This window comes from Chitinophagales bacterium, assembly GCA_040877935.1.
Taxonomy (GTDB): Bacteria; Bacteroidota; Bacteroidia; order Chitinophagales; family CAIOSU01; genus JBBDNB01.
This window is the reverse complement of record JBBDNB010000033.1, coordinates 1-88,494: the sequence shown is the minus strand read 5'-3', so window position 1 is coordinate 88,494 and position 88,494 is coordinate 1. Positions and strand designations below refer to the sequence as shown.

General features: G+C 38.0%; 76 protein-coding genes and 2 tRNA genes. 36 read left to right on the top strand and 42 right to left on the bottom strand.

Annotated features, from left to right (window positions below; translation table 11 throughout):
* Positions 1-158: 158 nt before the first annotated feature.
* The 3 genes from WD048_08695 to WD048_08685 all read right to left on the bottom strand — a co-directional run bounded on the left by WD048_08695 (position 159) and on the right by WD048_08685 (position 6,197).
* On the bottom strand, positions 159-1,028 hold the full coding sequence (locus tag WD048_08695) for an RNA polymerase sigma factor RpoD/SigA (GenBank protein ID MEX0812281.1): 870 nt from the start codon (positions 1,026-1,028) through the stop codon (positions 159-161).
* Positions 1,029-1,127: 99 nt separating this feature from the next.
* Positions 1,128-4,067 (bottom strand): FAD-linked oxidase C-terminal domain-containing protein, encoded by a 2,940-nt coding sequence (locus tag WD048_08690; protein MEX0812280.1) that lies wholly within the window; start codon positions 4,065-4,067, stop codon positions 1,128-1,130.
* A 24-nt stretch (positions 4,068-4,091) separates the two neighbouring features.
* The gene (locus tag WD048_08685) at positions 4,092-6,197 is read right to left on the bottom strand and encodes a carboxy terminal-processing peptidase (GenBank protein MEX0812279.1); all 2,106 of its coding nucleotides are present in this window, start codon (positions 6,195-6,197) and stop codon (positions 4,092-4,094) included.
* A gap of 308 nt (positions 6,198-6,505) precedes the next feature.
* Between WD048_08685 and WD048_08680 the strand changes: the two genes are divergently transcribed.
* The 4 genes from WD048_08680 to WD048_08665 all read left to right on the top strand — a co-directional run bounded on the left by WD048_08680 (position 6,506) and on the right by WD048_08665 (position 8,845).
* Complete coding sequence (locus tag WD048_08680) at positions 6,506-7,009, top strand: hypothetical protein (protein MEX0812278.1); 504 nt, start codon at positions 6,506-6,508, stop codon at positions 7,007-7,009.
* Between the two features lie 159 nt (positions 7,010-7,168).
* Positions 7,169-8,149, top strand: a complete 981-nt coding sequence (locus WD048_08675; GenBank protein ID MEX0812277.1) for a hypothetical protein — start codon at positions 7,169-7,171, stop codon at positions 8,147-8,149.
* Between the two features lie 62 nt (positions 8,150-8,211).
* Positions 8,212-8,550 (top strand): type II toxin-antitoxin system RelE/ParE family toxin, encoded by a 339-nt coding sequence (locus tag WD048_08670; GenBank protein ID MEX0812276.1) that lies wholly within the window; start codon positions 8,212-8,214, stop codon positions 8,548-8,550.
* Between the two features lies 1 nt (position 8,551).
* Positions 8,552-8,845, top strand: a complete 294-nt coding sequence (locus tag WD048_08665) for a helix-turn-helix transcriptional regulator (GenBank protein ID MEX0812275.1) — start codon at positions 8,552-8,554, stop codon at positions 8,843-8,845.
* 2 nt (positions 8,846-8,847) lie between these two features.
* Here WD048_08665 and WD048_08660 read toward each other — a convergent pair whose 3' ends face one another.
* From WD048_08660 to WD048_08640, 5 genes are all read right to left on the bottom strand, one after another.
* Complete coding sequence (locus tag WD048_08660; protein ID MEX0812274.1) at positions 8,848-9,798, bottom strand: glycosyltransferase family 2 protein; 951 nt, start codon at positions 9,796-9,798, stop codon at positions 8,848-8,850.
* The gene (locus WD048_08655; protein ID MEX0812273.1) at positions 9,795-10,352 is read right to left on the bottom strand and encodes a DUF4199 domain-containing protein; all 558 of its coding nucleotides are present in this window, start codon (positions 10,350-10,352) and stop codon (positions 9,795-9,797) included. The genes WD048_08660 and WD048_08655 overlap by 4 nt, the downstream gene beginning before the upstream one ends.
* Positions 10,353-11,645, bottom strand: a complete 1,293-nt coding sequence (locus tag WD048_08650; protein ID MEX0812272.1) for a dihydroorotase — start codon at positions 11,643-11,645, stop codon at positions 10,353-10,355.
* Positions 11,646-11,716: 71 nt separating this feature from the next.
* Positions 11,717-11,884: a hypothetical protein gene (locus WD048_08645; protein ID MEX0812271.1), complete on the bottom strand. Its 168-nt coding sequence runs from the start codon at positions 11,882-11,884 to the stop codon at positions 11,717-11,719.
* A gap of 158 nt (positions 11,885-12,042) precedes the next feature.
* Positions 12,043-14,064, bottom strand: a complete 2,022-nt coding sequence (locus tag WD048_08640) for a BatA domain-containing protein (GenBank protein ID MEX0812270.1) — start codon at positions 14,062-14,064, stop codon at positions 12,043-12,045.
* A gap of 83 nt (positions 14,065-14,147) precedes the next feature.
* On the opposite strand from WD048_08640, the gene WD048_08635 reads away from it, so the two are divergent.
* A tRNA-Pro gene (locus tag WD048_08635) sits at positions 14,148-14,222 on the top strand.
* A gap of 64 nt (positions 14,223-14,286) precedes the next feature.
* Here the strand turns inward: WD048_08635 and WD048_08630 are convergent.
* From WD048_08630 to WD048_08615, 4 genes are all read right to left on the bottom strand, one after another.
* Positions 14,287-14,499 carry an addiction module protein gene (locus WD048_08630; GenBank protein MEX0812269.1) on the bottom strand — a complete coding sequence of 71 codons (213 nt, stop codon included), beginning with the start codon at positions 14,497-14,499 and terminating at the stop codon, positions 14,287-14,289.
* Between the two features lie 298 nt (positions 14,500-14,797).
* Positions 14,798-15,442, bottom strand: a complete 645-nt coding sequence (locus tag WD048_08625) for a hypothetical protein (protein MEX0812268.1) — start codon at positions 15,440-15,442, stop codon at positions 14,798-14,800.
* Positions 15,443-15,952: 510 nt separating this feature from the next.
* Positions 15,953-17,047, bottom strand: a complete 1,095-nt coding sequence (locus WD048_08620) for a hypothetical protein (protein MEX0812267.1) — start codon at positions 17,045-17,047, stop codon at positions 15,953-15,955.
* Positions 17,048-17,206: 159 nt separating this feature from the next.
* Positions 17,207-17,692, bottom strand: a complete 486-nt coding sequence (locus WD048_08615; GenBank protein ID MEX0812266.1) for a TlpA disulfide reductase family protein — start codon at positions 17,690-17,692, stop codon at positions 17,207-17,209.
* 129 nt (positions 17,693-17,821) lie between these two features.
* Here WD048_08615 and WD048_08610 point away from each other — a divergent pair, with 129 nt between their 5' ends.
* The 3 genes from WD048_08610 to WD048_08600 all read left to right on the top strand — a co-directional run bounded on the left by WD048_08610 (position 17,822) and on the right by WD048_08600 (position 20,637).
* A complete protein-coding gene (locus WD048_08610) occupies positions 17,822-18,289 on the top strand; it encodes a hypothetical protein (GenBank protein MEX0812265.1) in 468 nt (155 codons plus the stop codon).
* A gap of 123 nt (positions 18,290-18,412) precedes the next feature.
* On the top strand, positions 18,413-18,850 hold the full coding sequence (locus tag WD048_08605; protein ID MEX0812264.1) for a hypothetical protein: 438 nt from the start codon (positions 18,413-18,415) through the stop codon (positions 18,848-18,850).
* 485 nt (positions 18,851-19,335) lie between these two features.
* Positions 19,336-20,637, top strand: coding sequence for an FMN-binding glutamate synthase family protein (locus WD048_08600; protein MEX0812263.1), 1,302 nt, complete (start codon positions 19,336-19,338; stop codon positions 20,635-20,637).
* Positions 20,638-20,706: 69 nt separating this feature from the next.
* On the opposite strand, the gene WD048_08595 is transcribed toward WD048_08600, so the two are convergent.
* The 5 genes from WD048_08595 to WD048_08575 form a co-directional block, all read right to left on the bottom strand.
* Positions 20,707-21,978: a type II toxin-antitoxin system HipA family toxin gene (locus tag WD048_08595; GenBank protein MEX0812262.1), complete on the bottom strand. Its 1,272-nt coding sequence runs from the start codon at positions 21,976-21,978 to the stop codon at positions 20,707-20,709.
* A 1-nt stretch (position 21,979) separates the two neighbouring features.
* A complete protein-coding gene (locus WD048_08590; protein ID MEX0812261.1) occupies positions 21,980-22,249 on the bottom strand; it encodes a helix-turn-helix transcriptional regulator in 270 nt (89 codons plus the stop codon).
* A gap of 167 nt (positions 22,250-22,416) precedes the next feature.
* Positions 22,417-22,944 (bottom strand): DUF6134 family protein, encoded by a 528-nt coding sequence (locus tag WD048_08585; GenBank protein ID MEX0812260.1) that lies wholly within the window; start codon positions 22,942-22,944, stop codon positions 22,417-22,419.
* A gap of 350 nt (positions 22,945-23,294) precedes the next feature.
* A complete protein-coding gene (locus tag WD048_08580; protein ID MEX0812259.1) occupies positions 23,295-28,223 on the bottom strand; it encodes a T9SS type B sorting domain-containing protein in 4,929 nt (1,642 codons plus the stop codon).
* A gap of 215 nt (positions 28,224-28,438) precedes the next feature.
* A complete protein-coding gene (locus tag WD048_08575; GenBank protein ID MEX0812258.1) occupies positions 28,439-33,250 on the bottom strand; it encodes a translocation/assembly module TamB domain-containing protein in 4,812 nt (1,603 codons plus the stop codon).
* Between the two features lie 72 nt (positions 33,251-33,322).
* Between WD048_08575 and tsaD the strand changes: the two genes are divergently transcribed.
* The 8 genes from tsaD to WD048_08535 all read left to right on the top strand — a co-directional run bounded on the left by tsaD (position 33,323) and on the right by WD048_08535 (position 42,977).
* Positions 33,323-34,330 (top strand): tRNA (adenosine(37)-N6)-threonylcarbamoyltransferase complex transferase subunit TsaD, encoded by a 1,008-nt coding sequence (tsaD, locus tag WD048_08570; GenBank protein MEX0812257.1) that lies wholly within the window; start codon positions 33,323-33,325, stop codon positions 34,328-34,330.
* A gap of 399 nt (positions 34,331-34,729) precedes the next feature.
* Entirely contained in the window at positions 34,730-35,047 is a 318-nt protein-coding gene (locus WD048_08565; GenBank protein MEX0812256.1) for a YbaB/EbfC family nucleoid-associated protein, read from the top strand.
* Positions 35,048-35,090: 43 nt separating this feature from the next.
* On the top strand, positions 35,091-35,717 hold the full coding sequence (locus WD048_08560) for a TetR family transcriptional regulator C-terminal domain-containing protein (GenBank protein ID MEX0812255.1): 627 nt from the start codon (positions 35,091-35,093) through the stop codon (positions 35,715-35,717).
* A gap of 170 nt (positions 35,718-35,887) precedes the next feature.
* A complete protein-coding gene (locus WD048_08555) occupies positions 35,888-37,195 on the top strand; it encodes an AarF/UbiB family protein (GenBank protein MEX0812254.1) in 1,308 nt (435 codons plus the stop codon).
* 321 nt (positions 37,196-37,516) lie between these two features.
* Positions 37,517-41,215: a PAS domain S-box protein gene (locus WD048_08550; protein MEX0812253.1), complete on the top strand. Its 3,699-nt coding sequence runs from the start codon at positions 37,517-37,519 to the stop codon at positions 41,213-41,215.
* Positions 41,216-41,218: 3 nt separating this feature from the next.
* Positions 41,219-41,680, top strand: a complete 462-nt coding sequence (locus WD048_08545; GenBank protein MEX0812252.1) for a response regulator — start codon at positions 41,219-41,221, stop codon at positions 41,678-41,680.
* A 1-nt stretch (position 41,681) separates the two neighbouring features.
* Positions 41,682-42,425 (top strand): response regulator, encoded by a 744-nt coding sequence (locus tag WD048_08540; protein ID MEX0812251.1) that lies wholly within the window; start codon positions 41,682-41,684, stop codon positions 42,423-42,425.
* 84 nt (positions 42,426-42,509) lie between these two features.
* Complete coding sequence (locus tag WD048_08535; GenBank protein ID MEX0812250.1) at positions 42,510-42,977, top strand: DNA starvation/stationary phase protection protein; 468 nt, start codon at positions 42,510-42,512, stop codon at positions 42,975-42,977.
* Between the two features lie 126 nt (positions 42,978-43,103).
* On the opposite strand, the gene WD048_08530 is transcribed toward WD048_08535, so the two are convergent.
* The 5 genes from WD048_08530 to WD048_08510 form a co-directional block, all read right to left on the bottom strand.
* The gene (locus WD048_08530; GenBank protein MEX0812249.1) at positions 43,104-44,396 is read right to left on the bottom strand and encodes an anthranilate synthase component I family protein; all 1,293 of its coding nucleotides are present in this window, start codon (positions 44,394-44,396) and stop codon (positions 43,104-43,106) included.
* Positions 44,389-45,672, bottom strand: coding sequence for an adenylosuccinate synthase (locus WD048_08525; protein MEX0812248.1), 1,284 nt, complete (start codon positions 45,670-45,672; stop codon positions 44,389-44,391). The genes WD048_08530 and WD048_08525 overlap by 8 nt, the downstream gene beginning before the upstream one ends.
* Positions 45,673-45,688: 16 nt before the next feature.
* Positions 45,689-46,030: an STAS domain-containing protein gene (locus WD048_08520; protein ID MEX0812247.1), complete on the bottom strand. Its 342-nt coding sequence runs from the start codon at positions 46,028-46,030 to the stop codon at positions 45,689-45,691.
* A gap of 62 nt (positions 46,031-46,092) precedes the next feature.
* The gene (locus tag WD048_08515) at positions 46,093-46,563 is read right to left on the bottom strand and encodes a transcriptional repressor (GenBank protein ID MEX0812246.1); all 471 of its coding nucleotides are present in this window, start codon (positions 46,561-46,563) and stop codon (positions 46,093-46,095) included.
* Between the two features lie 65 nt (positions 46,564-46,628).
* Positions 46,629-48,845 carry a bifunctional (p)ppGpp synthetase/guanosine-3',5'-bis(diphosphate) 3'-pyrophosphohydrolase gene (locus WD048_08510; GenBank protein MEX0812245.1) on the bottom strand — a complete coding sequence of 739 codons (2,217 nt, stop codon included), beginning with the start codon at positions 48,843-48,845 and terminating at the stop codon, positions 46,629-46,631.
* 120 nt (positions 48,846-48,965) lie between these two features.
* Here WD048_08510 and WD048_08505 point away from each other — a divergent pair.
* From WD048_08505 to clpX, 4 genes are all read left to right on the top strand, one after another.
* A tRNA-Leu gene (locus WD048_08505) sits at positions 48,966-49,047 on the top strand.
* 69 nt (positions 49,048-49,116) lie between these two features.
* A complete protein-coding gene (tig, locus tag WD048_08500; protein MEX0812244.1) occupies positions 49,117-50,484 on the top strand; it encodes a trigger factor in 1,368 nt (455 codons plus the stop codon).
* A 52-nt stretch (positions 50,485-50,536) separates the two neighbouring features.
* Positions 50,537-51,223, top strand: a complete 687-nt coding sequence (clpP, locus tag WD048_08495) for an ATP-dependent Clp endopeptidase proteolytic subunit ClpP (protein MEX0812243.1) — start codon at positions 50,537-50,539, stop codon at positions 51,221-51,223.
* Positions 51,223-52,461: an ATP-dependent Clp protease ATP-binding subunit ClpX gene (clpX, locus tag WD048_08490; GenBank protein MEX0812242.1), complete on the top strand. Its 1,239-nt coding sequence runs from the start codon at positions 51,223-51,225 to the stop codon at positions 52,459-52,461. Before clpP ends, clpX begins: the two co-directional genes overlap by 1 nt.
* Before the next feature lie 82 nt (positions 52,462-52,543).
* Here the strand turns inward: clpX and WD048_08485 are convergent, their stop codons facing one another.
* The 3 genes from WD048_08485 to gldL form a co-directional block, all read right to left on the bottom strand.
* Positions 52,544-55,096 (bottom strand): DUF6089 family protein, encoded by a 2,553-nt coding sequence (locus WD048_08485; GenBank protein ID MEX0812241.1) that lies wholly within the window; start codon positions 55,094-55,096, stop codon positions 52,544-52,546.
* A gap of 8 nt (positions 55,097-55,104) precedes the next feature.
* Positions 55,105-56,724 (bottom strand): GldM family protein, encoded by a 1,620-nt coding sequence (locus WD048_08480; GenBank protein MEX0812240.1) that lies wholly within the window; start codon positions 56,722-56,724, stop codon positions 55,105-55,107.
* Positions 56,725-56,785: 61 nt separating this feature from the next.
* Entirely contained in the window at positions 56,786-57,304 is a 519-nt protein-coding gene (gene gldL, locus WD048_08475; GenBank protein MEX0812239.1) for a gliding motility protein GldL, read from the bottom strand.
* 199 nt (positions 57,305-57,503) lie between these two features.
* Here gldL and WD048_08470 point away from each other — a divergent pair, with 199 nt between their 5' ends.
* Complete coding sequence (locus WD048_08470; protein MEX0812238.1) at positions 57,504-58,952, top strand: SLC13 family permease; 1,449 nt, start codon at positions 57,504-57,506, stop codon at positions 58,950-58,952.
* 1 nt (position 58,953) lies between these two features.
* On the opposite strand, the gene WD048_08465 is transcribed toward WD048_08470, so the two are convergent.
* The 4 genes from WD048_08465 to WD048_08450 are packed head-to-tail and all read right to left on the bottom strand — an operon-like array spanning position 58,954 to position 61,819.
* Positions 58,954-59,106: a hypothetical protein gene (locus WD048_08465; protein ID MEX0812237.1), complete on the bottom strand. Its 153-nt coding sequence runs from the start codon at positions 59,104-59,106 to the stop codon at positions 58,954-58,956.
* 50 nt (positions 59,107-59,156) lie between these two features.
* Complete coding sequence (locus WD048_08460; GenBank protein ID MEX0812236.1) at positions 59,157-59,651, bottom strand: hypothetical protein; 495 nt, start codon at positions 59,649-59,651, stop codon at positions 59,157-59,159.
* 11 nt (positions 59,652-59,662) lie between these two features.
* Complete coding sequence (locus WD048_08455) at positions 59,663-60,451, bottom strand: (Fe-S)-binding protein (protein MEX0812235.1); 789 nt, start codon at positions 60,449-60,451, stop codon at positions 59,663-59,665.
* 6 nt (positions 60,452-60,457) lie between these two features.
* Positions 60,458-61,819 (bottom strand): (Fe-S)-binding protein, encoded by a 1,362-nt coding sequence (locus tag WD048_08450; protein ID MEX0812234.1) that lies wholly within the window; start codon positions 61,817-61,819, stop codon positions 60,458-60,460.
* A 247-nt stretch (positions 61,820-62,066) separates the two neighbouring features.
* Here WD048_08450 and WD048_08445 point away from each other — a divergent pair, with 247 nt between their 5' ends.
* Positions 62,067-64,436 (top strand): S8 family serine peptidase, encoded by a 2,370-nt coding sequence (locus tag WD048_08445; GenBank protein ID MEX0812233.1) that lies wholly within the window; start codon positions 62,067-62,069, stop codon positions 64,434-64,436.
* Positions 64,437-64,440: 4 nt separating this feature from the next.
* Positions 64,441-64,947, top strand: coding sequence for a phosphoribosyltransferase family protein (locus WD048_08440; protein MEX0812232.1), 507 nt, complete (start codon positions 64,441-64,443; stop codon positions 64,945-64,947).
* Here the strand turns inward: WD048_08440 and WD048_08435 are convergent.
* Together WD048_08435 and WD048_08430 are read right to left on the bottom strand one after the other, a co-directional pair.
* A complete protein-coding gene (locus WD048_08435; GenBank protein MEX0812231.1) occupies positions 64,944-65,846 on the bottom strand; it encodes a hypothetical protein in 903 nt (300 codons plus the stop codon). The two genes, WD048_08440 and WD048_08435, sit on opposite strands and share 4 nt — an antisense overlap.
* Positions 65,847-65,910: 64 nt before the next feature.
* Positions 65,911-66,987, bottom strand: coding sequence for an FAD-binding oxidoreductase (locus tag WD048_08430; GenBank protein MEX0812230.1), 1,077 nt, complete (start codon positions 66,985-66,987; stop codon positions 65,911-65,913).
* Positions 66,988-67,376: 389 nt separating this feature from the next.
* On the opposite strand from WD048_08430, the gene WD048_08425 reads away from it, so the two are divergent.
* Both WD048_08425 and WD048_08420 read left to right on the top strand, forming a co-directional pair.
* Positions 67,377-67,673: a type II toxin-antitoxin system HigB family toxin gene (locus tag WD048_08425; GenBank protein ID MEX0812229.1), complete on the top strand. Its 297-nt coding sequence runs from the start codon at positions 67,377-67,379 to the stop codon at positions 67,671-67,673.
* Between the two features lie 10 nt (positions 67,674-67,683).
* A complete protein-coding gene (locus WD048_08420) occupies positions 67,684-68,052 on the top strand; it encodes a helix-turn-helix domain-containing protein (GenBank protein ID MEX0812228.1) in 369 nt (122 codons plus the stop codon).
* A gap of 46 nt (positions 68,053-68,098) precedes the next feature.
* On the opposite strand, the gene WD048_08415 is transcribed toward WD048_08420, so the two are convergent.
* A complete protein-coding gene (locus WD048_08415; GenBank protein MEX0812227.1) occupies positions 68,099-68,488 on the bottom strand; it encodes a type II toxin-antitoxin system VapC family toxin in 390 nt (129 codons plus the stop codon).
* A complete protein-coding gene (locus WD048_08410) occupies positions 68,478-68,702 on the bottom strand; it encodes a hypothetical protein (protein MEX0812226.1) in 225 nt (74 codons plus the stop codon). Before WD048_08410 ends, WD048_08415 begins: the two co-directional genes overlap by 11 nt.
* A gap of 183 nt (positions 68,703-68,885) precedes the next feature.
* On the opposite strand from WD048_08410, the gene WD048_08405 reads away from it, so the two are divergent.
* Positions 68,886-70,232, top strand: a complete 1,347-nt coding sequence (locus WD048_08405) for a hypothetical protein (protein ID MEX0812225.1) — start codon at positions 68,886-68,888, stop codon at positions 70,230-70,232.
* Between the two features lie 134 nt (positions 70,233-70,366).
* Here WD048_08405 and pfkA read toward each other — a convergent pair whose 3' ends face one another.
* The gene (gene pfkA / locus WD048_08400) at positions 70,367-71,347 is read right to left on the bottom strand and encodes a 6-phosphofructokinase (GenBank protein MEX0812224.1); all 981 of its coding nucleotides are present in this window, start codon (positions 71,345-71,347) and stop codon (positions 70,367-70,369) included.
* A 13-nt stretch (positions 71,348-71,360) separates the two neighbouring features.
* On the opposite strand from pfkA, the gene WD048_08395 reads away from it, so the two are divergent.
* From WD048_08395 to WD048_08375, 5 genes are all read left to right on the top strand, one after another.
* Positions 71,361-71,975, top strand: a complete 615-nt coding sequence (locus WD048_08395) for a DUF3365 domain-containing protein (protein MEX0812223.1) — start codon at positions 71,361-71,363, stop codon at positions 71,973-71,975.
* A complete protein-coding gene (locus WD048_08390) occupies positions 71,972-72,844 on the top strand; it encodes a mechanosensitive ion channel family protein (protein ID MEX0812222.1) in 873 nt (290 codons plus the stop codon). Before WD048_08395 ends, WD048_08390 begins: the two co-directional genes overlap by 4 nt.
* A gap of 104 nt (positions 72,845-72,948) precedes the next feature.
* Complete coding sequence (locus tag WD048_08385) at positions 72,949-74,049, top strand: Fic family protein (GenBank protein ID MEX0812221.1); 1,101 nt, start codon at positions 72,949-72,951, stop codon at positions 74,047-74,049.
* 151 nt (positions 74,050-74,200) lie between these two features.
* Positions 74,201-75,880, top strand: coding sequence for a hypothetical protein (locus WD048_08380; GenBank protein ID MEX0812220.1), 1,680 nt, complete (start codon positions 74,201-74,203; stop codon positions 75,878-75,880).
* 63 nt (positions 75,881-75,943) lie between these two features.
* Positions 75,944-76,849, top strand: a complete 906-nt coding sequence (locus WD048_08375) for an Rpn family recombination-promoting nuclease/putative transposase (GenBank protein MEX0812219.1) — start codon at positions 75,944-75,946, stop codon at positions 76,847-76,849.
* Positions 76,850-76,851: 2 nt separating this feature from the next.
* Here the strand turns inward: WD048_08375 and WD048_08370 are convergent, their stop codons facing one another.
* Positions 76,852-77,490: a hypothetical protein gene (locus tag WD048_08370; GenBank protein MEX0812218.1), complete on the bottom strand. Its 639-nt coding sequence runs from the start codon at positions 77,488-77,490 to the stop codon at positions 76,852-76,854.
* A gap of 270 nt (positions 77,491-77,760) precedes the next feature.
* Between WD048_08370 and WD048_08365 the strand changes: the two genes are divergently transcribed.
* On the top strand, positions 77,761-79,065 hold the full coding sequence (locus WD048_08365; GenBank protein ID MEX0812217.1) for an MgtC/SapB family protein: 1,305 nt from the start codon (positions 77,761-77,763) through the stop codon (positions 79,063-79,065).
* Between the two features lie 124 nt (positions 79,066-79,189).
* Here the strand turns inward: WD048_08365 and WD048_08360 are convergent, their stop codons facing one another.
* The 5 genes from WD048_08360 to WD048_08340 form a co-directional block, all read right to left on the bottom strand.
* Positions 79,190-79,456, bottom strand: coding sequence for a type II toxin-antitoxin system RelE/ParE family toxin (locus WD048_08360; GenBank protein MEX0812216.1), 267 nt, complete (start codon positions 79,454-79,456; stop codon positions 79,190-79,192).
* Entirely contained in the window at positions 79,453-79,647 is a 195-nt protein-coding gene (locus WD048_08355) for a hypothetical protein (GenBank protein ID MEX0812215.1), read from the bottom strand. Before WD048_08355 ends, WD048_08360 begins: the two co-directional genes overlap by 4 nt.
* 295 nt (positions 79,648-79,942) lie before the next feature.
* Positions 79,943-80,980: a hypothetical protein gene (locus WD048_08350; GenBank protein ID MEX0812214.1), complete on the bottom strand. Its 1,038-nt coding sequence runs from the start codon at positions 80,978-80,980 to the stop codon at positions 79,943-79,945.
* 119 nt (positions 80,981-81,099) lie between these two features.
* Positions 81,100-81,987 carry a 3-hydroxybutyryl-CoA dehydrogenase gene (locus WD048_08345; GenBank protein ID MEX0812213.1) on the bottom strand — a complete coding sequence of 296 codons (888 nt, stop codon included), beginning with the start codon at positions 81,985-81,987 and terminating at the stop codon, positions 81,100-81,102.
* A 120-nt stretch (positions 81,988-82,107) separates the two neighbouring features.
* Positions 82,108-84,567, bottom strand: a complete 2,460-nt coding sequence (locus WD048_08340; GenBank protein MEX0812212.1) for a M1 family aminopeptidase — start codon at positions 84,565-84,567, stop codon at positions 82,108-82,110.
* Positions 84,568-84,782: 215 nt separating this feature from the next.
* On the opposite strand from WD048_08340, the gene WD048_08335 reads away from it, so the two are divergent.
* Positions 84,783-84,992: a DUF2281 domain-containing protein gene (locus WD048_08335; GenBank protein MEX0812211.1), complete on the top strand. Its 210-nt coding sequence runs from the start codon at positions 84,783-84,785 to the stop codon at positions 84,990-84,992.
* Positions 84,977-85,393, top strand: a complete 417-nt coding sequence (locus WD048_08330) for a PIN domain-containing protein (GenBank protein MEX0812210.1) — start codon at positions 84,977-84,979, stop codon at positions 85,391-85,393. Before WD048_08335 ends, WD048_08330 begins: the two co-directional genes overlap by 16 nt.
* 151 nt (positions 85,394-85,544) lie before the next feature.
* Here WD048_08330 and WD048_08325 read toward each other — a convergent pair whose 3' ends face one another.
* Together WD048_08325 and WD048_08320 are read right to left on the bottom strand one after the other, a co-directional pair.
* Positions 85,545-86,348, bottom strand: a complete 804-nt coding sequence (locus WD048_08325) for a hypothetical protein (GenBank protein ID MEX0812209.1) — start codon at positions 86,346-86,348, stop codon at positions 85,545-85,547.
* Between the two features lie 115 nt (positions 86,349-86,463).
* Positions 86,464-87,243, bottom strand: coding sequence for a helical backbone metal receptor (locus WD048_08320; protein MEX0812208.1), 780 nt, complete (start codon positions 87,241-87,243; stop codon positions 86,464-86,466).
* Between the two features lie 61 nt (positions 87,244-87,304).
* Between WD048_08320 and WD048_08315 the strand changes: the two genes are divergently transcribed.
* Together WD048_08315 and WD048_08310 are read left to right on the top strand one after the other, a co-directional pair.
* The gene (locus tag WD048_08315) at positions 87,305-87,859 is read left to right on the top strand and encodes an exosortase/archaeosortase family protein (protein ID MEX0812207.1); all 555 of its coding nucleotides are present in this window, start codon (positions 87,305-87,307) and stop codon (positions 87,857-87,859) included.
* Complete coding sequence (locus tag WD048_08310; GenBank protein ID MEX0812206.1) at positions 87,849-88,253, top strand: hypothetical protein; 405 nt, start codon at positions 87,849-87,851, stop codon at positions 88,251-88,253. Before WD048_08315 ends, WD048_08310 begins: the two co-directional genes overlap by 11 nt.
* Positions 88,254-88,494: the final 241 nt, after the last annotated feature.

Sequence of the window (88,494 nt, the reverse complement as noted above, 5' to 3'; positions counted from 1 at the left end):
GTGAAATTCAACAGAAATACATAGCCTGAAATTGTATTTTGTAGACAGCTTTAGGACTGTATCGTTCAATATGGGATTAATGAATAAAGTTCAATTAAAAAAAACCGACCCAGATTACGAGTCGGTTTTTAATCAAAAAAATCATGAAAACGAAAATGCTATTGACACAAATAAGCTTTCAAGGCACCACTTCTGGAAGTGGAGCGCAGCTTGTTGATCGCCTTGTCTTTAATTTGACGTACGCGCTCTCTGGTCAGGTCAAAATGCTCTCCTATATCTTCTAAAGTCATTGGGTGCTGTATGCCTATTCCAAAGAACAGTTTAATTACACCTCTTTCTCTCTCAGTAAGCGTAGATAAAGCTCTTTCACATTCTACACGCAGAGAATCACTATAGGTCATATTCTCGTCCGCAACGTCTGCTTGTGTGTTTTCCAGCACATCTAATAGTGAACCGGTTTCCCCATCTGAGAATGGTGCGTCAATAGATGATGGACGGGAAGCAACACGCATGGTTGTTTCGATTTCTTCGGCACCCATTTCTAAAATACTTGACAATTCACTTGCAGAAGGTTCACGTTCATACTTTTGTTCAAGCTCAGAAAATGCTTTATTGATCTTAGAAAGTGAACCCACTTTGTTCAATGGCAATCGAACCAGTCTTGATTGTTCGGCCAAAGCCTGTATAATAGACTGGCGAATCCACCAAACGGCATAGGAAATAAATTTAAAGCCTTTTGTTTCATCAAATCTTTGAGCTGCTTTAACCAAACCCAGATTCCCTTCGTTGATTAAGTCGTTGAGGGAAAGATTGTTGTTTTGATATTGCTTGGCTACAGATACAACGAAGCGCAGATTAGCTCTCGTTAGTTTTTCAAGGGCTGCTTGCTCTCCTTGCTTGATTCTTTGTGCTAAATCTACTTCTTCTTCTGCGGTAAGCAAATCTTCTTTGCCAATTTCCTGTAGGTATTTTTCAATGGATTGGCTTTCTCTGTTGGTAATGGATTTGGTGATTTTCAGTTGTCTCATTCACACAAGGTTTTGGTTAATTAAATTAAAACTTATTCTTTCAACAATATCGAAGCTTATCAGTTCCGAAATGTTCTGCAATTTATTTTATTTTGTGGGTTAAGTCAATTCTTTTTGTTCTAAAAGTGCCTGAAATAAAATTTCTACAGGATGTAGAGCTGTTTTTCTAATGCCGTCTTTTATTTGGTGTCGGCAGCTTGTGCCGCCTGCTGCTATTATGCAATCATCACCTAAACGCTCAATTTCCGAAAAAAGTACCAGACCTGCTATTTTTATTGATATATCAAAATGTTCGGACTCATATCCGAAGGAGCCGGCCATGCCACAACACCCTGTAGGCAACACTTCTAAACTATAATTTTCGGGCAGTCCCAATATTTTTTTTGTGCCTTCAATCCCGTTTAATGCTTTTTGATGGCAATGTCCGTGCAGCACTATTTTTCTATGGTTTTTAGTAAAAAGTTTTTCCGAAAAATTTCCTTGCTCAAATTCTGCAGCAATAAAATCGTCTATGAGAGAAACATTTTCTGCAAGAGCTTTTGCTTTTTCTTGATTTTTACCCCGCAATAATTCAGGATATTCATCTTTGAAAGTCAGTATTGCTGAAGGCTCTATCCCGAGTAGAGGGGTTTCAGAATTCACAATTGGCGAAAACATTTGCACATTTTTTTCTGCGCAATAAATGGCTTTATCTAAATATCCTTTGGAAATAAATGCTCTGCCACTTGCTTCGTGTTCTGGTATTAAAACTTTGTAACCAAGGGCATTGAGCAGTTTTATACTTGTAATGCCTACGTGCGCATCATTGTAATTGGTAAATTCATCTGCAAATAGATATACGCTCTTTTTAAATGTCCCTGTCCCGGGAATTTGCCGGTAATTTTTGTAGAAATTTCTTAGTGTGATTTTTGAAATTTCAGGCATTGTTCGTTTTGGGTGAACATTCATCAGTTTTTTCATGGCATCGCTGAGCAGGGGTGCTTTTAATGCAAAATTGCTTAATGCGGGGAAAATACTGCCTATTTTATTGAGCATTGAAATATGCGCCATAGCCCAGTCGCCAAAATTTCCGGAGTGGTGTTTTCTGTATTGATATTGAAATTCAGATTTTAGTTTGGACATATCCACATTGGAGGGGCATTCGGAAGCACAACCTTTGCAGGACATGCACAAATCGAGAATTTTCTTTGCCTCGGGCTGGTCAAAAGCTTTTTCAAAATTTGTTGAGCGACCTATTAATTCGCGCAGTAAATTTGCCCTGGCGCGTGTGGTGTCTTTTTCATTTCGGGTAGCCATATAGCTGGGGCACATGGTTCCTCCTGCAATTGCAAGTTTGCGACAATCACCCGATCCATTGCATTTTTCTGCTGCCCGCACAAAACCTCCTGCATCTGAGAAAGTGAATTTAGTATTGAATTTTGGGGTTTGCTGTCCTGCCTCATAGCGCAAGTCTTCATCCATCGGTAGTGCGTCTGTTATTTTCCCGGGATTAAAAATGTTTTTAGGATCCCAGAGTTTTTTGATGTCCCGGAGCAATTGATAATTCTCTGCACCTATCATTTTAGGAATAAATTCAGCTCTAACCCTGCCATCACCATGTTCTCCGCTAAGTGCGCCTTTGTATTTTTTCACCAACCTGGCAGTATCTTCAGCTATTCTTCTGAAATCTTTGCGATGTTCCGGGTCTTTTAGGTTTAGTATTGGACGAAGATGTAACTCTCCAGCACCGGCATGAGCATAATACACCGCTTTTTGATTGTATTTTTGCATCATGGCGGTAAACTCGCTGATGTATTGTGGCAATTCGCGATAATCTACTGCCGTGTCTTCAATAACAGCAACAGGTTTGGCATCGCCTTTCATATTGGACAAAAGTCCCAGCCCTGCCTTTCGCAGTTCCCAAACTCTTTTTGCTTCAGCACCTTCTATCACTGGATAGGCATATCCGCGACCTGCTGATTTAAGACTATCACTTAGCGTGTTGATTTTATTATGAAGTTCAGTTTTGGAATCAGCACCCATTTCCACAATTAAAACAGCTTCAGGATCCCCCTGGATAAAGAAACGGTTTTTGCGGTGTTCAATATTTTCCTTTGTGCAATCCATGATGAACTTGTCCATCAGTTCAAGTGCCCTTGGTTGGTGGGGCATAATTTCCACAACAGCTTCTAATGACTCCTGAAGTGAATCAAAATGTACACAAAGTAATGCGGCATGGCTGGGAGGAAGTGGTACAAGTTTGAGCTTAATTTCTGTAATCAGCATGAGCGTACCTTCTGAGCCACAAAGTAAACTGCAGACATTAAAAGCTTCGCCATTTGTGTTAAATGGTTGATGCTGAAGTAACATGTCCAGTGCATAGCCCGTGTTTCTGCGATGGATACTTGATTTTGGGTAGTTTTCTGCAATCCTTTTTTGATTGTCTTTATCAGATAAAATCTCATTTAATTGCCTATAAATTTCCCCTTCCAGATTGTCCTGCTGAATTTTTTCTTCTAAATTTTCTGCATCGCATGGATTGAAAGTGACTTTGCTGCCATCGCTGAGGTACCCGGTGATTTCAAGCACATGTTCGCGGGTAGTGCCATAAACAATGGAATAAGACCCGGATGAATTGTTGCCTGTCATCCCGCCAATCATAGCTCTGTTGGCTGTGGAGGTATTAGGGCCGAAAAATAATCCGTGCGGTTGAAGGTGCAAGTTTAATTCATCCCGGATAACTCCCGGCTGAACTGTTATCCAGTTTTCTTCTTTATTCAACTCAATAATCTTGTTGAAATATTGAGAAGTATCTACAACTATTCCATCTCCCACACATTGCCCGCCAAGTGATGTGCCGGCAGTTCTTGGGATTAGCCCGATGTTTTCTTCCGAGGCAAACTGAATTAATTTTTTGATATCCGAATCGCTGCGCGGAATTGCTACGGCAAGGGGGATTTTCCTGTAAACCGAGGCATCTGTAGCATAAATGCTTCTGGAAGAATGATCGCTTAATAGTTCTCCTTCAAATCCGGCTTTAAGTTGCTCTAAATTCGGCATTATATGCTTTAGCTATTTGAAAGATTAATTGATCATTTGTCTGGCAATGCATATGGTTTCATAGATGTAAGCATCTTTTTCCAGGTCTTCTGTAAAGATATTGAGTCTTGTTATTTCAGAGCTGTCATTAGCTATTTCTAAAGAATCTGTATTGGCAAGCACACTTGCATTTAGTCCGGGAATAGGTGTTTTGTTGATGTCCTTAAATTTTTCGGATTTTTCTTTGCGTTCTTGCTGGTGTTCCTGATAGCCTTTAAGATCAATAGGATAGAGGGTTTCTTCATTTTGCGCTTTTAATCTTTGGGCATTTTCCTCTATCAAGTTAAAAGTTGTATTGTGCTTAGTTCTTTTGCTGCTTGATTTTTGCAAGTCTTTAATATCGAAATTGCTTTGCGGTGATTTGTTGAAATCAAGTGCTTCTATTTCGTCCCATCCCAAAGCGTAATCAAATTCTTTTTCCCCGATATCAATATAGCTGTATACATGTGGTAAAATAATGTCGGGCTGAACGCCTCTCAGTTGAGTCGATCGTCCGTCAATTCTATAAAACTTCTGAGTGGTTAATTTTATAGAACCCAGTGGTTTGATCTCACTAAGGTCTCCGGAGAGAAAACGGTCTAAATTCACAAATTGCTGAACAGTACCTTTTCCGTGGGTTTCTTTTGCTCCAATAATCACTCCTCTGTTGTAATCCTGAATGGCTGCGGCCAGGATTTCTGAAGCTGATGCGCTCAATGGATTAACCATAACAAGTAATGGACCATTGTATTGAATTTCAGGATCATTATCCTCGAAAATGTATGGAGCGCCTGCCCTGGCTTTCACTTGAACTATAGGGCCTGTTTCGATAAACAACCCAACCATTTTTACAACATCCTGCAATGAGCCGCCACCATTATTTCTCAGATCGAGAATAAGACCATCTATATTTTCTTTTTTCAATTTTTCAATCTCGTTGGCAACATCATCTGAAGAGGTTCTGCCACCGGTTTTTGTAAAGTCGGTATAAAATTTTGGCAGTTTGATATAACCGAGCTTTTCATCAACCCCCTCTTCCTGTAAAATTGCAGATCGGGCATAAGTTTCTTTGAGGACCACTATATCCCGAATAATTGAAATGATTTTTATCTCTCCATCCAGTTTTTGTACAGTAAGTCTGACTTCGGTTCCCTTTTTTCCTCGAATAAGTTGAACAGCTTTGTCCAGTCTCATATCTACAACATCCACGGGCTCGTCATCTGCCTGGGCTACCTTTAGAATAATATCTCCGACTTCTAATTCCCCCTGTCGCCAGGATGCACTGCCCGGAACAATTCTCGATACTTTAATGAAGCCGTCTTTTTGGTTGAGCTGTGCGCCTATACCTTCTAAGCGTCCTGAAATTGCAATGTCAAAATTTTCTTTATCCTTTGGAGGGAAATAGTTGGTATGTGGATCGTATATACTTATTAAAGAGTTGATGTAAACAGATACCCTGTCTTGTCTTTCTAATTTTTCCAATTGCTCAAAGAAGTTCTCCTGGCTTTTGCGCACATATTCGCGCGCATCTGCTTCCATTTCTTTGAAACTCTTATTTTTTATAGAGTCTACCTCGGATTTTTCCTGTTGCTCCAGATCTGTATGAAGTTTTCGCAGTGTTTGATATTTTAGTGACTTGCGCCATCTTTCTTTGAGTTCTTTTATATTATTGGCAAAGTCTTTTTTGTCGGCATCAAGCTCAATGAACTCTTGGCGTTCGAAGTCAAATGGTTTTTTGAGTATATCAGGGTAGAATGTCTTGACTTGTTGTATGCGCTTGTCCATTATATCAATACTCAATTCAAACAATTCGTAGGATTTGTCTTTCACAAGATCATCTACTTTATTGCGGTAAACATTTAGTTTTTCAATGTCTTCATTTAGAAAAAAACGTTTGTTGTAATCTGTACGCTTAATATACATGTCAAATGCATGATTGGAGTATTCATCATTGAGCGTAACACTTTTGTAGTGATTGGCAGAAAGCCCCTGGAAAATCAGATCCATGAGGACATGTTCTTTGTCAGGAATTGCTACATTTTCAGTCTTGCTGATTTGTGTAGGTAGAATAAATAATAAGCACAATAGAACGATTCCTTTAAATTGCTTCATGGATGTATAATGTTTCCTTTATTAGAATAATGATTGAAAAATAAACGCCAGGGTATTAATGGTATTTTTATGACGCCATACAAGTTGTGTAAATACAAGTGTAAAAGCAAAATTAATAAATTGTTGTTGATTCCCTGCCGAGATTTGTCAAAGCAATCAATTTAATAAAAAGAGATAAGGAAACTTCTGTTCTAAGTTATTTAAAAGAAGTTAATGTTTATATCTTGAAGCGCTGAAGCGTGTGTAGGTTGAATTTTTTTCGCATTTTCGTTTCGATTTTTTTTAAAAACTTAAATTAAAAACTTGTAATGAAATTTTCAGCACTAATCATTTTATTGTTTTCTTTCTATTCCGTTGCATTGGGGCAAAGCAAAGACAGAATTACTGATTTTCGAGAAATATACTGGGGGACACCTCTTGACTCTACCTACAGAAGTGGTTTTCAGGTAAATTTTGAAATAGATAAAACCTCTCCTGAGAAAAAGGCTTATAAGATCCCTGGAGATAATATGAAGATTGGGAGCGTTGATTTAAATCGTATAAACTACATTTTTAATGGAGAAAAGAAATTGTACAAAATCCTTTTGGAAGGCCCTCGTGAGCAGGCGCAATACATGACTTTTATCATTGAACACAAATTTGGGGATTATGATAAAGAGATTATTGACAACACTGAGGTGAGGACATGGAAAGTTCAGGATGTTATCATCACGATGTATTTACATGAATTTCGTGATTTCCAGGTTTATTTTGAGAGTGACTGGGAGGCAGCAGAAGCTTATGAAGAAAACACCAGTGTAGAAGATTTTTAAATCTCAGATTTTATAGAATGTTTAAAAACCGGGTTGATTTGATTGACTCGGTTTTTTATTTGGTGATAATATACCAAATTGATTTTGCTGTTAGCCAATACAACAAGTTAAAATGTATTGAGCCGATTAATTAATTCATGTTTTATAACTTCAAGCCCAATGGAACAAAAAAATTGGATCACCCGCTTTAAGGAAGATTTTTTTGGCAGCAGTTTCAAACTGGCTTTCAGGGCGCTTTTTGCTACTGCTATTGTCTTATTAGTGACATTTATATTCTGGTTTTTGGTCAGTTTACCTGCTTCCTATTTTTTTATTCAGTGGTTTGAAGACGGAATGTTGATTATCAATGACCAGCCTGATTTTACTGATATGGATACAAGTGGAGGCCCCTGGGCAGTAATTTCTGAATTTTTCACATTCGAATTTGGTGATCTGGGTATTTATTATCTGCTGCTGGCGGTGTCCTGGCTATTTGTGACCTATCTGTTTTTCCTCGGCTATGTTTACCAGGTAGTTTTTAAAATTTTGGATGCCAAAGCCAACAACAAGCCCATGCAGCTGATTGGGTTTATGTTGAAAAGCCTGAATGGCAAATCAATTAAAGTGGCAGTTTTACTGGGTATTATTACTTTGCTTACTTATATCCCTGCTTTGCTTGTGCAAAGTTTTGCGCCCTATTCTTTTAGTTTGTCTTTTCTGGCGAATATTATCTATTACCTGCTGCTGATCAAATTTATTATCAGTCCGGTGGTTTACCTGCTTGAAGATTCCAAATCTATTCTAGAATCTTTGGCGTATAGCTGGAGAAATATTTCCTGGGGTTCTGCCCTCAAAATCCTGATTTTTTCCTTTGGTTTTATAATGCTGTTGGTGGTGCTCTTTATTTTTGCAGTAATAGTGTTCACAGGCACCAGTATTGCAGTGCCCCGCTTTGCGCTCCCAGCATTTCTCTTTTTTATGTTGATGGGCATTTATTTATTTACGCTGGCATTTTCAGCCCAGTTTGGCTTGTATTATAGGTATTTGCCCATAGCTGAAGAAGTAACACCAGCGGAAAATAAAGAGGATGAAATGGAAGGCAACAAAGACGATCAAGATGATGATTTTTATTTTCCGGAGTATGATGACCCAAAGAATTGACCTATTCCGTTCAATTTTTCTTAACAGAAACTTTTTGTTCCATTATTCGTTAACTTTATTGCATGGAGCAAAAAAGAAAACTTTTGTTTTACAGAAGGTATTTCATCAATTTTTTCGAAGCTCAAGATTCAAAAGTTCAAGATAAAATTGACCAAGTACTTTATCTGATAAGAGTTGCGGATAGGATTCCAAGTAAATTTTTCAGACACTTAACAGGAACAGATGGGTTATTTGAGATCAGAATAGAATTTCAAAGTAATATATACAGGGTTTTTTGCTGTTTTGATAAAGGCAATCTTGTCATTCTTTTCAATGGTTTTCAGAAGAAATCCCAAAAAACGCCCTCAAAAGAAATTCAGAAAGCATTAAGAATTAAAGCAGAATATTTTAAATCAAAATAAAATGAAAAGAGAATTAACCAGTTTTGAAGATCATTTGACCAAAAGATATGGAGCTATTGGTACTGTGGAACGCGATAATTTTGAGTTAAAAGCAAAGGCATTTGCAATTGGCGAAATTTTACGGGATGCAAGAAAGGAAGCCAAGCTTACTCAAGAGCAACTTGCTGAAAAAACCGGTACTAAAAAGAGTTTTATTTCAAGGATTGAAAATGGGCACAGCGATATTCAACTTTCTACGCTTTATCGTTTAGTGGAGTTGGGTTTTGGAAAATCCCTAACGCTTAAAATCAGTTGAAATCAAACCCGCTCCCTCACCTCATACTTACTTCGAGCCCTATTGTTTCTTGAAACCAATTCTCCCAAAAACCCTGCAAGAAACAACTGAACACCTATTACAATAACAAGCAGCGCCAGGTAAAAAAGAGGTTGGTCCACGACATCCCTGAAAGGCTGTTGTTGCGCTATGCGATACATTTTTTCTCCAAGAATATAGATGGTCATAAAGAATCCAGCCAGGAAAGAAAGGATGCCGATAGTGCCAAAAAGATGCATGGGACTGTTGCCAAAACGCGTGACAAATATTATGGAAAGCAAATCGAGAAAACCATTGATAAAGCGTTCTAAACCAAATTTTGTGGTGCCGAATTTTCTCGCCTGGTGCGATACTACTTTTTCCCCAATTTTATCAAAACCAGCTTTTTTGGCAATTACCGGAATATAGCGGTGCATTTCCCCGTATATTTCTATGCTTTTTACCACTTCGGCATTGTAGGCTTTGAGTCCGCAGTTGAAGTCGTGGAGTTTAATGCCTGAAACTATACTGGTCACTTTATTGAAAAACTTGGAAGGAATGGTTTTGGAAATAGGGTCGTAGCGCTTTTTCTTCCAGCCGGAAACCAGGTCGTAAGCTTTGTCTGTTACCATTTCGTACAGTTCCGGTATTTCTTCCGGGCTGTCTTGTAAATCGGCATCCATTGTAACCACCACCTCGCCATTTACTGCTTTAAATCCTTCATTCAATGCAGCAGATTTTCCGTAATTTCTCCTAAAGCGAATGCCTTTCACCTGTGGGTATTTTGCAGCAAGTTCATTGAGCACCTTCCAGGAATTGTCTTTACTGCCGTCATCTACAAATATTACCTCGTAAGAAAACTTATTTTTCAAAGTATCTTCTATCCATTGCATCAGCACGGGCAATGATTCTTCTTCATTGAAAAGTGGAATGACTATTGAAATTTGTATGCTCATGCTTCTGTTTCTCTTGCTATGGGATTGTTTTTACCGCTGTAATGAAAGAATCCTGCTATCACCAGTGTATAAAGAAACCCGACAATGCAGGATTGGGCGTAGTTCAATGCTGAGTTTTTAAGACTCGGAGTGAAATCCTGCTGTTCGACTTCCTCCAAGGCACTTTCTATGGTATTTTCATCAGCCCCTGATTTTTCCAGCACCCACACGGTGCGCTCTATGGCTTTTTCTTTGGAAAGCTCGGTTAGTTCAGGGTCAAATACAGTAAAAAGAAGACCGTTAAAAGCAATCCAAACCAACAGGGAGACAATGGAAACGGGAAAAATACTTTTAATGCCGTCTTTAAATTCCAGTACACCATCATTGGCTTTTTGCAAGGTATAGCCGGTATAAACTTTAAGTGCGACAATAATTCCGTAGCCCAGCCAAACCCAAAAGCCAAGCACCAGTTCTATATTGATCACATACAGAATTAAAGTAAGGATAATACAGCCAATTCCGGCTATCAGACCATTTTTCAACCCCACTTCTTTAAATGAAATATTTTCGTCCATTTAATTTTCTTTTTGCAATGCTGCCTTAGCTAAGGCGGCTTTTCCACGGCTTACAATACCTAAAACACGCAGTGGCAATTCTTTTCCAATAAAAGGTGTATTTATGGATTTTGAAACGATCCATTCCTCGCTGATCAATTGTTTTTCATCGGTATTGAAAATTGTGATGTCAGCATTGTTGCCTTCTTCAATATTTTTCAGTTGAAGATTGAGCAGCCTTGCAGGGTTTTCGGTAAATAATTTCAAAATATCGTTGAGCTCCATTTCATCTTTCAATGCTTCCAGGGCAATGCCAAAACTGCTTTGCAAGCCGAGCATTCCAAATTCGGCATAGTCAAATTCTTTTTGTTTGGATTCCTGATCCTGCGGAATATGGAAACTTGAAATATTATCTATTACGCCTTCTTTCACTCCTTTGATCAGTGCTTTTTGATCTTGTTCTGTTCTCAGGGGCGGCATGATTTTCCAGTTGCTTTCATAACCAGCCAATTCTTCGTCTATGTAGCGCAAATTACAGGCATTGACCGAGCAAGTGACCTTTACTCCGCGTTTTTTGGCCGCTTTAATCAGTCCAACGGAGCCGGCAGCAGAAACATAAGCAAAGTGCAATCTGGAATCGGCATATTCGGCCAGTTGAATGTCCCTTTTTACAATAATCTCCTCGGCAATGGCAGGAATGCCCTTTAAGCCCATTAATGTACTGGTGGTTCCTTCATTCATCACCCCGCCATTGGCCAGCGAGCGATCCAGCGGATGTGTAATTACAAGCCCGTTGAAGGCTTTGACATAGAGCAATGCGCGCAAAGTTGTTCCGGCATCTAAAGCAGAATTCACTCCATCGCTAAAGGCCACTGCACCCGAATGATGCATATCGTATATTTCGCTGATGTCTTTTCCTGCGCAATCTCTTGTGATGGCACCATAAGGCAATATTTGTACAGCGTGTGCGGCACTTTTATTTAGAAGGTATTCCACTTCCGATTTGGAATGAATGGCCGGAATGGTATTGGGCATTACTGCCACTTTTGTGAAACCGCCTATTGCCGCTGCTTCAAGACCTGAGTGAATGTCTTCTTTGTGTTCCAGTCCGGGGTCGCAAAAATGCGCGAAGAGGTCTGTCCAACCCTTTGAAATTGATGCGTTGGAGATTTTTGTGGTATTGGCGGGCAGATCAGCGGCTTTTACTTTGCCGATTTTTTCAAATTTTCCATTCTTGATCCACACATCCGCTTTTTTCAAATGGTGTTTGGATTTTGAATCGAATATGGTGCAGTTTTCCAGAAGAATATTCATTCGAGAATTTTAAGTAGCTATATGAACAGGAAGCTTTAACTTATCATGAGCAAATTTCCAAAAATTAATTGTCAATTTACTTTATTGCTTGAGGTATTTACTTTTACCTCAACAACCTTTCCGTTTTTTGAAATGATTAATGGCGTATTTTTTTGCTTTTTAAACTTCAAAAGTTTCATGTAAGAGTTTTCCAACCCTTTACGAACCAATTTTTCTAACTCGTTAAGTTTACTGTTCATAATATTTGCTTTTTAAGTTGTTACATATCAGCATTGACAAAATCGTAACAATCAAAATATTCTGGAAGTATTGTATTTGAAGCAGTTGTTTTTCCTGCTCCATTTGGTCCAGCTATGATGTAGAGGTTTCTCATCTGATCAGAAATTATTCTAGCGCATTAACTAGGCCAAAAGCGCAGTAATAAAGCTTCTATCATTAAAAAAGCCAAAGCAAAAGTAATACAAAGTTTCCACAGTGCAATTCCGCTGTCCAATTGCTGCACAATATTTGTAAGCCCGGCCTTGTAGTTGTCAATAATTTTAAAATTGTAATTTTCTGCTTCGGTTTTTAGATCAGCATTGCTCAAAAAATCCATTTCTGATTCCGACCTGTTGTAGTTTAGTGCAATAATGGCTTCTTTTTTCTGCTCTTGCCTTAGCAGCTCATAAAGTCCTGCGCTGCGAATATCTGTGCCAATATCGAGCAAAAGATCATTGCCCAATGTTTTCTGACCGGGGATAAACTCCATTTCGCCAGATTTTAGACGCATCACTTCTTCGCTACTTGCTGATACACCCTGTACCAATATCGGTGATTTCGTGTCAATCTTGTGCGCAATATTCTGTGCATAGCCTCCGGAAATGGCTACTTTATATAAAAAAGGCACAAAAAGGGCATGCACCGGAAAATCAGAATATTTCTCGCCCAGGGGAGAAGCTACAAAATAAAGGGCTCCGCTCTGGTAGGGGAATTTACTGACATAGCTTTTTCCGTCTCTGAAACTGAGCAGAATTTCCTCTCTGCTTTTTGTGCTCCCCGTAATTGAAAAGCGACTTTTAACTTTGGGCAATGCAAGGTTTTCAGGAACCGATTCAAAAATATCTTCCCAAACAGAGGCTTTTTCATTCAGCCTGCTCAACTCTATTTTATTGTCTTTCTCGTATTCATCGATGGCACTGGCATTGAATAGTTTTAAAAACTCATTGACCGAGGCAATGTCGGCTTCAGCTGCCGGAAATAAAATCACATTGCCTCCTTTTTCCACATAGGCTTGCAGGGCATAGGCCAGGCCGGATGAGATATTGCTCAAGTTGTCGAGTACAATGAGCGAAAAATCTGAAAAGCCTTCGTAATTCAGTGCCCCTTGCGATTTTGATTCCCAAATAAAGCGCTCCGAATCGTCAAACAATGCGCTTAAATAATCGCTGCTTTCTTTTTCGTGAATTCCCAGTACTTTCAGGCTTTCGGATACTTTTATTGCCAGAAAGTAGGCATCGTCAAAAGTGATGGGATAATCTTCTATTTGCAGTTCCAGTCCAAGCCAGCCACTTTTTTTAGGCCTAAAGATCAAGGTGTCGGTAATGCTTTCACCGGCTTTGACTTCAAAATCTGAAAGTGCCAGGTTTTGCGATCCGGAGATCAATTGCACGGAAGAAGCGGAAATATCCTGTTCTCCATCGTTCACAATATTGACCATCAATTCCAGGGATTGGTTTTCAAACACCACCGGACTGTTGATCCAGGCCGAATCGATATAGAGATTTTGCTCGCGTACTGCCTGAATGGGAATGAAATAGGCATTGGCAAAGGTATCTTCCGGCAGTTCAAAAGCATTGCGCTGAAAATCTGAAAGGAAGAAAAAGCGGTTATTTTTGCTGTAATCTGCTGATTGTTGGCTGAATGCTATGATCTCATTGAGTTTGGCCTGCTGCGGGCTGATCTCTATTTCATCAATTGCGGCAAGGGCCTGGTCGGGGGATAAAAAGCGGTACTGACCTGCGCTGCGTTCGTTTGTAAGCACTTGGATCCGTGCCTGATCGGGGAAAGCCTGTACAATTTCACGGGCTTTTTTGCGTGCCAGTTCCAGCAGCGAGACATCCTCTGAAACTGCTGCCATGCTGAATGAATTGTCGATATAAATACTGGCTGAATGTTGATCTGAAAGTGGAGTTTCCTCACTTGTAGGAATAAAAGGCTGGGCAAAAGCAAAGATCAGAAAAGCAAGCGCCAGCAGTCTTGAAAGCAATACAAGGTAGTGTTTCAGATTGGACTTTGCGGCAGTCTGCTCCTGTACCTCCCTCAAAAAACGCACATTGGTGAAATAGACCTTTTTGTATCTTCTAAAATTAAAAAGGTGAATGATAATTGGAATGGCCAGTAAAAGCAAAGCCCATAAAAAGCCGGGGAAGATAAAACTCATAAGCGCAAAAATAACAAAAAAGCAGTCTGATTTATTGCGGAATCTAAAGCGTGATTTTTATATCTTTGCGCCACTTAAGGATTCGGGGCGTAGCTTAGTCCGGTTAAAGTGCTGGTCTGGGGGACCAGAGATCGGTGGTTCGAATCCACTCGCCCCGACAATAGAAAAAGCCTTGCAGAAATGCAGGGCTTTTTTTTCGAAAGTGCAAATCAAAACTTTTTTTCATTGACTTTTATTTGCTCTTACCTGCTCTTTAATTTTAGACCAGGGTGTTCTTTTTGGGTTGTTTTTTAAAGTGTGAAGTCGCTGATCTAAAAGTTTTTGATGTTTTTCATTCAGTACAATCTCATCTTCCCCAATACTGTCCCAAATTTCTTCAACGAGCAACATTTTTTCAGCAGCACTCAATTCTTTGTAATCTATAGGGTTGTTCATATTTCTTATTTTAAACTAATCTACAAAAAGTTTTCAATGCTATTCTTTGAAACAGTTGAGAAGTGCGAAAGAGTTCGTTCTTTAATTTATTCTAACATTTTTCTATTGGCCTCCCCCTTTTTGTGGATCATGCAATAACCCACTCGCCCCGACAATAGAAAAAGCCTTGCAGCAATGCGGGGCTTTTTTTTCGAAAGTGCAAAATAATAAAAGCCCGAGAAACTTTTGATGATAACTAAGCTATATTCTTTGGGGTATTTCTACTCGATCTGCAGCTGCCATTTTCATAGGTTAATACTTAGGTCGCTGAATTTTTATTCAAATATTCTTGAGTATCATTTCTCATCTCTTCCAATCTCTTCCAATATTCAATTAAAGCAGGATTATCTTTTTCAATCGTTAGTGCGTTGATATTTCCTTTGTATTTATACTTTGTAATTATTCCTTCGGAAATCAAACCATTTAAGATAGTTTGTCTTTGTTCTCTATTGGTTTCCTTAGCATATGACCTCTCAATAATAAAGCGATAAGTCAAATACGGATGAATGGTTTGAAGTTTAATTATTGATTGAATTAGTTCAGTCTTTTTATTTAACTCTAATACTTCTTCAATAAGTATTTTGATTATCGCACCGAATGCTAAACCGAATAATCCTATAACAACAGAACCGAAAATCATGCCACCAAGTGTGCTTGCGGCACTTGAAACATTTTCAGAAGCTTTATTTAGAGCGTCTGAGTGTCTTTCAGATGCCCGCTCAATGCTAGCTGATGATCGTAATTGTGCAGCCGAATATTTTTGAGCTGATCTTTCTATTCTATCAGCAGCACCACTCTGTGCATCAGCATATTTTTTTAGAGCATCTGTTGCGTTTCGCTCAGTATATCTGAGACGTTCAATTTCGTGTGTCAATTCTTCAATTAATTCTTTTCTTGTTGGCATTTGAGATAATTTTATACGTTTTTATTTGCTGTTTAGGTATTGGTAGCCGTTATTTACATGATTTACAAAATAATAAATATTTGTTGTGTATACATCATTAATGTGAAACTACCTTTTTATCTCAAATCATCAAAAGTAATTTTCATATTTTCAAAATATTTCAATAATTGCGCAACAAAATTCCAACTCAAATCCTTGTTCGCTAAGTCCCAGTGTACTCTTAGAAGGGAAAAGTGGAACGAAGGTGGTGCTTTACCGTAACAATCCTTCTAAAATCGCATAGGCTCCATTAATAATAAGATAGCTGTTTGCTTTATTGATGGAGACTTAAAACAAATAAAAGTTGAGAAAGACTGGCTGTTGGTTAGTTCCTGCAAATAAAAACTACAAACCAATTAAAGTAACAGAAGATAATGAGTTTTTAGTGTGGGGAATTGTTACTCACATCATTAAAGCAGTATAATTCACCTGTAATAATCTTATTTATAAGAAAAAGCTTGATTATATAGACTAACTATTTGACTGGATGTCTTTTAAAATATCTTTTAAATCAATTAATTGCTCTGTATAGCTGTTTTTAATTGAAGTCATATTTATAATAACATATTTAATTTGCATCTTAATTGCTTTTATGTCATTTATACAACTAGAACAAATTTCAGAAAGAGGTTTAATTCTCTCATCTAATCTAGACTCACTTAAAATTTTAAGAAAAGGAATGAAAAAATTAACATCTAGTTCCAATAATTTATAATCTTCAGGTTTTTCAACTGATAATATGTGAATTCTCATTAAATCATATAACCTACTATAGTTGGGATCATTTATGGGGTCATTTTTAATTTCTTTTTCAATTAATATCCCATAATCATTAAATCTGTGTAGGAGTATTTGTTGGTTTTTATCGTAGGAATTTACGTGAATAGATGTATTGTCTATAAATTGATTGTATCTTTTCTGAATTTCTTCAAACAAATGAATCAAAATATTTATCAAACCATGTGTTCTGTTGGAAATGTTAACAGCAGTTTCATAACCCCTCCTTTTATTTGATTCTAGAAAATATAAATAATCACTTTTGTCTAAAGAGCTAAAAATTTGGCAATTGAGGCCTGATACTATAAGCAAACTAGGCGATTGAATTTTTTTATCACTTCGAGAATTGATGAAGCTTTCTATTTTTATTAGCTGTGATTTTATGGGTTCTTCTAAACTTTTAAGTTCTGCCACCCATCTTTTCCCAGCTTTATTAATTCTTTTCTTTTCACTGTTTAAATCAATTAAATACTTTATTATTATTCCTAATATTAATGTTAATATTGGCAAAAAATATTTTAAATAATCGGTTTCTTTTTCCTTGAATAGTATTATTTGAAATTTCTGATTACTACTTAGGGTATCAGTTTTAAATTCAGTATTCTGTTTTTTTATGATTAGTTTTTGACTAGTATCGTTTATTAATTCTATGACACTATCACCTTTTAATAATTGGTTGTTATTATTTTGAGAAAACAAGTTACTTTCCGACAAAGTAAACAAACCTATTACAGATGCTAACAAAACCCTAATAAAAATAAAACCGAATGTCATTTTATTAAATTGCAATTATGTTAATTTGAAAACATTAAGTCAATTGTACCAAAATATACTTTTTTATTTTCTTTACCCTCAAATATGTTTACCCTAGTCGATTGCAATAATTTTTATACTTCCTGTGAAAGGTTTTTTCAGTCAGTAGCTGATAAAGCTTCAAATATCTACTTATTATTCCAAAAGACTTTGGATAATCCCATCCATTTCCTCACTTCCCGGCTTGGGTGCTTTGTTATCGTGTATTTTCAGGTCTTTATCGATGATTACATAGCGCGGAATATTTGGAAGCAGGGGTTTTATATCTGTGCCTTTTAAAGCAGCAGTGGGCATATAATCAAGCGTGTAGTAAATTTGCGGTTCGCCAAATGGACTCCCGGTAAACAATTGAATGTCTTTCCATTCATTTTTCAAAACAAAATTGCGCCATTGATCTATGTCTTTGCCACTGGAAATACTGATAAACCTTATGTCTTTGCCTTTGTATTTACTTTTCAACTTTTCAAAATCAGGCATTTGGGCTATACAGGGTTTGCACCAGATGGCCCAAAAATCCAGTGCAATGACATTTCCTTTTAAATTATGCAGGGAAATACTGTCGCCATTTATATCTACATAAGTGAAATTGGGGGCAGTTTTGCCATTTTCAACCAATTCCATAAAGGACAAATATTTTTGCTGCAAGGAGTCTGAATGCTGGGCTGAAAGGATTGCGCTCTGAAAAATAAATACGGCAACAATTAACGAACAAATAATTTTCTGGAAATGCATAATCATTATATTTGGAACATGAGATTTTTTGAAGTTATCAAAAAATTTATAATTACATGCTCGGCATGTGCTGTTCTGTTTCTGATTAATGCCTGTTGCACCAAGAAGGATTGTGATAGTTTTGGAGACTATTTGACCATCAATTTTTATGGATTTCAGGAATCGGAATTGGATTCAATATATGTCTTTTTCTATGAAGCGGATGCTGCTTTTAACGCACCTTTTGACAGTACAATAGTTTTAGATCCTTATCATAGTGCCGATTATACCATTGTAGAAATTGATCTAAACTTTGATTTAAACACAGCCTACAAAATAAGGCTTGCTTCTGGGAGGGAATACAGAGTTGGTGATTTTATCGTAAAAAGAGAAGGCTGCAATAGATGTTTTCCAAAAAGGCCGGAAAGCGATTATTACAATGTTTTGTTTTCCTACAATGTAAACGATAGCCTTATTATAGGGAATGCTGTGAAAATCAGAAAATAATCTGGTGTTCTGTGAAACCTTCAAGGTTTTCAAAACCTTGAAGGTTTGGCTATTCAGTAGCTACAAAAAGTTGAGTAACTCAACCAATTTCCAATCCTGATGTTTCCTTTAAAAATTCATTAAGTGAACATCAAACTCAGCACAAAAGTAAAGGGGCATTATTTGGCAGTGATGCATCAATTCGACCGAAAACTATTCGAAGCCTTGACGCCCAAATTTCCACCCGTAGAAATCAAGGCATTTACCGGTTCCCAAAAAGGCGATCAGGTGCATATCCGCTTTAAGGTTCCGCCCTATTTCGATTGGATCAGCGATATTGTGGAGCACGGCAGCAATGAAAAAGAGGCCTGGTTTATAGATGAGGGAAATACCTTGCCTTTTCCCCTGAAATATTGGCGACACAGGCATATTGTGCAAAAAATTGATGAAAACTACTCCTTGATTATTGACGACATTACTTTCAAAACCTCAAACGCTTTATTGGATCGAATGATCCATCCAGCTATGCTGATGGCCTTTAAACCAAGAAAGAAAATTTATAGGGATTATTTTGGAATATGATTCACTAAATGCAATACCCTTAGGAATTTAAACTTCAAATAAAATTGTTTTTTGCTTCTAACATTCTGATAGTTCTTATGCCTAATGCACAGTTTAAATTTAGTGTCAGGATAATAAAGTGGGATATAATTCCCAATGTCAATGAAGAGTGTTTTTTTTAAATATTTTAAACAAATGTGAAAAGCTTTTTTTGTTACTTAAAAGGAAATGAGTTAGATTAATGACTACTCAATCACCTAATTAATTTATTAAATATTATTGTTTTGAAACCTAGAGAAATATTTATTTTAAGCTCCGTTTTTTCTATCATTTTTATCTTTCTTATTTCAATTTTCTGGAAACCAATACTTTGGCTTTTTATAGTAGTTGCGCCCCTAATCATTATAGGATTGCGTGATATTTTGCAAAAAAAACAAACTATAAAAAGAAATTTTCCGGTAGTTGGCAATCTAAGGTATCTGCTAGAAAATTTTAGACCGGAAATAATGCAATATTTTGTGGAGACGGATACGGATGGAAAGCCCATCAATAGACTCTTTCGCTCACTTGTGTATCAAAGGGCTAAAAATGAGATCGATACCACGCCTTTCGGAACAAAATCTAATGTATATGGAGTAGGATATGAATGGATGAATCATTCTGTTTATCCCAAAGATGCCCGTGAATTGGAGTTGTTGCCAAGGGTGAAGGTAGGTGGAAAAGACTGCAAACAACCTTATTCCGCAAGTATCTTGAATATTGCGGCTATGAGTTTTGGCGCATTGAGCAATAATGCGGTAATGGCCATGAATTTAGGTGCTAAAATGGGTGATTTTGCCCAGAATACTGGCGAGGGAGGAATTAGCAGTTACCACAAAAAGTATGGCGGGGATCTTATTTGGCAAATTGGAACGGCTTATTTTGGTTGTAGGGATGCCAATGGGGATTTTTCTGCTGAAAAATTTAAAGAAAAAGCAAGGGATCCACAGGTGAAAATGGTTGAGATTAAAATTTCGCAAGGGGCAAAACCTGGCCATGGGGGAATATTGCCTGCTTCTAAAAACACCCCGGAAATTGCAGAAATAAGAGGTATAGAACCCAATGTAGATGTGCATTCACCTCCGGGTCATTCTGCTTTTAGCAATGCAGAAGGTTTAATGGAATTTATCAAAGAACTAAGGGAATTATCAGCAGGAAAACCAATAGGTTTTAAGATTTGTATTGGCAAAAAAGAAGAATTTATTGATTTCTGTAACGCTATGAAAAAAACAGGAATTACCCCGGATTTTATTTCTGTAGATGGGGGAGAAGGGGGAACTGGTGCTGCTCCGGTAGAGTTTTCAAATTCATTGGGAATGCCCTTAAGGGATGCCTTGAGTTTTGTGTCGGATTTGCTCAAAAAACATGGACTTAGAAAGGAAATAAAACTCATTGCCTCTGGAAAAATAATCAGTAGTTTTCATATTGCCAGGTCAATAGCACTGGGCGCTGATATCTGTTACAGTGCGCGTGCTATGATGCTTTCTGCTGGTTGTATCCAGGCATTGGAATGCAATAGAAACACTTGTCCGGTTGGGGTCACTACACAGAATAAGAGCTTGGTCAAAGGTTTGGTAGTGGAGGATAAATCTAAGCGAGTATATAGTTACCACAAAGATACGGTGAAAAACTTCATGGAGTTATTGGGAGCAGCCGGTTTTACAAAGCCAGAACAGATCAAACGCTCAGATATAAACAGGAGAGTGGCCATGGACAAAGTGCTTACTTATGAGGAGATATATGCAACACATGATGAGGATATGAATTAACACTACATCCTTTAGGAGCAATGCCCTTTAAAAAAAGAAAATTTATAGGGGTTATTTTGGGGTTTAACTTCAAACAAACATCAAAAAATCCTTTTTCATACTTGAAATCATCTTGGGGCTGATGTCCAAATTCTTTAATTCTTGCTCCCATATTTCAATACTTTCTTGAATTTCGGCCATACTACCTTTCGGATTTTTTATGGTGTATTGCTCCGCTATTTTCAATAGGTCATTCAATTGGATATCCACTCTTTTATTGTTGACCGAAAGTGCCCTGGTAATGCGCTTGTAATTTATAAGTGGATGGAGTGCATAGTTTAAATCATAAGCGGGAGCCAGGTTCCACTTGTCTGTTTTTTCATTGTAAATAAAGGAGTGGTTTTTCAGGTGGTCATCCGTATTGCAAAAAATGATATTGAACAGCATTCTCCGGTAAAGTGCCTCAATTTCCCTATGTGGAATTTTTAGAAAAATCGCCAATTCAAAAAGGTTTTCATAACTCGAGTTTTCAGGGCTTTTGAAATCCCATCCAGTCAAGCCAGAAGCGGTCAAAACATGTTTTTTCTGGCCATTTTGCCGATCAAATCTCTGGGTGGCAAAATGCTTGTTGTCGATTAGTTTGGAGGGCATTATATTGATGCCCAGGCTAAGGGCAGTTTTGTAATAAGCGTATTCCACTTTTTCCCGTTCAAAGCCATCTTCCTCGTCCAGTGCGAGTTTGACCAAATAATGATTGAAATCCGCTGCCGTATTTAAATCACCGGGCATAATCTCTCCGGTATGCTTGTTTTCTGAAATTAAGATCTTTGGTCTTGCGCCACCTGCGGAAGTTCCTATTTTGAAAATATTCAAGAGTGATTGGCTGTTGAGCTTGCCAGGTCGAGTGGCTTCTTTTTTTGACAAAACTGCTTTCAGCACACCAGTGATTTCTTCCAGATCAATACTCGTGTTTTTGGGAATTTCCATTGCTGGTTTGTATTCCAAAGCGCCCATTCCTCTGTTTGCAACATAGGCCAATTGTTCAATTACTGAAATTTGATTGAAATTTTTGTTATTGGATTCAAGCCAGGTTTTAAAAATTATATTGCCAAATAAATCGGGTAGGGAATCTGCGAATATTGGGGGAAGCCCTTTGAAAGTTTCATTGTTGAATTGAGAAAAAACCTGCACTTGCTTCACCCTTCTGATGACCCCAGTTTGGGGGATTAAATTTTTGTAAATATTACTTTCCAAAAAATCAGGGTGGTATTGAAAAAAGGATTTCCCGGCATTTTCATCAAATCCAATTCTGCCAATTTCCTTATCGAAACAAAATACGTTTATGAGTTCGTTTTTAGCCATATCAATACAATGAATCTACATTATCGCTATCTCTGTGCAGTTTTTCGATTACTTGGTGCATTTCCTTGAGCAAATCAAAATGCTGCAAAGCTTTCAATAAAGTATCGATGGTGAAATTCTTTCCCGATTCTAAATTTTGAATGGTGATTCTTGACAAATCCAGTGATTGGGCCAATTCTTCTTGACTGAGCTTATCCCGCTTCCTTAAAGATTTTATCAATTGGCCAATTTCAGACTTTAGGTCTCTTATTTTGATGTTTTGAAAAACCATAATTGCACAATTTATTATTCAAATATAGTTGAAATAAGAGTAAATACATAGTTTATTGTTCAAAATAAGCCAAAAATACTAAAATGAACAATATAGTTTGCATTATTGCTAATTATGCAATATTACGCATAATATATTATGCATTTAAAAAGATAAAGCTGAGCCAATTAATTCCGCAGCAACTCAAAAGAAATCAAAGGGGTAACGATTTCTGCCTTTTTAAGCAAGCCCTGTTCGTAGAAATACGTGGAATGCTTGCCCCAGCCCGTATTGAGTTTGTAGGCGTGCTCCTCGGGTTTGCTGAATGCTATAAAACTGGTTTTTAATTCAGAAAAGGTTTCCTGGATATTTTTGGGCTCTAAAAAGAAAAGCAATACAGAGCTAAAATCAATGATTTCATTTTCAATGCTGCTGCTGTTTCCATTTTGTATTTCGTAGTGCGAACCTTTCCAAATGGTAGTAGCAGCATCCCTTACATTTCCATTTACAATATTTTCCGAATGGCTGAAAACCAATTGTCCATTGGCATATTTGCAAATACGCTCGGATACTACATGAAATGTTTTCAGTAGGGTAGTAGTGGCATTGCTGTAGTAGCTGTAAAATACGGTGTCCATTTCCTGCCATTTGCTTACTTCCAGGTAACCGGCCGTATCGTTTTTGGTTACGATGGTGTACTTAGAATTTTCCTTCAAACTTTGTGCTTGTAGGAAAAAAGGTAGAAACAATAAAATTAAAAGTTTGAATAAAATTGTGTGCATTACTTATCTCTGATTTCTGTGTATATAGACTATGAAATTGGTGTTTTGGTTGTTTTGCAGAATTGTATTTTTTAAAAAATTAGCTCAATCAATTCATTTTGTCAAGCTTATTTTGATACTAAAAACCTGATTCGGAAATTATTTAAAAGCTGAGCACTAAAGAATTTCCGAATACAGGTTATTCTGCAAGGGGCAATTGATAAAGCCTTTGTGTTAGGGCAAATAGGAATTTTATATTTATCCCTGACAGGCTCAAAATATTTAGCTAACAGTATGGACAATCGCTACTTAATTAAAGTAACTGAACCTGAACGTCTTTCAGTGTATCCATCATAAAATACGAGGCTGACGCGCCATACAAAAACATCAGGTGACAATGGTGTTCCGTTACGTGTTCCATCCCACTGGAAATTTGGATCCCTGCTTTCAAATACTAGTTCTCCCCAGCGATCAAACAACAACACTCTAAATTCTTTCAAGCCCTCAATATTCCCATAAACATTCCAGGTATCATTTACACCGTCTCCATTTGGAGTAAATGCATCCGGGGCATCAAAATTATGATTCGGGATAACTTCAAGTACCACTGTGTGTTCTGCCAGACAACCATTGGTATCTATTGCTGTCACTGTATAACTTGTTGAAAAAATAGCCGTAAACTCAGGATCCGCACAGTCATAACACGACAAATTGTTTTCAGGCTCCCAGGTATAATTGAATGCACCATTTAAATTGGTGCTCGCCAGCAATTCAAGTATTTCACCGGCATCAACTATAGCACTGTCCGGGTTTACGAATAAATTGAGACTGTCTGGCTCTTCAATTACAAAGCTTTCGGAAGTAGTGCAACCATTGGCATCTGTAATATTTAGTGTGTAGCTTCCTGCCTGTAAGCCATCAAAAATACCGTTGTTGTTTTGTTCACCTAATAATTCATAAGTAAAATCGGGAGTTCCACCACTGGCAGATGCATTCAAGCGACCATCACCGAAACCAAAGCAACTGATATCCTGTGCACTGGACTGGCTTTGTAGTAAAGCTGGTTCGTTTACCTGTACAGTTGCAGAATCGATACAAGCACTGGCATCTGTTACAACAATGGTATAAGTGGATGCACTTAAACCGCTAAAACTACCATCACTTGAATTTTGAAGATTAGTGCCATTTTCCCACAGTACGTAATCATGCGGAGCATTCCCACCAGTTACCCCGGCATCTATACTTCCAGAAGCGTCTTCAAAACAAAGCAAATCAGTAGCAGAGGCACTTAAACCAATGGGTGTGGGTTCATTAATGGTAAAAGTACTGTCTCTCTGACAATTGTCAGAATCGGTAATATTTACTGTGTAATCTCCAGCAGTAAGTGAACTGGCAATATTGCTATTTGAAACATTTGGTGTCCAGTCATAGGTATATCCTCCGCCCGAGCCACCACTTGCGGTAATGGATATATTTCCGGAATCATCACCATTGCAATCAATATCTGTTAGCTGAGCAGCAATTATTAGTTCATCGGGCTCGTCTATACTAAATGTTCCAAACTCTCCACAACCTGTCGCATCTTCTAATGCTGTCACGGTATAATTTCCTGCGGGTAAATCCACAGTCTGACCACTGCTGCCATCACTCCATGTGAAAGTATAAGGTGGATTTCCGCCAACCGGATTTGCTGTTGCACTTCCGTCTTTTCCAAAGCAACTTGCATCGGTAACATTTACTGTCAAAGTATCTGGTGTTGGCTCTGAAATAATGATACTATCAATAAGAACACAGTTGTTTTGATCAGTAGCAGTTACTGTATAGGTTCCGGCACTAAGGTTTGAAATGCTGCTGCCGCTCAATCCACCTGTCCAGTCATAGCTGACTGTGCCTGTAGCATTCACAAAATTGGCATCAGCACTGCCCAGGGATGCACCGAAACACGGATTGTCGGTTCCGTTTAAATCTAAGCTTTGTGGTCCGGGTTCCGTTATTGTTTCATTCACAGAAGCAATGCATCCGCTTGCATCTTCCACATCACCGGAATAATTCCCTGGAGGTAGGTTTGTTAAGGTAACTGAATCCACTGGCAAGGGATTTCCCTGGTAGGAATAAGAAGGAGTACCTCCTGATACTACAATCGTCAATGTACCATCATTTGCACCATTGCAATTTACATCCGTTGCAGATACAGTCAATGTTAGCGCTGCATCGGGTTGGTTTAGGGTATCAGATCCCAAAACTTCACAGTTATTGGCATCTGTAATCGTATAACTATATATCCCGGCATACAGCCCGGTAGGATTATTTCCTGAAACTGACGCAGAATCCCATTGATAAGTATAGCCTGATGTTCCACCACTCGCTGTTATATCAATACTACCGGTATTGTTACCGTGACAATCAATATCTGTAGTATTTGAACTATAAGTCAATTCAGTAGGCTCTGTGATTTCAACACTGTCGATAAACTGACAATTGTTCTGATCAGTAGCAGTAACAGTATATGTACCTGAGGCAAGATTTGTAATAGTGTCTCCGTTCAATCCGCCAGTCCATGAATAATTAACCGCTCCAGTAGCATTGATGAATTCAGCAAAAGCAAGCCCTTCACTTTCACCAAAGCACAAATTGTCAATGCTGCCAATAGTTAAACTTTGCGGTCCGGGTTCTGTTATTGTTTCATTCACAGTAAATGAACATCCATTTGAATCTTCTACTGAACCTGTATAGTTTCCCGGAGGCAAATTTGTTAGGGTTACAGAATCTACAGGCAAAGGATTTCCCTGGTAAGAATAGGGGGGAGTGCCACCTGATATAACGAGCGTAAGTGTTCCATCATCTGCGCCATGGCATGTCACATCAGTTGTTGAGGCTAAGACTGTTAATGCAGTATCTGGTTCAAAAATGGTGTCTCCACCATACACTACACAACCATACAGGTCTGTAATGCTGTAATTGTATATTCCTGCAGGCAAACCTGTTGGATTATTGCCAGAGACAAAACTTGAATCCCAGTCAAAAATGTAGCCGGGAGTTCCTCCTGTCACATTTATATCAAAGCTTCCTGTACTATCTCCAGCACATTCTACATCTTCCTTAATATAAGTATAAGAAAGTGGGTCTGAAGGGCCACCAACAATTGCGGTGTCAATAATTGAACAGCCATTATCGTCTGTTATTGTCACGTAATAGGTATCTGCCCTCAGGTTATCATTGATACGATTAGTACTGAAATCGCTCCACTCATAGTTGTATGGTGGGGTTCCGCCTGTAGCAGCAACTGTTGCGCTTCCTTTTCCTGCTCTATAGCAACTATCTATAACAGTGGTGATACTACTACTTAAAGTGGGAACACTTGAAATAGTAGCACTGGCAATATTTCCACAACCAAGTATATCGGTAACAGTGACACTGATTGTTCCGGGTGCAAGATTTGATGCTACCGGATCGTTTGCTTGCCCGCCACTCCAGTTGTAATTATAAGGTGGATTTCCCCCGGATATTACAGAAGCAATAGCTTGTCCATCATTTGCTCCGGGACAGGAAATACCAATTGTTTGAAGATCAAGTTCCAAAGAGTCTGTTGGTTCCTGTATGGTTACTGTTCCGTTGAAATCGTGATTAGGATCATTATCGGTGTATGTATAGGTATAAGTACCGGCTGTCAGGTTGACTGCTGTTGGACCGGTATCGCCATTTGACCAGGAAATGTTTACAGGAGGAGTACTTCCGGTAACTGTAAGAGTAGCGCTGCCATCATTTCCATTTAAGCAACTCACATCACTGGTAGAGGTGCTTGCAGTGATTCCACAGGGTAAACTGTTGATAGTGGCAGTATATTGTAAAACAGCTGAACAGCCATTGGCATCTTCAAAATCTGCAATATAGGTTCCCGGATAAAGCCCTGTGCGAGTAGCTCCGGGAATTCCGGCCCATGAAATATTCTGATAAGGTGGAGTACCTCCCGAAATACTGATACTCGCTGTACCATCATTGGCGTTACATGTTGCATCCGTAGAGGTGACACTTGCAGTTAAAGGGGTTGGTTGATCCAATGTAAACTGCCCTGAAGTAGAACAGATGCTGTCGGTTACCACTACCGTATAAGTTCCCGCACTACGGCCAACCCATGTTTGTTGGTTGTTGACACCACCATTCCAGTAATACAAATAATTCCCGAAACCGCCTGTTGGGTTCAAACTGATTTCACCATTCTGGGCACCATTACAAGTAGGCTCGGTTAAGGTGGGGTTTAGGACAATTGGATCTGCAATTTCAATTAATTTTGTTGCAGTTTCAGTACAATTTAGGATATCAGTTACTGTTAATGATGCAGTATATGTACCTGCTGAAGGATAAGTGTGAGTTACATTAGCATTAGCAAATGTGGGGTTATTATTAACCACTGGAGGTGTTCCATCACCAAAATCCCAAACAATTGACTGATATTGACTTAAATCAACATTGTTCAAACAAGGGTTAACGAACTCAAAACTCATATCCTCACCTAGACAAGCTCTACCATTATTATCAACAAAAAAGTCAACAAACAAATCATATTGAAAATTACCATAAAATACTTCAGGTTGAGAAAGATTATAAAAACCAAACCTACCTGGCTTAAAACAGCCTGTTTGGTCAAAAATTAAGCTCCCATCAATATATATCAATGCCCTGGTATAAGTAAGCCGTAGCTCAAAAGTATAGGTTTCATCATAATCCCAACCTGGACCACCAAAATTGTCTTGAGCAACTGTAAATGCCGGGCCATTTTGATGCGCTTTAAAATGAGTACCTTGTTGTCCTAGAGGGATATAACCATTAACTTCACACAAAGACATTCCTTGAGGAGAAGAACCTTGTTGCCTCGCTTTCCAGTCAAACAACCAACAATCAAAGCTATCAATTTCTGGAATAGGATTTAGAAAGCTAAATACAAAACCCATCCAGTCATCATCACCCATAATACCTAATGTGCCATCATCACTTCTAAAAGATCCTGTAATTCTTACATTCATCATGTTATCATCCGTAACAAAAAAAGTTGGTTTATCTACATTTTTATCTTGAGTTACTACAGCACCTGCTGGATTCCAATCTGGGTTTGGACTCAACCCAGTTTTTCGACCAGCTACATCCCACCCTGAATTAAAGTTTACATTGGTAACGCATTGGGCATTAACATAGAATGCCATAAAAACAAACAAAACAAAAAGTATAGTACCGCGCATAATTTAAAATATAAAGTTTATGGTCAATCTACACAAAAGTACTCTGACCTGAAATTTTCATGAAAAACTCTAAAAGCCTACTAAAATAATGAATTTTAACTTTTAATGAAAGTATTTAACACTTTGCAAAAGTTCGGTAGTGGGTGTTTTTATGTAATTGTTTACAAATTACAACACTTTTAAGAAAACAGCAATTAAATTCTTAAGGGTTCCATTTAATCAATGCTTTCTGTGTTTGTTTCAGATTTGTTTTGCTCTGATTCAGCCTTTTTCTCTTTTTTTCTCCTGATAAAGCGTAATAGATCAATCACATTGTCAAACTCCCTTTGGTAGAGTACGCCCAGTCCGGTTTTGTTGCGGTTTCTTTCATTGAAAATATCGTATTCACTTTTTCTGAAAGCTTTCATGCGCAGTCGATTGTCTTTAGTCAGCCCATATTGAATTTCAAAATCTCCGGTTACGTTGGTGGCATCATTGTTTTGTGAGTTGACAGTCTGATTTTCTTGACCGAAATCAAAATTTCCGCCAATATCTATAATCAGTCTGTTGTTTAAAAAGGATTTGGTCAGTGCAAGTTGCAATTCCCTGCGGTTTTGAAAATCTTCTTCATTGGAAATATCCCCACCTCCTCCATTGTTGCCCAATTCTGTCTGATAATTTCTGAAATTCACATCCAATTGTACTTCTGTAATAAATTGTGATATCCAATCGCTGAGATACAGGGACAATTGATTGGACAAAAATTCACTTACCGTATTATTTACGCCTTCTAAAACTGTATTATTGGTATTGCTGCCAAGCGGGTGAACTGGTACAAAGCGATTTAGTACCAGCAATGCTACTACCTGCTTGTTTAATTCATTGGGGTCTAGTTTTACCAATTGTAGCTTATTATCCAGGGTACTTTTAATGGCCTGATCGGCATCCGGCACTTTAATATCAAAATTGATTCGAGGATTATCAAGTGTTCCGCCTATAAGTAAGTACAGGTAGGTGGGCACCCTGCTTCTTGCAGCTGATTCTAAATCTGCATTGGCAACTACTGCATCTTCTATAAGATCATAGGGAGAAGTACGCAATTTATAAACTGCATTAATATCGAGTCGGGCATCAGTAGGGTCTCCCAACCAGGTAATTGAACTGCCACTTTCCATTTTAAATTTTTTGCTGATAAGGTTTTGCAGGCTGAAGAGATAATCGCCTTCTTCAATTATGTATTTTCCTGAAATATTTAACTCGTTGAAATTATCCAGGCTGATTTTTAATTTGCCATTGCCATTTCCCCTGATCACATCCCCTTCTTCATAATCAAGAATTAAGCTCAATTGGGTTGCTTCAGTAAATCTTAAATCCATATTTACAGAAATAGGCGAGCGTTTTACAATGAAATCTTTTTTCTTTTCATCGGCTTTCTCGTTGTCAGATTTTACAAAACGATAGAAATTGTACTGTTCTACTTCTTTTGATTCAGAAACGGAAACAGCAAGCTCACTATTTTTAAGTGTGGTGGCATTGATGTAGAAATCTATATTATTCAAATCTCCTGCAATCATCACGTAACCTTTTCCATATGCAGTTCCATAAAATGATTGATTATGGGAAGATTTGGTGTCTAAAAACTTTAGAGCTTCTGTATTGATATTAAAATCCAGGAAGAAATTTTTCAAATAATCGTGCCTGATTTTTCCTTCTCCCAGCGCAAGGTTGTTTTCATTGTCGAATACCTGGAAATCGCTGAAATTAATACGGTCATCCTTTAGCTCCGCAGTTAGTGTAGGTATGCTATACCGGGTATTGAGATAATTGACTTTTGCCGAAAGATTTTCAGCTTTTAGTTTGCCACTTAAAATTGGTTTTTGCGGAGAACCATAAATGAATATATTACCACTCATATTGCCTGTAGGACGTGTAACAACATCTTGAAAGAAGGGCGCTGTGTTGACGAGATTGAATTTCCGGACTCTAAATATCAGGTTAAGTTTGTCAGTAACATTACCGAGGTCGTAATGACCGGAAAGCAGAACATCGTTACCCTGCCCCAGTAAAGTGCCTTCAATATTCATTAAATCAGAGTTGTGTCCATAAACTATCCTTGAAGTCAATTCACCCATTGGATAATCATTGATTTCTAAATTCTTGACATCAAGAGATGAACGCAACTGCTGCTTGCCAAAAAGGTCTTCGACTTTGAAATTGCCTACAGCCATACCATTTATACTAAAATGGGTGAAATTTCTAAGGATATCTGATACTTCGCTCAAAGGAAATTGTTCTAATTCCACGTTTAAATTGACCAGACTGTCTTTTGTTGTTTGTGTATTAATTTTTAAGACATGGTCTTTATTACTGAGCTTTAGGTTTTCAATGTTTAGAAAATTTTTATTTAATGCAATAAGATTTGGTTCGCTGAATACCCAGGATTCATTGAGTAAAACAATTTCACTGTTTTTAAAACCACCGCGCAGACTTTTTAAATCGCTTTGAAAATAGCCATTAAGCTTCATGTAATTGGGATCTCCGGTTTTTTGTATGCCGGCATAAAAATGAATGCTGTCTTCTTTCATATCCGAATTGAACTCAATCCACTCGCTGACCAGACTGTCTTTATAAAAAACACTGTCAATTGTTGATCTGATTTGAAATTTATTGCCACTGCTGGTAGTTCTCAATTTGAAGTTTCTGATTTCAGATTGAAGCAAATGAATGTGCCTGATTTCAGAATTCATTATCAATGTATTGTTAAAACTGCTGAAACTGCCCTTCATTTCTCCGCTTTGAATACTTTCCAGTCCCGGCCAAAGTAGTTTTGTAAAGTTTTTACTGTCTTTAATGTCAATATCAAATGTAAAGAGCTGTTCCGATTGCTTGATAAAACTTTCGGCTTCTTCACTTTTGCTGTATTGTACAATGTAGAATCGTGCAAAATCACTCAGGGCTTTTGGTAGAGTCCTGAAGCTAAAATATCCGTTAAATGTTGCGTCAGCCAAATCTGAATTGATGCCGATATAACGGCTTTGTTCATCAATTTGCCTGGCATTTACTATTAAAGTATCCAATAGAAAGCTGTCATTCGAAGTAATGATTTTATTGTTGTACAAGCTTCCTGTACCACTGAAATTGTCAATGTCATCACCGACTAAATCTAAACGCATGTTTGAATTGAAAGTAAAAACTGAATCGGTGATGTTTAATGCCTGAAGATCTGCTTTGTGTACCAATGCTTTGAATGAAAGTTTTGGAACGGAGTCCATAAAATCTACCAGGCCATCAAATTCCAGGTTAAAATTAGGATCATCAGCAATGAGTTTTCCTTCAAACAATCGTCTTTGCAGACTACCATCTACATTGATTTCACTGTACTCATACCCCAATAATCCTAACTTTTCAATATCACCATTAAGGCGCGCATCCATATTGTCCAATTCCAGGCCTGTACCTTCAACTTGTGTAGTAAAACTTAACTTACCCAGCTGATCTTCTTGCCCCAGCCATTTTCCAAGATCAAAATCCGTAGCACTTAATTTTCCGGAATAGGAAGAGTTTACATCTTGCTCCTGTAATTTTACATTGATATCAGATTCTATCTTGCCGATTTCTGATACCAGTGTTCCTTCTGCCACAAAATCATTGGGGAAGCCAATAAATTTCCCGTAAAAATTAACCTTCCCCAAATTTTCCATATTCTTCAATACAGGATTGATGTGTGGATAGAAATCAAAGACTTCTTTAAAATTACCTGAGCTGCGGTTGATGTCAAGCCGAATAAATGTTTCTTTAAAATCCGGCAATCCTGTCATAGCTATTTCACCTTCAAAACGGCTGCTTCGGGCAAAATCAATTTTTAAATTTTTTCCTCTGAGTTTACTTACCGGCCCGGAAACACTACCAGTTAATGACACGGTGTTGTGTTCTATTTTGTTCAGCACTTTTGCAAAATAATTGATATCCTGAAGTGCTATTTTCGCATTTTGAAAACGGCCCTCCATTCTGACTTTGTTTACGTAATCATTAAAATCATTGATATTGTCGTAGCGCATAGCATAATAATCATTGATATGGCTATTCGGAGTACGCAGCTGCAATTGTTCAAAGACCATTTCATCTGGGGCTATTTTTGCTATAGCCTGAAGATTGTTAATTTGAAAACCGCTTTTTTCCCTGGCATTTAAATTGTCAATTTCAGTTTTAATTGAGTCACAATCAAAATAAGTGTTCTTAATATCCAAATTGATTCTGCTCACACTGATGTTATTGTAGTCAATTCCCTCTCCTTCATATGGATATCCGGTTTTTTGATAGTGGAATTCGGAATTGCTCAGCATAGTATGGTCGATTCTGATATCCCAGTTATCTGGATTCCAGGAAGTAGATGCAACAGTGCTTAGGTCCTTCTGAGCACTGTCCACCAGGCCAAATTTTTGATATTCTACGTAGGCTTTTTCTAATATTAGTGCATTGATGTGTACTTGTTTGTTGGGAAGGTCTATATTCTTGCTACTCACTGATGCCAAATTGCTATTGAGGAATAGCTTTTGTCTTTTTGCTGCATTGTATTGTGAAAACTTTAAATTGTTAATATAAAGTTGCTTGAGTTTGAAATCGGGTATTTCAGATTTTGCTTTTTTGGAGGAATTGTTTGTAATGCCAAGAAATTCATAGTTGTATTGTTCTGCTCCAGCTTTTTTATTGAAATTAATATACAATTGATCAATGCGGAGTTCTGAGAGATAATAGCGGTTTTTAAACGGGTTGATAAAATTGATACGGGTATTAATTTGCCCTGCATATAAAAGCGTATCACTTTCCTGGTCGAGGATCAATACATTGTGTAAAACCACTTTTGTGAAAAAGCGCAATTCTGCTTTCTCAATGCTTATTTCTGCTCCAAGCGATGCAGATAGAATCTGTGTAGCTTTTTGGGCAATAAAAGTTTGCACAGTGCTGCTATTGGCTACAAAGTACATTAGGTTGATTACTACGGCAATAAGCAGCAGTAATATCAGTGCTATTTTTTTAAATCGCTTCAAGAATCTTTATTCTGCTCTTCAACTTTTATTTTTGTTCAGCATTCAAAATTAATCATTAATTCAGCGCGGTACATGTCTGATATCCACATCCTTGCTATTGAATCTTCCTGTGACGACACTTCGGCTGCTGTTTTAAAGAACAATCGTGTGCTTTCAAATCTAATTGCCGATCAGTCTGTACATCAGTCTTTTGGTGGAGTAGTACCTGAGTTGGCTTCACGTGCACATATGCAAAACATTGTACCTGTTGTGCACGAGGCATTAAGCAAAGCAAATATTGTGCCCGAACAGCTCAATGCTATAGCATGTACACGTGGCCCGGGCTTAATTGGTTCACTAATGGTGGGGCTTTCTTTTGCCAAATCCATGGCCTGGTCTCTGGAAATCCCTTTTATTGAGGTGAATCATATGCAAGCGCATGTGTTGGCGCATTTTGCAGAAGCACCGGAGCCTGAATTTCCTTTTCTGTGTCTGACTGTAAGTGGAGGGCACACGCAAATAGTGCTTGTAAAAGCTCCTTTGGATATGGAAGTGGTGGGCACAACCATAGATGATGCGGCTGGTGAGGCTTTTGATAAAACTGCCAAAATGTTGGGTATTCCTTATCCAGGAGGCCCATTGATTGACAAATATGCCAAAGGGGGAAACCCAAAAGCCTTTGAATTTCCTCGACCCAAAGTAAAGGATTTGGATTTTAGCTTTAGTGGTCTTAAAACTGCCATACTTTACTTTTTGCAAAAGCAGGAAAAGAAGGATTCGGGTTTTGTTCAAAAAAACCTAAACGACATTTGTGCTTCTGTACAATACCGTATTGTAGATTATTTGCTCTACAAATTAAAAATGGCTGCTGAAAAATACAATATCAATCAAATTGCCATTGCTGGTGGTGTTTCGGCCAATAGCCATTTAAGAAGTGAATTAGAAAGGCTTGGGAATGAACAGGGCTGGCAGATTTTTATTCCAAAATTTGAATTCTGCACAGACAATGCTGCCATGATTGGCGTAACGGCCTATTTCAAATACCTGGAAAACGATTTTGCAGGATGGGATACTGGGCCTACTGCGCGGTATGGGCTTTAGTCCCGAACATTCTTTTAAACCCGGAATATGCATTAGGAAATCTATTGTAGCATGAAATCACTTCAAAATCAGACACTTCGTTGCAGTTTTCAATTTCACCATAGCGATGCTATGCTAAAATTTCCAAACAGCCTGATTTTATTGTGCTTTCAAGCTTCCTGCCCGACTAAAGTCATTCAGGCGGGCATGACAAAGTCCCCATGCACAATCCGGGTTAAAATTTTATTTTGCTTTCAATGCATAATCTGGATTGAGAGAAATTCAATCAGATTCAAAAAACGCATCGGAAAGCCAGCGGTTTGAAATTGGTTTTTTTTGACAGGATATATTTAGTGTTCAGAAAAATCAAGCACAGATATATCTACACAGATTTGCTAACTTTGAAATAAAAATACAATTATGGATTTTGGATCAATGTTTGGGAAAATTCAGGAAGCACAACAAAAAATGGAAGCTGTGAAAGCGCAGCTTAAAACCATTCATGTACAAGGCGATGCTGAAAACAAGCAAGTTGTAGCTACATTCAGTGCAGCAAAAGAAATGATCAATATTCAAATTGCCGATGAATTGATTCAAGAAGGCGACAGGGAGCAAATTGAAGACCTTGTGACCATTGCTGTAAATCGCGCACTTGAAAAAGCCGATGAAGTAGCGGAAGTGGAAACCAAAAAGGCCACCGATGGTCTATTGCCCAATATCCCGGGTTTAGGCCTATGAATGAACACATGTAATTTAATTTATTCACTATAAACCAATAGCTATGAACCGAAATTTACTCCTCGATACCTATAAAACTTTTTACAGTAAGAAAAAACGCAGGCCAAAATCCGTTCGTGAGTTTTGCACTTTCAGTAAAATTGAGCGCAAGGATTTCAAAAGCCATTACAAATCGCTTTTTGGAATTGAAAGGGACATTTGGGAATTGTTTGCATTGGAAAGTATTCAACGCATTAGTACTGCTCCTGAATATGAGCAATTTTCTGCTCAGGAAAAGCTGTTGGCATTTTACTACACATTTTTGGAGTTGGTTAAACAAGATGCAGATTTTGTGAAAATCAATTTGCAGCGTATGAGTAAAACTGCTTTCATATCAGATTATACCGATAAATTGCGCAAAGCATTTTGCCGCTTTGCTGAAAATATTTTAGAGGAAGCAGCCGAAACTGAAGAGATTAAAAATCGCCCTTTGATATTTGCCCAATATCCTAAATTTTTCTGGTTGCAGTTGTTAGCCATTTTAAATTACTGGAAAAAAGACAGCAGTCCCGATAATGAATTGACCGATGCGTTTATAGAAAAATCGGTACAATTGTCTTTCGATCTTGTCAGCAAAGGGCCTATTGATTCAGCATTTGATTTGGGTAAGTTTTTATTGTCTAATAGATAGAATACCTGATCTGAATAGGATAAGAATACTCCACTCTATCTATTGCTATAGATAACATAAGTTAATTAGAGAAAAACAAGGCAACAATAATCCTGTATTCTGGGTTGTAATAGAAATTGGCATTTTGAGAATGTTAATTGATTATTAAGCGCAAAACACTTTAAAATAAAATGAAAGAATACGATAAAATGCCTTCGGGCAGAATGGGAAGAACGGGCAAGTTTTTAAGAACCGGAGCTAAAGTAGGAGGGAATTACCTCAAACATTTTGCTAAAAAAGCCGTAGATCGAAAACTCGACAGAGAGGAGCTGGACAAACAAAATGCCAAAGATATTTTTGAATCGCTAACTGAATTGAAAGGCAGTGTATTGAAAATGGCGCAAATGATGAGCATGGACAACAGTGTTTTGCCCAAGGCATTTGCCAACCAATTTGCATTGGCACAGCACAGCGTACCTGCACTTTCTTACCCCTCTGTAGAAAACATTTTTAAAAAGCAGTTCGGGAAAAGCCCCTTTGAGATTTACGACACCTTTACCAAAGAAGCAGTAAATGCAGCTTCTATTGGGCAGGTACATCAGGCAACTTTAGACGGTAAAAAACTGGCAATAAAAATTCAGTATCCCGGAGTAAGAGACAGCATTCAGTCTGATATTAGAATGGCCAAGCCTTTTGCACTGAAAATAATGAAGGTTAAAGAAAAAGACATTGCCAAATACTTAGAGGAAATTACAGCCAAGCTAAATGAAGAAACAGATTATGAACTGGAGCTCGAACAGGGAGAAGCACTGAGAAATGATTGTGAAAGTTTGGAGCATATCTTTTTCCCGAAATATTACAGGGACTTGTCCGGCCCCAAAATTCTTACAATGGACTGGATAGAAGGCATTACGCTTGACCAGTTTATGCAAGAGGAAAAAGATCAGGAAAAAAGAAACCATATTGGTCAGCAATTGTGGAATTTCTATAATTTTCAGATCAATAAATTAAAACGGTTCCATGCCGATCCGCATCCGGGTAATTTTATTATAAATGAATCGGGACAAATCGGAGTGATAGATTTTGGCTGTATAAAAGAATTGAGCGATAAACACCACCGTTTGTTTTTGCGCCTGATGGATTTTGAAAATTCGCTTGAAGCAGAAGAACTGCAACAGTGGATGTTGGATATGGAAATCACCGAGGAACAAGACAGTACTGACGACAAGGCATTTTATACAGAAGTATTTATGGGTGCACAAGCGTTGATATCAAAACCTTTTAGAGCCGGACATTTTAATTTTGGAGACAAAGCATATTTGGAAGAGTTGACTGAATACGGGCAGCGTATGGCCAAAAACAAAAGATTGCGCGATTCGGGCAAACCCAGGGGTACCCAACACGCCATGTACCTGAACAGAACCTATTACGGACTTTTCAATATTTTACACCGGCTAAATGCTGAAATAGATGCAAGCTTTGAAATTGAACCTGTTTAGAAAGCAGCAATACAGATGCTGCACAATACACTGACCATTAACTCCCCACTTGCGTTTTATCCATTAGAAGTGATCAGGCGATAGAGTAAATACCGCCTGCATGTCTATTGTGATTTATTTCTATTGATTTTTCTGCATGATTTTTATCCAATAAGGGTGTTTATTTATAATTTCTTTTGCATTTCATTAGTAAAATGCCTGTAATTTTTCGAACTTACTACAATGTTTTTAGGGATAATCAATTTTTTACTTTCAACTAATTAAGTTTATATTATTGGTTATTATTCTTGAGAATTAACACCTAACCAATGTGTCGTAAAAATGGCTGTTCAAAATAAATCATTAAAAGATAAAATTGCTGATTTAGAACTGGAAAATAAGCAGTTGAAAGAAGCACTCGCAAATCAAGTTGACAGTTTTGCCAGGCAAAGTAGTAAAGTTACTTTTGAAAACAGGCAATTGCTCAATGTCACCAACAATACATCAGACTTAGTACTTATTACAGATGGAAAAGGTAAGCTCAATTATGCCAATGAAGCCTTTAAATCCTTTACCGGAATAAAAAATCAGGTAGCACTGGAGCGACCAGAGCTCATGAAGTTTTTTGCACCGGAAAGTTTGGATACAATTCTCAGTGAAACGGTACCAGCCCTGTTTAAGAAAAACAAATGGTCAGGAGAAGTAAATATTACAAGCAAAGATCAACGCGTAGTTCCCTTTTCACTGATGTTGTGGACACAAAAAGACAATAAAGGAAATTTCGAGTTTTTTGCCTGTATTGCACGGGATATTACAGATCAGAAATCCAAGCAAAGAGAAATGGCCATTCTGGCACGTATTCCTGATGAAAACCCATTTCCGGTAATGCGTATTTCTGGCGAAGGAGTACTGGAATATGCCAATAAAGCCAGTAGTAAGCTTTTGCAAAAATGGGAGGTTAAACAAGGAGAAATGATGCCTGACCTCTGGAAGAGAATTATCCGCAAAAACTTGCAGGATGAGAAAAATAAAGAATTTGAACTTACGGCAGGGAACAGAATATTTGAACTGCTACTTTCTCCTATTCAAGAATACAATTATGTGAATATTTTTGGTAATGATATTACTACCAAAAAACTTTCCGGCATTGAGCTAAAATCAAGCGAAAGAAGATACAGAGCGGTAGTTGATGACCAAACTGAGTTTATTTCAAGATTTTTGCCTAATGGTACTATTACTTTTGCAAATAAGGCTTATTGCGAATATTTTGGCCTGGATAGAAAAATGATAATTGGCAAAAACCTGTTTGGTAATATTCCCCGCAATGAGTTAATTGAATTTAAAAAAAGGCTGTCGCAACTAACATTTGAAAACCCAGTAGTAACATATGACGAGCGCATTAAAATGCGTGATGGCAGTTTCCGTTGGCAACTATGGACAGATCGGGCCATTTATGATGAAAACGGAAAATTTATTGAGTATCAATCTGTAGGTCAGGATATTACTAAAGTGAAATTGGCCGAAGAGGCCATCAGTCAACAGCAACAATACCTCAGAGATATTATTGACGCAAACCCCAATGCCATTTATGTCAGAGATTCTGAAGGAGTGATTCAGATGATCAACAAAGCATGTAGTAAACTTTTCCCGGGGACTGTTAAAAAAATTATAAATAAGAATCCCGAAAAAGAAAGCTGGTCAAAAAAAGAGGCTTATGTGCAACTTTTTAATTATGACTTGCAAACATTGAATACGGGTTTGATTCAGGTATTGCCTGAATTAAAGGTTGGTACTTCCGACAATATCAGATGGTTCCAAACTATTAAAACACCAATAAAATCCCCTGATGGCAGTGAGATTCAGGTTTTAAGTGTGTCTACAGAAATCACAGACAGGAAATTAACAGAGGAAGAATTGAAATTTCAGTTAGACCTAAAAGAAATGATTGCGACTCTCTCTGCACAATTCATTAATTTACATTGGACTGAAATAGATAGGGTTCTAGAAGAATCGCTGGCCATTGTCGGCAAATTCATTAAGGTAGATCGCACCATTATTACTACAGTAGAAAATGATGAAATTAAGATCTCAAAATACTGGACGCATAGCAATCCAGAAGAATGGGAAAAGGTAAAACAGGAGTTTGAAAAACTGAAACCCACGGATATGAACTGGATACTAAAACCTGTCACTGAATATGGATATTTTTTACTGAAGGATGCAGAAGCCATATATAAAAAGAAGCCGAAAAATTACGAACTCTTACAACAGGCAAATATCAAATCATTGTTGATATTGCCCATGTTCTCGAAAGGTAAACCTGTAGCCTATTTTTCTTTGGAAAATACAAGAAAAGCAAAACAATGGAATCCCGATACCATTGCGTTGTTCAGGATTTTAACCCAGGTTTTTTCCAATGCAATGGAAAGGAGAAATGCAGAGCAAAAGCTCAGTAAAAGGATGGAGCTGGAAAAGATTATTACGCATCTCTCTTCTAAATTTATAAATATTGATTCAACCCGAACCAATGCAGAAATCAAGAAATCCTTACAACATGTTGGTGAATTTCTGAATGTAGACCAGGCATTTGTTATACTCAAAAATCAAGAAGGTAAATCATTTAATTTAAGCCATCACTGGTCTGTAAAACATGAAAATATTAGCAGTCAGTACTTGAAAAATATCCCATCTAAAAATCATGTTTGGGAATTTAAGCAACTCAGAGGTCAAAATGTTCTGGCTATAAACAAAGTTTCAGAACTTCCGCCTATGGCTTCAGATCTACGGGCAATTATGAGCCTGCTAAATATTACCTCATTACTGGTAGTTCCAATTTCTTATGAGGATAAGTTTTATGGAGCACTCGGTTTTACATCTGAAAAATCACAATTGTATTGGAGTGAAGATGTTTTATCACTTTTGAAAATACTAGGACAGGTATTTGCTAATGCGCTGGAGCGCAAAAAAGTAGAAGAATCGTTAATTGAGCAAGAAGAAATATACAGAACACTGGCCAAGAACATCCCGAACTCTTCAGTGTTTTTGTATGATAAAAATCTACGTTTCAAACTTTCAGAAGGTGATGGACTAGCAAGTGCAGGCCTGAGCAGAGAAAAAATTGAAGGAAAAACCCTTAGAAAAGTACTGGCCAAAGAACTTGCCGATATTTTTGAACCTTATTGTAAAAATGCATTGATAGGAAAAGAATCTACCCTGGAGAAAAAAATAGGGCAAACTTATTTTTTAATGCATTTTCTTCCTGTAAGGAATCAGAATGGCCATATATATATGGGAATGGTCGTAGCCATTGACATTACCAATCTGAAAGAAATTCAAAAAGAACTCGAAACACAAACCGATGAACTAAGACGCTCCAATGAAGACCTGGAACAATTTGCATATGCTGCCTCGCATGATTTGCAAGAACCCCTGCGTATGGTAAGCAGCTATGTGCATTTAATCAAAAGGAGATTGGGAAATTCAATAAACGGGGAAATTCACGAGTTTATGGATTTTGCAACAGATGGAGCTGCTCGTATGCAAGATTTAGTAAATGATCTTTTAGAATACTCAAGAGTTGATAGAGCAGGCAGGGATTTTGAAATGATTGATCTACATGAGCTATTGCAAGTACAGGAAACGATGCTGCAAAACTCTATTAAAAATGCCAATGCCACAATTGAATATGGCAAAATGCCAAAAGTAAAAGGAGATAAATCACAATTGCACAGTCTCTTTCAAAATTTAATTGAAAATGCCATAAAGTTTCGTGGAGACAGTCCACCTGTTGTAGAAATTGGTTATAAAGAATACAAAGACCGCTACAATATTTGGGTAAAAGACAATGGAATTGGTATAGATGATAGATTTTCAGAACGTATTTTTGTAATTTTCCAGCGTTTAAATAATAGAGCAAATTATTCGGGGACAGGCATAGGGCTTGCTATTTGCAAGAAGATTGTAGAAAGGCACGGAGGAAAAATATGGGTGAAATCTAAAGCCGGAAAGGGTTCTGCTTTTTATTTCAACCTTAAAAAATAGTTTATGGTACAAAAAGTAAACAAGAAGCAAATAAAAATACTGCTGGTAGAAGACAACCCCGGAGATATACGGCTCACACAGGAAGTATTCAAAGACAGTGCTTTTGATGTATCAATCGAAGTTTGCTATGATGGAGAAGAAGCATTATTATATCTAAAAGATAAATCTACAGCAGATAAAGAAGCGTATTTGCCGGATATAATTATTCTCGACTTGAATTTACCTAAGAAAAATGGCTTGGAGTTGTTAAAGGATATTAAAAATAATTCAGACATGGTTCATCTTCCTGTTATTATGTTAACTTCATCAGAGGCTCAAAATGATATTTTGTCGGTCTATCGCGAAAGAGCCAATTGTTATCTTACAAAGCCGGTAGATTATGATGAATTTTGTAGAGCAATTAATATGATTGAAAATTTTTGGTTTGATATTGCCAGTTTGCCCAAGTCAAAAAATTTAGGATAGTATGGAGAAAAATTTAAAAATATTGCTGGTAGAAGACAATCCCGGTGATGCGTTTTTGGTGAAGTTTTACCTGGAAGAATCTATTTTTAAAACAGCAGAGTTTATTCATGCCGAATACCTAAATACAGCACTTGACATTTTATCCAAAAATAAAATTGATGTAGTCCTGCTCGATTTGAATTTGCCCGACAGCAAAGGCGTGGAAACCGTGCAGCAGATTCTGGAAAATGGAGGTGAATCAGTGGTGATTGTTCTGACAGGACTGTCAGATAATGAATTAGGAGTACAAACGGTCAAGCTTGGTGCGCAGGATTTTCTTGTAAAAGGTCAGTTTGACGGAAAAGTACTTACTTCATCTATACGCTATGCGTTTGAACGTGCTCAACTCAAACAAAGAGTCCGTGAATTGGATGAAAACTCCATGCAATTTCACGAAACCCAGGAAATAGCTGAACTGGGTTATTGGAAATTGGACCTGCAAAGTAAAGAATTGTGGATGACGTCTTATTTGAAGGAATTGCTTGGCCTGAAGGTACAACGCAACTATGCATTGAAAAATCTTCAAAATTTGCTTGATAAAGCTTCATCTGAAAAATTGGGAACATCAATAGAAGAAGCAATTGAAAAGAAAAAAGACTTTAGTCTTTCAATAAAACTCAAGGACCAGGAAAAACCGGCATTTCTAATAAAAGCAAGATACAAAACTGAAAATGATACTTTGGTAGGAATTATCCAGAAAGTATAGCTTTAAACTATGATAATATAAAAAATATAGATAAATACTATAAGATGTTTTTTGTAAATTTGAACAAAATAAAAACGATAAACTATGAAAAATTTAATAGGACTGGACAAAGGAAATGCTGAAAAACTTGCCAATGAGCTGAATTTGCTTTTGGCTAATTATCAATTGTATTATCAGAATTTAAGAGGCTTTCACTGGAATATAAAAGGCGATCAGTTTTTTGAATTGCATGCAAAATTTGAAGAGCTATATACAGATGCCCAAACCTCAATTGATGAAATTGCTGAGCGAATATTGACACTTGGCGTTACGCCATTGCACACTTTCAGTTCTTATTTGAAAGTGACTAAAATTGAAGAGCAAAAAGACCTTTCAGATGGAAAATCTACCGTGAATGCCACACTTGAAGCTTTGCAGACAATCATAGCGCAGGAAAGGGAAATCATGGAGCTCGCTTCAAAAACCAATGATGAAGGTACAGCCACATTGATCAGTGACTATATTACCAAACAGGAAAAAGTAGTTTGGATGTTGGGTGCTTATTTGAAGTAGATCTCTAATTACTCGATAATCGAGATTTAAACCTGCCCGACTAAGCAGGCGGGTGCTCCGAGGCTTGCCTCGTAATCAAAAGTATTTTTTCCAAATAAATGCCTCGTGGGCTTGCCCCGAGGTTGTTTACTGACAGCGAAGCGCATTTTTCAAGGCTTCGGCCTTTAGCAGACATTCCTCATATTCTTTTTCGGGAATGGCATCATAGGTGATGGCACTGCCTGCCTGGAAAGAGGCTGTTTTTGTATTTCGATTATAAACAATACTTCTGATCACTACGCTGAGATCAAAATCCCCATTTTTATCAAAATAACCCAGGGCACCGGAGTACCAGCCTCTTTTGCTTTCCTCGTATTTTTCTATCAATTCCATAGCTTTGAGCTTTGGCGCACCCGTCATCGATCCCATTGGAAAGGCCCTCAAAAGGGCATCAATGGATTTGTTATCATTTTCTAATTCTGCAGATACGGTTGAGATCATTTGATGCACATGTGGAAAACTGTAAATGCCAAACAATTCCTCTACTCTGATAGAGCCTGTCTTTGCAAAAGGTGTAAGGTCATTTCTCACCAGGTCAACGATCATTACATTTTCTGCCTGTTCTTTCGGGTCATTTAAGAGTTCTTTTGCCAGCATTTTATCTTCTTCTGGGTCTGCTGAGCGTTTGCGCGTACCTTTTATAGGCTGCGATAAAAGCTTATTTCCCTTTTTTTGTAAAAAGCGTTCCGGGCTTGCTGATATGAGGTAATGTGCATTCCATTTAAACAGGGCAGAAAAAGGACTTGCAGAACTCTTGTTCAGTGCATCATAAGTGGCAATTGGATTCAGTGAAATTTCCTTGGCAAAAAATTCCATACAAAAATTCACTTCATAAATATCACCCTGTTTGATGTGCTTTTGAAGGCTGCGTATTTTTTCCAGGTAATCCTCCCTTGTGATTTTCGAAGTGATTTTTCCATTGTACTTATCTGAAGTGGGGATTTCTATTTTTTGAATCGTATTGTAAACAGCATCTGCATTTTCAGAATCTGAGCTTATGGAAATTTCTTTCTGGTTGAATTCCAGCAGAATTGCTGGGGTGAAAAACACAGCTGCCGGTGCTTTTATCCGGTCAGGGTTTTGAGAGGAAAGACTTGTTTCTATTGCATCTTTTAATTCGTAAGAGAAAATGCAAAACAATTCATTTTTATTGTTTCTAAGTCGTTCTTTTAGCTCAGACATATCTTTTTGTCCGTATGGAATTTCTATTTTTGAAATTGCACCAATGGCCAGTTTTATTGGGAAAGCCTGGTAGAGTCCGCTCTGGTAATCATTGCCATTGAGCAGGCAAAAGCATTCAAATTGATCGCCATAAAAAAGGGCTTTTTTAAAGAAGCGCTCAAAAGAAGCTTCCGAATCAAAAGAATAGGACTCAGGCATAAATGGCGCTTGACTTTGAGATCAGCGCTTCTCTTTCCGGGCCATTGGAAATTAATGTAATAGGCACATTCAGGTATTTTTCCAGGAAGAGAATGTATTGCTTTAATGTTTGTGGAAGTGTTTCAAAATTTTGGGCACCTGAAATTTCAGTATCCCATCCCTCAAAACGCTGATAGACCACTTCAATATCTATATTATCAAGATCAAAAGGTAGTTCCTGTGTTTCCTTGCCATCGTATCGATAGGCAGTTCCTGCTTTTATACTTTTAAAGCTATTGAGCACATCAATTTTAGTTAGAATAAGTTGTGTGAGCCCATTGAGCATAATGCAATATTTAAGGGCAGGCAGGTCAATCCACCCGCATCTTCTCGGGCGGCCTGTGGTGGCACCAAATTCATTGCCGACTTTTCTCAGTTTTTCACCGTCATCATCAAACAATTCAGAGGGAAAAGGGCCAGAACCAACTCTGGTGCAATAAGCCTTTGAGATACCATATATTTCGCCAATTTTATTGGGCGCAATTCCAAGTCCTTTACAGGCAGAAGCACTGATGGTGTTGGAAGATGTCACGAAAGGGTAGGTTCCGAAATCAATATCCAACATAGAGCCCTGTGCACCTTCTGCGAGAATGCGTTTGTTTTTCTCCAGTGCATTATTCAGGTAATATTCTACATTAATCAGTTGTAGTTTTCTGAGCAACTCAATACCGGTTTCCCATTCTTGCTCTGCTTGCGCAAGATCAAAATCAAAATCGTAATTGCCCAATAGATCGAGGTGCTTATTTTTAAGTGCCTGGTATTTTTCATCGAAATTGCTGCTCAGTAAATCGCCAACGCGAAGCCCATTTCTACCGGTTTTGTCCATATAGGTAGGGCCAATTCCCCTCAGTGTAGAACCTATTTTTGACTGTCCTTTTTTGTGTTCCGAAGCGGCATCCAGCACTTTGTGTGTAGGTAGTATCAGGTGGGCTTTTTGGGAAACCAGCAGGTTTTTGCTGATATCAACGCCCACAGAATTTAGGTTATCCACTTCTTTTTTTAAAGTGAAAGGGTCAATGACTACTCCATTTCCGATTACATTGGTCACATTTTTTTGAAATGCACCAGATGGGATGGTGTGCAATACAAAACTTTTACCGTTGATTTTTAAAGTATGTCCTGCATTGGGACCGCCCTGAAATCGGGCTACAATATCATAATTGCTGGCAAGGTAGTCTACAATTTTGCCCTTGCCTTCGTCTCCCCATTGCAGTCCTAATAATATATCTACTTGCATCTGTTTAAAAGCGGGCTTATGAATTAAATTTTTCCAATCCTTCTTCTAAGGAATCTGCGGTATTGAAAATTGAATTGAGTTTGGTGATGACCAACAAATTGCTGACTTGCTCTGGCATATTGGCAAGAATTACATCCCCACCGGCTTTTCGGGCTTTGGTAAGGCAAGTTAAAAGCATGCCCAATCCGGAGCTGTTTATGAATTTCAGTTCGCTCATTTCCATAACAAAATTGACTTGTTCATTCTGAATGAGCTCTGTTACTTTTTGGAGGATATCTCTTGATTGTACATCTGCCAAAAGGCTGCCTTCCATGGTGATAATGCTGGCATTGTCTCTTGATTCTATGCTGTATTCCATATGTCCGTATTTTGATGGTAAATATACTGAAACTATTTTAGCCCATCCAAGTTCATTGATGCTTATGAATTGTCTTTTTTACTTTCTTCTGTTGTAGTTGCGTAAAAATTAAGGGAATGATTGTGAATTTTAATATTGTAGACTTCTTCGAGTGTAGCTTTGATATTTTCAATACGCGGGTCGCAAAACTCGAGTACTTGTCCTTTGTCGGTGAGAATGATATGATCGTGCTGTCCGTACCCATAGGATTTTTCGTACTGGGCAGAGTTGTCGCCAAATTGATGTTTGGTGACTAAATTGCTGGCCACAAGCAGTTCCAGGGTATTGTAAACTGTTGCACGGCTAACATTGTAATTTTTGTTTTTCATTTGAATATATAGCGTCTCGGCATCAAAATGATCGCTGCGCATATATATTTCTTCTAAAATTGTAAAGCGCTCAGGAGTTTTCCTCTGTTTGTTTTTTTCCAAATAATTGGAAAAAATGCTTTTGATTTCTGCAAAGCGCTCTTTTTGATTTTTTATCAAAGCCATATCTAATTATACAATAAAATTTTAAAATCTCCTAACATTGAAGAGTAGGTGTAAATTTTCAATGATCACAATCTGTTAACCGATAGAATTCCATCTACACTTTTAAGTTTATTAATAAGTTGGTCCAGTTCTTCTGTATTGTTAACATAAACTTTTATCAATCCTTCAAAGATACCGTCTTTTCCGTCAATTGAAAGGCTTTGCATATTGAGTTTAAGCTCTCCGGAAATAATTGTAGTAATCTTGTTCATAATGCCTACATCATCCAATCCGCTGACTTTTACTTCTGTCAAAAATGCAATGCCGTGTTGTTTGGTCCATTTGGTTTTTACGATACGATAACCGTAATTGGACATCAATTGTACGGCATTGGGGCAACTTGTTTTATGGATTTTAATGCCTTCATTGACAGTAATAAATCCAAAAACATCATCTCCAGGAATTGGGTTGCAGCAAGGTGCAAATTTGTGATCAATATTATCGGCAGATTCATCAAAAATGAGTAGTTCTGCATTTTTTTGCAGTTTGTTTCGAATACTGTCTTCTACACTTTCTTCTTTTTCTTCTAAAACAATTTCATCATTTTTCTTCTGGTCAATGATTTGATCTTTTACAATTTTCACATTGTTGAGTTTGCTTAGATCAACTTTTTGTTGCGCAATATTGTAAAACAGATCAAGGCTGGTTTTATAGCTGTAAAAAGAGGTGATTTCGTGCACCAGTGTTTCCGACCAGGGTGCTTTCAGTCCTTTGAGTTTTCTTTTGAGTATTTCTTTTCCATCTTCTGCAATTGCTCTTTTTTCATCTTTAAGCGAAGATTTTATTTTGGCTTTAGCCTTACCTGTGACAACAAGGTTGAGCCAGTCTTCAGTAGGTTTTTGTTTCCTGGATGTTATAATTTCTACCTGGTCGCCATTTCTGAGTTTATAGCTCAGCGGTACAAGTTTGTGATTTACTTTTGCTCCGATACATTTTGCTCCAATATCTGTATGAATATCAAAAGCAAAATCTAAGCTTGTGGCACCTTTAGGTAGAATTCGCAATTGGCCTTTAGGCGTGAAAACATATATTTCGTCAGAAAACAGGTTGAGTTTAAAATCATTCACAAAATCAAGGGCACTGGATTCTGGATTTTGAAGCAATTCACGAATACGGGTAAGCCAGTCATCCAGCATATTGTCTGCTGAATCTTCTTTGTATTTCCAGTGTGCTGCATAACCCTTTTCAGCAATTTCATCCATACGTTCTGTTCGAATCTGTACTTCTACCCATTTTCCCTTAGGCCCCATTACAGTGATGTGCAATGCCTCATAACCATTTGCTTTGGGTGTGGATACCCAATCTCTTAATCTTCCCGGGTTTGGACGATAGGTATCAGTTACCAAAGAATAAACCCTCCAGCATTCGGATTTTTCTTTTTCTGGTAGAACGTCAATTATTATTCTTACAGCAAACAAGTCATAAACCTCCTCAAATTCTACGCCCTTCTTTTTCATCTTTGACCATATGGAATGGATGGACTTGGGTCTGCCAACAATATCGAATTTTAAACCTGAATCCTGTAAGCGGGCTTTAAGTGGTTTAATAAATTCATTTATATAGCGGCTTCTTTCTCTCTTTGTCTCGTTTAGTTTTTTTGCAATCATTTTATAGACCTCGGCTTCGGTGTATTTCATTGAGAGGTCTTCCAACTCCGATTTAATGGCATACAACCCCAGCCTGTGTGCAAGCGGAGCATACAAGAATGCTGTTTCAGAGGCGATTTTCAATTGCTTGTGCCGGGGCATACTTCCCATCGTGCGCATATTGTGTGTTCGATCAGCTATTTTTATCAATATCACGCGCACATCATCGGTAAGGGTTAGTAGCAATTTCCTGAAATTTTCTGCCTGTGCAGAAGTTTGCAGATCAAATACTCCTGATATTTTAGTAAGCCCATCAATGATTTTGGCCACATTTGAGCCGAAATCTCTTTGTATGTCTTCCAGGGTGAGCTCTGTGTCCTCTACTACATCGTGCAATAATGCGCATACTACAGAAATTGGCCCTAAGCCTATTTCATCTGCGGTGATCTGTGCAACAGCCAAAGGATGCATAATATAAGGCTCCCCTGATTTTCTGCGCATTTCTTTGTGCGCCTCCATTGCAGTTTCAAAAGCCTGGCGAATGAGTTGCTTGTCGCCTTTCTGCAATTGCGGTTTAATTACACGCAGAAGCTGCCTGTATTGCTTTAGGATTTCTTTATTTTCCTGCTGTCGCTCTATAGTAGATAGTTCGGTCATGTTATTAGCCTTCTTGCAGTAAATTTATGAGATTATGTGTTCCCAACACTGTTTAAGACCAATAAATTTACTTAGGCGTTGGCTGTTCCATTTATTTGGGTTATTTTTGTGACTCTTTTCGCGGGTGTGGTGAAATTGGTAGACACGCTAGACTTAGGATCTAGTGCTGCGAGGCATGGGGGTTCGAGTCCCTCCACCCGCACTGTATAAGGTTAAAGCTCCTCCATATTGGATGGGGCTTTTTTTTACTTCATTAAAATCAAATTATAAAGTGAATATTGTAAAGGAGGATAAAGACGGACTCAATGCTTTATTGAAAGTAAATATTGCCAAAGAGGATTATTTACCCGAGGTAGAACAATCCATAAAAAAATTAAGCAAGCAAGTTGATATCAAAGGGTTTAGAAAAGGTAACGTGCCTGTTTCCGTTGTGAAAAAACGTTTTGGTGACAAGGTGCTGGCAGAAGAACTCAATAAAATGCTTGAAACGCAAATCGGTACTTATTTAAAGGAAAATGAGATCAATATTCTGGGAAACCCTATCCCTAAAGTTGATGAAAATCCTCAGGATATTAATTTGAAAAACCCAATTGATTTGGAGTTTGTCTATGAATTGGGCTTGAGCCCTGAATTTGAAATCTCTGCATTAGAAGACAATACAGAAGTTGAAAAGTACAAGATAAAAGTTGAGGACAAGCAGATAGAAGAGGAGCTTGATCGCATTAAGTTGCAGTTTGGTGAAACGGAAAACCCGGAAAGCGGTCTGAAAGCAGGTGATGAAATGGAAGTGAAATTAGAAGAACTGGATGCTGATGGAAATGTGAAAGAAAGTGGCGTAGTAAATGAATCTGCACATCTTGCCTTTGACGATGTGAAATCAGACAAGTTGAAAAAAGAGCTTGCTGATCTAAAACTTAATGATACCGTTGATGTAAATATTTATGAGGACTTTGATAAAGACCAAAAAGAAATCAACTCAGCATATCTCGCGTTAGAAGGTGATGCTCCGGAAGGAATGAATTCTAAATTCAGAATGACTTTAAATAGAATTGACAGAAAGATTCCAGCGGAATTAAATCAGGAAATATTTGACAAGTTGTTCGGTGAAGGTGAAGTGAAATCTGTGGATGAATTAAAAGAAAAGATTAAAGGAGAGATTGATAAAGCCTTTGAACAGGGAACGATAAGTAGATTAAATCAGGATATTTTCAAATTGCTGATTGAGAAAACAGAAATATCGCTCCCGAATGAATTCCTCAAAAAATGGATCAAGCTTTCCAATGAGCAACCGATTTCTGATGAACAACTGGAAAAAGAATACGATAATTTTGCTCAAAACCTGAAATGGAGCTTGATTAGTAATAAAATTGCCAAAGCGCAGGATATAAAAGTTACAGAAGAGGAAGTTCGAGAAAAGGCTAAAGCAATGATAACCCAGCAATTTGGAATGAATGCATCCATGTTGGGGGAGGAGCAACTAAATTCTTTTGCAGAGAGTCTTGTATTAAAGAACAAGGAACAAACACAAAAGATATACGAACAACTTAATGAAGAAAAATTATTTGATTATATTCGAAATCAAGTGAAAACAAAAGAAAAAGAGATTTCACTTGAGGAGTTTAAAAAATTAGTGGAGTAAACAATTTCCCGCTTTTGGGTTTTTAACAGAAAACAGATATAAATACAAATAAATGAATTACGAAGAATTTAAGAAATACGCTGTTAAAGACAAAGGCTTTAGTAGCATGCACCTCGATAATTATTTCTCATCGACTGTCACCAATCTCACACCATACATTATAGAAGAACGCCCGATGAATGTACAGGCACTTGATGTGTTTTCAAGGTTAATGATGGACAGGATTATATTTCTTGCCAGCCCGGTTGATGATTATGTAGCCAGTATAGTTCAGGCGCAGTTGCTATTTATGCAATCTTCAGATCCGAAAAGGGATGTGCAATTGTATATCAACAGTCCTGGTGGAATGGTTTATTCCGGTCTTGGAATTTACGACACCATGCAAATTATAAGTCCTGATGTTTCCACTATTTGTACAGGAATGGCTGCTTCAATGGCAGCAGTACTTTTATGTGCCGGAGCCAAAGGAAAAAGAACAGCACTTCGCCACAGCAGGGTAATGATTCACCAACCGCTTGGTGGCGCGGGTGGACAAGCCAGTGATATAGAGATCACAACGCGTGAAATCCTGAAGTTAAAAACAGAATTGTACGAAATTATCAGCGAGCATACCGGAAAAAAAATGGAAGATGTTGAACGCGATTCCGATAGGGATTATTGGATGAAATCGAATGAAGCCCTGGAATACGGAATGATCGATGAAATACTTACAAGTACCAAGAAAGAGGACAAATCGTAATGGTAGGAGGAAAAGATAAAGGATTGAAATGCTCTTTTTGCGGAAGGCGAAAAGAGGAGGTGAAAATTCTGGTAGCTGGAATTGACGGACATATTTGTGAGAACTGTATTGTTCAGGCTCAGGATATCATTGATGAAGAGCTTTACCAGAAGGAAAATGAATTCCATTTCAATCTGCCTAAAACTATTAAACCAAAAGACATCTTTAAGTTTTTGGATGATTATGTAATTGGTCAGGATGAGGCTAAAAAATACCTTTCCGTTGCTGTTTATAATCACTACAAGCGCTTGAATCAGAAGAAAGATCAGGATGGAGTGGAAATTGAAAAATCCAATATACTGCTTGTAGGAGAAACTGGTACTGGAAAAACTTTATTGGCCAAATCGATATCTAAGTTTTTGAATGTCCCTTTTAGCATTGTAGATGCTACAGTGTTTACTGAAGCTGGATATGTGGGAGAGGATGTCGAGAGTATTCTTGCACGCTTGTTGCAGGTTTGCAATTACAATGTAAAATTGGCCGAAAAAGGTATTATCTATATTGATGAGATTGATAAAGTTGCACGCAAGGGTGACAATCCTTCTATTACCCGTGATGTTTCGGGAGAAGGTGTGCAACAATCTATGCTAAAACTTCTGGAAGGTACTGAAGTAAGTGTACCTCCACAAGGTGGGCGCAAACACCCCGAACAGAAAATGGTAAAGATTGACACTTCGAATATTCTGTTTATTTGTGGTGGAGCCTTTGATGGCGTGAACAGGCATATCGAAAAGCGATTGAATACGCAGTCAATCGGGTTTAATGCACAAAAGCGCAAGGACAGTGTTGATTCTGAAAATCTCTTGCAATACATCAGTCCGCAGGATTTAAAATCTTTTGGATTGATTCCAGAATTGATTGGCCGTTTGCCTGTGCTTACTTATTTGAACCCTTTAGATAAAAAGGCATTAAGAGCCATTCTTACTGAACCCAAAAATGCTTTGGTAAAACAGTATAAAAAGCTTTTCAGACTTGAATCTATAGAGCTTGAGTTTGAAGAGGCTGCATTGAATTATATAGTAGATCAGGCTTTTGAATACAAGCTTGGTGCTCGTGGTTTACGTTCTATTTGTGAGGCTATAATGACAGATGCAATGTTTGACCTGCCTTCTCAGAAAACAGATAAATTTATAGTTACTGAAGCCCATTGCAAGCAGAAATTAGATAAGAATATCTTGTCTAAATTGAGGGCAGCTTAAAAAGCTGTTCGTTGAGTACAGACAAAAAAGCGGGCTGGAAAATTTTCCAGCCCGCTTTTTTATATAGGTGCTGCATTTAGAATTATAATTCTTCTCCGGCAAGCTCTTTATCTTGCTTTTTCTTGTAGCGGTCAAAACCAAAGACTTTACTGACTTTAATACCAAAGAAAGCGAACCAGTCTCTGTTTATGGAACCTCTTCTTCCTGAACCAAAATCTGTGGCATGATTAGCTCCAGAGCTAGCAGATTCTTCTGAATTGGGTAATTTGTAGAGCGATTGATTGCTTACCAATTGAGCCATATGCCATTCTCCACCTTCTGTTTGAACAGTAGTGCTTCTACTTGGATCAGCAGCATTGTCACTAAAAGTAATTTCATCTTTTATAAATACACCACCGGTTTGTCCTGTTATGGTTGAATTTTGATCAACTATGGCCTGGTGCAAATTGGCCCTGTCGTAATAGTATCCGCTAACATCATCGAGATAATCAGTAAATGTAAGTCTAAAGCCGGCTTCAAGACCAATCACCCACGATTTTTGTATAATAAAATCAAAGGCTACTCCCATTGGGACAGAAATAGCTACTTTGCTATATTTTTCAGGTGGTTGTCTTCCGTTAATAGCAACACTATTGGGATCTGAATCAGGTCTTCCTACAGTCTGACCTTCTGTTCCTACTTCTCTCAAATTGATCCAAACATCTTTATCATCTATCTGATAATAGACCGGCTCATCATTGGCATTTCTGCCCAGCATAATCCTCGATTGAGGATTGTGATAAAATGCACTTATACCTGCAAATATACTGGGCGAGAATTTCTCTCCTTTTGAGATACCATACTGTAAAACGTGGAAGTGTAATAATAGACTTCCTTCAAAAATATCATTCCTGAAGTTTCCGTTTCTTTTTTGCCTGATTTGTTCCGGGTCGTTAATTTCAAGTCCTGAAATACGTGCATATAAAAAGCCTAATCGGGCTGAAAACCATTTGGAAATATTATATTGTGCATAGGCACCGAGGGATAAATTGAACTCATTTTTATCCATAAGTTTTGAGCTCATTTCACCCATATAGTTTGAGGCACCTGCCATAACCCCAACTTCCCAGGTTTTGGCCAAAGAGGTATAGGCACCCAGATAACTCAAGTCTCCCAATTCATTCAATGACTCTAAAGTTTCAAGATCTGTTTCTTCAGGAACATAGCCACCTCTGTTGCTGATAACCTCTGCAGGAGGGATATAAGTGCTTGCAAGCCCTTCCTGATACATTTTGCCGTAGCGGTTTATGGCATTTTGCTGTCCAATTGTAAAATCAGGTACTTCAAAGCCTTCCTGATCTTCAAAGCCCATTAGAACGAGATAACCCAGTGCATTTTTTAATATGGAAGAATTGGTCAGTTTAAAAGCATACACCGTATTGTCCTCATTGAATGAAGCATTGCTAATGCCAACATCGTTTGATACTATTTGATTGTTGATCGTATCGTAATAAACGGATTTCAGATGTTCATTTTCCAATTCTCTTACCGGTCTGTTAAAATAAACAGTAAATGAAACGTCTGCTGAACTCACATCAGGTATTTTCGCATAGTCTGGAACTGCTTCTCCATTAATTTCTACTTTATATATTTGTCCATGTGCACTGGCAGAAGGGGTGTCTTTAGTGTTGTTTGAAATCATTAATGGCAGAGAGTTATTCTGATAAAAATGATCAAAAGTTGAAGAAATATAATCAGGATCAGTGGATCTGAAGAAATTGTTCTCTATCATGAATTTTTCTCCGGATCCTTGTATTCCAAGACTAATTTCTCTTATAACAGTATCATTGCTTGCATTGATCTGGTAATTTCCAAATATTGAATTGTCCGTAATCTGGGCTTGAAATCTTTTATCTTCTTGATCATAAATTCCAAATAATGGGGTATTTGAAGGAATACCTTTATCTAATCCATAGACTACATTATTGCTGATCAGGTTATTTCTAAATCTCAGATCCATAATATTGTCCTGGAAATTTTCAATAAAAATTGATGCCCAGTTGTTGACGAAATTATTTTTAGAAAATACGAATTCTACTTTTTTATTCGCGGTGTTCTGAAATGTAACTAAAGGGCTGGATATGGAAATAGCAGATTCACCTGTATTAATTCCTTTGAAAATATTGTTTTCTATATTCACAGATGGTCTGTACCAATCCATGTCAAATTGCAAAGGCATTGTAAGTTTGTTGAAAGTAGCATAGCTGATATTGATGTTTTTGCTGTCGGATTCACCTCTTACAGTAATTCCTTCACCAAGAAATTCAGGGTTTTTAGAACTCAATACAACAAAATTATTTGGACTGCCTTCTATATTTAATCCACCCTCTACTACTATGGTTGTGTTTTCGTCAAACAGTATGGTTACATTGGCTGGAATGCTTAAAGTAGCTTGTTTATCAACTTTAACATTGTGCTGTACAAGATAAATTTTCCCTGAGCTCAAGGAGCGATCTGATTCAATAAAACCTTCCAATACTGTTGTGTCAGTATTTGCATTACTTCCTTCTGATTGAGCGAAGACAGTAGGAGGGCTGATTATTTGAAAAACCCCTAATATCAGAGTGATGGTTGCCAGTTTTTTAAAATCGAACATGATGATGTTTATTTAATATTAAATACTAAGGATTCAATTTCCTCATTTTTGCCGTTTGGCCCTTTTACAAAAATCTCTTCAAAAATAAAGATGTCACCAGGTTGAGCCAGATCAACTAATTCTTTGGCACGTCCTGTAAAATAAGAACCTTTTACCTTTTCACGAAATATTCCAAGTCCATTGGAATTAATATAGGTGATTTTGTACTCTACAACCCTGTAATTTGCATCATAAGGAAGGTTGTCCAATTCTACTTTTAATCCTTTCTGCTGTTTGAATAGTTTTGAAGGCATGTCACCTCCTACGCGATTGTAAACTTTAGCTGTTGGTTTAGGTAGTTCTTTGACCATAAATTTCTCAGTATTTACGGTTTTCATCGCACCATTTTTATCCGGTATTTTTAATGTGACATAGGCAAATCCAGTGCGGTTTACACGAGCAAAAAACTCTTCACCATTATCTATTATTTCTCCCTGGCTAATAGTGACTTCGTATTTCTCACGATTGTGCTCAGGGTGGTTTACTTTAATAGGATTATTCACTCCAACATATAAAACATTGAAATCTTTTTGACTGATGTGTGGCTGTGGATTAATTACATCGTAATTTATTTCAAAGGGGTATTCTTGAGTTAGGGTTTCATCTTGGATTTTACCTGATTCTTTGGCTTGTGGGTCTTTAGGAGCGGGATATCTGAATTTAACAACTCCTTTTACCTTAAACTCACCTATTTGACTGGTGTTCAGTTCTATTTCACCTACTCCGTTTTTAAATGCAAAACTATCGATTATATTTCCTGCATCATCATATTGATAAATCATTGCATCACCGAGTGATTGTTTTGGAATATTGGGTATAATTATCCGGGCGGTACCATCATCTCCAATGTCAAATACATCAAACTTGCGTACTCCTTTTTCTAACAAAATGGTGTCGAGTTCAACGGCTTCAGGCGTTGTCATAGAAACATCGAAACCTCTTTCTGTAATATCATAGTATTTTTTTATTACCATTGACTGTGAGAGTCGGATATCATTTTGAAATTTAGTGAGTAAAGCGATAACAGCATTTAATGGGACTTCATCGAAGTAATATTTCTCCCATTCCATTAGATTTCCATCTATTTTTCTGAGAGTATCTGTGGTAATAAGAACAGTGTCGAGCATGGCAGTTTCAGATTCGTCCATAAGGTTAAGCAGTTGGCTTTTGACTGTCTCCAATCTTTCTTTGATGTCCAAGGCCACACCATCTTTAATCATTTTCCGGTGAGACATGGTTGCATCTTTTGCAGATTTTATGTGCATTCCTCTGTATCCGCCCGATTCGATTATTAGACTGTTTTTTATGGAATCCAGAAAGTTAATAGTAGTGTCGCTGATCATCCGGGCTTTTTCAAGCTTGCTGTATATACCATGGTATTTAGCAGAATCAGCTTCCAAAACCCTTTTTAGTGTTTTTAGTGTTTGATTGTTTTTCTGCTCAATTCTGTAATTGGCCCTTTCTAGGGTTTTGTTCATATCAGTAAACAATTCAATGAAATCGAGTACCGGATTCATAAATACCATTCCGATCAATACCAAATAAAGCATATTGATCATTTTCTGTCGTAGTGATTGATTGTTTTGCATTCTCCTCGCGGTTAATGATATTTTGTATTAGAAAGTGGAATAAGTATGCCCGGGTGTTTGATCATGCTTCACGGTTGCCCATTACAGCAAGCATTTTTTCATAATACTTATTCATTTCAGCCACATTTTTATTCAATTTTGAAATTTCATGTTCAAAATTTTCAGTAGCAGATTGCAAACGGCTGATTTGGTCTTGCAGGTTTGCGGCTTTGGAGGCTTCAGCCATCTTGGTAATGTTCTGTTCCATCAACTCCATGCTTTTGCTGAGTTTTTCAACTACCTGGGGATCCATGTTGGCTTTTTCAATGGCATTTTCCACTGCTTTTTCCAATTGCTCGGCACTGGTTTCCCCTTCCTTGGAAAGTTGTGGGAAAACTTTCTCCCACTTGTATCCGGTGTCCACTTTTTCCCATGCAGAAACGAAAAACAGAATTGCCTCGGTGGATAATCCTACAAATAACATTTCATTGGCATATTCCCAGTGTAAAAACTTGAAAAGTACTCCTGTCAATACGATAGATGCTCCAATTCCATATGCCAGGTTAAATGCACTGAACTTTTCTCTCTTTTTAGTTGCCATAAGCATTCAAAATTTATTAGGGTCTTTTTTATAAGTGTGCTAATATAGCAATATTTTCAAAGAGTTATACAGACAGGTAGTGCATTTAAATCAAAAATAAGACACTAAATTAGTTTTAGTTTTGAATGCTACAGCCTAACTCTTTCCCCACATCCAAACAAATTCCTAACTTCATTTCCTTAAATCATCTTCTTACCTAATGTTCATAGACATTTTAAAGCGCTTGATTGGTCCTGCTGTGGGAATGGCTGTGGATTTGTTATTGCTAAAACAGGGTGTGGATGCAACAGTTGCGCACATGACTTTTGTTGTCCTCTGGATGGCCATTTGGTGGATCACTGAAGTGGTGCCGATTGCCATAACTTCTATGTTGCCGGTACTTTTGTTTCCTCTTTTTGGTATTATGAGTACTGCTGATGTTGCTCCGCAATATATGCACCATGTGCTGTGGCTTTTCATTGGTGGTTTTATGGTGGCTTTTGCCATGGAAAAATGGAATTTGCACCGCAGAATTGCTTTAAGAATAATATTGATGACCGGCAGTAATATCAGCGGGGTATTGCTTGGCATGATGTTGGCTTCATGGTTTTTATCAATGTGGATGTCAAATACTGCAACTACTATGATGATGTTGCCCACAGCAATTGCTGTTTTAACGCAATTAAATAAATCCTGTAGCGCACATGCTAAGAAGTTAGCTATAGGCTTGTTATTGGGAATAGCATATTCTGCTTCTATTGGCGGAATTGCTACGCTCATCGGTACACCCCCTAATTTGATTTTTCTTTCGCAGTTTCAAACCTTGTTCCCCGATCAACAGGCACCTACTTTTCTGGCCTGGTTTTTAAGAATGTTGCCATTAAGTATTTTAATGCTGGGGGCTGCTTATTTTTTGATAAAGTACATGTATTTCTCTGGGGTAGTTTTGCCAAAAGAAGAATTTCAATTATTCAGAAATGAGTACAAAAATCTGGGTGGAATGAAGTATGAAGAAAAATGGGTGTCTTTTCTGTTTTCATTGATGGCATTATTGTGGTTTACCCGTGCACCTTTGGATTTGAATTTTATCAAATTGCCTGGTTGGTCAGAATTGTTTGCACACCCTGAATATTTTAAAGATGGAACTGTTGCGGTTTTGATTGCTACTTTGTTCTTTTTAATTCCTAGTAAAGAAGGAAAAGGCAAACGCCTTTTGCACTGGGAAGATGTTAAGAAATTGCCACTGGAAGTAATTTTGCTTTTTGGAGGTGGTTTTGCTCTGGCCGCTGGTTTTCAGGAAAGCGGATTGAGCGAATGGCTGGCAGGGCAAATCAGCTTTGTGAGTGAAGTGCCTGTGTTTGTAAGTATTTTGGTGGTTTGCTTTTGTCTCACTTTTTTAACGGAAATGACCTCTAATATGGCGACTACGCAATTGTTTTTACCCTTACTTGCTGCAATAGCAGTAGGGGCAGGTATTTCTCCAGAATTATTGATGATCCCGGCTACCATCTCTGCTTCATTTGCGTTTATGTTGCCGGTAGCAACTGCGCCCAATACAATAATATTCGCATCGGGTCATTTGCAAATAAAGGATATGGCAAAAACGGGGATATACCTCAATTTAACAGGTGTACTGATTACAACAATTTATATGCTCTTAACTTCCTGAATTAAGCAAGTTGTTCAGTGTGGGTTTGCTCAGCAGAACTTATTGAAGGGTCTTCAATGGTTCCATCTGATGGGGAAAAGCTGGTGTATAGTGCAAATATTGTAAATGCTACTACAAATCGGCCTATCTTTTTCATGGTTCCTGAATTTTTCATGGCTATAGTTTTTTGGTTGTTTCCCATTTTACGAAAGCCATAAAAAAAGGTTACACTTTGCTGAAAAATTTTGCATGCCAGCTCTGGGAGAGCGGAACCTCCCATTTTTCAAGCCATTCGGCTTTGTTGTTTACCAGGTTGTTGAATACTATTGTATCCTCATTTACTGCTCCAGATTCCAACATTTTTTCAAAAGTTTCCTGGTCAGCAGATTCTACAGGGCTGTTTTTGTCTTTTCGGTAAGTAATGTGCAATCGCTGAAAGAAATCACATTTGAGCGTGAGTTGAGCAGAACGCACAAAATTTACAGATGCATCAATTGAGCATCCTGAAGCTTGTGCCTGTGCTTCATCAATCATAAAAATCAGAAAGTAATTGTGTAATACTGCAGCTTCGGCTTTTAAGCCTTTGCCATGTGCTGCCCAATTGGCCACAAAATCATTGGCTTCTGATTGCAGCCATTCGGCATGTGGATCTTCTAATCTGTGATTGCTTTGGTAAATCCACACTCTTGCGTGGTCGGGAATGTTTTCAAAAACTGCCATTTATTTTTTGTTTACAAACCCTCGCTTTTGGCCATTAGTTCAGCCAAATCCAAAACTTTAACTTCATTTTGCTTGTCTCTTTCTTTGATGCCATCTCCAAGCATGGTCATGCAGAAAGGACAAGCTGCCGCAACATATTCTGATTTACTGTCCAGCATATCTTCCGTGCGTTCCTGATTGATCCGTTTGTCTCCTTTTTCATCTTCCTTGAACATTTGCGAGCCACCGGCTCCACAGCAAAGCCCTTTGGTTCTGCAGCGTTTCATTTCTACCAATTCTGCATCCAATGCTTCCAGAACTTTTCTTGGTGCTTCATAAATGTCATTGGCTCGTCCCAGGTAACAGGAATCGTGATAGGTGATTTTCTTGCCTTTGAAAAATCCGCCTTCTTTTAGTTTGATGCGGCCTTCATCTATCAGTTGCTGGAGATAAGCCGAATGATGTATCACTTTGTAATTTCCACCCAGTGCAGGATATTCATTTTTCAATGTATTGAAGCAATGCGGGCAGGTAGTAACGATGTTTTTAACATTATAGCCGTTCAGAACTTCAATATTGGTAACGGCCTGCATTTGAAACAGGAATTCATTACCGGCTCTTTTGGCGGGATCGCCTGTGCAGGATTCCTCGGTGCCTAGCACAGCAAATTTAATCCCCACATGATTCAGGATTTTTACAAATGCCTGGGTAATGGATTGTGCTCTTTGATCAAAGCTTCCGGCACATCCTACCCAGAATAATACTTCAGGTTCTTCACCTTTGGCCGACATATCGGCCATTGTTGGAACTGTATTGCTCATATATTTTTACGCTTTTCCTTTTTCTAATTCATCAGCCCATTTCAATCTGTCTGTTGGAGAAAACTGCCATGGAGCTCCGTTATTTTCAATATTGTTAAACATTAGATTCCATTCTTCCGGAGAATTGGAATCTTCCATAATTAAATGTCTGCGCAATTCAAAAATAATATCCAATGGATTGATAGAAACCGGACATTCTTCTACACAGGCATTGCATGTTGTACATGCTCTTAATTCCTCAGTAGTGATATAATCCCCAAGAAGAGATTTATTGTCGGTGAAATCAGGGCCGTGCTCATCTATGCCTTTTCCCACTTCTTCCAGTCTATCACGGGTGTCCATCATTATTTTACGGGGAGATAGTTTTTTGCCGGTCTGACTGGCCGGGCATGCAGCACTGCATCTTCCACATTCGGTACAGCTGTATGCATCCAAGAGGTGTTTCCAGTTCAGGTCTTGAACATCTTTGGCTCCAAATTTTTCAGGAACTTCTTCTTCTCCACCCTCTGAAGCTTCAGGTTCTGCATAAGGATCGGCATTGGGATCCATCATCAATTTTACTTCATTGGTGACAGCCTCCATATTGTTCAGTCTGCCTTTTTCAAATAGCCTGCTGAAATATACATTTGGAAATGCCAGCATGATATGCAAATGCTTTGAGTGGGGAATGTAAACCAAAAAAGCAAACACCCCTAAGATGTGTCCCCACCAGCCAATGCGCTCTAAAATTTTCAATGTATCAGGGCTAAAATTCGCAAACAAAGGCATTAAAGCACCACTGATTGGAAAACCATAATCCTCGCCAGTTAAAGCTTTTTCACGAGCCATATCTGCACCATTCATCAAGAATATGCAAATGATTAAATACAACTCTACAAAAAGGATGATATTGGCATCCAACTTAGGCCAGCCATTCATTTCCGACATGGTTAAGCGGGGAACTTTTAGTAAATTTCTTCTTGCCAGGAAAGCAATGGTTGCAATAAATGCCAAAATGGATAAGGCCTCAATTGTAGTAATGATGCCGATGTAAATTCCTTCGCCTATTGCAGATCCTTCTACCAAATTGAAAAACAAGCGGTGTTTTCCGGTAAATCCATCGATAAGAATTTCTATCAACTCTATTTGGGTAATCAAAAACGCAACGTAAATGGCCAAATGCAGAAAAGCCGGAATTAGATTTTTGAACATTTTTTTCTGCCCAAAAGCAATCAGCAGCATTCTTTTAAACCGCTCGCTTTTGTTGTCGTCAATTTGCTTTGGTCTGCCAAGTTTGATGTTTCGGTAAATAAACTTTGCCTCCTTGAAAAAGAGAAAAAGTGTCAATGCAAATACAAGTATAAATACGATAATCTGAACTAACTCCATATTTTCTGCTGCGCTTTTAGAGGGTCTAAATTACTTGTATTAATTCACTTTTTAAAGAAATGCAGTATTATTTGCTAAATTTAGAATTGATACAATTAAGATGTGGTGTTGTTGATAAATCGCGGTGAAAGTATAATAAAATTCAATAAGTTTGATTTGTTGACAAAGTTTAAGGTCTAAAATTCAAGATTCTGAAACTGCCTTAAATGTTGATTAGTATTTTATAGTAAAAGCTCAAAATTGTCTTATGATCAGGTATTGCATCTTTCTTTTATTGCTCAATAGCAGTTTTTTACTTTTTGCTCAGCAAAACAGCAAATTAGACTTATTCTCCAGAAGTCTGATCAACAGTGAGAAATTTCAGAAAAACGACCTTAATCTTTTTGTAAAAGGCGAAACTTCTGCTGTTGAAAAAGTAGTAGTAAAACACGGGGGATATTACAAATACGGTGTTGACCAATACCATCACATCAATATTCCACTTTCGCAATTAGAACCTTTTCTGGATGAATCGGCCATCATTGCTGTGGAGAATGCAGATATTCCGGTAGTTCCATTGGCAGATACGGCCATCATTAAGAACAATATATTGCCCATTCACCAGGGAGCAGCCCCTTTAAGCCAAGCCTATACCGGAAAAGATGTTATTGTTGGAATAGTGGATTTCGGCATTTGGTTTGAACATGAAGATTTTATAAAACCCAATGGCCAAACTCGGATTAAATATATATGGGACCAAAGGGTGAGCAATGTAAATAGCCCGGCACCATATAATTATGGACAGCAGTGGAACCAGGTAGATATTGATCAGGGCAATTGTACGCATTTTGAACAACCTGTTGGGACAAATGGACATGGCACTACTGTTTCAGGAATTGCGGCAGGAAATGGCAGAGCCACAGGTCGATTCAAAGGTATGGCTCCAGAATCTGATCTGATTGTAGTTGCATTTAATTTCGAAGCCACATTTCTAAGCAGACTTATTGATGGTATAGATTATATTTTCAAGAAAGCGGACGCTATGGGCAAACCTTGTGTAATCAACGGCAGCCTGGGCACCTATTTTGGCTCACGTGACGGCACGGATATGGCTTCTAAAATTGTAGATGGATTGTTGGAAGAGCGTTGTGGAAGAGCAGTGGTTATGGCCAATGGCAATGCCGGAGGATTTAATTATCACCTGGGCTATGAGGTAACGGCAGATACGGCTTTTACATGGTACAGCTACACTAATGTTTTGAATAATGTTTCAATACAATTGTGGTCTGATACAGCAGATTTCGACAGTGTGTATTTTCAGATTTCGGCTGATGATCCCGGAGCTGGTTCAGCACCTGCTACATTGGCGGCTACGGATTTTTTCAATATCAAGCAGGATTTTAATCTAGAGCCTGGAAATTTAACCGAAACCATCAGTGAAAACTTGGTAGGAGTTGGCAATGTAGTTATCCGTGCAGAATTAAAAGAAGATGGTTATTATTACCTTGATTTTAATATTGCGGCAAGTAATTCTTCTCATTACTGGCGATTGAGCACTACCGGAACTGGTTCTTTTGACAGTTGGGGAAGTCAGGTGCTTATTGGCAATTCCAATATTGTCCAAAATGTCCCTTCTGTAAATGACATGCCTGAAATTGTGAACTACAAGTTTCCCGACAATCAAAAGAGCATGGTTAGTAGCATACAGGCTTCAGATAAAGTGATTTCTGTGGGGAATTATGCCAACAGAACTGATTACCTGGATGTGGATTCAAACCTAGTTATAACCGGTGAAGCCGCATTTGTGAATCAAATAAATCCGACTTCGAGCTTGGGCCCAACAAGGGACGGCAGGACAAAGCCCGATATTTCGGCAACTGGAAGTACTACTATTGCCACCGGCAATCAGGCACAGATCAATATTTCTTTGGGAAATAGCGATCGCCAAAAAGTAGCCATTGGTGGCAAGCATTTTAGAAATGGAGGTACCAGTATGGCCTCGCCTGTAGTGGCTGGTTTTGCTGCTTTGTTTTTTGAAAAAAATCCCGATGCATGTTTCAGGGAAGTAAAAGATGTAATCATCAATTCAGCCAAGCAGGATACTTATACCGGCAATCAATTGCCCGACAATACCTGGGGCTATGGCAAATTGAATGCTTTTGAGGCCATTCAATTGAATTACACCTATGGCTGCAAAGACACTTCAGCACTCAACTACCAGGCTGGCCTGGATTTCGATGACGGTTCTTGTATTCCAAAAGTCTATGGCTGTACCGATCCTTTCGCTATTAATTATGATGAAGATGCAAATACTGATAATGACAGTTGTTTTTATCAACCCGATCCAAATGATACTACAAATATTTCTATAGCAGGTCAAAATGCATTGAGTATAAAAGTATTTCCAAATCCGGTGTCGGGCGATCAGGAGTTAATGCTCAAATTTGAGGGCAAAGCAGATTTTCCACTGAATTTTCAAATCATGGATTTGACAGGAAAAATTGTACTTAAAAGAATTTTACAAAATGAGCTCAATCGAATTTCATTAAAAAAGGCAGCTTTGCAAAATGCGCTGTATTTTTACAGCATTAATGATGGACAGCAATTAATTCACCAGGGAAAAATCAGTGTTCAATAGGACTATGAGCAAGCAACAATCACTAATTATAGATAAAAAAAACGTACAGCAGAAAATCACGCGTATTGCCTATCAGATATTAGAAGACAATTACAAGGAAAATGAAATTGTGTTGATAGGAATCCGGAACAAAGGCTACTTGGTAGCAGAAAAGCTAAAAAAAACTTTGGAGAAAATAAGAACGACCAAGGTACAGCTTTTTGAAATTAAGCTGGACAAAAAGCAGCCCAATAAAAATGAAATCGAGTTTGATTTTGACCCAACAGAGATCAAAAACAAATCCATTGTGCTGGTAGATGATGTGGCCAATACTGGCAAAACGATTTTTTATGCCCTTTCCACTTTAATGGACCACAATTTTAAAAAGATTCAGATTGCGGTGTTGATTGATCGCGAGCACAAATCCTTTCCCATTCGCGCTGATTATGTAGGCATGAGTCTTTCAACCACCCTAAAAGAACATGTGGAGGTGATGATTGATAAGGACGAGACGGCTGTTTATTTGAGTTAGTAGAGCGATTTGTGGAATTCCATATCCTTTCTCTTCCTTCTTTTTAGAATTCTTTTGGAACTGCTTCTTTCTGCTCTTGCCCTAAATGGATTTGAAAAAATATAGTTGGCCTCTAGACCAAACGCTAATGTACTTGGAGTAATCGTTCCACGGGTTTCGTCTGTAGTATTTGGCAGAAATTGAAAATTTCCTTGGTAGTATTGATACCTGTTGTAAAGACCAAATTTGAAGAATGCGCCAATTTGTAAAAAGCCAAATTTTTTAAATGCAAATTCATACATAGTGCCAATTTCAGCATCAAATTTAATCCTGTTGTCAGGGTTTACGATTATCTCTTCTTGATAGGCTATAAACTCAGGTGTAGTCGAGTTTTGAAAGTCATAAGATATTGTGCTACCATAATTAATGATTCCAGTCCAGTAAAGTGCGCCTCCCAATCGCAAAGAAAGGCTATGTTGCTTTAGGATCAAGGGCCTGTATTCCAAGTAAAGTGGTATTGAGGCACCGGATTCTATTTCATGTGGAAAATCGTGATAGTCATTATATTCTGAATCATAAACTGGATAGTATTCCTTAAAAATGGATTTATCGATATCTATTCTGTTTTTCACTTTTTTGTTTCCATAACCAAAACCGAAGCTGATTGAAAGTCTTTGATTGAAATTGTTTCGCCACATCAGCCTGATTTCGTAAGAGGCTGTAGTTTGGGTCTTGATGTTCAGTCCATTTGCTAAAGGTGCGTCTAAATTTATTTTTGATGGTAGGTAAAAAACCGGTCGCGATGTAATGTATAAATTGCCCTTTCTTTCTGCATAATATTTATTTCCAGCAGCACTATCCCTTGAAAAGAATAATGTGATTGAGAGAATAAAAAAGAGGAGTTTAAGATTGCCAAGCATTATTCTAAGATAAGGCAAATTGAATTGAAATTAAATGTAGAGTTTATGTTTTTTTGATGTCAAGTTACTTTTCAAACCTCCCCAAATCCACCTCTTTCATCAAGGCCTTTTCCTTTAGTAGGAATGAAAACATCATTTTGCTAAAATAAGGTGCCAAGGAAAAGCCCTTGGTGCCCATACCGTTGAAAATATAAAGATTGGAATATTTGGGATGAACGCCCAGAACAGGCCTGCGGTCTTTGATACTGGGTTTGATGCCGCCTTTGTGATCAATAATTTCAAAGGGCAGCGCTGTCATCTTTTGGATTTTCTGCATGAAGATGTCATACGTATGCTGGCTTGGGCTATCATCTTCAAAATTCCAGCTATTGGCACTGCCAAAATAATATTGGCCATTCTCCAAATGGTAAATGAACAAGCCTTTTTTATAGACTTTGTCTTTTGGCAAATCGGGCATGGATAGCAACATGCGCTCGCCTTTGTTCAGGTTGAAGGGCACATAATTAAAGAATGGATTTTTAACAGCCGCTGCTCCTTCACAGAAAATGATATTTTCTGCCTCAATTTCTTCATACTGAATACCCGTATCTTTTATTTCCAATTTGCTGTAATCAAATTCAGTGAAATGTATTTTTCCTATTTTCTGCAAATAAGCCCTGTATTTATTGATCAGGTTTTTACTGTCAATGCGATAGGCATTGGAAATGGAAATACCGCCCCGCTCATTCAGGAAAAGGGTTTCCTCATTTTCTGGCAATGGTTTTAGAAAAGGCTGTAGTTCAGGGAAATCCTTTCGTTCCTCATAAAATTGCACATCCTCCGGATTGATAAAATAGCGATGGATTGTTGCGGGTTTTATAATTGGAATATCGAGCAACTTTTCTAAATCCTGATAAATTTTCCTTGCCTCGGGAATCAATTCATCTATCAACCAGGATTTTACGATGCGCTTGCCCGTAACAGGATTGATCAGAGCCCCAGCAATGTGCGAAGCGGTATGGCTTTCGTTTTTATCTATAATTAGAAAGTCCTCACCTGCCTGCATGAGCCGAAAACTCAAAAGCGTACCTGCTATGCCCTGCCCAATAATGAGGTGTTTGATTTTTTGATTTGTAGATTGGATGATGTGCTGATTTTGCAAATGAATTAAAACAATTCAATAAAGATATTAATTCTTTAAATGAACAGCATTTCAGAAATACCAAACAGAAAGAATAGACTGACTGTGGATATGATCCGATCATTGGAAAACTTTTTACATATATCTGCCTCTGTGCTGGTAAACAAATATGAGTTGATGAAGTAAATAGAATAAATCAAGACACGAGCTGAAAGATTGCGCCAGCAATGGGCTAAATTTTAGAAAAATTAATTTGTGCATCTGACTGCCATCAGGCAAGTTTCGTGGCAATCCATCACTGCGCCAAAACCTTACTCTCCGCTGCTGCAAGCCTTTGGCTCGTAACATAAATTGCATAAACAAAAGTTCTTTTTTAGAGAACTTTTGTTTAGCTTTATCTATTCTCGGCTATGAAAAGAATTATTGCAAAAAGAACTTTACGTGAATTTTGGCAAAAACATCCTATTGCAGAACAGTATATAAAGACATGGTATGAAACTGCAAAGGCTTCAAATTGGAATTCACCTGCTGATGTAAAAAGTACCTATGCCAATGCAAGTGTTTTAAAAGATAGCCGTGTGGTTTTCAATATAAAAGGAAATTCCTTTAGACTGGTAGTAAAGATCAACTATGAAAGGCAATGGGCTTTTATAAGGTTTATTGGAACCCACGCTGAGTATGACAAAATAAATGCTGACACCATATAAATAGCGTACTATGAAAATTCAACCTATAAAATCAGAGAAAGATTACGATCAAGCCTTAAATAGACTTGAAGTAATATTTGATGCCTCGCCCAACTCCAAAGAAGGGGATGAAGCAGAAATCCTGACTTTGTTAATTGAAAATTACGAGAACCAATTCCACCCGATTGAAGCACCGGATCCTATTGAGGCGATAAAAATCAGGATGGAGGAGCTGAACCTCAAGCAAAAAGATTTGGTAGGAATAATTGGCAGCAAGAGCAGGGTTTCGGAAATACTAAACAAAAAGAAAAGACTGACGATAGATATGATCCGGTCATTGGAAAACTTTTTGCATATATCTGCCTCTGTGCTGGTAAACAAATATGAGTTGATGAAGTAAATGGCTGATTATGCAATAAGCAAATGTGGAAGAGGTGTGGCAGCCATTACCATTCCTGGTAAGATAAACCATCAATATACCTGAAATGCCTATCCCGCCCGGCTAAAGGGATATTGTTTTTGATGGAAATGGCTGCGATCCAAATATCATTCTCTGGTATTGGAGTACCTTTTAGTTTTAATTCCCTTTTGATTTTCCCATATTCTTCAGAAGCAAGCACATCACAATCCAGTATTGGACATGTTTCAATCAACTGCTCAATTCGTTTAATATTAGTTTTTACTTTAGTGGAGTTATAGGCACCATAGTACAATTCACCTATTACAATGGAGGGGATATAGATTTGGCTGCATTCTTTTACCCTCTTCATTATGCCCTCATCATTGGCAAATACCTTAATTACAATTGTAGTGTCAAGCACGTATTTACCATTCATTGGAATCGATTTGTTCACAGCCATCCTCAATAGCGGCCTCCATTAATTTCAGGTCTTCTTTATCAATTGTACCGGCCAGACGCATAATACCGTGTTCTTTATCAGCTTTCCTGTACAATAATGATTTGATAAAAATCAATAAGTGCTTCAATTGTTTTTTGCTCAATTGATCCAATGCACTTAATATTTCCTGTCTGATTTCTAATTTTTCCATAATTCTAAAATAGAAATTCCTTTTTAATTTATTAAGTTCATTTGAAACCAGTGTTTGGACAAATACAAAAGCAGGGTTTCAAAAATACCAAACAAAAAGAAAAGACTGACCGCAGATATGATCCGGGCATTGGAAGGCTATTTACATATTTCTTCGGCTGTGCTGGTAAGCAAGTAAGAGTTGATGGAGGAGGTAGCTATAGCGCAGCAAAGCTTAAAAAATTATTACCTTAACTGGATGTTTGAAAATTTTAAAATATTTAAAGAGGGATTGAAACTCATAACCTACTTTTCCTTAGTTATACTTATAGGATGTAATGGCAACGAATCCAATAACACTCAGAAGCAAATCAAAACAGAAAAGGATTCTTTAGAGATAGAGAACCCTGTTGCTGAAACTGAGGATGCTTCTATGGCTGAAAAATCCCAAGTAAAGGAAACTAATACCAAAAGAAGACCTGAGTATGTGTATGTTAGAGCAAAATTTGGTTTGAATTATAGAGATGCACCTAAAGGAGAGAAGCTTGGTAGTTTTTCGTTAGGGGATCGTTTAGAAATTGTAGAGTACACCGGAGTTAATGATTTTGTTATTGAAAGTGAAGATACTTTGTCTGGGGAATGGTTAGGTGTGAGAAACGAAAATGATACTGTTTATGTATTAAGTGCATTTGTGACTTATTCAAATGAGTTTTTACAGTATTACCAGCGTCCAAGAATATATATTGCTGGAGGATATTCTGATAATGATGGTAAGCCAATATCAGGTTTTTTGAATTTATCACAGTTTGTTTATTTATCTAGAATGGTCAAGGATTACGAGGGTATTGACATACCAGAATTTCCTAATCAACATGTAGGAAAAAATCCTATAAAATTAGGTGAAAATTATAGGAAAAAACTCCTAAGCTTATTGGAAGTATCTGAAACTGATACAGTTTATATCTATAATATTAAGTTAGACTCAATATTCACTTACAAAATAAAAGATTTAGAACTCATTGCTCCTGTTAATATCTACTCGATAGGAGATAACGACTTATCTGAACACGATTATGAAATTGGCTTTCTGTTAAGCAATTATGATGTGGACGGCATGAATTTCGCCTATTTGGGTAATAAAAATATCTTCCAAACTGGAACGAGAAAAGCAATTATATGGGAAGAAATTGAGCTCAGTGATTTTCCTTTTGAACTTGATTCCAATGAATTATCTGGTAATTCATATAGTTTTTTATATGATGGGTTTGAACTTTACTTACTTAATTCGAGGCGTCACCTAGTAATTGTAGATTCAAAATCACAAAAAATAATTAAAGAGCTATTTTTTACTTCTTCAGAAGGTGTTAGCTTAGTTCCAATAAATACAAAAAGTAACAAAGAAAATTATCAGGCACAATGGATAGGAAGAATTTTCAAAGATAAGCCTCCTGCCTTTTTTCGATTTCAAAATTATTCTTTCGGGTGTCCAGTCATTCAATTTGTAAGTGAGAAAGAACCTTCAATTGGAATACTTTGTGACAATAGGCATTAATGCTTTCCCTGCTAATGTCAGCTTTTAGCGAAATAAAGACACTAGCTGAAAGCTATCGCTCAGCAATGAGTCTCTATTTTAGAAAAATTAATTAGTGCACCTGACTGCCGTCAGGCAAGTTTTGCGGCAATTTTCTACTGCGCCAACACCCTCGCCAACTCTTCCAATCCCTTTTCTATTTTTTGGTGGTGTTTGATGGATTTTTCAAAATCGGTAAAGGTCATTTGGCCATTGACCTCGCCCACCATTACTTTATTTTTTCCTTCTGCCAATGCCTGTACTGCTGCCACGCCCAGTCTTGAGGCCAGTACCCGATCGCTGCAACTCGGGCTGCCCCCGCGCTGTATGTGCCCCAGGATGGTCACCCGTGTATCGTAATCATTGTTGCGGGCTTTCACCTGCTTGGCAATTTCAATAGCTCCACCCGTATCATCGCCCTCGGCCACAATTACTATGCTGCTGTTTTTATTGCGTTTTTTCCCATCCTTTAGAATTTGCAAGAGTTCGTTTACATCCGTTTTGTTTTCGGGAATCAAAATGGCCTCGGCACCACAGGCAATACCGCTCCTAAGCGCGATAAATCCTGCATCCTTGCCCATTACCTCCACAAAGAACAGGCGGTCGTGGGAATCGGCCGTATCCCTGATTTTGTCCACAGCATCTACTACCGTGTTCAGCGCTGTATCATAACCTATAGTGCGGTCGGTGCCGTAGAGGTCGTTGTCAATGGTGCCGGGAATACCGATAAATGGAATATCGTGTTCCTGCTGGAATATTTTGGCTCCGGTAAAAGTGCCGTCCCCGCCAATGGCTATTACCGCATCTATCTCGTTTTTTCTCAATTGTGCAGCCGCTTTGGCCCGGCCTTCCTTTTCCATAAAATCTTTGCTGCGGGCAGATTTTAAAATAGTCCCGCCTTTTTGGATAATATTGCTGACATCCCGCGATTCCAATAGTTTGATTTCGCCTTCTATCATACCCTGGAAGCCTCTGTAGATACCGTAAACATCTACATTGAAACTTACCCCGGCCCTTACCACTGACCGGATACAGGCATTCATTCCGGGCGAATCGCCACCTGATGTAAACACTGCAATTTTCTTTATTTTTGGCATACAATTAAGATTTATGAAAAAGATACTGATTCTATTGTTTGTAGCTGCTGTTTATTTTGCCTGTAATTCCGGATCTGAGCAAAACAAGGACAAAACTACTGACAGCAATGCCGCTGAAATTAAGAAGGATTCACTGATTTTGGAAAGAGGAATGCAAATAAGTGGGCAGGCACAAGGCAAATTGGCCGGAAAACTGATGCAGGCCGTTCAGGACAGTGGCGTTGCTTATGCCCTGCAATTTTGTTCTGTGGAGGCTTTGCCTTTAACGCAATCCGTTGGGGAAGAGCAAGGCGTGAAAGTTTCCCGCGTGAGCCACAAACCCCGCAATCCATTAAATAGAGCTAATGAAGCGGAAATGAATATTATCAAAAACTATCAAAATATAGTGGCGCAGAATGCAGAGCCCAAGCCGCAGGTGGTGGAAAAGGAAAATCATTTTCTGTACTACAGCCCTATTGTGATTCCGGCAAATTTGTGTTTGAAGTGCCACGGTGAACCTGGAAAAGACATTGCCGAAGAAGATTTTATTACCATTCAAATGCTTTATCCCGAAGATCAGGCCACAGGTTTTGCACTGGGCGATTTACGGGGCATGTGGAAAATACGTTTTGACAAAGCTGCGCTATGACTTACATCAATTTAGATTTTCTGAACAACTATGTGCGCTACGGTTTCCGGGTATTGTTTATTCTTGTACTGGCCTATCTGTTCAGTCGTTTTTTGCGCTATATTGTCAATCGCTATTTTCAGCGTACAGACAACCGTTTTCATGCTGATCAAACTAAGGTCAATTTTTTTAAAAATGCCACAAGTTTTATTGTTTTTAGCGGAGCAATCACACTCGTATTTTACAGCATCCCGGCATTGCGTTCCATTGGAGTTACGCTTTTTGCCAGTGCCGGTATTTTTGCGGCCATTTTGGGCTTTGCTTCCCAGCAGGCTTTTTCAAATATCATCAGCGGAATTTTTATTGTCTTCTTCAAGCCTTTCAGGGTAGGGGATACGATAAAAATAGGTGTGGATGTTTTTGGTACAGTAGAGGATATTACCCTTCGACATACGGTGATCAAAAGTTTTGAAAACAGGCGGATTGTTATTCCAAATTCTATCATTAGCTCAGAGACTATTGTCAATTCCAACCTGACGGACGAGCGCATGTGCAATTTCATTGAGTTTGGTATCAGCTATGATTCGGATGTGGATTTGGCCTTTAAGATTATTTGTGAAGAGGCTATGAAACACCCCAATATTATAGATGGTAGAAGTGAGGAGGACAAAGCCAATGGAGTACCACAGATTGCAACTCGTGTGATGAGTTACGGGGATTTCACCGTGAATATTCGTGCCTATGTATGGACGCAGGATTTTGGGAAAGGATTTGACTTGCGCACGGATTTGAATAAAAGCGTGAAAGCTCGATTTGACAAGGAGGGCATAGAAATTCCATTCCCGTACAGGACTATTGTTTATAAAAAGGATTTGCCGCCAAATAAGTAGAAAGCATGTGTCGTAGAAACTTATTTTAAAGACCATGCAAAAAACACATTACACCCGCGAGTATTTGCACCATTTTTTCTATTTTTGGTGCAAATGAAAAAGATATGGGACAAAATGCACCACATAATAAATCTGAAGGTCCGGCAGGGAGGCTTGCAAAACTTCCTCCTCAGAGAGAAAAAGTGGAAACCATTGAAATCCTTAGGCAAACGAATAAATCAACGGCAGCATTGGCTGAGCTAAAAGGGATTGCACAAAGCATTCCTAATCAGGCAATGTTGGTCAATGCGATAGTTCTTCAAGAAGCAAAAGACAGTTCTGAGATTGAGAATATAATCACAACACAGGATGAACTTTACAAAGCTTTAACAGTAAATAAAACCAATGTTTCAGCAGAAACGAAGGAAGTTGTAAACTATCGTAAAGCCATATTCCATGGATTTGATCTTGCAAAAAGCCAGGGTTTTATAAGAGTAAATGACATAGTAAGCATTCAACAAAAATTAATTGCCAATACAGCCGGAATAAGAAACACACCCGGTACAGTATTGAAGAATGACACAACTGGGGAAATCGTTTACACACCACCACAAGACAAAGCAGAAATACTCGATCTTTTGTCTGACGTTATTAGTCATTTTAACAGGCAGGATGATTTGTCGCCTTTGATCAATCTGGCAATATTGCATTATCAGTTTGAGAGTATCCACCCTTTTTACGATGGTAATGGAAGAACCGGTAGGATTTTAAACATATTGTATTTGATACTAAACGGATTGATAGATGTGCCAATTCTATATTTGAGTTCTTATATCATTGCAAATAAACCAGAATATTATCGACTTTTGAACCAAACAAATAGGACTGGAAAATGGGAAGAATGGATACTATTTATGCTCAGGGCAGTTGAAAGCACCTCAAAAGACACAATTACAAAGATTACAAATATAAGAGACCAGTTAGACTCAACAATAATTAAAGTTCAGGAAAAAGCACCTAAATTGTTTAGGAAAGAGCTTGTGGAGCTGTTGTTTGAGCAGCCCTATTCGAAAATTGAATTCGTTGTAAATAGGCTCGGTGTAGAAAGAAAGGCAGCATCAAGATACTTGAAAGAATTAGAGGATATTGGTATAGTTGAATCCCAAAAAGCAGGAAGAGAGGTATTATATATAAACAAGGATTTGATTGAAATACTTAAGAAATAATGCAAGAAAATTTAATTCACATATCGCCTCTTCAATTACTTAATATTATTTTAAGGATATGCACAATCCCTGTCTTTCCCTGTCAAACGACTCTGATGAGTGTCGGACTCCGTCAGAACAGGCAGAACCTTCGAAAACTTAAACATAACTGATGATAAAGAATACAATAGCCCTGCTTTTCACAATAGTTGTTTTTATGGGAGAAATTTCTGCCCAGGGCACTTTCCTTCCGCTTGGCAGCGATGCCTATATGCTGATAGATAGAATGGACATTCAGTACAGTAAGGTGCAGCCGACCATCCACACTAATTTTAAGCCCTATAGCAGAAAATGGGTAGCGGAATATGCCCAAGAGATCAATGCGCAGAATATTAGCGGAGATGCACGTTTTGAGTATAATTTGGCTTGGCTGTATCGCGAGAATACCGAATGGCTGAAAGATACCATTGTAAAAAGCGAAAAACCCATTTTGAAATATTTCTATACGGAGCCAGCGGCATTTGCATCTGTAGATAAAGGACCGTTTAAATTGCGGATAAACCCTGTTTTGCACTTTGAAGTAGGGAAGGAGTTTGGAGCAGACAAGTTGCGATTTTTTAATTCCAGGGGTGGTGAAATGCGCATGTACATCAAGAAAAAAGTTAGTGCCTATTTCTTTTTGGCCGAAAACCAAATGCGCAGAATGTCTTTTGTGCAAGACAAAATCCGATCAGACCAGGCCATTCCCGGTGAAGGATATTGGAAAGAGTACCGAGGCGATGCGCAGGATTTCTTTACTGCAAGGGGCTATATCACTTTCAATTTGCTCGATCATATTGATGTGCAGTTTGGTCACGATAAGAATTTTATTGGCAATGGAATGCGTTCTCTAATACTTTCTGATTTTGGTGCCAATCAGTTTTTCATGAAACTGCAAACCAGTATCTGGAAGATTCGCTATACCAACTTATATACGGAAATGACTGCCACATACAATCGCGGTGGCGACCGACTGTTGGACAAAAAGTACATGACCCTGCACCATTTGAATGCCAGTATCAGCCATTGGTTGGAGATTGGGGTGTTTGAATCGGTGATTTTTTCCCGCGACAATGGCTATGATTTTCAATACCTGAATCCCATTATTTTCTATCGATCTGTGGAATTGGGATTGGGAAGTCCCGACAATGTGTTGCTTGGCTTGGATTACAAGGCCAATATTGCCAGAAGATTTCAATTGTATGGACAGTTTGTATTGGATGAATTCAATTTTTCAAATGTATTGGCGGGAAATGGCTGGTGGGCCAATAAATTTGCCATTCAAACTGGCCTGAAATACATCAATGCCTTTGGCTTGGATCAACTGGATTTGCAGATGGAATACAATTGGGTGCGCCCATATATGTATTCACAAGGTTCGCCAGAAATTACCTACACCCATTACAATCAGGCGCTGGCGCATCCGCTGGGAGCCAATTTCTGGGAGCTGACCGGGAATATCCGTTATCAGATCATTCCTAAACTCACTGCTAACTTACGATGGATGTATGCCAAACAAGGCACGGATACATTGGGCAGTAATTTTGGCAGCAATATTTTTATTCCCACCAATGATGCAGATGGGCGACTGATTACCAACAGCGAATTTGGCAATGAAATGCTACAGGGCGTTTTGCACAAAACAATTTTATTGGATTTTATGCTCAGCTATCAAATTCGACACAATATCTATTTTGACCTCAGCATCGTTTACAGAAATCTAAAAAGTGAAATCACTGCCCAGAGCAACAATCAGTTTTTTGTCGGTACGGGTTTTAGAATGAATATTCCATACAGACGGTATATGTATTGAGGAATCAATGTTTGAATTTCTGAAAAACATTTCTTGTGAACTTATTTTTTTTATATTTGAAATGTGAATACTCAAGCTCAAAAGCACGACCGTTTTGTAAAAGCACTTTTCAGTCAACCGGAAAAGGCCCGGCAGTATTTTGAAGATAGCTTGCCTGAAAATGTGCTGAAGCAAATTGATCTGAACAGTCTCCAGGTGCAATCGGGCAGTTTTATTGATGAAAAGCTCAACAATACCTTTTCTGATATTTTATTTAAAGTCAGGCTAAAGGATAAAAAGGAAAGCTGCTGGCTCTCCGTTCTTGTTGAACATAAATCTCGAAAAGACAGATATGTGACCGTGCAGATTGGCCATTATATTTTTTCGGCACTTTTACAGCAAATCAGGGAAAAGAAAAAGCCAGCACCGATTGTTCCCGTGCTTTTTTATCACGGAGCGGAAAAATGGGATTACCATACCCATCGCTCTTTATATGATTCTTTTGGATCAGAAATATTGAGTTTTGTTCCGGAATTTGATTACATCTTTGACAATTTGCAGAAACGGTCCGACCGAGAGATTATGGCACTAAGCGCAAAGCTGTGGTCGGGTAGTATGCTGCTTTTGAAATATGCCCGTGATGAAGATTATCTGGTGAAAAATGCCGGAGCTATTGTTACAGCAATAGAAGATGAAGAAGGGAACATAATAAGACAATTCATCGTTTATTTCTTAAGTTTGATTGAACAAAAAGAAAAAGTAATGGATACATTAAGCGACATGCCAGAACCTGTAAAAGGCAAAGCTCTAAGTGTTTACGATCAGCTTATGTTGGAAGGAAGAGAGAAAGGAATAGAAGAAAACCGCAGAGAGAATACTGTTAGTTTATACAGAAATGGAGTTTCGGTAGAGGTAATAGCTACAAGTTTCGGGCTAAAGAAACCGGAAGTGGTAAGTATCCTCAAGGAAGCAGGACTCAACCCAGAGTGATTTTAAAGCGACTTTTCAATTTCCGGAAATCTTTTGATCTGAAAAGCATAAGCCGCACAACACAGCGCAAATAAATATTCACGATATTCATTGGCACTATTGTTATGGGGGGCAAAATTTTCCTGAAAAGCACTGTGTAAATAATATAAAGCAACGCCCAATAGTGGTCCCGATAGAACAGCAGCTATTAAGAAATAGCTCCGCTCTTTTATGGCGTAATATAAAAGCAAGAGCAAAGGCAGTATTGCGATGAGGTGAATGTCAAAAAAGCTGGTATTGTATTGCCTGTAAAACAATGTAAGGGCAAAAACCAGGATAAGTATTGGGCTTAAAAGGGGAATCCGTAAAATTTTGCTCACATTAAAAAGCAAAAGCAGGGCTGCTCCAATGGTCATAGCCAAAGTGCTGATATCCACCATTCGGTCAAAAAACTTTTTATCGATATTGTGCAAATTCAGTTCCCCTTGATCGTTGATTTCCTTGAGCTTTTCAGGTGTTTCAATATTGAATATTCTTTGTCCCCAACTGATTTCCTCCCCGGCTGCCCAGCAGAAAGCAAGTGCAGTAAAAAATAAGAGTGCCTTTTTTGCTTTATTTTGTGATGTGTTTTTTGTTGCTAAAAATAAAAATGCTGATGTCATTATAAATAGAAGTGCCGTAAGATTTTCAATTAAATGATCTTCTCGTGAAATGTAATCGTAAGTTTTTGGAAGGAAAACTAACAATAAGCTGAAAAATATAATGTTACTTAAAAAAAATAAGTAGTGCGTTTTATTTTGCCTGATCAAGCTTTGACTCATTTTAATTCATTATTCATTTTAGCAAAATGTAAAACTATAATATTTAGTATGAACACTTTTGTAAAAAAAACTGGGTTAAATTAGCGGTTTACCTATCTGGATTTATTGAGTATGGATTTTGATTTTACAGAAACACTTGACCTGACCCCTGAAATCATTCGTTTTTTCAGGGAGGTTCTCATTGTTTTAGGTATTGGATTATTAGGTGGTTTGGAGCGAGAATATTCCAAGAAAAAGAATCAGAAAGCTGAGAACTTTGAATTGTTTGCCGGAGTTCGGACATTCCCACTTGTTGCATTGATCGGTTATCTGTCAATATATCTGGGCAATATGATAACTGTATGGATCTATCCTGTGGCACTGCTTGCTGTTGCGGCTTTTGCAGTAGCCGCTTTTTCTATTAGTAGAATGGAGCGCAGAACTGGGGCAACTACCGAGTTTGCTTTGATTGCCGTTTTTTTGCTGAGCAATCTGGTCTATTTGCAAGAATACTTGATAGCTGTTTTCCTATCATTGTTAATTACTGCTTTATTGGCTTTAAAAGTCAATATACATCAGGCAGTTAAAGCACTTTCTCAGCGCGATATTTATTCTATAATTGTGTTGGCTGTGATTACAGCTTTGATCTTGCCACTATTGCCCAATAAGGATTTGGGAATTTATGGTGTTTTTAATCCCTTTAGGATATGGTTGGTCGTTACCGTTTTTATATCCCTGAATTTTGTCGCCTATTTTCTGCACAAATTTATAGATACACGATATTCTATTATTACTACCGGTGTGCTTGGCGGTTTTGTTTCCAGCACTGCTACTGCATGGTATTTTTCAAGATTGGGAGGAAAGACTAAAAAAGGTGGCATAACCCATGTTGCGGCTATTGTGCTTGCATCATCAATCATGTTCCCACGCATATTGGTGTGGTTGATTGTGTTGAGTCCTGCATTGCTTAAAATATTGTGGTTGCCTGTATTGCTGTTTGGCATTGGTGGTTTTGTCATTGGATTTTATTACAGTAAAAAATCCCTCGGCAATGAAGAATTTGAAGAACGGGAGATCAGTAATCCTATCAATTTTAAGGATGCGCTTGCATTTGGAGGTTTGTATGTGCTGATAATGTTGATGGTTGGTTTTGCAGAAGACTATCTAGGTCAGCTAGGTGTTTATTTTGCTGCTGCTATTTCTGGATTTACTCAAGTGGATGCCATAACCATATCAATGACTAATTATGCGGCAAATAATATTGATATTTCCGTGGCTTCCGTAGCCATATTGATAGCTGCTTTTGTAAATACATTTTTCAAATACGCACTTTGTTTGTTTTTTGGAAATAACAATATGCGCAAATATACAAGCTTTGTCTTTATCCCTTTGTTTCTGGCAGGAGCAGGCTATATTTTGTTTTTGGTGTTGAGCTGATTGGCAAGCCTCTGGCTGTATTGTATTTTGGGAGACGCAAACTAAATTCTGAAGAGGCACAAGCAAAATGCTTACGCCAGCTTTGGGGATGACTCACATGCGGAGCGAGAGGTACAATATTGCATCAAGGAAAATACCTGTAAATATCCTTTCTATGCAGCAGCCTGATTAATTCAACGCATTCACCTTCAACTGCTAAACCAAGCCTGTAGTCTCTTATCCTTATTCTATAAAGATTTTTAGTCCCCTTTAATTTTTTGATATTTGGGACATCCGTAAGCAAAGTAGAATTTCTGATGATTTTTATTATGCCGGCAAGTTTGGATGCTACAGATTTATCTTTTACTTTTTTCAGGTCCTTATTAAGTGTTTTGTCAATTTTAACAATCACTTCAGGCTGTTTAAAAATTTATCAGTATCAATAAATTCACCAGTTCTTCCTGTTTTAATGGCCTTTACCATACCCAGATCTTCCATTTGTTCATCGCTTAATATTTTAGCTTTGATTCCAAATTTATGGGCTATCTCAATTAAAAGTTCCAGATCTTTTTTAGAATCGCTTGTAATAATTGCGCTTTTCATATTCACGGTTTTGCTTTACATCTAAAATAGTGAAAAGATAGCAGATTTGAGTCTGCCCGGTTATTAATGGATTTTTTATTGGTAGCGAGCAATAGCTGTCCATTCTATTTTCCTTCTGCCCATTTATTGAATTGTTGTTTTTTGGAGAGGCACAAGCAAAATGCTTGGTGCCAGCTATGGGGATTAAACCTTGTCCTTGATACAAGCAGATTCCTTAGGTATGCACTGCACGCATTCGCTATGCTACTGGCTATGCTGCAAATGCGCGCCAGATTTGGGGTGGTTTTGGCAGTAGTCACACATTGCTATTTATTTCTTTATCAATGCTTCTTAAAACATTGTTTGCAACATCAATAGTAACTTCAGTTATTGCCACAATATAATTAACAAGGTCAGATTTATTCCATGTAATAGTTTCTGAAATTTCTTTTAAATATATAGGTTTATCTTCATCGAAATGAGTTGCACTCATAGTATTAGCACAATCGAAAATCAAATCTTTCCATCTAAATGTTTCTTTTTTAGAATTTCTTGTGAATTCTAAATTTAACCACTCTTGAAAGTCCATTAATTTTTCATCCCTTAACTTTTTTTTAATAGATGGATAATTATAAACCTTTTGGCTATATGCATCTTTAAAAAGTGGATGTGTTTTTGTTTCAGGAATTATACTTTCTAGTGCAAAAATTGGAAGAGGAAGTTTGCATTTAGCTGCTAATCTAAATAACAAAGGATTATAAGGACCTTTTCCGTCACTCCAAAAAAGCAAAGACCTCAGAAGAGGAAGTGCGTTAATTGTTAGCATTGTTTTATTAGATGAATGATTATTTAAAATAAAACACAAGCTTCTTATAGAAGCTTCAAGTTCATTTCTTTGTTCAATTAAAGGCTTCAGTTCCCTGTTTTTTTTTGGATTATCTTTAATTTTACCATAATGATGATCTCTCCATTGCATCCATTTTTTACATGCTTTCAATATTTCTTTTTGAGGTAATGTCTCTTCTTTATTTATTGGTTTGTAATTGCCAGTGATTGAAAGTGTTTCATGAATGTCTATAGAGTTCAGCTTATCTTTATTTATGTAAACTGCTAAGTCATTGCTTTTTTCAATGTCCCAAAATACGCCTAAGATTACACCATGCGTATTGATAAATTGTATCTTTTGAGATACAAAATTTAAACTGCCTATGGTTACTACAATAGACCCATTAACATCCCCTTCCACACATACTTTGGTTTTGTCTTTTTTATATGAAATTAGTACTTCTTTCTTTTTAGAAGGCCAATGAGGTGGAATACCTAAAACAAATATTGCAGATCCTTTTTTATCCATAAGTAATTTTTCAATTGTCCCTTTATGGTTTTAGGACTCTTACTTAAATTTTAAAAACTGTTCATTTTACAGATGATGGTTATCGGTTAAGCTAGTAATAAAGATTTAGAAAAATTTCCTTATCCAAAATTCCCAGCCACTTTCAATTCTTTTGGGCCATTGCTCCAATCGTAAAATCCTTCACCGCTTTTGGCACCGAGTTTTCCGGCCATTACCATATTTACCAGTAGGGGACAAGGGGCGTATTTCGGGTTGCCCAGGCCTTCGTGCAATACATTCATAATCGATAGGCATACATCCAAACCAATGAAATCTGCCAATTGCAATGGTCCCATAGGGTGTGCCATGCCGAGTTTCATTACCGTGTCAATTTCCTCTACGCCCGATACGCCTTCGTGCAGCGTAATAATGGCTTCATTGATCATGGGCATCAAAATTCGATTGGCTACAAAACCGGGATAGTCATTTACCTCAACCGGTACTTTTTTGAGTTTTTGCGACAAATCCATAATGCTATTGGTAGTGGTATCGCTTGTGGCATAGCCGCGAATCACCTCTATCAATTTCATCACCGGAACGGGGTTCATAAAGTGCATCCCGATTACCTTGTCTGGGCGGCTGGTTTCGGCTGCAATTTTGGTAATGGAAATGGAAGAAGTGTTGGTGGCCAAAATAGTGCCTTCCGGAGCATTTGCATCCATATCCCTGAAAATATTCAGCTTGATTTCTACATTTTCGGTAGCGGCTTCTACCACCAATTCCGCATCTGATACGCCTTTTTTCAAATCGCTCAAGGTATGGATTTTTTTGAGGGTGGCATCTAGTGCAGCTTGGTCTATCTGCTCTTTTTTGACCATGCGCCCCAGGTTTTTTTCGATGGTGGCCAGTGCCTTTTCCAAAGCTTTTTCACTCACATCTATCAGGTTGACTTCAAATCCGTTCATGGCAAATACATGTGCAATGCCATTTCCCATTGTTCCTGCTCCAATTACTGCTACTTTTTTCATTTCTAATTTTTTTATGGAACGCTCCTGCCTGCCGGCAAAGGCAGGGATGACGCTGATATTGCTGATTTTTATCTATGTGTATCAGTGATAGGCAGCTCTATCTGTGTCATCTGTGTTCCATCAATGAACAAATATTTTCTTACTCAATGTGCTATTGTCTTTCAGGTGCACATTTACCATATAAAAGGCAGAATACCATTTTTTGCTGGAAACTTCTTCCAAATAATCTGGATTTAATTTCTGCCAAATGAGATTGCCCGAAAGATTATACACGCTTATTTTTTCCACTTCATTCAAATCCAAATCGCTCAAATCTATCTGGAATTTTCCTTTATTGGGATTGGGATATACATTGAAATCCTTCTCACTTTTTTTTTCTTGCTCCAATTGGGTATCCCCAATAATGGTCAGGGTTTGACAAGGCGTTGTGAGAAATTGAACCGTTGAATCGCTTTTTTGCGCATCATAAATGGCCAGCGTGTATTCTCCGGTTTTTAATTCGGGAAGCCTCACTCTGCCTTTTTTGTCGTTTATATTTCCTGTCAAAAGTTTAAAAGTATCAGCTACAGCCCAGTTGAATCTTGCATTTTTTCTGTAAAGCAAAATCAAACTGTCCTCTGAATTGCTCAAAAGTTCTGTGTCAATATGGGCATTATTGCCACTGCTGCTGCCATCGTAAATCAATTCCAAATTTGCTTCTAAATTTTCATCCAAGAATCCCTGTACGGACCAATAGCCCTCAAGGGAAAGATGCAGGTTTTGTGGTGCATCGGCCCAAGGATCTGGCGCAATCCAATTTTTGGTCACTAGTATTTTACTGGAAACAGTGCCATTTTGAATGACTTTAATTTTCGCCAGTGCATCGTTCAAATCATAAGTGCCAGAGCTGTCAATCGAAATCCAATAATCCGTTGTGGCATCGGCTATTTTTTGCCAGGGATCTACAATTACGAATTCAGGATTGAAATCTACAGAAGTGGTGAAGGTGCCACATGAGCCTTGCATATTCACCTCGAAAATTTCCTCCTCATCGCTATTGCCAATTAAAATTTCTACGGGAACATTTTCAAATAGGGCAGGAGCAGCTTTTGTTTTTTGGCGCAGGGCAATTTCTACGGAATAGCTGCCACTTTCTTCATTTGCCCTAAAGGAATCTATGGAGAAATGCGGAAAGCCGGGATTGAAGACCCAATTGTCGAAAAAATCATCCAAATTTCTGCCCGAACACTGGGAAAGAATATCCCGAAATTCGCCAGAGTTCAAATTTTGAAAAGCTTTTTGCTCCATTAAATCTTTCAGGCAGGGAAAATAATCTTCCTTGAGATAAGCCCTGAGCGTATGTGCCACATCCGCTCCTTTGTCATAGACATGGCTGCCGTAGGTGTATTCATGCGAAATGCCTGAAATGGCTTTGTATCCATCATCTCGGATATGCGACCACTGCAATACTTCGCGGTGTTTTTCACGATGTGAATTCAGATAGCGCTGCTTTCCATAGAAATATTCATCGAAAAGAATGGGCATATAGGACGCCCAGCCCTCATTGATCCACATGTCTTCTGCTGTTTCGCAAGTGACCAAATTGCCCCACCAATGATGGACAAATTCATGGTTCATCAGGGTTTCGTATTGTAGTGTTCCATTGGCCGTTGCACGTGGGTAGGCTATATTGGTAGCATGTTCCATGGCTCCGCTATTGAAAGGCACAAGCACAAAACCGACCCGATCCCAGAGGTATGGGCCGAGCATTTCCTCAAAAGCATCAATGGCATCGGGCAGATGGCGGAAGGATTGTTTCAAATTGCTTGTATCGGCCTGTCTTGCGCCCAACAAAACGGGAATATTCCCTTGCAGTCCATTGTGTTGGTATTCTACAAATTCGTAATCGGCCACCGCAACGGAAACCAGATAAGTAGGAATGCTTTGATTGAGCTGCCAGTGCCAGTTTTGTGTTCCGTCCCCATTATTGGTGGTGTTGATCAAAAGTCCATTGCAAATGGCCTTGCTGAAAGTATCGGTTTTGATATGGAAATCGTAGGTGGCTCTGTCGGTGAAATTATCCACGCAGGGATACCACACCCGCCCGTAATTGTGCGGATCGGCTTCAAAGCCCACGCCCAGATTGTAGGAATAATTGCCACTGAAATAAAAACCACCCCATCCAGAAGCATCTTGCTGTGGAGTGCCTTGGTAGAAAACTTGAATTTCAAAAGTGTCGGAGCTGTTTACCGTGGTGTTCAAGTCAATGAGTAGGCTATCGCTATTGTGGATGAAGTTTGCAGTATTGCCATTAAAGAGAATGGAATCCACATTTAAGCCCAGCAGGTCGAGCCTGATTTCACTGCGATTTTCCTTTACACGGGCGGTAAGCCTTGCATTTCCAGAAATTTTGGATTGTTGTCTTTCAGTAAAATCCAAATTGAGTTCGTAGTGCAAAACATCTAAATAGTGCTGGACCGGAGCTGCAGATTTTTGACTGGAATTGTGGGCGTGATTTTTCTTTGAGCAATTATAGGAATTTGCCAAAAGCCCAGAAGATAAAATACAATACAGAAGTAAAAATGGAATGACTTTAATCATGGCTATAAAATTAGTCCATTTCATTGGCTAATAAAAAAGAGGCATGAATCGAATTTGAATTGATAGATATTGCTTTGGGATTCGGAAATCCGAAAGAATCATTGTGGACAAGGTTTGAATTATTCAATAGAGGTATAACTTGCATGTTATAGATGATGGTCAAGGTACAGAGGAGGCTTGATAACAAGCGAATATTTGACTATTTTTGAATTGTTATGAAGGCATTAAAAAACATAGAGAAAAAAATAAGCCAATTATCTCCCGGGTTAATTGAGGAGTTAGATCACTACTTGGATTATTTGATTAATAAACAAACACCAAACCAATCAAGAGAGCTAAAACAAGATTGGGCCGGTGATTTGAAAGATACAGGATATACTTCTAAAGAATTACAAAAAAAATCACTTGATTGGAGACAAAAGTAAGATATCTTGTCGATACCAATATCTGGCTTGAGAGACTTCTTGATCAAAAGAAATCTAATATCGCTCGTAAATTCTTAGATACTACTCCCAAAAATCAGATTTTCATTTCCGATTTCTCACTTCATTCAATAGGTGTGATATTGACGAAACTAAAAAAACTTGATACATTGAATAAATTTGTTCGGGATATTTTTATTAATGGACAAATAGAACAAGTCACATTGGATTCGGGTGATTTTATTGATCTCACGCAAAATGTAAAGAATTACAACCTGGATTTTGATGACGCTTATCAATTGACAATTTCTCAAAAATATGAGATGACTATTGTAACATTCGATAAGGATTTCAACGCAAAAGGAATTGACAAAAAAACGCCAGAAGAGATTATTGATAGATAGAATTCATTATTCTCGAAGCCGCTGTTCGGGATTTTAAAATCCCGATCTGGATAAGCAAGGGGTTACAATCCCAATTGAATATTCCTTTTACTCTCAAAAAAAAGAGGCTTCTATTTCTGAAAGCCTCTCACCAAAACATTTGAATGAATGATTATTTAAATTCGGTAAAAGATGTCACCACAACTTCATTTACAAAATAGAAATTTTTTCCTCCAAACTCTTCAGGTTCAATGGTAAAAGGCACTACCTGCACTACTCCTGTGCCTGTAAGTACACTTAATTCAGCAGAAGTAAAAGTGTGGGAAGTTGCATTTCCAGCAGCAGTAAATTTAACATACTTGTCGTTTTCACCTGCCAGAAAAAACAGTACACTGTCAGCATTCGTTGAAACTTTATCAATGCTAACGGTAAGGTTGGCAGAAATATCCACTTCTTTATAATCTCCCTCTAAGGTTACATCCCCGGGCATTCTTTTGGTAGTGGTGAATGTAAATGCATCTACATCAGCACTGCCGCTTACTTTCCATTCTACAGTTGACCCGGCAGAGAAACCCAAGTCCATTCCATCTGTAGATGTTGCATCATAGGCAGTAACATAAGAATTGTTGTCCTGTATTTCCAAAGTATTATCTGTATTAACAGTTACATCACCGGCAGCTACATACGATTCAGTGTTTTTGTTTTCAAAAAAAGCGGCAACCGCAATGTTGAATTCCACATCAAGGGTACTGGGAGCACCGGGAATTTGAACACCTTCGGAAATGTCCATGCTTTGGATGCTGTTGACTGCCGCCAAAACTCCATCGGCATCGCCAGGAGCATCGGGTGTAGTGTTTGGAGCAGTTTGTTGAGTTGTTGTTTGATCATCATTGTCATCGCTATCATCCTTATTGCAAGAAATGAAAGTTAATGAAAGACAAAGGAGGAGTAAAAAATTGAGACTTAAACTTTTCATGATTTTGTTTTTTGTGATTTAATAGTGCAAAATTAAACTATGTATCTTGACTAAAAGGCCTATTTAAGACCCAAAACTCTAAAATTGTTACTCTTTTCTGTAGATGTGGAGATATTTAAGAATTGCGAATGGCATGAATATAGGCGGGTGCTTGTTTCATACGGCTGCCGTACCAGCTAAAGCGCTCACCATCTACCAATTGCACTTTTGCCATGGGTAAGAGGGATTTGAAATAAGGAATATCTTTCTCGGAAAAATTATAAGGTTCGGTAGAAAGCATTATTTGATCCGGCTTTGCTGCTTTTAATTCTGATTCGGTAATGCTTGGATAACGGGCTTGATCGCCAAAAACATTGATCCAGCCTGCCCATTCCAACAGGCTGTGTATAAAATTATCATTTCCGACTACCATCAGGGGTTCTTTCCAAATCAAATAGGCTACACGTTCTTCTTCCTGGTTTTGTGGTTTGAAATTTGCAAACTTCACTTCAATATCCAGCGCAATTTTATTGGCCTCTCTTTCTTTTTGAGTCAGCCGACCAATGTCAGTAATCATTTCCAAAGCAGCAGCAATATTGCGCACATCAGAAATATAAACCGGGCAAAATTCTTGGAGTTTCTCTACCTGGGTTTTTCGGTTTTCCTCTTTGTTGGCAATGATCAGGTCGGGTTCTAAATCCAGTATCTGGCGAATATTCAGGTTTTTGGTGCCGCCAATGATGTTCTTTTCATTTTGCCATTGTTGGGGATGTATGCAGAATTTAGTGATGCCTTTAACCCTGTCGCCCAAACCCAGGTCGAAAAGCAGTTCTGTTTGCGAGGGCACTAGGGATACAATGCGTTTAGGCATTTCTTTCAACCTCACTGTATATCCACATTGATCCAATAGCTGCATAATTCAAAGGAATCTGCTTCTAATATAGAATTTTCATTTAGGATTGCGCTAATTTAGCCACATGCTTTCCTCCAACAAACCGCTGCGCTTTGTAATCCATCTTGCACTGGCCTATATTTCCTGGCGAATATTAATGTGGGTGCTGGGCGAGCAGAGCACTCCTATTGATGAACGGATTTTCCCTGCACTTTCCTATTACTGGGAAATGCTCAATGCTTTTATGGCAGATGTACTGGTTCAATTGACATCCCGTTTTCTTGAACTGTTGGGTTATTCGGCTACTCCTACCATTCGCAATATTGCCATTCTCGACAGCAGCGGGGTAGGCGTTGGGAATTATTGCCTGGGCATGGAAATGATGTACCTCTATCTATCATTGATTATTCTCACCCCTTCGGTTTCCCTGGCCAGGAAGTTGGTTTTTATTGTTGGGGGATTATTGCTTATCCAGTTTGTAAATATTGTTAGAATGAGTGTGCTGGCTGTTTTGGTGGTGCAAAATTCTGCATGGACGGATTTCAACCACTATTTCACTTTTAGGTTGGTGGTATTTATTATCATTTTATTGCTGTACAAAGCCATGTTGAGTATGTTTAGAAAATTAAATGAAAAATAAAATTTTGATAATTGCAGGTTTAGTCTTTTTGAGTTTATTCATTCTGACGCAATGCAACAAAGACGATGATAATGATAACTCAGTCATTAAAGATTTCTTAGGTAGTTATGATGCAGACATGACAGTCACAAGTATTTCAGGAACAAATAGTGAACAATATATTTTGTTTATTGAAGAACCAACTAATAATACAGAAGACGAAATATCAATAAGGAACATTGCAGATGATGGGAACACGCATTCAGCAAAAGTTGTGGGTAAAGATTTTGTCATAAATAAAAACCCAGATTACTTAACAGGAACGGGGACACTTCAAAGCGACAATCAAACAATTCAGTTTGAATACACAATAGAAAATCAGGAATCGGGAACAGGAACGCTTACAAAAAGATAAATTAGCCCACTAATCAACTGTTGCTCTTTTGGAATGTAACCTTACTGCTTTGCCAGCGGTCAATTATTCCAGCCGTCAGACCACTAAAAGCCTGTGGAATCAAACCTGGAAAGCATCGTAGCCCAGCCAGTGTATGGCAAATGACCGAATGGCAAATGCTTGAAAAGATTGGCAGATGGGTAGCTATACATAGTGTCTGGTCGAAAAGCACCATAAATCTAAGATTCCATTAATTTTTCAA

Bases quoted from the DNA above. Each gene is read 5' to 3' on its own strand.
- WD048_08695 (MEX0812281.1), bottom strand. From the start codon at position 1,028: ATGAGACAACTGAAAATCACCAAATCCATTACCAACAGAGAAAGCCAA.
- WD048_08690 (MEX0812280.1), bottom strand. From the start codon at position 4,067: ATGCCGAATTTAGAGCAACTTAAAGCCGGATTTGAAGGAGAACTATTA.
- WD048_08685 (MEX0812279.1), bottom strand. From the start codon at position 6,197: ATGAAGCAATTTAAAGGAATCGTTCTATTGTGCTTATTATTTATTCTA.
- WD048_08680 (MEX0812278.1), top strand. From the start codon at position 6,506: ATGAAATTTTCAGCACTAATCATTTTATTGTTTTCTTTCTATTCCGTT.
- WD048_08675 (MEX0812277.1), top strand. From the start codon at position 7,169: ATGGAACAAAAAAATTGGATCACCCGCTTTAAGGAAGATTTTTTTGGC.
- WD048_08670 (MEX0812276.1), top strand. From the start codon at position 8,212: ATGGAGCAAAAAAGAAAACTTTTGTTTTACAGAAGGTATTTCATCAAT.
- WD048_08665 (MEX0812275.1), top strand. From the start codon at position 8,552: ATGAAAAGAGAATTAACCAGTTTTGAAGATCATTTGACCAAAAGATAT.
- WD048_08660 (MEX0812274.1), bottom strand. From the start codon at position 9,798: ATGAGCATACAAATTTCAATAGTCATTCCACTTTTCAATGAAGAAGAA.
- WD048_08655 (MEX0812273.1), bottom strand. From the start codon at position 10,352: ATGGACGAAAATATTTCATTTAAAGAAGTGGGGTTGAAAAATGGTCTG.
- WD048_08650 (MEX0812272.1), bottom strand. From the start codon at position 11,645: ATGAATATTCTTCTGGAAAACTGCACCATATTCGATTCAAAATCCAAA.
- WD048_08645 (MEX0812271.1), bottom strand. From the start codon at position 11,884: ATGAACAGTAAACTTAACGAGTTAGAAAAATTGGTTCGTAAAGGGTTG.
- WD048_08640 (MEX0812270.1), bottom strand. From the start codon at position 14,064: ATGAGTTTTATCTTCCCCGGCTTTTTATGGGCTTTGCTTTTACTGGCC.
- WD048_08630 (MEX0812269.1), bottom strand. From the start codon at position 14,499: ATGAACAACCCTATAGATTACAAAGAATTGAGTGCTGCTGAAAAAATG.
- WD048_08625 (MEX0812268.1), bottom strand. From the start codon at position 15,442: ATGCCAACAAGAAAAGAATTAATTGAAGAATTGACACACGAAATTGAA.
- WD048_08615 (MEX0812266.1), bottom strand. From the start codon at position 17,692: ATGGAATTGGTTGAAAATGGCAAAACTGCCCCCAATTTCACTTATGTA.
- WD048_08610 (MEX0812265.1), top strand. From the start codon at position 17,822: ATGAGATTTTTTGAAGTTATCAAAAAATTTATAATTACATGCTCGGCA.
- WD048_08600 (MEX0812263.1), top strand. From the start codon at position 19,336: ATGCAATATTTTGTGGAGACGGATACGGATGGAAAGCCCATCAATAGA.
- WD048_08595 (MEX0812262.1), bottom strand. From the start codon at position 21,978: ATGGCTAAAAACGAACTCATAAACGTATTTTGTTTCGATAAGGAAATT.
- WD048_08590 (MEX0812261.1), bottom strand. From the start codon at position 22,249: ATGGTTTTTCAAAACATCAAAATAAGAGACCTAAAGTCTGAAATTGGC.
- WD048_08580 (MEX0812259.1), bottom strand. From the start codon at position 28,223: ATGCGCGGTACTATACTTTTTGTTTTGTTTGTTTTTATGGCATTCTAT.
- tsaD (MEX0812257.1), top strand. From the start codon at position 33,323: ATGTCTGATATCCACATCCTTGCTATTGAATCTTCCTGTGACGACACT.
- WD048_08565 (MEX0812256.1), top strand. From the start codon at position 34,730: ATGGATTTTGGATCAATGTTTGGGAAAATTCAGGAAGCACAACAAAAA.
- WD048_08560 (MEX0812255.1), top strand. From the start codon at position 35,091: ATGAACCGAAATTTACTCCTCGATACCTATAAAACTTTTTACAGTAAG.
- WD048_08555 (MEX0812254.1), top strand. From the start codon at position 35,888: ATGAAAGAATACGATAAAATGCCTTCGGGCAGAATGGGAAGAACGGGC.
- WD048_08550 (MEX0812253.1), top strand. From the start codon at position 37,517: ATGGCTGTTCAAAATAAATCATTAAAAGATAAAATTGCTGATTTAGAA.
- WD048_08545 (MEX0812252.1), top strand. From the start codon at position 41,219: ATGGTACAAAAAGTAAACAAGAAGCAAATAAAAATACTGCTGGTAGAA.
- WD048_08540 (MEX0812251.1), top strand. From the start codon at position 41,682: ATGGAGAAAAATTTAAAAATATTGCTGGTAGAAGACAATCCCGGTGAT.
- WD048_08535 (MEX0812250.1), top strand. From the start codon at position 42,510: ATGAAAAATTTAATAGGACTGGACAAAGGAAATGCTGAAAAACTTGCC.
- WD048_08530 (MEX0812249.1), bottom strand. From the start codon at position 44,396: ATGCCTGAGTCCTATTCTTTTGATTCGGAAGCTTCTTTTGAGCGCTTC.
- WD048_08525 (MEX0812248.1), bottom strand. From the start codon at position 45,672: ATGCAAGTAGATATATTATTAGGACTGCAATGGGGAGACGAAGGCAAG.
- WD048_08520 (MEX0812247.1), bottom strand. From the start codon at position 46,030: ATGGAATACAGCATAGAATCAAGAGACAATGCCAGCATTATCACCATG.
- WD048_08515 (MEX0812246.1), bottom strand. From the start codon at position 46,563: ATGGCTTTGATAAAAAATCAAAAAGAGCGCTTTGCAGAAATCAAAAGC.
- WD048_08510 (MEX0812245.1), bottom strand. From the start codon at position 48,845: ATGACCGAACTATCTACTATAGAGCGACAGCAGGAAAATAAAGAAATC.
- clpP (MEX0812243.1), top strand. From the start codon at position 50,537: ATGAATTACGAAGAATTTAAGAAATACGCTGTTAAAGACAAAGGCTTT.
- clpX (MEX0812242.1), top strand. From the start codon at position 51,223: ATGGTAGGAGGAAAAGATAAAGGATTGAAATGCTCTTTTTGCGGAAGG.
- WD048_08485 (MEX0812241.1), bottom strand. From the start codon at position 55,096: ATGTTCGATTTTAAAAAACTGGCAACCATCACTCTGATATTAGGGGTT.
- WD048_08480 (MEX0812240.1), bottom strand. From the start codon at position 56,724: ATGCAAAACAATCAATCACTACGACAGAAAATGATCAATATGCTTTAT.
- gldL (MEX0812239.1), bottom strand. From the start codon at position 57,304: ATGGCAACTAAAAAGAGAGAAAAGTTCAGTGCATTTAACCTGGCATAT.
- WD048_08470 (MEX0812238.1), top strand. From the start codon at position 57,504: ATGTTCATAGACATTTTAAAGCGCTTGATTGGTCCTGCTGTGGGAATG.
- WD048_08465 (MEX0812237.1), bottom strand. From the start codon at position 59,106: ATGAAAAATTCAGGAACCATGAAAAAGATAGGCCGATTTGTAGTAGCA.
- WD048_08460 (MEX0812236.1), bottom strand. From the start codon at position 59,651: ATGGCAGTTTTTGAAAACATTCCCGACCACGCAAGAGTGTGGATTTAC.
- WD048_08455 (MEX0812235.1), bottom strand. From the start codon at position 60,451: ATGAGCAATACAGTTCCAACAATGGCCGATATGTCGGCCAAAGGTGAA.
- WD048_08450 (MEX0812234.1), bottom strand. From the start codon at position 61,819: ATGGAGTTAGTTCAGATTATCGTATTTATACTTGTATTTGCATTGACA.
- WD048_08445 (MEX0812233.1), top strand. From the start codon at position 62,067: ATGATCAGGTATTGCATCTTTCTTTTATTGCTCAATAGCAGTTTTTTA.
- WD048_08440 (MEX0812232.1), top strand. From the start codon at position 64,441: ATGAGCAAGCAACAATCACTAATTATAGATAAAAAAAACGTACAGCAG.
- WD048_08435 (MEX0812231.1), bottom strand. From the start codon at position 65,846: ATGCTTGGCAATCTTAAACTCCTCTTTTTTATTCTCTCAATCACATTA.
- WD048_08425 (MEX0812229.1), top strand. From the start codon at position 67,377: ATGAAAAGAATTATTGCAAAAAGAACTTTACGTGAATTTTGGCAAAAA.
- WD048_08420 (MEX0812228.1), top strand. From the start codon at position 67,684: ATGAAAATTCAACCTATAAAATCAGAGAAAGATTACGATCAAGCCTTA.
- WD048_08415 (MEX0812227.1), bottom strand. From the start codon at position 68,488: ATGAATGGTAAATACGTGCTTGACACTACAATTGTAATTAAGGTATTT.
- WD048_08410 (MEX0812226.1), bottom strand. From the start codon at position 68,702: ATGGAAAAATTAGAAATCAGACAGGAAATATTAAGTGCATTGGATCAA.
- WD048_08405 (MEX0812225.1), top strand. From the start codon at position 68,886: ATGGAGGAGGTAGCTATAGCGCAGCAAAGCTTAAAAAATTATTACCTT.
- pfkA (MEX0812224.1), bottom strand. From the start codon at position 71,347: ATGCCAAAAATAAAGAAAATTGCAGTGTTTACATCAGGTGGCGATTCG.
- WD048_08395 (MEX0812223.1), top strand. From the start codon at position 71,361: ATGAAAAAGATACTGATTCTATTGTTTGTAGCTGCTGTTTATTTTGCC.
- WD048_08390 (MEX0812222.1), top strand. From the start codon at position 71,972: ATGACTTACATCAATTTAGATTTTCTGAACAACTATGTGCGCTACGGT.
- WD048_08385 (MEX0812221.1), top strand. From the start codon at position 72,949: ATGGGACAAAATGCACCACATAATAAATCTGAAGGTCCGGCAGGGAGG.
- WD048_08380 (MEX0812220.1), top strand. From the start codon at position 74,201: ATGATAAAGAATACAATAGCCCTGCTTTTCACAATAGTTGTTTTTATG.
- WD048_08370 (MEX0812218.1), bottom strand. From the start codon at position 77,490: ATGACATCAGCATTTTTATTTTTAGCAACAAAAAACACATCACAAAAT.
- WD048_08365 (MEX0812217.1), top strand. From the start codon at position 77,761: ATGGATTTTGATTTTACAGAAACACTTGACCTGACCCCTGAAATCATT.
- WD048_08355 (MEX0812215.1), bottom strand. From the start codon at position 79,647: ATGAAAAGCGCAATTATTACAAGCGATTCTAAAAAAGATCTGGAACTT.
- WD048_08350 (MEX0812214.1), bottom strand. From the start codon at position 80,980: ATGGATAAAAAAGGATCTGCAATATTTGTTTTAGGTATTCCACCTCAT.
- WD048_08345 (MEX0812213.1), bottom strand. From the start codon at position 81,987: ATGAAAAAAGTAGCAGTAATTGGAGCAGGAACAATGGGAAATGGCATT.
- WD048_08340 (MEX0812212.1), bottom strand. From the start codon at position 84,567: ATGATTAAAGTCATTCCATTTTTACTTCTGTATTGTATTTTATCTTCT.
- WD048_08335 (MEX0812211.1), top strand. From the start codon at position 84,783: ATGAAGGCATTAAAAAACATAGAGAAAAAAATAAGCCAATTATCTCCC.
- WD048_08325 (MEX0812209.1), bottom strand. From the start codon at position 86,348: ATGAAAAGTTTAAGTCTCAATTTTTTACTCCTCCTTTGTCTTTCATTA.
- WD048_08320 (MEX0812208.1), bottom strand. From the start codon at position 87,243: ATGCAGCTATTGGATCAATGTGGATATACAGTGAGGTTGAAAGAAATG.
- WD048_08315 (MEX0812207.1), top strand. From the start codon at position 87,305: ATGCTTTCCTCCAACAAACCGCTGCGCTTTGTAATCCATCTTGCACTG.
- WD048_08310 (MEX0812206.1), top strand. From the start codon at position 87,849: ATGAAAAATAAAATTTTGATAATTGCAGGTTTAGTCTTTTTGAGTTTA.